The sequence below is a fragment of the Streptomyces sp. NPDC002276 genome (genome assembly GCF_053891435.1).
In genome coordinates this window covers 170,482-285,824 of record NZ_JBSFCQ010000008.1, presented here as the reverse complement: position 1 = coordinate 285,824, position 115,343 = coordinate 170,482, and the positions used below count along the sequence as shown (strand labels likewise).

Genomic DNA, 115,343 nt, shown 5'->3' with positions numbered 1-115,343 from the left:
AGGTCGTCGCCGTCGAGGAGAACGGCGCGTGCGGTGCGCTTGACCACGGGTCGGACGGTCATGGGAGAAATGTGGCCCGGCTGGTTCCACGTGAAACATCGCGAAACGTCACCTTGATGGTTCAGAGCGTGACATTTGGCGGCGCCGTTGCGAAGCGACGACAAAGTGCCTGGTCAGCTCCATCCGATGGCCGCGCGGTGCAGCCACTCGTGGGCCCGGGCGATGTGCGGCATCGCGAGAGTTCCGGTGCGGACGACCAGGAAATACGTCCGCAGGGGTGGTACCGCCGGTTCGTGGAGCGGGACGACCTCGCCGCGTTCCAATGCGAGGGCGCACAGATAGCGGGGCAGCACCGCGAGTCCGGCGCCCACGATCGCGCAGGCGAGCACCGCGCGCAGGTCGGGCACGATGACGCTGCCCGAGGCGGCCGGGCGGGAGTCGAAGACCGAGGCCCAGTACCGGGAGACGAAGGGCAGCGACTCGTGCACCTCGACCACGGGGAGATCGTCCAGGGCGGGCACGTCCATGCGATCGAGTTTCCCGGAGCCGGAGCCGGAGCCGGAGCCGGAGCCGGAGCCGGAGAGGATCTGTTCGGCCCGGTGAGGGGCGGCGACCAGGACGTGCTCCTCGTCGCAGAGCGTTGTCGCCGTGAGCAGGGCACCTCGTGGACGGGCCGTGCTGATGGCCAGATCGTGATGTCCGGCGGCCAGCCCCTCCAGGGTTTCCTCGGCGTTCCCGAAGGACGCGCGCAGTGCGAAGGACTGGCCGTCGTCGCCGGTCAGCTCCGTGAGCGCGGGCAGCGCCCGCTCGGCGGTGAACTCGGGGGGCCCGGCGAGATGCAGGGTGCGCAGGGAGGAGTCGTTGTCGGGGCCGGTCTCGGCTATCTCCACGAGGGCGTCGAGATGCGGCGCGGCCTTGTGCGCGAGTTCGTCGCCCATGGTCGTGGGGGTGACTCCACGGGCCTGGCGCAGGAACAAGGGGCGGCCCAACTGCCGTTCCAGGGTGCGGATCTGGGACGTCACCGCGGGCTGGGAGAGGCCGAGCAGGGCCGCGGCGCGGGTGAAGGAGCCGGCTCGGTGCACGGTCACGAAGGTGCGCAGCAAGGCCAGATCCATGGCACGCACTCTCCTTTCCCCACCCTTCCTCCGGCCCCGGGCAGGGCCCAACTATAAATAAGTCGATAGGTCTCTGTCGCTACTGTGATTGGACACTGACACAGAGTCAACTAGCCTTGTGCGCGCGGTTCTTCGCGCGCAGAACCGAGGACGGTCCGAGCCACGAGGGGGGAGGCTCGGACCGTCCGTCGTGCGTAGCCGGACACCGACCGGCGGTACGTAAAGCGGTCACCGCGCCGACTCGTCCAGCGCACGCAGCACATCGGCCACCAGGTCCTCGGGATCCTCGGCACCCACCGAGAAGCGAACGAAGCCCTCCGGCACCGCGTCCCCTCCCCAGCGTCCCCGGCGTTCGGCGGTGGACCGCACCCCGCCGAAACTCGTCGCGTCGTCCACGAGCCGTAGCGCGTCGAGAAAACGCTCGGCACGCGCGCGCGTGGGCAACGTGAACGAAACCACACACCCGTAGCGCCGCATCTGCCGCGAGGCGACCTTGTGCGAGGGATCGTCGGGCAGCCCCGGATAACGCAGCCCCGTGATCTCGTCCCGCCCCCGCAGGGCCTCGGCGAGGATCAGCGCGGTGGCGTCCTGCCGGTCCACCCGCAGCTGGAGCGTGGAGATGGAGCGGTGCGCGAGCCAGGCCTCCATGGGCCCGGGGATCGCGCCGACGACCTTGCGCCAACGGCGTACGGCCGTCATCGCGGAGGCGTCGGTTCCGGCGACGTATCCCAGAAGGAGGTCCCCGTGCCCGGTGAGCTGTTTGGTGCCGCTCGCCACGGCGAAGTCGGCGCCCAGCTCCAGCGGACGCTGTCCCAGGGGCGTGGCGAGGGTGTTGTCGACCGCCACGAGAGCGCCACGCGCGTGTGCCGCCTCGACGAGCCGACGGATGTCGCACACGTCGAGTCCGGGGTTCGAGGGGGTCTCGATCCACAGCAGTCTCGCGCCGTCGAGAAGGTCGAGCTGGGCGTCCCCGCCGGTCGGGGCCGTGCGCACCTCGATGCCGTACGCCTCCAACTGGGCGCGCACCAGGGGCAGTACCTGGTAGCCGTCGTTCGGCAGTACGACCGCGTCGCCTGCGCGTAGCTGGGAGAAGAGCACGGACGAGATGGCGGCCATGCCGGAGGCGAACACGAGCGTCTCGACGCCGTTCAGCTCCGGCGCCTCCAGCTCGCCGATGGCGCGCTCCAGGTGGGTCCAGGTCGGGTTGTCGTCACGGCCGTAGCTGTACGGGCCCGTCACCTCGCCCGGGAGATGGAAGTGCGCGGCGAACACCGGCCCGGGCAGGGTCGGTTCGTGCCTGACGGGCTCGGGCAGACCGGCCCGTACCGCGAGCGTGCCGTCCCCGGTACCGCCTCTGACGCCTCCGTCCGCAGCGGAATCACTCATATCGCTCGTCCCTCCACTTCCTCGCGTACCGCGGCGAGCAGGCCCTCGCTCGCCGCCTCCACCATCTCAAGACACTCCTCGAAGCCGTCCAGACCCCCGTAGTACGGGTCCGGTACGTCGAGGTCGTCGTCGCCGACGGCGGGGTCGTAGGAGCGGAGCAGGTGGACCTTCCGGGCGTCCTGCTCGGTGGGTGCCAGGCGGCGCAGGGTCTTGCGGTGGCCTGAGTCCAGGGCGATGACGAGGTCCAGGCGGGGGAACCAGGAGGCCTGGAAGCGGCGGGCGGCGTGGTCGGTCCCGTAGCCGTGCTCCGTCAGGACGGCGACGGCGCGCGGGTCGGCGCCGTCGCCCTCGTGCCAGCCGTCGGTGCCCGCGCTCTCGACCTCGATCCGATCGCCGAGCCCGGCCTCCTCCACCCGCGCGCGGAAGACCGATTCGGCCATCGGGGAGCGGCAGATGTTGCCGGTGCAGACGAAGCTGACGCGGTAGGTCATCGCGCGCTCAGTCCCCGTCGGGGAGGGCGAGGTTGAGGGCCCAGGAGACGACCGAGATGATCAGGCCGCCCAGAACGGCCGTCCAGAAGCCGTCGACGTGGAAACTCAGGTCGAGCTTGTCGGCCAGCCACGAGGTGAGCAGCAGCATCAGCGCGTTGATCACCAGGGTGATCAGACCGAGCGTCAGGATGAACAGCGGGAAGGTCAGTAGCTTGACGATCGGCTTGACCAGGAAGTTCACCAGGCCGAAGACCAGGGCGACGAGGATCAGTGTCCAGACCTTCTTGAAGGTGCTGTCGCCGGTCAGGGTGATCTTGTCGATGAGCCATACGGCGACCGCCAGGGCACCCGCGTTGGCGATCGTCTTGACTAGGAAATTCTTCATGTGTCTGATCGTGACAGAAGAGATCGAATCCGAGTGTGGACGAGGGCGATGAAGGCATTCCGGTTGGATGAACTGGAGGCGGAGCGGGCCGCCAACGACGGCGCATACCTCCAGTTCCTGCGCGAGAAGAACATGTCGGTCGGCCTCTACGCGCTCGACGCGGGCGACCACGACCGGCAGCAGCCGCACAACCAGGACGAGGTGTACTTCGTCGTGAGCGGCCGTGCCGCGATCACCGTCGGCATGGAGACCACCCAGGTGGCGCGCGGCAGCGTGGTCTATGTGCCGGCCGGGGTGGCCCACAAGTTCCACCACATCAGCGAGGACCTGCGGGTGCTGGTGGTGTTCTCGCCGCCCGAGGCCTGACTCCTTCCCTGAGGCCTGACTCTCCCCCTGAAGCCTGACCCCGCGTCTCAGGGTTCCCTAGGGGAACGGTCAGGGGAGGACAAGGGATGCGAGGCCCCCGTTCTGCCTTCGGCCGTCCTAGCATCGGGTGCAGGACATCAGAGGTCCGGCACAAGCAGTGCCGGACACCGACAGGACCCGGTACGAGCGACGGGCGGAGAGGTAAAGGACGAGGGCGATGCGAGAGATCTTCGGCGGACTGCCGTGGTGGGTTAAGTGGGTCGCGGTGCCGGTCATCGCCCTGGTCGTGTTCGGCGGGCTGATAGCGACCGTCGTGGGCTTTGTCATCGGACTGCTCTTCAAGGCGCTGGTCTTCGTGGCACTGGTCGGCGGACTGATCTACGTCGTGCGGAAGTTCACGGCGGGTTCCTCCTCACGCAGCGACTGGTGAGGCCCTGCCGGGCAACCGGTGATCGGTAACAGGAATCACCGGTTCCCTCGGGCGGGGGAAGTTTCCCGGACAGGCCGTCCGCGGGCGGTGGCGGGCGGTTACAGTCCGGAATTCGACGCGGGGACGAGAACCCCGCGGGCGGCGCACCCCCTCCCCGTGTTCCCCGCACGGGCCGCCCCCTCGCGCTCCGGAAGTGACCCTTGGCCACGGTTGACACCGCACCCGTAGAACCGCACGCACCTCCCACCCAGCCCGGCCCGCCGACCTGGCCGAGTTCAGTGGCGATCCCCGCACAGTTGCGCCCCGTGGCGGCCCCGCCACGACAGCGCTCCGCGACAGCTCCCGAGCAGCAGCCGGAGTCGGCGGCACCCCACATCGGCTCGCAGCCCCAGTCCGCCACCACCCTCATCGGCTCCGTCCAGCGGGCCATACGGCTGCTGGAGTCCGTCGCCGCGCACGAACACGGAGCCCCCGCGAAGCAGTTGGCCCGCGAGACCGGTCTCGCGCTTCCCACGGCCTACCACCTGCTGCGCACCCTCGTGCACGAGGGCTATCTCCGGCGTGACAAAGGGCTGTTCTTCCTCGGCGAAGCGGCCGAGAGGCTGAGCAGCAGCGGAGCGCAGGAGAAACGTCGCAGCACGCTCGTGGACGCGTTGGCGGCCTGGCGGGATTCGATCGGTGTACCGGTCTACTACGCGATGTACCGCGACGGCGAGATCGAGGTCATGTGCGTCGCCGACACCCCGGGCAATCCGGCGGTCGAGGAGTGGGCCGACTTCCGTGAGACGGGGCACGCGCACGCGATCGGCCAGTGTCTGCTGGCCCAGTTGGACGAGGACGCCAGGCGCGACCACCTCGACCGCTACCCCGCGCGGTCCCTCACGCCGTACACCGTGCGGGACGGTCACTCCCTGCTGCGGCGCGTGGATCGGATGCGGCGGATGGAACTGGTGGTGGAGCGTCAGGAGTACGCGCTGGGGACGGTCTGCGCGGCGATTCCGATCACGCTCGGCAGCACGGCCGCCACGATGGCCATTTCTCTCCCCTCGCATCAGGCCGATCGTTTGCCGGACGCTGCCCGGCAGTTGCAGACCGAGGTCGGCAGGCTGCTGGGGTCGCTCGCGCTCTCTATCAGTATCTGAAAACTTACTCCTTGTGATCTGTTGTGTACGTTCAGCAATATTCCTTCAGTGCCACGGGGATCATTCCCGGCCAGTCGGCGGCAATTGACGGGATAGGCGATGCGCGAGTCCGTACAGGCAGAGGTCATGATGAGCTTCCTCGTCTCCGAGGAGCTCTCCTTCCGTATCCCGGTCGAACTGGGCTACGAGACATGCGATCCGTACGCCGTACGGCTGACCTTCCATTTGCCGGGGGATGCCCCGGTGACCTGGGCTTTCGGCCGGGAGCTGCTGATCGACGGGGTGGGCCGGGCGTCCGGGGACGGTGATGTCCGGATCGAGCCGGTCGATCCCGAGACGCTGGGCGAAGTGCTGATCAGGCTTCAGGTGGGCGGCGACCAGGCGCTGTTCCGCACCGGCGCGGCCCCGCTGGTGGCGTTCCTCGACCGCACCGACCGGCTGGTTCCGCTCGGTCAGGAGGGTGCGCTCGCGGATTTCGACGCCCACCTCGACGAGGCGCTGGATCGCATCCTGGCGGAGGAGCAGAGCGCCGGCTGAAGCGTTGCCATGGCGGCGGGGGGAGTTGGCGTAACGCTTCGCCAAGGAGCCTGAAGCCGCTGAAGGCATCTGTGGCGCCCTGAAGGGCCTGCGGGGCCGAGAGGGGGCAGGGGGCGGCCCGAGCGGGCAGGGGACGGCCTGAGGGTCAGGGGACGGCCCGGGAAGTCCGGGAGGCGCCCTGGAGTCGCAGGAACGCTTCTGCGTGGCTTCGTGCGGCGGTTCCCGCCGTCCTCAGTGCTTGCGGCGGCGGCCCTTACCGCCGCGGGCCGGGGCCGGGGCAGGCTTGGCGCCGGGCGCTGTCGCGGTCCCGGCACCCGGCGCCGCCGCGGCCGTCGCCGTAACCCCCGCCGGAGCCGGGTCGCTGCCGGGCCGGTCCGCCGAGACCACCAGGGCCGCGAGCGCCGTGGTGACCGGTACCGAAGCGACCAGGCCGATCGAGCCCACCAGCGTGCGCACGATCTCCTCGGCGACCAACTCGCTGTTGGCGACCGACCCCACGCTGCTCTGCGCGATGGAGAAGAGCAGCAGCAACGGCAGGGCGGCGCCCGCGTAGGCGAGGACGAGCGTGTTGACGACGGACGCGATGTGGTCGCGGCCGATCCGGATACCTGCACGGTACAGCCCGCGCCAGCCCATCGACGGGTTGGCCTCGTGCAGCTCCCAGACCGCCGACGTCTGCGTGACCGTCACATCGTCGAGCACACCGAGCGAACCGATGATGACGCCGGCGAGCAGCAGACCGCTCATGTCGATCGACGGGTACAGCCCGTGGATCAGGCCCGTGTTGTCGTCCGTGTTGCCGGTCAGCGCGGCCCAGCCGATGAACACCGAGCCCAGGACGCCGATCAGCACCAGCGACATCAGCGTGCCGAGGACCGCCACGGACGTACGGGCCGACAGCCCGTGACACATGTAGAGGGCGATCAGCATGATGGCGCTCGATCCGACCACCGCCACGATCAGCGGGTTCGAGCCGTGCAGGATCGCGGGCAGGATGAAGAAGTTGAGGATCATGAAGCTGATGGCCAGCGCGACCAGCGCCATGACGCCGCGCAGTCGGCCCACCACCACGACGGCCAGCGCGAAGATGCCCGCGAGCAGCGCCATCGGGAACTTACGGTTCACATCGGTGACCGAGTACTGCAAATCCCGGGGCGCGGAGGGCTCATAGGCGACCACGACCTTCTCGCCCTGGTGCAGCTGCCGTGACTGGTCGGGCTGCACGATCTCCGTGAACGTCCGGCCCTTGTCCTTGCCCGTGCTGACCGTGACCGTGGCTTTCTTGCAGGTGCCGCCCGCTTCCTGTGCCGCTGAGGAGCCCTCGGCGGTGGAGGTGTCCCCGGTCGAGCCCCCGCCCGAGGCGTTCACCGAGGCGCAGCTCACGCTGACGACCTTGGTGACGGTCGCCTGCTGCGTCTGCCGGTCGAAGCCGACGCCGGTGCGCTTGTGGGACGGGGCGCCACCGGGCCACAGCACCACCATGCCGACCACGACCGCCACCGTGAACGGGATCAGGATCGCCGCGATGACCTTCCGGAGGTGCCGGGAGACGGGGGCGGCCGGGCCATGGCTGTGCGAGTGACCGTGTCCGCCGCCCGCCCCCGAACCGTGTCCGCCGTCCCCGTGGGAGCCGTGGTCGTCCCCGGAACCGGACCCGGAACCGTGGTCGCCATCGGAACCGTGGCCGTGGTCATGGCCATGCGGCGGCCCGGTCGGCGGGTACGGGGGCTGCTGCGTCGTGGTCACCGCCCGATCATCGCAAGAACGCCGGAGGCCCACTGTTCACCGCGCCACATATGACGCTAGCGTGGAGGCACCTTTGCACACGCGGGAGCTCGGAGCACCGGGCTGAGAGGGCGCTGACCTCCGTCTCTGCGATGTTTCACGGGAAACGTCACCTGTATCGAGTGATGTTTCACATGAAACATCGGCTGACGGAAGCCGCTGCGTCGACCGCCGAACCTGTTACCGGGTAATGCCGGCGTAGGGAGTAGGTCTCATGACCAACAAGGACGCACACACGTCTGCCTTCAGCCAGGACGAACAGCCCATTCCGGGCGAGGAGTTCGCGCGGGCCGAGCAGCCGACGGGGGCCGAGGAGTCCCCTGCGGCCGGGAAGTCCGCCGGTTGGCACAAGGGCTATGTCGAGGGCTCGCGCCCCGATCTGCGGGTGCCGGTCCGTCAGGTGCACCTCACCAACGGGCAGTCCGTGACGCTGTACGACACCTCCGGCCCGTACACCGATCCGCTCGTCGACACCGATGTCCGCAGGGGGCTGGCACCGCTGCGGGAGAACTGGATCATCGCCCGGGGCGACACCGAGGAGTACGCGGGCCGCCCCGTCCGCCCCGAGGACGACGGAATCAAGCACACGTCACCGCGCGGTGGACTGCGCAACCTCGACGCCGTGTTCCCGGGCCGCCCGCGGCAGCCGCGCCGAGGACGCGAGGGCACGGCCGTGACTCAACTCGCCTACGCGCGACGGGGCGAGGTCACGCCCGAGATGGAGTTCGTGGCCGTACGGGAGAAGGTCTCGCCCGAGGTGGTCCGGGAGGAGATCGCGGCCGGGCGTGCGGTGCTGCCGGCCAACGTCAACCACCCCGAGATCGAGCCGATGATCATCGGCAAGCGGTTCCTGGTGAAGGTCAACGCCAACATCGGCAATTCCGCGGTCACTTCCTCCATCGAGGAAGAGGTCGAGAAGATGACCTGGGCGACCCGCTGGGGCGCCGACACGGTCATGGACCTGTCCACCGGCCGCAATATCCACACCACCCGCGAGTGGGTGCTGCGCAACTCCCCCGTCCCCATCGGCACGGTGCCGCTCTACCAGGCGCTCGAAAAGGTCGACGGCCGTGCCGAGGAGCTGACCTGGGAGATTTACAAGGACACAGTCGTCGAACAGGCCGAACAGGGCGTGGACTACATGACCGTCCACGCGGGCGTACGGCTGCCGTTCGTACCGCTCACGGCGAACCGCAAGACCGGCATCGTCTCGCGCGGCGGCTCGATCATGGCGGCCTGGTGCCTGGCCCACCACAAGGAATCGTTCCTCTACGAGAACTTCGAGGAACTGTGCGAGATCCTCGCCGCCTACGACGTCACGTACTCGCTGGGCGACGGCCTGCGCCCCGGCTCGATCGCGGACGCCAACGACGAGGCGCAGTTCGCCGAGTTGAGGACGCTCGGGGAACTCAACAAGATCGCGAAGCGTTTCAACGTACAGACCATGATCGAGGGTCCGGGGCATGTCCCGATGCACAAGATCAAGGAGAACATCGACCTTCAGCAGGAGATCTGTGATGAAGCTCCGTTCTATACGCTCGGCCCGCTGACGACGGACGTCGCGCCTGCGTACGACCACATCACTTCCGGCATCGGTGCCGCGATGATCGCCTGGTGGGGCACGGCCATGCTCTGCTATGTCACGCCCAAGGAGCACTTGGGCCTGCCCAATCGTGACGACGTCAAGACCGGCGTCATCACCTACAAGATCGCCGCCCACGCAGCCGACCTCGCCAAGGGGCACCCAGGTGCACAGGAGTGGGACGACGCGCTGTCCGACGCCCGTTTCGAGTTCCGCTGGGAGGACCAGTTCAACCTGGCCCTCGACCCGGTCACGGCACGGGAGTTCCACGACGAGACACTCCCGGCCGAGCCGGCCAAGACGGCCCACTTCTGCTCGATGTGCGGGCCGAAGTTCTGCTCGATGAAGATCTCCCAGGACATCCGCCGCGAACACGGCGGTACCAAGGCGGAGGTCGAGGAGGGCATGGCGCGGAAGTCGAAGGAGTTCGCGGCGGCGGGCAACCGGGTGTACCTGCCGATCGCCGACTGACGACGACCGGCCGGGTCGGACAAGGTCCGGCACGGTGTCTAACTCTTCGTTGAGCCCTTGGTCGACCTCTTCGGTGAGCCCTTGGCCGACGTGTTGTCGCACAGGGCGTGGTCCACGAGGGTGCCTGTCGCGCGGTTGAGGGCGGTGAGGTCCGGGGGTGCGGTGGTGGTCGTGATGGAGACGGTCACCGCGCGCCTGCCGTCGGCGCTCACCGCGGGGCGGGTATTGAAACTCGGCGAATCCGGGTGTTCGGCTTGCGCTCCCCTGGGTGGGGGCGCAAGCCGAGGGGCTACTCCGGCGCGTGCTCGGGCCCCCCGAAGTCCGGGCTGCTGAAGTCCGGGCTGCTGAAGCTCGGACGGTGACCCGGTTCCGGGCCGTCGTCGGGGCTGGAGAAGCCCGGACGGTCGTAGCCGAGGTGCGGCATGCGACTGGTCGGTGCCGAGCGTGTCGTACGGCGTACCGCCGGCGTGCCCGGAGCCGCGAGCGCCTCCTGGAGGAACGGCAGGATGCCGCGTTCCAGAAGGGCGTCGTGCCAGGCCTCCCTGGCCCGGGCCACCTCACCGCCCGACTCGCCGTAGGGGTCGGCGTCGAACGTCGGCCGGTTGCGCAGGGCCGTGAGGAGCAGGCCGACGGCGGCGACGAGGATCGCCGCGGCGGTCATCGCGCCGAACACCCAGCCGGCGGTGAGCATGGTCTGCGCGAACGCGGGCTCGGGGGTGAGCATCTTGAGGATGTAACCCACGAGCAGGAATATCGCCGCGGCCGTGCCGGCGAGGACGGGGGTGAGGACGGCGGCGACGGCGACGGCGCCCGCGCCCTCGGCCGCTTCCCCCAGGGTGGTGGCGAGCCCCATCGCGCCCACGCCGCCCGGCTCCATGGAGTCGGGCTCGCGGACGGACGATGTGGTGGACGACGCCGGCTGGCGCAGTTCCTCGCGGACCTTCACGTAGTGCTGGTACTCGGTCGCCGCGGCCGCCGTGATGAGTGCGGTGGCGTTCAGCGCCATGGTGCGCAGCTGTTCGGGGTTGAGCCGCTTACCGACAGCGGCCAGTTCCGGGCGGGTAGGGGCGGAGCGCAGCGCCTCGTCGAGGATCCGCTCGTACTCCTGGCGGTCCTCGCTGTGCAGGTGCTGCGGAACGCTGTTCATGTGCATCCCCCGATGCTCCGTAGGGCTTGGGGCTCGCATGCCAACGAGCCGTCGGGCAGAAACGGAGGGGAGCCTGCTACGGATATGCCGATGGTAGAGCGGCGACGGCACACGGTGACAGGGGGTTTCCAGAAATTGGCCCCTGGCCAGCGCTGTCGTCCGCCGGTCCTCCGAGGGGGACGTCTGCCCGTTAAACGCTCAGATATCCAACGGTAGTTGCTGGACCAGCAGTTTTCCGGCCATGGTCACTCCGCCGTCCATCGCGATGGCGAGTCCCTCGGCGTAGACGTGCGGTCCCTCGACCACGGGACCGGCACTGTCCTCGCCGTCCTCGGAGCCGACGTCGCCCAGGAGGTAGGGGATCGGGCTGTGGCCGTGCACGATCCGGGTCCCGCCGTACATGTCGAGCAATGAGCGGACATGTTCGGCACCGCCCTCGTCGCGGAAGGAGAAGCGCTTGGTGAACTTGCGGAACACGTCCCACACCTCGTCGGCGTCGTTGCGCGTGAGGGTCTCGCGGACGTTGTCGTTGACGGCCTCGATCGAGTCGCCGTAGTCGAGGTAGGCGGTGGTGTCGGAGTGGACGAGGAGGTGGCCGTCGACCTGCTCCATGGCGTCCAGCCGGGCCATCCACTGCAGGTGGACGTCCTGGAGGCGGTCCATGTCGGTCTTCTGGCCGCCGTTGAGCAGCCAGGCCGCCTGGAAGGTGGCGGTGCCCGCGCCGGAGTTGACGGGGGTGTCGCCGAACCGCTTGGCGCCGAGCAGCAGCAGCTCGTGGTTGCCCATGAGGGCCTTGCAGTAGCCGCCGGCCGCGGCGGCCTCGGCGGACAGCCGCATCACCAGGTCGATGACGCCGATGCCGTCCGGGCCGCGGTCGGTGAAGTCGCCGAGGAACCACAGCCGCGCGGTGCCCGCGCACCAGTTGCCGGCCGCGTCGATCAGGCCCTTCTCCCGCAGTGCGTCCACCAGTTCGTCGAGGTAGCCGTGCACATCCCCTACGACGAACAGCGGACCGGGGCCCTCCGACTGCCGCGGGATGCCCGCCGACGCCGGGTCCACCGCGACCTGAACCGTGTCACCCCGATGGATGACCGGCAGATCGCGCTGGGTGGGCGTGTAGCCCTCCGGATAGGCCTCCTCGAAGGCCTCGTCAAAGGCCTCCTCGTCGGGTCGTACGGCGCCGCCGGGCTGCGCGCTGTCGGCGTACGGACCGGTCTCGTGGACATACGCCGGCACCCGGAAGTCGCGCAACGTCGCCGTGCGCTCCACCTCGGGTCCCTGACCGGCCCCCTGAGTCATCGACCCCTCCACCATCACGCCGCGTCTGCACCGCGTCGGACTGCCTGGTCGCAGCGGCCCGCGGTGTCGTGGGCCCATCATAGGAATGCGGATCGCGCCATGTGATGACCCAGGGGTGGTGAATCAGAGCAGGACTCCGGTTCACCGTGGCTTTCGCCCCGATTGGGCAGGGCTTCGACCACTCGAACAGCACCCGGGGGACGATCGGTTCCCGCCGGAAGGGCGGCCGGATTTCGCCGGTGCGGATGCCTCCGGCGGTTGCCGTACTCCACCTCCGACTTCGGTACGACCGTCGGCCGTCGACCGGTCGGTGGTCGACTCCGGTGCCGGGTGGGTGCCTGGGGAGACAGGGCCGGGCGGGCGTGGAGGGGGGCAGGGCTGGGCGGTACGGCCCGAACGGCGCCGGGTGGGAGTCCTGGCACCGTCCGGCCCGTACGGGAGCCCGAGGGAAGCGCCCGGGCACCGCCCGCCCGCCACTCCGCCCCGAGGGACGCCCGCGCCCCCGCACCAACCGCCTCGTGGAGCCCGTCCCGGCGTCCTCCGGCGGACCCACGGGACGGTCAACCCACCGGCAGGCTCACCGGGGTTCACCGGGGTTCACCGGGGTTCACCGGGGTTCACCGGGGCAGCCCCACCGCCGGGCCGACCGCCGGGCCGACCCCCCAACCCCCTACTTCCCCTCCGGCGACCGAGGCGGACTCACCGTCGTCCGGGGTGGCCGTCGCTGGGACGACGTGCGGATGATCAGTTCCGTCGGTATCACCTGCTCGATCGGCAGATCCGAATCGACGCCCTCGATGGCGTCGATGAGGAGCTGCACCACCGCGGTACCGATGCGCCGCGGCTTCAGCGAAAGCGTGGTGACCGGCGGTTCGGTGTTGGCGTACACCGTGGACTCGCTACAGCACACCAGCAGCAGATCCTCCGGCACCCGCATCCCGTAACGGCGGGCGGCGGCCAGCAGATCCGTGCCGTTGGGGTCGAACAGGCCGTAGACCGCGTCGGGGCGGTCGGGCCGGGCGAGCAGCCGGTCGGCGGCGACGGCGCCCGCGCACGGATCGTGCGCCGGATAGGACTCGTACACCGGATCCTGGCCCACCCGCTCGCACCAACGCAGGTATGCGGTGGTCGAGAGGTGTGTGTACGTGTCCGTGCTCGTGCCCGTGAGCAGGCCGATCCGGCGGGCGCCGGCGTCGGCCAGGTGGTCGAGGATGCCGAGGACGGCGGCCTCGTGGTCGTTGTCGACCCAGGCGGTCACCGGGAGCGACCCGGCCGGGCGGCCGTCGGAGACGACCGGTAAACCCTGCCGGACCAGTTCGCTGACCACCGGGTCCTGGTCGGACGGGTCGATGACGACCGTGCCGTCCAGGGCGACGTTCGACCACACGTCGTGGCGCGAGGTCGCGGGGAGGATCACGAGGGCGTAGCCGCGGGCGAGTGCGGCCGAAGTGGCGGCGCGCGCCATCTCGGCGAAGTACGCGAATTCGGTGAAGGTGAAAGGTTCATCCCCGTACGTCGTGACGGTCAGGCCGATGAGGCCCGATTTCCCGGTACGGAGCGTGCGAGCCGCCGCGGAGGGGCGATAGCCCAGCCGGTCGGCCACTTCGCGGACATGGCGTCGGGTGGCGTCCGGGAGCCGGCCCTTGCCGTTGAGGGCGTCGGAGACGGTCGTGATGGAGACTCCGGCCGCGGCGGCCACGTCTCTGATTCCCGCCCGGCCCGGCCGGCTTCCTCGACGAGAGGTTTCCGCGCGGCTCACCTGGTGCTTCCCTGCTGCTGTCATGGCGAGCCGATAGTAGGGCTCATGCGGTGGGGTAGTGCGGACGCATATGCACGCGTTGACAGGCACGTTTCTGCAAGGTCAGGAAGGGGCAACTACCTTAGAAACAAAGTCAGTTAAACGCTTCGATGGCATTACGTGACTTGTCGGCGCGCATGGGCCTGCCAAGTCCCCGATGTTTCGAAGAGGTCTCAACTCACCTGTACGAGGGATGCGCGCCACGGCGCGAGCCACCGGCGCATAGATATATGTACAGCGCGCCCCCGGTTCGTGCGCCTTCGTGCACTGTTGCCCCTGTTGTGGATGTGGCCCGTGGGGCGGTACCGGCCGACGGGGTCGAGGCCGTCCAGAGGCCGTTCACCCGGTCCGGACCTGTACGCGCCGGCGTCGAATCCTCATAAGGTGAGCAGTATTGAAATCCGGTGGTGGTCACAAGGAGGACTGCGGTGAGCGAGACGAGCCCCAAGCTGCGCGCCGAGCTGGAGGGTATCCCCACCTACAAGCCGGGCAAGCCTGCCGCGGCGGACGGTCCGGTGGCCTACAAGCTGTCCTCCAACGAGAACCCGTACCCGCCGCTGCCGGGTGTCATGGAGAGCGTGACGGCGGCCGCCGCGTCGTTCAACCGGTACCCCGACATGGCGTGCACCGGTCTGATGAACGAGCTGGCGGAACGGTTCGGCGTCCCGGTCTCCCACCTGGCCACCGGCACCGGCTCGGTCGGCGTCGCCCAGCAGCTGATCCAGGCGACCGCGGGACCCGGCGACGAGGTCATGTACGCTTGGCGCTCCTTCGAGGCGTACCCGATCATCACGCGGGTCAGCGGTGCCACGGCCGTGCAGGTGCCGCTGACCCCGGGCGATGTGCACGACCTCGACGCGATGGCCGACGCGATCACCGACCGGACCCGGCTGATCTTCGTCTGCAACCCCAACAACCCGACGGGCACGGTCGTACGGCGGGCCGAGCTGGAGCGCTTCCTGGACCGGGTGCCCGGCGATGTGCTGGTCGTCCTGGACGAGGCGTACCGGGAGTTCATCCGGGATCTGGAGGTGCCGGACGGCGTCCAGCTCTACCGCGACCGGCCGAACGTCTGTGTGCTGCGGACCTTCTCCAAGGCGTACGGCCTCGCCGGGCTGCGGGTCGGCTTCGCGATCGCGCACGAGCCGGTGGCGGCGGCGCTGCGCAAGACGGCGGTGCCCTTCGGGGTGAGCCAGCTCGCGCAGGACGCGGCGGTCGCCTCGCTGCGTGCCGAGGACGAACTGCTGGGCCGGGTGGGCTCGTTGGTGTCCGAGCGCACCCGTGTGGTCGACACGCTGCGCGAGCAGGGCTGGACGGTCCCGGAGACCCAGGCCAACTTCGTGTGGCTGCGGCTGGGGGAGCGCACGCTGGACTTCGCGGCGGCGAGCGACCAGGCGGGCGTGGTGGTGCGACCGTTCGCGGGTGAGGGCGTGCGCATCACGATCGGGGAGACCGAGGGCAACGACATCTTCCTGAAGGTGGCGGAGGGGTTCCGCAAGGAGCTGTAGCGCGGCCGTCGACGGCCGTCGACGAGATCTTTCGTAACGAGTGACGTCAGGGGGGTTGCCATATGGGGACCCCCCTTCGTAATGGGACCCCCCTTCGTCGGTCGAAAATCGGTACGTCATAATAGCTTGTGAATGTGAACGCGTTCACAAGCGTGTCCCAGTTCGTCCCATGATGTGTGCGATAAAAGGGGCAAACTGCCGCTGTACCACGGCGACATAAGGAGACCGACGACGTGGAAATGGCTCTGGCGCCAGAGACACTGGCGCGATGGCAGTTCGGTATCACCACCGTCTACCACTTCCTGTTCGTCCCGCTGACGATCTCGCTCGCCGCGCTCACGGCCGGGTTGCAGACCGCGTGGGTGCGCACGGAGAAGGAGAAGTACCTCAGGGCCACCAAGTTCTGGGGCAAGCTCTTCCTGATCAACATCGCCATGGGTGTCGTCACGGGCATCGTGCAGGAGTTCCAGTTCGGCATGAACTGGTCCGCCTACTCGCGGTTCGTCGGCGACATCTTCGGGGCCCCGCTCGCCTTCGAGGCGCTGATCGCGTTCTTCTTCGAGTCCACCTTCATCGGGCTGTGGATCTTCGGCTGGGACAAGCTGCCCAAGCGGATCCACCTGGCCTGCATCTGGATGGTCTCGATCGGCACGATCCTCTCGGCGTACTTCATCCTCGCGGCCAACTCGTGGATGCAGCACCCCGTCGGCTACAAGATCAACAAGGCCAAGGGTCGCGCCGAACTCACCGACTTCTGGCACGTGCTGACCCAGAACACCGCGCTCGCCCAGGCCTTCCACACACTCTCCGCGTCCTTCCTGACCGGCGGCGCGTTCATGGTCGGCATCGCGGGCTTCCACCTGTACCGCAAGAAGCACATCCCCGTGATGAAGACCTCGCTGCGGCTGGGCCTGATCACCGTCACCATCGCCGGCCTGCTCACCGCCGTCAGCGGTGACACCCTCGGCAAGGTCATGTTCAAGCAGCAGCCGATGAAGATGGCCTCCGCCGAAGCCCTGTGGAACGGCCAGGACTCGGCACCCTTCTCGATCTTCGCCTACGGCGATGTCAGCAAGGGCCACAACACCGTCGAGCTCTCGATCCCCGGGATACTGTCGTTCCTCGCCGACGACGACTTCAGCTCGTACGTCCCCGGCATCAACGACACCAACAAGGCCGAGCAGGCGAAGTACGGCCCCGGCGACTACCGGCCCATCATCCCCGTCACCTTCTGGGCGTTCCGCTGGATGATCGGCTTCGGCATGGCGTCCTTCGCCATCGGAGTGGCCGGACTCTGGCTCACCCGCAAGAAGTTCATGCTGCCCCAGCATCTGCGGGTGGGCGACGACGAGGTCCCGAACGTGGTCCTCTTCAAGAAGAAGGCCCTCGGCCCGAAGCTGACCAAGCTCTACTGGCTGGTGTCCATCTGGACCCTCGGTTTCCCCCTCATCGCCAACTCCTGGGGCTGGATCTTCACCGAGATGGGCCGCCAGCCCTGGGTCGTCTACGGCCTCTTCCAGACCCGTGACGCCGTCTCCCCCAGCGTCTCCCAGGGCGAGGTCCTCACCTCGATGATCGTCTTCACCTCGCTCTACGCGATCCTCGCCGTCATCGAGGTCAAGCTGCTCGCGAAGTACGTCAAGGCCGGACCGCCCGAACTCACCGAGGCCGACCTCAACCCGCCCACGAAGATCGGCGGCGACTCCCAGGACGCCGACAAGCCGATGGCCTTTTCCTACTAGGCCGAGGGAGCTGCACAGTCATGGAACTGCACGACGTCTGGTTCGTCCTCATCGCCGTCCTGTGGACCGGCTACTTCTTCCTGGAGGGCTTCGACTTCGGGGTCGGCATCCTCACCAAGCTGCTCGCCCGCGACCGCACCGAGAAGCGGGTGCTGATCAACACGATCGGCCCGGTCTGGGACGGCAACGAGGTCTGGCTGCTCACGGCCGGCGGCGCGACCTTCGCCGCCTTCCCCGAGTGGTACGCCACCCTCTTCTCCGGCTTCTACCTCGCCCTGCTGATCATCCTGGTCTGCCTGATCGTCCGGGGTGTCGCCTTCGAGTACCGGGCGAAGCGGCCCGAGGAGAACTGGCAGCGCAACTGGGAGACGGCGATCTTCTGGACCTCGCTGCTCCCCGCGTTCCTGTGGGGTGTCGCCTTCGGCAACATCGTGCGGGGCGTGAAGATCGACAAGAACTTCGAGTACGCCGGCACCTTCTGGGACCTGCTCAACCCGTACGCGATCCTCGGCGGCCTGGTCACGCTGACGCTGTTCACCTTCCACGGAGCGGTGTTCACGGCACTCAAGACCGTCGGTGACATCCGGGTGCGGGCCCGGAAGCTGGCCCTTCAAGTCGGCCTCCTCACCGCCCTGTTGGCGCTGGCCTTCCTGATCTGGACCCAGGTCGACAGCGGTGACGGCAAGAGTCTGGTCGCGTTGATCGTGGCCGTCGTCGCCCTGGTCGCGGCGCTGGGGGCGATCCAAGTCGGCCGCGAGGGCTGGTCGTTCGCGTTCTCCGGGGTCACCATCATCGCCGCCGTCGCGATGCTCTTCCTGTCGCTCTTCCCGAACGTGATGCCGTCCTCGCTCAACCCGGACTGGAGCCTCACGGTCACCAACGCCTCGTCGAGCCCGTACACGCTGCGGATCATGACCTGGTGTGCGGGGATCGCCACGCCGATCGTCCTGCTCTACCAGGGCTGGACGTACTGGGTGTTCCGCAAGCGGATCGGTACGCAGCACATCGCCGAAGCGGCGCACTGAGTGAGGAATGGGGCATGTTTCACGTGAAACATGCCCCGTTGAGGCATCCAGAGAAGAGGGTGTGTTTCACGTGAAACCAATCGACCCACGGCTACTCCGATACGCCCGCGCCACCCGCCTCTTCCTGATGGCGGTCGTCGGCCTGGGAGCCGTCGGTGCGCTGCTGGTCATCGCCCAGGCGATGCTCATCGCCGAGGTCGTGGTCGGCGCGTTCCAGCACGGCAAGTCCGTGAGTGAACTCGGCACTCCCCTGCTGCTGTTGGTGGCCGTCGCAGGTGGCCGTGCCCTGGTCTCCTGGCTCACCGAACTCGCCGCCCACCGCGCCAGCGCCTCCGTGAAGTCGGAGCTACGGCGACGGCTGCTGGAGCGTTCCGTGGAGCTGGGCCCCGGGTGGCTGAGCGGGCAGCGGACCGGTTCGCTGGTCGCCCTCGCCACGCGTGGTGTCGATGTCCTCGACGACTACTTCTCGCGCTATCTCCCGCAGTTGGGCCTCGCGGTGGTCGTCCCGGTCGCGGTGCTGGCGCGGATCGTCACCGAGGACTGGGTCTCGGCGGCGATCATCGTCGGCACCCTGCCGCTCATCCCGCTCTTCATGGTGATGATCGGCTGGGCCACGCAGTCCCGGATGGACCGGCAGTGGCAGTTGCTGTCCCGGCTCTCCGGGCACTTCCTGGACGTGGTCGCGGGGCTGCCGACCCTGAAGGTGTTCGGCCGGGCCAAGGCACAGGCCGAGTCGATCCGGCGGATCACCGGCGAGTACCGGCAGGCGACCATGCGGACCCTGCGGATCGCCTTCGTCTCCTCCTTCGCCCTGGAACTCCTCGCCACGCTCTCCGTGGCCCTGGTCGCCGTGACGATCGGCATGCGGCTCGTCCACGGAGACATGGACCTCTACATCGGTCTCGTCGTCCTCGTCCTGGCCCCCGAGGCGTATCTGCCGCTGCGTCAGGTCGGCGCGCAGTACCACGCGGCGGCGGAGGGCCTCGCGGCGGCCGAGGAGATTTTCGCTGTCCTGGAGACATCGGTACCGGCCACGGGGACCGTCGAAGTACCTTCCGACGCGCTCGCCTTCGAAGGTGTGACGGTCCGGTATCCCGGGCGGTCCGTGGACGCCGTGTCGGACGTGTCCTTCGCCGTGGAACCCGGTGAGACGGTCGCCCTCGTCGGCCCGAGCGGCTCGGGCAAGTCCACTTTGCTGAACGCCCTGTTGGGGTTCGTGCGGCCCGCCGAGGGCCGGGTGCGCGTCGGGGGAGTCGATCTCACCGACGCCGACCTGGAGCGGTGGCGGTCACGGATCGCCTGGGTGCCCCAACACCCGCAGCTGTACGCCGGGACGATCGCCGAGAACGTACGGCTCGCCCGGCCCGACGCCGACGACACCGCCGTACGGCGGGCGTTGGCCGATGCCGGGGCCCTGGAGTTCGTGGACGCGTTGCCCGAGGGCATCGGGAGTGTGCTCGGTGAGGACGGGGCCGGGCTGTCCGCCGGGCAGCGGCAGCGGCTCGCGCTCGCCCGGGCCTTCCTCGCCGACCGTCCCGTCCTGCTCCTCGACGAGCCGACGGCCGCGCTGGACGGAGCCACCGAGGCCGAAGTGGTCGAGGCGGTACGGCGGTTGGCGGTCGGACGGACGGTCCTGCTCGTGGTGCACCGGCCGGCGCTGCTGGCGGTGGCGGACCGGGTGGTGCGCGTGACGGAGGGCGAGACCGCGGTTCGCGCGGAGACCGTGCCGACGGTCGCCGGTACGAGCCCGGAGGCGACGGCGAGTTCCGTGGCCGACGACAAACCCGAGACACGGCTCGCCGCACACAAGGGCAGCGTCCTCTCCCGTGTCCGTGCGATGTCCGGTGCCCGGCGTGGCCGCCTCGCCCTGGCGCTGCTGCTCGGAAGTCTCGCGCTGGGCAGTGCGGTTGGGCTCATGGCCACTTCCGGGTGGCTGATCTCGCGGGCCTCGCAGCAGCCGCCCGTGCTGTATCTGATGGTGGCGGTGACCGCGACCCGGGCCTTCGGGATCGGTCGGGCCGTGTTCCGGTACGCCGAGCGGCTCGTGTCGCACGACGCGGTGCTGCGGATGCTGGCGGACACCCGGGTCGCCGTCTACCGGCGCCTTGAGCGACTGGCACCTGCCGGGCTGCGCGACACCCGGCGCGGCGATCTCCTCTCCCGGCTCGTCGCCGATGTGGACGCCCTCCAGGACTACTGGCTGCGCTGGCTGCTGCCCGCCGGGGTCGCGGCCACCGTCTCCGCCGCGACGGTCGGCTTCACGGCCTGGCTGCTGCCCGAGGCCGGTGCCGTGCTCGCGGTCGGTCTCCTCGCGGCCGGTGTCGGCGTCCCCCTCGTCACCGGTGCCGTGGCCCGGCGCGCCGAACGGCGGCTGGCCCCGGCCCGCGGGGTGCTCGCCACCCGTGTGACCGAACTGCTCACCGGCACCGCCGAGTTGACGGTCGCCGGCGCGCTGCCCGCCCGTACCGCCGAGGCCCGGCGCGCGGACGGCGTCCTCACCCGGATCGCCTCCCGCGCCGCCACCGCCACCGCACTCGGCGACGGCCTCACCGCACTGGTCTCCGGCCTGACCGTCGCCGCCACCGCCCTGGTGGCCGCCCAGGCCGTCGCCGCCGGACGGCTCAGTGGCGTGGTGACGGCGGTCGTCGTCCTCACCCCGCTCGCCGCCTTCGAGGCCGTCCTCGGACTCCCCCTCGCCGTGCAGTACCGGCAGCGGGTCCGCAAGAGCGCGGAGCGCGTGTACGAGGTGCTGGACGCCCCCGAGCCCGTACGGGAACCGGAGCGGCCCCGCCGGGTGCCCGCGACGCCGTTCCCGCTCGTCGTGCAGGGACTGGCCGCCCGGCACACCGGGCAGGACCGGGACGCGCTCACCGGACTCGACCTCACGCTGGAGAAGGGGCGCCGGGTCGCCGTCGTCGGGTCGTCCGGGTCCGGCAAGACGACGCTGGCGCAGGTGCTGTTGCGGTTCCTGGACGCGGACGCGGGCTCGTACACGCTGGCCGGCGTGGACGCGTACGCCCTGGACGGCGACGACGTACGACGGCTCGTCGGGCTGTGCGCCCAGGACGCGCACCTCTTCGACAGTTCGGTGCGCGAGAACCTGCTCCTCGCGAAGAAGGACGCGACCGAGGACGAACTGCGGGCCGCGCTGGCGCGGGCCCGGCTGCTGGACTGGGCCGACGGGCTGCCCGATGGCCTCGACACGCTCGTCGGTGAGCACGGGGCTCGGCTGTCCGGTGGGCAGCGGCAGCGGCTGGCCCTCGCCCGCGCGCTGCTCGCCGACTTCCCGGTCCTCGTGCTCGACGAGCCCGCCGAACACCTGGACCTGGCGACCGCCGACGCGCTCACCGCCGATCTGCTGGCCGCCACGGAGGGGCGTACGACCCTGCTCATCACGCACCGGCTGGCGGGACTTGAGGACGTGGACGAGGTGATCGTGCTGGACGCGGGACGGGTCGTGCAGCGCGGGTCGTACGCCGAACTGGTCTCGGTGGAGGGGCCGTTGCGGGGGATGGCGGAGCGGGAGGCGGAGTCGGAGCTGTTGGTGGCGGCCGGGTAGGGAGGCTCGCAGCCGAGGCGCTCGACTTTCGGTGACAAAGGGGACTTATTAGGCTCGCGGTATGTCTGCCACCACTCCTAGTGCCGCCGTACGCGTGCCGCAGTTGCTGGCCGCGATGCGGTCGGTGGGCAGTGGGCTCGAACCGCACTCCACGCTGGAGCGGATCTGCGAGGCGGCGGCCACGCTGACGGGCGCCCGGTACGCGGGGCTCGGTGTCGTGGATGAGGACGGTGACGCGCTCGCCGACTTCGTCTTCCACGGGGTCGACGCGGCAACCGCGCGGCGCATCGGACGGTTTCCCGACGGGCACAAGGGGCTGCTCGGCGCGCTCGTCCGGGAGCCGGATCCGGTCCGGCTGGTGGATGTGACCGAGGATCCGCGTGCCTGGGGCTTCCCCGCGCACCATCCCAGGATGCGCGGCTTCCTCGGTGTTCCGATCCGCGTCCAGGGTGAGGTCTTCGGGAATCTCTATCTGGGCGAGAAGCGCGGCGGGGGCCCCTTCGACGACGATGACGTCGACATGGTCCGGGTGCTGGCGACCGAGGCCGGTATCGCCATCGGCAACGCCCGGCTGTACGAGGCCGCCCAGCAGCGCGAGCGGTGGATCGACGGGTCGGTGGCCGTCACGACCGCCCTGCTGTCCGGCGGCGATGCTGAGGAGGCGCTCCAGGTCGTCGCGGAACGGGCCCGCCGGCTGTCCGGATCGGCGGCCGGGATCGTGCTGCTGCCCGCCGACGGGGGCGGCATGGAGATCGTCGCCGTGGCCTCGGAACGGCCGTCGGACCAGCTTGGCAGAGTCGTCCCGCCGGAGAGCGAGATCATGGCGCAACTCCTCGACGGACAGCCGGTGTTCGTCAAGGACGCGGGCACCGATCCCCGTATGATCAGCGCCCTCGCGCGCGCGTACGGGCCGATCATGGCGCTGCCCCTCCAGAGCGGAGGCCGCGTCCTGGGGGCTCTGGTCACGCCTCGGGCGCGGGGCGAGCGGCCGTTCACGGAGACGGAACGCACCCTCGCGATCCAGTTCGCCTCGCAGGCCGCGCTCGCGCTGATGATGGCCGAGGCCCAGCGCGACCGGGAACGCCTCGCGGTGTACGAGGACCGGGACCGGATCGCCCGCGATCTGCACGACCTGGTCGTCCAACGGCTGTTCGCCACCGGCATGATGCTGGAGAGCGCCCGGCGCGACTCGCTCGTGCCCGAGGTGCGGCAGGGCGTCGGCAACGCCGTCGACGAACTCGACATCACCATCCAGGAGATCCGCACCGCGATCTTCGCGCTCCAACAGGGGCCCACCGAAGCACCCTCCGGGCTGCGCACGCGGGTGCTGCGGGAGATCAACACGGCCGCCGTGCCGCTCGGTTTCACCCCCGCGCACCGTTTCGTGGGCGCGGTCGACACCGTGGTCGGCGATCCGACCGGCAAGAACCTCGTCGCGGCCCTGCGCGAGGCCCTCTCCAACGCGTTCCGGCACGCGGCGGCCACCCGGATCGAGGTCGTCGTCGACGCGACCGCGACTCTGCCCGACGGGCGGCCGGGGGTACGGCTCACCGTCGTGGACGACGGGGTCGGCATCCCGGAGGGCGGTCGCCGCAGCGGCCTGAGGAACCTCAAGCGGCGGGCCGAGTCCCTGGGCGGCGACAGCTGGTACGGGCCCGGCATCGGCGACGGCAAGGGCGGAGGCGGTACGACGGTGGTGTGGCAGGCGCCCCACTGAACCAGTCGCCCCCGGGCTCCCACTGAGCCGTTCGCGCCACCCTGTCCCCCATGCGTACGCCTTGAACAGGGCGTCGGTCCGCCGCGCGGGTCACGATCGCTGACATGCCCTCATCTCGCCGTCACCCGCTGCTCGTTCCGGTGCTGCTGTGCGCGATCGCCGTGCTGGCGGCCCGCCCCGGCGACGGTGACAGCCACTCCGCCGGTGCCGGGCGGACGGACGCCTCGGCCGCCGCGGGTTCCTGCCCGGGCGCCGTCCGCCTCGACCAACCGCCGACGACTGAAACCGCCTCATGGGTCGCGCCGGTGGAGACGGGCGAACTGTCCGCCGGATTCGGCAGCAGCGGCTCACGCTGGGCGAACCGGCACACCGGCCAGGACTTCGCGGTGCCGGTCGGGACGCCGGTGCGGGCAGCCGGAGCGGGCCGCGTGGTGCGGGTGTCCTGCGGTGGCGCCTTCGGCATTCAGATCGTGGTCGGGCATCCGGGCGGCTACCGCACGCAGTACGCCCACCTCTCCGCCGTCGCCGTCGACGAGGGGGACCGTGTCGCCACCGGCCAGTGGATCGGCGAGTCCGGCACGACCGGCAACTCCACCGGACCGCACCTGCACTTCGAGGTACGGACCACCCCGGAGACGGACTCGGCGGTCGACCCGCTGCCGTGGCTGGCGGCGCGCGGAGTGTCCGTCGGCTGAGCTACCGCCGCTCCGCCAGCATCCGCTCGATCACGACCGCCACGCCGTCCTCGTTGTTGTCGACGGTCCGTCCCGAGGCGGCGGCGAGTACGTCGGGGTGCGCGTTGCCCATCGCGTACGACTGCCCCGCCCACGTGAGCATCTCGACGTCGTTGGGCATGTCACCGAAGGCGACGACCTCCTCGGGCGCGATACCCCGCTCCGCGCAGCACAGGGCGAGCGTGCTCGCCTTGGAGACGCCGGGGCCGCTGATCTCCAGCAGGGCGCTGGGGCTGGACCGGGTGACGTTCGCGCGGTCGCCCAGGGCGAGACGGGCGGTGGTCAGGAAGTCGTCCGGGTCGAGGTCGGGGTGGAACGCGAGGATCTTCAGCACCGGCTCGTCGGCCCCCGGTGCGTCCGCCGCGAGGAGTTTCTCGGCGGGCGCGAGGGTGTCCGGGATCTCCATGTGCATCTTCGGATACGCCGGTTCCTGGTAGAAGCCGTAGGTCTGCTCGATCGCGTACACCGTCCCGGGCGCCGCCTCGCGCACCAGTCGTACGGCGTCGAGGGCGTTGTTCCGGGCCAGTTCGCGGACCTTCACGAAGCGGTGGGCGCCGGGGCCGCCGTGCAGGTCGACCACGGCGGCGCCGTTTCCGCAGATCGCCAGGCCGTGGCCGTGGACGTGGTCGCTGACGACGTCCATCCAGCGGGCCGGGCGGCCGGTCACGAAGAAGACCTCGATGCCCGCCTCCTCGGCAGCCGCCAGGGCGGCCACCGTGCGGGGGGACACCGACTTGTCGTCGCGCAGCAGAGTGCCGTCCAGGTCGGTGGCGATCAGCCGTGGCGGGACGGCGGAGGCCGGGGTCTCGGGCTGTCGAGTCGCTGAGGTCACCGGACCATTCTCCCGCATTTGCCCGCACGGCCGTGCGGGGGTCCGCACATGTGAGTGGTTATGGCCTCTCTCTGGCCCCTCGCTGCGCCGTCGCGCCTGGGGGCAGGGGTGCCGCCGGGGCAGTGGAGGAGCGTCCCGCCCGTGTCGCGCGGTGTGTCGGTGGAGGCGGGTGTGCCGCTCGGTGCCGGGCCGGATGCGCTGGGGCAAAACCGTGCGGGCGGAGCCGACGGTTCCGATGGGCCGAGGTTACGGCTCCTGCCGGGAGGCGGTCCGGCGGGTGCGGCGCCGATCCGGAGCGATGCGGTGGAGCCGGTCCCGCCTCACCGCACCGAGGGCGGGACCGCCGTACGGCTCGGGCGGTGTGCCGGCCATCGGGTCGTAGCAGGTGGTGCGCCGTGGGGGCGTACAACGGTGTGCGCCGCGTCCGGGAGCGGCACCGCGCGTTCTTCCGCGCGCGGTGGCGGATGCGGTCGGGCGCGGCACCCGAAGCCCGTGCCTTTCCGTGGGCAGGGGCAACTGTGACCCGAATGATATGCAACAGCAAACGATCGCACATGCCTCGGGGGTGGATCGGGGCCGGTGGTGCCCTCGGGTGGCGTCGGGCCTGCGGCATTTGGTCAACTGGCCCTGTTCGACGCGGACTGAGGTCTGTACCAGAGTCACCGTTGGGTGCCTGCACTACCCATCCTGGCGCGCGGTAACCTCAAGACTGCCTCAACTAGCTTTACTTTAGATAACGTTCATCGTTTACTGACGCTTCCCCACGATGGCACGCCTCCGGGCGCGGGTGAGGGACCTCGGCGGCTGTTGCCCGCGCGGCCCTCACCAGCCGTATCGGAATGGAGGCGCGCTCTGCGGGGAGCGCGGATCCGCGACACCGTCGACCCGGCCCATCGGGTCGAGGTGCCACGACAACCGCCGCCCGGCGGCGAGACCCCGGCATGCGAGCAGCGCAAGGAGAGCGACGGGGCAACCGGCTGAGGCGGTCACACAGAGACCAACGGGGAGATCATCGCTTTGACTGACTTCACGAAGGACGATCAGAGACCGGGCCCAGAGCCGGGGCCGCAAGGTGACTTGAGCGCCGCCCCGGACACTCCGCCCGCTCCAGGGGACCCCCACGCCATCCCCTCGCTCACCCCCCGAGAACGGCAAGTTCTCGTCCTGCTCAGTCACGCCGCCGACAATCGCGAGATCAGCCGCCGGCTGGGCATAGCCGAACGCACCGTCAAAGCGCACCTGACCAACCTCATGGTCAAGATCAAAGTGACCGGCCGCACGGAAGCGGCCCTCTTCGCCTACGCCCACCACGGCCGCCTCTCCGACGGGCTCTGAGGGTCCCGTCCGCCGCCGCAACTCCGGGCTTGACAACGTGCATATCGCTTATCGATACTATCGATAAGCGATATGCACGTGGGGTGACAGGGGGTAGACCGTGAGTACGAAATCCTGGTGGAGCCGGACCGACAACCGACTGCTGGAGGTCGCTCTCGGCCTGGCCGCTCTGCTCGACGTCGTCTTCGGGGTACTGCTCCCGGTCCTCGGCGTGATCGGCCTCATCGACCCCGTGGACACCCGCGAGGTCAGGGCCGAGACCGCGACCCGGATACCGGACACCGTGACCGACGCGGTCGCGGGCCACGGCATGACCCTGACCGGCACCCACCGGGCCGACCTCGCGTTCGCCCACCCCGACCTGGGCCAGCGGCTGTTGCTCGCGCTGCCGGACGTCGTCGGCGGTCTGCTGCTGCTCCTCGTCCTGGTCCTCCTGACGCGGATGGCCGGGACGCTGCGGGACGGCGATGTCTTCGTGCCGAGGAACGCCCGCCGGCTGAGCGTCATCGGGCTCACGGTGCTGGTCCAGGCCGTCCTCTCCCCGGTGCTGCCGGCGTTCACCACGCAGGCACTGGTGAGCGGCACCCCCATGGCCGAGCAGATCCCCTTCTCGGTCACCTTCACCGGTGAGTACGTCCTGCTCGCCTTCCTCATCCTGGCGCTGGGCGAGGTCTTCCGGCGGGGGACGAAGCTCCGCGCCGACACCGAGGGGCTGGTCTGATGCCGCCGGACGAGGAACACCGGGTCAAGGTCCACCTGGACCGGCTGCTGGCCGAGCGCGGTATGACGCTGTCCGAACTGGCGGCCAAGGTCGACGTGACGGTGGTCAACCTCTCCGTCCTGAAGAACGACCGGGCGAAGGCGATCCGCTTCTCCACCCTCACCGCGATCTGCCGCGAACTGAACTGCCAGCCCGGCGACCTGCTCAGCGTCCGCGAGGACTGAGTGACCCGGACAAAGCCTGCAACCAAGCCCGTAACCGAGCCTGCAACTCCACCATCTAGACAAGGGATTGCTCATGGGGACGACCTCTGTCCGGCAGCTGTTACAGGCCGGTGTGATCACCGTGTGTGCCGCCGCGCTCGCGGCGTGCGGGACCTCCTCGCGCTCCTACAACGTGTCGGCGGCGCCCGGTGGCGACAGCGCGGGCTGCTCCGGTCTGGTGAGCGGGGCGCCGCGGAAACTGGGCGGCCACGAGCGCAACGACTCCGACCAGAAGGGAACGGCCGTCTGGGGGGACGGTGATGTGATCCTCCGCTGCGGGAACATCTCGGACGTCCCGGAGTCCGCCGCGTGCACATCGGTCAAGGGCGTCGACTGGGTCGTGAACGCGAAGAAGACCCACGACGGGACGAAGACGGTTCTGACGTACGGGCGCAGCCCCGCGGCCGAGGTCACCATGTCGGAGCGGATCAAGGACAAGGACGCCGTCATCGGCGAGATGTCCGGGATCGTGTCGCGGCTGGCCGAGCAGAAGGCGTGCGCGAAGCGGGGCTGAGGTAGCCCTGAGGGGCAGGATGCCCGAAGGTGCGATGGTGGCCGGTGTGGCCACGGCCGTAGAAATCAGTGGAACGCGCGTACGGATGCCGTCTCAGGTACCGGACAGGTACCGGACGCGCGGACAGGGAAGCATTTCCACTTCTACGGGGAGAAACCATGCGTAATCTCTCGCGCCTCGCGTCTGGTGGTGCCGCGGCGATAGCCACCGGGGCGCTGCTGTTCGCGGCCGCGCCCGCGCACGCCACGACGGCCTCGGGCACCTGGGGCATCCCGGGTCACCGGATGCAGGTGAACGCCTGGCACTGCAGCTCGTACGTGACGGCCTGCGACTGGAAGGCGTCGACCAAGCTGTACAAGGGCACCAGGGGCTCGACGCACGACAGCGCGCAGTGGGTGCAGAACCGGGCCATCCTCGCCGCACACGGCATCAGCGTCTCCATCAAGATCTCGAAGAACCCCGAGGCGTCGCTGACGATGAACAGCAAGTCGCAGGGAACGGTCCGCTGGAAGAACTACGGCGGCCGCAAGTGGATCGCGGACACCTACGGGCAGATGAGGCCCAGCAGGCTGACCGTGTACGTCTCGACGAAGTCCTGCGGCTCGGCCCAGATCACCAGCCGCATCAAGTTCACGGAGAAGTGCGTCTACGCCGGCGCCGCCTGATCCGCGCCTGACACCGCGCACCGCCTGAACGGCTCTGCCCCCGCCTCCTCGGCGGGGGCAGAGGTCTCTTACGGGGGAGAAACCGGGATGTTTCACGCCAGGAGAGTTACGAGGAGAGCGGCTTGGGCCGCCGCCGCGGTCTGCGTCTCCATGACGGCCGTGTCCTGCACCGCGCAGGGAAGCCGCCCCGAAAGCAGGGAACCCGCCTACTTGCAGAGCCTGGTCAGCCAGGCCAACGGCCTCTACTACCACCCCTTTTTGAGGGAGGAGCGAGGCAGCCCCGAAGCCCAGTCCTACGCGCTGCGCGTCCTGGCGGAGACCGGCGCGAGGCCGAAGGTCGCCGTGGGAGCCGCGACAGCCGCCGCACTGCGCTCCGACGCGCTCAAGACGTCCGCGCTGTGGGGCAGGTACTGGCTCGTCCCGCTGCGCGGGGCCGGGGCCACGACGGTACTGGGCCGCCACGACACACAGGCTGTGGAGAAACTGCGCACCGGCAAGGGCTGGTACGAGGATCCCGCGCTCGGAGCGAAGAACGACCAGGGGCGTCTCGGTGCCACCTGGGCGGCGCTGGAGGTGGAGGCGGCCACCGGAACTCTCGTAGAACTGCCCGCCGCGGACAGAACGGCCACCGCCGACTGGCTGGACCGGCTGGCGGACGGCCGGCCGGAACTGGACGAGGCCGCCGCCCTGGCCCGCTGCCTGCACCTGCTCGGCAGACCCGTCCCCGGCTTCCTGACCTCGGGGGCGGCTCCCGACGCGAGCCGGTTCACCGAGCGGCCGGGCGAGGAACGCGCCGACCTGCTGGAGGACACGTACAACTACGTACTGCTCCAGGAGTCGGCCGGTAAAAAGCCGCGGGTGGACCGGATGACCTGGCGGCAGGTGCTGTCCCACGACGCCGGAAGCCTCGACTACGACCAGCTCTACAGCCTGGTGCACATCCTGCGCGCCACCGGCAGCCCCACGGCGGAGTTCTCGGCGGTCACCCGCCGTCTTGAGCGGGAACGCATGCCGGACGGAACCGTGCGCGACCCCTCCTCCTACCTGGGCACGCCCGACGCGTCGCTGTTCGTGCAGCGCCTGCGGAGCGTGGCCGGATGGACCGTACGGGACAGCCGTCTCCTGGCCGCGGTCGACGAGCAGGCCGACTCCCAGGACGCGCCCCGCGACGGAGCCGCGCGGCTGAACCTGGCCTCGCTCAGGCACAGCGCGGGCGGCGAGCCGTTCTCCCGTCAGGAGGCCGCGCTGTGCCGGGAGCCGTCGACGGTGCCGACCACGGTCACCGCGGACAACGTGGTGGCCTGGCAGCGTGCGGCCTGGGACTGCGCGGAGTCCGGCGTACCGACACCGGTCCCCTCCACCCCGCGCTGGAGCGTCGACGACCTGGAGGGCGCGCAGTCCGCCGCCACGCTGGTCGTCGGCCTGCACCAGACTGGCCAGGCGGACCGGACCCCCGGCTGGCTGACCGCGCACGCGCTCGAACACTGGGCGGCCGACCCGGGGCCCCGCGCGAGCGTCTACGACCGTGCGCTGATCGTCCGCGCCTACCTGCTGCTCGGCGGCCGTGCCGACGCCTCCATGGTCAAAGACCTCGCCGCCGAGTTCCGGGCGCACCGGGGCTGCCCGGGGCTGCCCGGCCTGTACCGGCCCGATGACGAACCGGGCTGCGACCTCAAGACGACATGGGCGGTCTGGGAGCTGGACAAGGCACTCGACCGGAAGCTGGGAACCCTGCCCGCGCAGGCCCCCTGAGACAGAGAGCGAGCACAAACTCCGTGAACACACTGCTGACAGCGAGTGGGGTGGGCAAGTCCTATGCGCTGCGCGGCCGTCGGGTCGACGTCCTCAAGGGCGTCGATCTCGCGGTCGCGCCGGGATGCGTCACCGCGCTCGTCGGACACTCGGGATCGGGCAAGTCCACCCTCCTGCACATCCTCGGGCTGCTGACGAAACCCGACACCGGCCGGGTGGAGCTGGAGGGCCGCGACACCCACGGCCTGTCGGACAACGCGCTCGCGGACCTGCGGCGCCGACGGCTGGGGTTCGTCTTCCAGTCGTACAACCTGCTGCCGCAGCACAGCGCGCTGCGGAACGTCCTGCTCCCGTTCACCGGCAGGCGCCGGGAGGCGGAGGCCAGGGCCCGCGGTCTGCTGGAGCGCGTGGGGCTGGGAGACCGGTGCGAGCACCGGCCCGGCGAGCTGTCCGGGGGCGAACAGCAGCGCGTGGCGCTGGCCCGGGCGCTGGTGAACGATCCGCCCCTGCTGCTGGCCGACGAACCCACCGGAAACCTGGACACCGGGAGCGAGGCCGTGTTGCTGGGCCTGTTCCGGGAGTTGGCGGACGACGGACGGGGCGTGCTGGTCGTCACACACGATCAAACGGTCGCGGACGCGGCCGACGTCGTCCACCGACTGGGCGGCAGCGCAGCCCTTCCCGCACCGGACGAGACGAACGGCCGCTCCTGGGCGACCACCCGGAGCGCGCGGGAGGGCGAGCTGTGAACCTCTTACAGGTGGCGTGGTGGAACGTGCGCGCGCTGCGCGGGCGGCTGCTGGGGTTGGTGACGATGGTCGCGGTGGCCGGCGCGGTGTGCCTGAGCGCGATCGGGATCGCCTCGAACGCGCGGGGCACGACGACCAGTCAGGTCGGGGAGGCGACGGCGAACCGGTCGGTCACGGTGGACTCCCCCGAAGGGCGTCCCGACACCGCCCAGTTGACGACCGCGACGGAGCGGCGCCTGGCGAAGATCGCTCACGTCGTCTCGGTCCAGCACCGGCTCCAGGTGTCCATGCCGGTACGGGACAACCCCGAGGGCGCCGACCTGCTGTACGCGACGACCTACCGCGAGGCGCTGGCGCCCCCCGTGGTCAAGTCGGTGCGCAAGCAGCTGTTCCCGCTGCACCGCGGAGAGGTGGTCTTTCCCGCCACCACGCACGGCGTGGACCTGTCCTCGATGGTGGGCAGGACGGTGACGGTGGACGCGCACCACTATGTGCGGCCCGGCGTGGGGGACACGGTGAGCGACCGGGTGAAGGTGGTGGGCCTGTACGACCCCGGCTGGCAGTTCGACGGACCGGACACCGCCTATGTGGACGACGCCACCGTGGTGAAGTGGGCGGCGGCCGCGGCGGGCAAGACCACCGACGACTACCTGCGCACATCGGGATGGGACCAGCTGACGTTGGTGGCCGACAGCGCCGCCCATGTGCCGGGCGTGCTCAGGACCGTGCAGGGGATGAACTACCCGGCCGTCGCCCTCCAGCAGCAGCTTGAGGCCCTTCCCGGAGTGCTGCAACTGGTCGCCCTCACCGGGAACGTGCTGCTCGGCGTCCTGGGCGTGCTCGCCTTCGCCGGGGCGGTCACGGTGACGGGTGCGCTGGGACGGCAGCGGGCCCAGGAGGTGGGCATCCTCAAGGCGGTCGGATTCCGCGGCCGTTCGGTGACGGGGATGCTCGTGGCGGAGATGGCGATCGCCGGGGCGGCCGCCGCCGCGGCCGGAGTCGTGCTCGCGTTCGGCGTGGCGGGCGCCGCGGCCGCGGGCCTCCGGCGTATCGGCGACATCGCCCCGTACGTGCACGACACGGTGCCGCTCCCGGGCCTGCCGACGCTGCTCTCCCTGTCGGTCGCGACCGTTGTCGTCGTGGCCGCCGGCGCCGTGCTCCCGGCACGTCGTGCCGCGCGCATGTCCCCCACCGAAGCCATGAAGGACTGGTGATTCCCGTGCCGCGGCACAAGACGCCGTACGTCGCGCTTGCGGTGTCCGCTGCCCTGCTGGCCGCCTGTTGCGGCTGTTCCGGCTCCGACGACGTGGAGTTGGGAACGGACTGGAAGGGCTCGCAGACCTTCGTGACCGCGAGCGTGTCCGGGCACACCGTGGTCGTCGGCATCAATCCCGGGGCCCACCATGCGCAGGCGCTGGCCGTGGTGCCGAAGGAGGACGGCGACGACGACGTACTGGCTCCCCAGCTCGTGCGGTTGGCCGACGGGACGTGGTGGCTGTCGACGCCCCGCAAGGGGGAGCGCCCGGACCGGTCCTTCACGCTGAACATCGCCCGGCACGCCCTGGACGAGGGGGACGACACGGAGCGGCTGCGTGAACTCGTGCCGGGCAGGAGCCTGGTGGCGGCCGTTCACGACTCCTCCGGAGGCGGTCGGGGCGCTGCCGCGGCGGACGGCGGAACCACCGGTGTGCTGGTTCGCGACGCGAGGACGTGGCAGAAGGTCCGGGACGTGCGGGTTCCGGGGCCGGTCACGCTGGCGGCCTCCGATCCGTCCAGTGACACGGTGTGCCTCGCCACCGGGCAGGGGGCCGATGTGAAGGCACGTGTGCTCGACCTCGCCACGGGCAGGACCAGGCAGGTCGGGGAGGTGGGCGGCGTGCGGGTGCAGCAACTGGCGTGTGCGGCGGGCACCCCGGTCCTGGCCGGTACCCCGGCCCGGATCAGCCGGGGAACCGCGCTGCGCGTGACCCTGAGGAACGCGGACGGGGCCACGGTGGTGAGCGCGGCCGGCGGAAGGGTCGACGCCGTGCAGGCGTCGAAGAGCGCCGTCGTGATCGCGGTGAGCACCGGGCAGGACAGCGATCTCGTCGAACTGGACCGGAGAACCGGGCGGGAACTGCGGCGGGTGACGGTCGAGGGCATGGACAGCTCGTCCCTGCTGCGGCACACACGGGACGGCTGGGTGATGATCTCGGACAACACCGCGGCCGTGGTAGATCTCGACCAGGAAACGTCCCGGACGTTCGACCTGCCGGGAACGCTGACGAGCTTCTGAGCCGACGGGGATTTCCTGACGTTCCGGCTGAGCCGCGCGGTCGCCGAGACGGCCGAGGCACTGCTCGTCTGCGGCTCCCCGGACGCGGCGACGCCGTACGTCGAGCGGGCCGAGTCGGACGCCGTGCTGCGGCAGTTCGCCGGTACGGGGCTCGCCCTCGCGGCCGAGCCGCTCGTGGCCGCGGGGAGGTGACATGCGTCATGAGGACGGATGCGATTGCGCTGCCCGGGAGCGCGACCCCCGGGCGGCCGTTTCGTCCTCGCCCAGCTACTGTGGTGCGCCGACGCCGACCACGCCCGCCGTGTCGCATCCCTCGCCGCACGCGTACAGCGTCGTCAGCTGGCTCTGGCGGCCGAGGTCGCCGGGGCGGAGCAGGCCGTGCGCTGAGCATGGGCGTGTCCGGGACGCGTCGAGTGTCGCCGTAGGCTCGGAGACATGAGTCCCCGCCTGAGTACCGTGATCCTTCCGCACCTCCGCTGGCACGAGGGTGGCCGTGCCGCATGGCGGCGTGCGGAGGAACTCGGGTTCCACACCGCGTACACCTACGACCACCTTTCCTGGCGCACCTTCCGGGACGGCCCGTGGTTCGGCGCCGTACCGACGCTGACCGCCGCAGCGGCCGTCACCGAGCGGATGCGTCTGGGCACCCTCGTCACGTCGCCCAATTTCCGGCATCCCGTGACGCTGGCCAAGGAGCTGATCTCGCTCGACGACATCTCCGGAGGCCGGATCACCCTCGGTATCGGTGCGGGCGGCACCGGCTTCGACGCCACCGCGCTCGGACAGGATCCGTGGACCCCGCGGGAGCGTGCCGACCGGTTCGGGGAGTTCGTGCCGTTGCTGGACCGGCTGCTCACCGAGGACTCGGTGTCGTACGAGGGTGACTTCTACTCGGCGCACGAGGCCCGGAACATTCCGGGGTGTGTGCAGCGGCCCCGGCTGCCGTTCGCGGTGGCCGCGACCGGGCCCCGTGGTCTGAAGCTCACCGCCCGGTACGGGCAGGCCTGGGTGACCACCGGAGATCCGAAGCTGTTCGAGAGCGGGACCCCCGAGCAGTCGGTTCGTGCCCTTCGCGGGCAGGTCGAGAAGCTGGCCGATGCCTGCGCGGCGGTCGGCCGGGACGCGGCGGGGCTCGACAAGATCCTGCTCACCGGTTTCACCCCGGACCGCGGACGTCCGCTGGAGTCCCTGGGCGCCTTCGTCGAGTTCGCGGGACGGCACCACGAACTGGGCTTCACCGACATCGTGATCCACTGGCCCATCCCCGGCTCCGACTTCGCCGCGGACGAGAAGGTCTTCGAGCAGATCGCCATGGAAGCGGCGGCCCAGCTGACGTGACGACGGTACCCACCGCGACCGCTCGTCCATGTTTCACGTGAAACAGTCACCTCATGCGGCCGGGACCGCACCCGGTGGCACATCCCGGGCCGCGCGGAATCAGTGGGACTCGGGGAACCGCAGGTAGCGCGTGGGCACCGCTTCGGTGAGCCACACCCCGTTCTCGCTGACCCGGAACACATGGCCGTCGCCGTGCATCGCGCCCGCGTCGACGGAAAGCACGACGGGCCTGCCGCGACGGGCGCCCACCCGGGTCGCGGTCTCCCGGTCGGCGGAGAGGTGCACGGCGTGGCGGTTCATGGGCCGGAGCCCTTCGGCCCGGATCGCGTCCAGGTTGCGCGCCACCGTGCCGTGGAAGAGGTACGACGGCGGGGTGGCCGGGGGCAGTCCGAGGTCGACCTCGATGCTGTGGCCCTGGCTGGCGCGGATCCGCGTGCCCTCGATCGCGAAGCGTTGCTTGTCGTTGGTGGCCACCACGTGGTCGAGTTCCTGACGGCTGAAGCGGAACCCGTGCGCTGCACAGGCGGCGATCAGCGTGTCGATCTCGACCCAGCCGGCCTCGTCGAGGGTGAGCCCGATCCGCTCGGGCTGGTGGCGCAGGTGCTTCGAGAGGTACTTCGACACCTTCACGGTGCGTCTTTCATCCATCCGTTCAGCATGACGGGAGAGACGTGGATCACGCATTTTCTTTTGGAGCCGATGTTTGGTCCACAACCAACTGTAGTTATCCACAGGGGGACTTGGCGTTTCTGTGGACAACTCCCTGTCATGTCAGCCCTGTTCGTCAAGATCGGCTGGGGGGCGCCCACTTGGCATGAGCGCATCCAACGCCCTTGCCCGCAGCTCCCGTTCAGCCGCGAGCGCCACGAACTCAGCTGCCCTCGCCGCCCCAACCAGCCCCTCCACGGCCCGCATCGTCTCCTCGGGGACAGCCACGGAACGTGACGAGAACGCCGGCGCCGAAGGCTCGACCGCCCCCAGGTGCCGCCGCAGTGAACGGTTGGCGAACAGCCGCATCGCGCGGGCGAGTTCCGCGTCCACCGTCTGCTGCGCCAGCGGGCGCAGTCGTCGTACGAGCGAGGCCGCCTCGGCCGCGTCCGCGTCGGTCGGACGGTGCGGGCCTTCGAGGTAGCGGGCGAAGACGTGCTCGGTGGTGAACTCCAGGAAACGGGAGGCGATGTGCTCGACCTGGACCCTCAACTCCCGCAGATGGGACGAGATCGCGGACAGCGGAACCCCCGAGGCGTGCAACTCGACGGCCACCGCCAGCTCTTGGGGGCTCGGCACGAGGAAGGAGTCGGTGTCCCCGGGGACCGGTTCCAGTACGCCGAGTTCTACGGCCTCGGCGACGGCCGCGTCGTCCGGGTCGCCGCCGAAGCGCCGCTCCAGTTCGGCGCGCGAGATCCGGCCCGCCTCCTCGTCGGTCCACGGACCGTCCACCTCGGCGACCAGCCCGAGCACCCCGCCCAGCCCCCGGCCCGCGTCCCAGGCCGCCAGCAACTCCTTGATGGAGGCCAGGGTGTAGCCGCGGTCGAGCAGGTCCGCGATCTGGCGGAGCCGGGCGAGATGGACGTCCGCGTACACGTTGGCCCGCCCGCGCCGCTCGGGGCGGGGGAGCAGACCACGGTCCTGATAGGCGCGGATCGTCCGGACGGTGGCCCCGCTGAGCCGCGCGAGATCCTCGATCCGGTAGGCGACCCCACCGGAGCCGGTACTCACGCGGCCCCCGCCCGCGCCGCCGGTGACCGTCTCAGGTACTCCACCGCCCGGTTCAGCGATCCCTCCCGCGACGGATGGTAGGAGCGCCGCAGATAGCGGGGGACGGCCACGCCGAGCGACCGCCAGGTGGGCAACAGGCCTTTCCGTACGGCCCTGTTGTGCTCGGCGAGCGAGTAGCGGACGCGCCCGGCGAGTTGGGGGTCGTGGCGGATCAGGTAGGCCGTGCCCCAGGCCCACAGGTAGAGCATCACGGGCGCGGTGACCGTCATGCCGGCGATCCGGCGGGCGTACCGGGGGAGACCGCGGCCCCCGCAGTGCTGGAACATGTCGAAGGCCACCGCGCGGTGTTCGACTTCTTCCGCGCCGTGCCAGCGCAGCAGGTCGAGCATGATCTCGTCGGCGCCCGCCCGGTCGAGGTCGTCCGCGGCCAGGATCCAGTCGCCCAGCACCGCCGTGAACTGCTCGATCGCCGCGACGACCGCGAGCCGGAAGCGCAGCCACTCGCGCTCGGGCAACGGCGCGCCGAGCGGCGGGCGTTCGCCCAGCAGCCGTTCGAAGAGGAAGTCGACGTACTTCGTGAAGTCCGCGGTGTCGAGCCGCTGGGCCGCGAGATGGTCCAGCACGTGCGCGTGCTGGACGCTGTGGGTGGCCTCCTGGCCCATGAACCCCTTGACGTCGGCGCGGAGTTGGGGATCCCTGACCAGCGGCAGGCCCTCCTTGAGGACCTTCACGAACCACCGCTCCCCCGCCGGCAGCAGCAGATGCAGCACGTTCATGACATGGGTGGCGGTCGGCTCGTCCGGGATCCAGTGCGGCGGCGTGCGCGACCAGTCGAAGGAGACCCGGCGGGGCGCGATCGCGTGGTGTTCATCGGCTGAGGTCACAGCGGCGGCTCCAGCCGGGCCACCGCCCGCAGCGCGCGCGGGGCGAACCGGGACAGCAGATGGGCACCGCGCGCCTCCGGGGTGACCGGTACGACGGCCTGGTCCCGGACGACCGCGCGCAGGATCGCGTCGGCGACCTTCTCCGGCGGGTAGTTCCGCAGCCCGTACAGGCGCGCCGACCGTTTCTGGCGCCGTTTCTCCTCGTCGGCGTCGACCCCGGCGAAACGCGCGGTCGAGGTGATGTTGGTGTTGACCAGCCCCGGACATATCGCCGAGACACCGATCCCCTGACCGGACAGCTCCGCGCGCAGGCACTCGCTGAGCATCAGGACGGCCGCCTTGGAGGTGCCGTAGGCGGGCAGTGTCTTGGAGGGCTGGAACGCCGCCGCCGACGCGGTGTTGACGATGTGGCCGCCCTGGCCGCGCTCGGCCATCTGCTTCCCGAAGAGCCGGCAGCCGTGGATGACGCCCCACAGGTTGACGTCGAGGACCTTCTTCCAGTCCTCCGGGGTGGTGTCGAAGAAGGAACCGGAGAGTCCGATTCCGGCGTTGTTCACGAGGACGTCCACCACGCCGTACTCACCGGCGACCTTCGCGGCGAGCTTCTCCATGGCCTGCCCGTCGGAGACGTCGGCCGTCTCCGCCCAGGCCTCGGGGGCGCCGATCAGCCGCGCCAACTCGGCGGTGCGGGCGGCACTTTCCGCGTCCCGGTCGACGGCCACCACGCGGGCGCCCGCCTCGGCGAACGCGAACGCCGTGGCCCGCCCGATCCCGCTGCCCGCCCCCGTGACCAGTACGAGCTGCCCGCCGAACCGCTGGGCGTACTTGCCGGTCACCGTGGACGACACGGGACTCCCTTCGTTGGCCGTCACGAACTCCGTGATCCAGGAGGCCAGTTGATCGGGGCGCGTGCGCGGGATCCAGTGCTTGGCCGGCAGCGTCCGCCGCACCAGCTCGGGCGCCCACTCCTCCAGCCCGTCGTAGAGCCGCTCGGACAGAAACGCGTCCCCCAGGGGCGTGATGAGCTGCACGCGCGCGTGCGCATAGGCGTCGGGGCGTGGCCTGCGCAGCCGCGCCCGGACGTTGTCCCGGTACAGCCAGGCGCCGTGGGCCGCGTCCTGGCGCAGCGACGAGGTCGGGTAGTCACCGCGCGGGACCTTCTCGACGCGCTCCAGGATCCTCGGCCAGCGCTTGCCCAGGGGGCCGCGCCAGGCGAGTTCGGGCAGCACGGGCGTGTGCAGCAGGTACACGTACCAGGACTTGGCGCCCTGGCCCAGGAGTTGGCCGACGCGGCGCGGGGTGGGCCGGGTCAGGCGCTTGTTGATCCAGTGCCCGAAGTGGTCGAGGGACGGTCCGGACATCGACGTGAAGGAGGCGATACGGCCCTTGGTGCGCGCGACGGTGACGAACTCCCAGGACTGCACCGAGCCCCAGTCGTGCCCCACCAGGTGCACCGGCCGGTCCGGGCTGACCGCGTCCGCGACCGCCAGGAAGTCGTCCGTCAGCTTCTCCAGGGTGAACCCGCCCCGCAGCGGCCGCGGGGCCGTGGACCTGCCGTGGCCCCGGACGTCGTAGAGGACGACGTGGAAGCGGTCGGCCAGCCGGGACGCGACCTCGGACCACACCTCCTTGCTGTCGGGATAGCCGTGCACCAGGACCACCGTGGGGTTCGAGGTGTCCCCCAACTCGGCCACGCACAGCTCGACTCCGCCGGTCCGCACCCGGCGCTCGCGCGCACCCTCAAGCGTCACTTGTCCTCCGCCCAGCGCCGCACGTGCGGCAGATCGTCGTCCAGCCAGAAGGCGCTCTGTTCGGGGTCCCTGGAGTCGGTGACGACGAGGATCTCCTCGAACTTGGCGCCCGTGCCCCGGAATCCGAGATGCGGTTCGACCGCCCACAGGCCGGGGTGCGGGGGGTGGTCGGAGAAGCGGTACGGCGACCAGAGCGGTGACCAGCCGTCGCGGTGGCCGTGCAGCGCGTCGCTCGCGAGGCCCTTCAGGGACTGGGTGCCGAACCCGAACAGCCGCGGGGACCAAGGGCGTTCGGCCACTCGGTCGACCTTGTGGGCGATCACGCCGAAGGGATACGCGCGGTGCCGGTTGGCGTAGCCCTGGCGGACCATGAGGCGGTCCACGTCCTCGTAGATCTCGCGCAGCGGGCGCCGTTCGCGCACCTCGCGCAGGAGCAGCTCGCGATGGGCCTCCAGGTCGGCCATCAGCCGGTCCTGCACCGGGTTCGCCCCGAGGGAGCCCGAATAGCCGATGTCGGCCGTGAATCCCCTGTACACGGGGGCCATGTCCAGGATGAACGGCATCCCGGGCTCCAGCCGGCGGTTCGTGGGGAAGAACTGGAGCGGCACCCGGAAGTTCGTGAACGCCGTGCGGTCGCCGAACCAGGCGAAGGGCAGATGGAACCAGTCGCTCACCCCCTTCGCGCGCAGCCACGACCGCTGCATGCGCGCCGCGTCGCGCTCGGTCACCCCCGGCTCCAGCCGGGCCGCGACGGCCTCGGCGCACTCGTACGCCAGCCGCTGGACCTCCCTGAACCCCCGCAATTCCGCGGAGAGTTCGCGTGTCACCGCCGTAGTCATGCCACCGCCCCACCTGTCCACACCGACTGCGGTACGTGCTCGTAACTTGACACTGGTGAATGTGACAGTTGTTAGAGGCTGCGTCAATAGGCTTGATCTCTACCTGTGGACAACTGCGCGAGGCCGGTCGCGTAGCTCTCAAGTAGGGGCATCCCCTACGGACCCGTACGTCTGGAGTCTGACGTGAGGACAGCTCTGCGGGGTGACGACCGGAGTGGCCCGCGTCACTACCTTCGTAGTCGTGACTGTGATCGCGACCGAAAGCCTGAGCAAGCGGTTCCCCCGGGTGACCGCGCTTGACCGGCTCTCCGTGGACGTCGGCCCCGGTGTGACGGGGCTCGTCGGTGCCAACGGAGCCGGCAAGTCGACCTTGATCAAGATCCTGCTGGGTCTGTCCCCCGCCTCCGAGGGCCGAGCCGAAGTGCTCGGCCTCGATGTCGCCACCAAGGGTGCCGACATCCGCGAGCGCGTCGGGTACATGCCGGAGCACGACTGTCTGCCGCCCGACGTCTCGGCCACCGAGTTCGTCGTCCACATGGCGCGCATGTCCGGACTGCCGCCCACCGCCGCGCGCGAGCGCACCGCGGACACGCTGCGCCATGTCGGCCTGTACGAGGAGCGCTACCGCCCCATCGGCGGCTACTCGACGGGCATGAAGCAGCGCGTCAAGCTGGCCCAGGCCCTTGTCCACGACCCGCAGCTGGTCTTCCTGGACGAGCCGACCAACGGCCTCGACCCGGTCGGCCGCGACGAGATGCTCGGCCTCATCCGCCGCATCCACACGGACTTCGGCATCTCGGTCCTGGTGACCTCGCACCTGCTGGGCGAGTTGGAGCGCACCTGCGACCACGTGATCGTGGTCGACGGCGGCAAGCTCCTGCGCTCCAGCTCCACCACGGACTTCACCCAGACCACGACCACCCTGGCGATCGAGGTCACCGACACCGACGAGCACCCGGACGGCACCCGCGCGGTCCGCGAGGCGCTCCACGCGCGCGGGGTGGACACCCACGACGGCAGCGGCCTGCCGGGCGCGGGCCACGTCCTGCTGCTGACGGCCTCGGGCGAGGAGACGTACGACGTGGTCCGGGACGTGATCGCGGACCTCGGCCTCGGCCTGGTGCGCATGGAGCAGCGCCGCCACCACATCTCCGAGGTCTTCACCGACGCCGATGCCGAGACCGGCACCGGCAGCGACGCAGAGCGGAAGGAGGCCGTAGGCCATGGCAATTGACCAGCCCCTGGTCCCCCAGCCGGGCGACCAGACCCGTATCCACAACATCGGCTACCGCAACTACACCGGCCCCCGCCTGGGCCGCGCCTACGCCCGGCGCTCCCTCTACTCGCAGTCCCTGCGCGGCGCCTACGGCCTCGGCCGCTCGGTGAAGTCCAAGGTCCTGCCCATGCTGCTGTTCGTGGTCATGTGCGTGCCCGCAGCCATCATGGTGGCCGTCGCGGTCGCCACGAAGGCCAAGGACCTGCCCGTCGACTACACCCGCTACGCGATCATCATGCAGGCCGTCATCAGCCTCTACGTCGCCTCCCAGGCACCCCAGTCCGTCTCGCGCGACCTGCGCTTCAAGACCGTGCCGCTGTACTTCTCGCGGCCGATCGAGACCGCCGACTACGTGCGGGCCAAGTTCGCGGCCCTCGCCTCGGCCATGTTCATCCTGACCGCGGCTCCGCTGATCGTGCTCTACGTAGGAGCGTTGCTCGCGAAGCTCGACTTCGCCGACCAGACCAAGGGCTTCGCCCAGGGCCTCGTCTCCGTGACCCTCCTCTCCCTGCTCTTCGCCGGCATCGGCCTGGTCATCGCGGCGGTCACCCCGCGCCGCGGCTTCGGCATCGCGGCCGTCATCGCCGTACTGACCATCTCCTACGGCGCCGTCTCCACCCTCCAGGCGATCGCCGACGCGCAGAACGCCACGAACGCGATCCCCTGGATCGGCCTCTTCTCGCCCGTCACGCTGATCGACGGCCTCCAGTCGGCCTTCCTGGGCGCGACATCGGCGGCCCCCGGAGGCATCGGCCCCAGCCACGCGCAGGGCGTCGTCTACGTCCTCGCCGTGCTGGGCCTCATCGCCGCGACCTACGGCCTCCTGATCCGCCGCTACCGGAAGGTGGGCCTGTGACCACGCTCTCCATCGACCACGTCTCCCGCTGGTTCGGCAACGTGGTCGCCGTCAACGACATCACCATGAACGTCGGCCCCGGCGTCACCGGACTCCTCGGCCCCAACGGCGCCGGAAAGTCCACCCTCATCAACATGATGGGCGGCTTCCTCGCCCCCTCCACCGGCACCGTCACCCTCGACGGCCAGCAGGTGTGGCGCAACGAACAGATCTACAAGCACATCGGGATCGTCCCCGAGCGCGAGGCGATGTACGACTTCCTCACGGGACGCGAATTCGTCGTAGCCAACGCCGAGTTGCACGGCCTGGGAGCCAAGGCGGCCCAAAAAGCCCTGGCCACCGTCGAGATGGAGTACGCGCAGGACCGCAAGATCGCCACGTACTCCAAGGGCATGCGCCAGCGCGTGAAGATGGCGTCCGCCCTGGTCCACGACCCCTCGCTGCTCCTGCTCGACGAGCCCTTCAACGGCATGGACCCGCGCCAGCGCATGCAACTCATGGACCTGCTGCGGCGGATGGGCGACGAGGGCCGCACGGTGCTGTTCTCGTCCCACATCCTCGAAGAGGTCGAACAGCTCGCCTGGCACATCGAGGTCGTCGTCGCCGGACGGCACGCGGCCAGTGGCGACTTCCGCAAGATCCGCCGCCTGATGACCGACCGCCCGCACCGCTACCTGGTCCGCTCCAGCGACGACCGCGCCCTCGCCGCCGCGCTGATCGCGGACCCGTCGACCTCGGGCATCGAAGTCGACCTGGCCGAGGGCGCGCTGCGCATCCAGGCCGTCGACTTCGGCCGCTTCACCGCGCTGCTGCCCCGGGTGGCCAGGGACCACGGCATCCGGCTGCTCACGGTCTCGCCGTCGGACGAGTCGCTCGAATCCGTCTTCTCGTATCTCGTCGCGGCGTAGGAGGCCAAGAGATGTACGACCCCACAGTCGCCCGACTCACCTACCGGGCCCTGCTCGGCCGGCGCCGGGCCCTCATCCTGGGCGCCCTGCCCCTGCTGCTGATCGTGATCTCCGTGGTGGTGCGCGCCCTCGCCGGTGCCGACGACCAGACCGCCGTCGACGTCCTGGGCGGCCTCGGCCTCGCCACGATGGTGCCGATCATCGGCGTCATCGCGGGCACCGGCGCGATCGGACCGGAGATCGACGACGGCTCCGTGGTGTATCTGCTGTCCAAGCCGCTGAAGCGGCCCACGATCATCTTCACCAAGCTGATCGTCGCGGTCGGCGTCACCATGGTGTTCTCGGCCGTGCCCATGCTGATCTCCGGGCTCATCCTGAACGGCAACGGCCAGCAGATCGCCGTCGCCTACACGGTGGCCGCCCTGGTCGCCTCCATCGCCTACGCGGCACTCTTCCTGCTGCTCGGCACGGTCTCGCGGCACGCGGTGGTCTTCGGACTCGTCTACGCCCTCGTCTGGGAGGCCCTGTTCGGCTCCCTGGTCGCCGGCGCCCGCACGCTCAGCGTCCAGCAGTGGTCCCTGGCCGTCGCCCACAAGGTGTCCGGCGGCGAGCTGGTGACCTCCGACGTCGGGCTGACCACGGCGACGATCTTCCTGGTCGCGGTCACCGTGGGAGCGACCTGGTACGCCGGGCAGAAGCTGCGCTCGCTGACTCTCGCCGGCGAGGAATGACAGGTCCTGATCTTGACGGGGGCTTCATCTCTGTCCGGGCACACTGGGCAAACGGGGACGCACGGCTAGGAGGAACGGGGATGGCGGGACAGGCACCGTACGGCGGCGGTCAGGCCGAATCAGGGGACGGCTGGGACAAGTTGGTCCTGGACGACGACTTCATACGCTCCGCCGAGACGGCCGAGCCGTCCGCGCGCGCCCGGATGCTCGCGGCGCGCTGGCGCAACGAGTCGCCCGAGCCGCAGCCCTGGCGCTCCGACGAGCCGCCTGCGGGCTGGTTCTTCAGCAAGGCACGACGGCGCAGGTGGCGCCGGAACTAGCCGTCACACGGCTGCCCTTTTTATTCGGTGGCGTCCAACTCGGCGTACAGGCACAGTTGTTCTGTCGACGCCGGATCAGCCGGCGCCACTGACTGGGAGAGGAGCTGGACGATGTCGATGCACGACAGGACGTCCAACTCCCTTCAGGGCAGCCCGCGGCGGTCTCCGGAGTAGTTACCCCTCCGTCGAGTCGCCCACCACGGGGAGCTGCCCGGGGCGGCCGCTTCGAGCACGCGACTCATTATCGCGTGGGCCGCCCTCCCTGTTGCCCCCATCGCCGGGGGCAAGCCGAGCTGGAGCGGTTGCCCACACCTACGCGAGCAACCGCTCCAGCACGACCGCGATCCCGTCCTCCTCGTTCGAGGACGTCACCTCGTCGGCCACAACCTTGAGTTCCTCATGCGCGTTGGCCATCGCCACGCTGTGGGCTGCCCACCCGAACATCGCGATGTCGTTGGGCATGTCGCCGAAGGCGATCGTGTCGGCGGACCTCAGGCCCAGGCGGCGGGCCGCGATGGAGAGGCCCGTGGCCTTGGACAGGCCCAGGGGCAGCAGTTCGACGATGCCCTCGCCCGCCATCGCGACCGTGACGAAGCCGCCCGCGGCCTCGCGGGCCGCCTCGGCGAGCTGGTCGTCGGTGAGGGTCGGATGCTGGATGTAGATCTTGTTCAGGGGAGCGGCCCACAGCTCGGACACGTCCGTGAACGGGGTCGCGGGAAGCGCCCCCGTGACCCGGTACCCGGGACCGACCAGCACCTCGCCGTCCAGGCCGCCCTGGCTCGCCGCCAGGAACAGCGGCCCGATCTCCGCCTCGATCTTGGCCAGCGCCACGGCGGCCAGCTGCCGGTCCAGGGTGACCGAGGTCAGCAGGCGGTGCTCGCCGGCGTCGTAGACCTGGGCGCCCTGGGCGCAGACCGCGAGGCCCTCGTAGCCGAGGTCGTCGAGGATGTGCCGGGTCCAGGGGGCCGAGCGGCCGGTCACCACGATGTGCGCGGCACCGGCCTCCGTGGCCGCCGCGAGGGCGGCACGGGTGCGCGGCGAGACCGACTCGTCGGAGCGCAGGAGCGTTCCGTCGAGGTCGGTCGCGATCAGCTTGTACGGGAAGCCGGTGCTCACTTGGCGACCGGCGTCAGGACCTCACGGCCGCCCAGGTACGGGCGCAGCACCTCGGGCACGCGCACCGAACCGTCGGGCAGCTGGTGGTTCTCCAGGATCGCCACGATCGTGCGCGGTACGGCGCACAGCGTGCCGTTCAGCGTGGCCAGCGGCTGCACCTTCTTGCCGTCGCGCAGCCGTACGGACAGGCGGCGGGCCTGGAAGCTGTCGCAGTTGGAGGCCGAGGTCAGCTCGCGGTACTTGCCCTGGGTCGGGATCCACGCCTCGCAGTCGAACTTGCGGGACGCCGACGCGCCGAGGTCGCCCGAGGCCACGTCGATGACCTGGTAGGGCAGTTCGAGGCCGTCGAGCCACTGCTTCTCCCAGTCCAGGAGGCGCTGGTGCTCGTTCTCCGCGTCCTCGGGGAGGACGTACGAGAACATCTCGACCTTGTCGAACTGGTGCACGCGGAAGATGCCCCGCGTGTCCTTGCCGTACGTCCCGGCCTCGCGGCGGAAGCACGGGGAGAAGCCCGCGTAGCGCATCGGGAGCTTGTCCGCGTCGAGGATCTCGTCCATGTGGTAGGCGGCGAGGGGGACCTCGGAGGTGCCGACCAGGTAGAAGTCGTCCTTCTCCAGGTGGTACACGTTCTCCGCGGCCTGGCCGAGGAAGCCGGTGCCCTCCATGGCGCGCGGGCGGACCAGCGCCGGGGTCAGCATCGGGACGAAGCCGGCCTCCGTGGCCTGCGCGATCGCCGCGTTGACGAGCGCCAGCTCCAGGAGGGCGCCGACGCCGGTGAGGTAGTAGAAGCGCGAGCCGGACACCTTGGCGCCGCGCTCGACGTCGATGGCGCCCAGCGCCTCGCCCAACTCCAGGTGGTCCTTGGGCTCGAAGCCCTCGGCGGCGAAGTCGCGGATCGTGCCGTGCGTCTCCAGGACGACGAAGTCCTCCTCGCCGCCCACGGGCACGTCCGGGTGCACGAGGTTGCCGAGCTGGAGCGCGAGGCGCTTGGTCTCCTCGTCCGCCTCGTGCTGCTCGGCGTCGGCCGCCTTGACGTCGGCGGCGAGCTGGCCCGTCTTCTTGAGCAGCTCGGCCTTCTCGTCGCCGGAGGCCTTGGGGATGAGCTTGCCGAGCGCCTTCTGCTCGGAACGCAGCTCGTCGAAGCGGACGCCGGACGACCTGCGCCGCTCGTCGGCGGACAGGAGAGCGTCGACGAGCGCGACGTCCTCTCCACGGGCGCGCTGGGACGCGCGCACACGGTCGGGGTCCTCACGGAGCAGGCGAAGGTCAATCACGCGACCAGGCTACCGGTGCGGGGTTCCGGCTCACGACTTGGTATTCCGAACTGCGGCTTACATCCAGTTATGGGGTAATTGCGCAGAGTGTCGATGCCTGTAGATGCGAGTCAATAAAAGGGCGCCCCGCTCCCTGGAACGGGGCAGGCGCGAGGCGGCCTGTTGACTCGAATCCCTTGTGGGAAACGGGACTTGAGCGCGCGGTTGTCCACAGGAATCCACATCCCGGAAGAGTTATCCACAGGCTGTGTGGAAGATCTGTGGATGCCGGAAGCGATCATTTCCAAAAGGGTCCCGTGATCAAGGAATTCCCGACCCAAACGTCCCTCACACCCACTTTCGGGTGGAATTGCGTCGCTCCATAGGATTGCCCGAAGGAAACGGGTGGACGAAGAGTGACTTGCGCGCCGGTGCGCGCGCCAGGGGTCTGTAGGGCGATTTGTCGACAGACTGATGCTCCGCTGTCGACTTGTCCCCAGGTCGAGAAGTGGGCCTGTGGATAACTTCTGTGGATAACGAAGATACGCAGGTACTACCGGGCCACGACGGGCCACCACGGGCCACCACTGGGCCACGACCGGGCCATGATCGGTGCACTCCCGGCGCACCGCGGGCGCACTGCCGGTCGTCAGAAACGGCCGTCCTGGCAGTGCGCGACCCAGTCCGCCGCCGACAGGAAGTCCTTGTCCGAGGTCCCCGGGAACAGCGTCCGGACCCCGTCCACACCGACGTCCGCGCGCGGGTACGAACCTAGGAAACGCACCTGGAGAGAGATGCGCTTGAGCCCCATCAGGGCCTCGGCCACCCGGCGGTCGGAGATGTGTCCCTCGGCGTCGACGCAGAAGCAGTAGTTGCCGATGCCGGCGCCGGTCGGGCGGGACTGCAACAGCATGAGGTTGATGCCCCGGGTGGCGAACTCGCCGAGCAGGTCGCGCAGCCCGCCGGGGTGGTCGTCGCGCTGCCAGATCACGACGGACGTCTTGTCCGCGCCGGTCGGCGCCGCCGGGCGGGCGGGCCTGCCCACCAGCACGAACCGGGTCTGCGCGTTCTCCGCGTCGTGGATCTCCGTCTCCAGGGCCTCAAGGCCGTACCGGGCGGCGGCGAACTCACCGGCGAAGGCGGCGTCGTAGCGGCCCTCCTGGACCAGGCGGGCGGCGTCCGCGTTCGAGGCGGCCGACTCCCACAGGGCGTCCGGGAGGTTCGCCTTCATCCAGTTGCGGACCTGCGGCTGGGCGGCCGGGTGCGCGGAGACCGTCTTGATGTCGGAGATCTTCGTGCCGGGCCTGACCAACAGCGCGAAGGTGATCGACAGCAGCACCTCGCGGTAGATCATCAGCGGCGCGCCCGCGACCAGCTCGTCCAGGGTGGTGGTGATACCGCCCTCGACGGAGTTCTCGATCGGCACGAACGCGGCCTCGGCCTCACCGGTACGCACCGCGTCGAGCGCGGACTGCACCGACACATACGGGATCAGCTCCCGGGTGGCCGCCTCGGGAAGCGTCCGCAGGGCGACTTCGGTGAAGGTGCCCTCAGGGCCGAGATACGCGTAGCTGGCTGGCATGACTTCACCCTAATGGGCCTTGCGAAACCCGGTGCACCCTTCTCGAACCGGCCACCCCAACGGGCGACGGCTCACGCTTCCAGCAACCGCTGCCCCACGTACTCGCCCTCCGCCGCCCCGCCCGGGACCGCGAACAGGCCGCTCGCCTCGTGGCGGATGTATGTCGACAGGGCGTCGCCGCGGTCGAGCTTGCGCTGCACGGTGACGAAGCCGCGCAGCGGGTCGGCCTGCCAGCAGACGAACAGGAGCCCGGCGTCCGGGGTGCCGTCGGCGCCGATGCCGTCGTGGTACGAGAAGGGGCGCCGGAGCATCGCAGCGCCGCCGTTCTGGTCGGGGCGGGCGATCCGGGCGTGCGCGTTGATGGGGACGACCAGGGCGCCCTTCGCGTCGGTCTTCTCCAGGTCCATCGCGGTCGTCTCACCGCCCCCGGAAAGGGGTGCCCCAGTGGACTTGCGGCGCCCGACGACGTTCTCCTGGGCGCCGGTCGAGAGCTTCTCCCAGTCGTCGAGGAGCATGCGGATCCGGCGTACGACGGCGTAGGAGCCGTTCGCCATCCAGGCCGGGTCGGCCGAACCGGACGCTGGCACGAAGATCCGCTTGTCGAAGTCGGACTCGGTCGGCTTGGGATTGCGGGTGCCGTCGAGCTGGCCCATCAGATTGCGGGCCGTCATCTTGTGGGCCGTCGCGCCCGGCGACCGGTTGAAGCCGTTCATCTGCCAGCGCACCTTGGCCGCGCTGCCCGCGTCCTTCTGGATCGTGCGCAGCGCGTGGAAGGCGACCAGGGCGTCGTCGGCGCCGATCTGCACCCACAGGTCGCCGTTGCTGCGTGCCTTGTCGAGCTGGTCGGAGGAGAAGTCGGGGAGCGGGTCGAGGGAGCCGGGGCGCTGCTTCTCCAAGCCCGTGCGGGAGAAGAAGCTGTTGCCGAAGCCGAAGGTGATCGTCAGCGACGAGGGCCCCGCGTCCCGGGCGACATCCGTGTCGTCCTGCGCCGCCGGCTCACCCGCCATCAGCCGCTGCGCGGTCGTCGACCAGCGGCGCAGCAGGGCCGCCGCCTCTTTGCGGCCCGCGCCCGCCGCGAGGTCGAAGGCGACGAGGTGGCCGCGCGCCTGGAGGCCCTCGGTGATGCCGGGCTGATGTTTCCCGTGAAACATTGCCCTGTCCGCGCCAAGCGAGGTGAGCGGAGTGGCCCCGGCGGGGGCAGCCGCGTACCCCACGGCCCCGCCCGCCGCGCCGAGCACGAGCCCGGTGGCACCGGCCGTACCGAGGAGCCGTCGGCGGGAAACACCCTCCCCGGGGGAGGCGTTTTCGGAAACGGCCTCCCCGGGAGGTGCCTTTACGGCGCGGGCCTCGGGAATGGACTGTTCAGGCATGGCGTGGTTCAGCCGATCTGCGCGTTCTTGTCGACGGTGGTCTGGTCGATGTCGGAGGTCCGCACGGTCACCGAGATCTTCCAGTCGCCCGCCATGGGGATCTGGATTCCGTTCGCGGCCCAGTGTCCGGTGGTGATGCGGTCGGGCGTCACGGGCAGTGGACCGATCTTCTTCGCGGCGAGCGTGAAGGCGACCTTCACCTCGGGGACGTCGAAGGCCCGGCCGTTGGGGCGCTGCACATAGACGTGCATCTCGTTGCCGCCCACCCGCGCGGGGTCGATGTCGACCCGGATGACGCCCTTGCCGTCCGTGCCTCCGGTGTCGAAGGACATGTCCAGGGTCAGCGCGCCCGAGGACGACGAGGAAGAGGACGAGGAGGCTTTGGCCGCCTTGGCGTCCTCCTCCGTGCGGCCCGGTTCGGTGGTCGTCAGGGCCGTGGTGACGGCGAGGACGACGACCGCGACGGCGGCCTCGGCGAGGACCGAGCGGCGCAGCCCGAAGAGGTTCGGATCGGCGTCCCGCAGCCGCTTCCGCTGGGTGGTGTCCACGGCGGCCTGCTGGCGCGCGAGTTGGGCGGCGCGCTTGGAGTCACCGGTCCCGTTGGACGCGGAGGCGGACGTGGACGTGGAGGCAGCCGTAGACGCGGGCTCGTCGACTTCGGCCGACGCCTCGGAGGTGGCAGTGGCGGAGTCCGCGGCCTTGGAGTCAGAGACCGTGGCGGACGCCTTGGCGCCGGAGTCGACGGCGGCCTTGGCGGACGCCGTGACGTGCTCCTTCTCCGGCTCGCGCGCCTCGGTTGCCGTGGTTTCCTCGACGGTGGTCTCTGCCGGCTCCGCGAGCCGCGCGGTCCAGCGGCGGGAGATCGACGCGATCCCGATCAGCAGCGCCACGAGCCCGATCTTGACGAGCAGCAGCTGCCCGTAGCCGGTGTCGGTGAACGCCGACCAGGAGCCGAGCTGGCGCCAGGACTGGTAGATGCCGGTCGCGACGAGCGCGACGACACTGCCGAACGCGAGGCGCGAGAAGCGCTGTACGGCGGCCCGTCCGACGGGGTTGTCGGCGGGCGCCCGGTACAGCGAGACGAGCAGGGCGGTGAGGCCGCCGAGCCAGGCCGCGACGGCCAGCAGGTGGACGACGTCGACGGGCATCGCGATGCCGGGCTGCAACCCGGTCGAGGCGTGCTCGGACAGCGCCCAGCTCGCGGCGAGCCCGGCGGCCACCACACCGCCGCCGATCGCCAGCCCGAAGGTCAGGTCGCGCTTCTCCTCGTCCTCGCGCTTGTCGTACGCGCCGAAGAGGACGGCGATGAACAGCGCGGCGGCGGCGAGCAGCAGCAGCCGGGAGACGAGCGAGGCGCCCGTCTTGGTCTGGAGGACCTGGCCGAGGAGGTTCAGGTCGAAGATGTCGCCGAACTTCCCGGAGGTCGTGTACGAGCCGCGGATGAGCAGCAGCCAGAGCGTGGCCGCGGTCAGCGAGACCCAGCCGGAGACCACCAGCCGCTGGAGGGCGCGCACTCCGGCGCCGCGCTGCCAGCAGGCCAGGACGAAGGCGGCGCCGCCGACCATGACGATGAAGCCGGCGTACGACATGTAGCGGCCGAAGCCGTAGAGCCCGCCGACGAGCCCGCCGCCGACGTCCTGTTCGGCCGACGCGGAGACGGTGGTCTTCGAGGGGGAGCCGATGGAGAAGGTGAAGGCGCCGCCCACGGGGTGGCTGTCCGCGGACACGACCTGCCAGGCCACCGTGTAGGTGCCGTCGGGCAGTCCGCTGCGGATCTGTACGGCGTACGTCGTACCGCTGATGTTGGACGGTTTGCCGACGTCGACGCGTTTGCCCTTCGGGTTGAGCACGCGCAGCGAGTCGTCGTTCGTCGCGACCTTCTCGGAGAAGGTGAGCGAGACCTGCGTCGGAGCCTTGTTGACCACCACCCCCGAAGAGGGGTCGCTGCCGGTCAGGGCGGCGTGCGCGGAGGCCGTCCCGGCACCCGCGAACAGCATGCCGACGACGGCCAGGAACAGCAGCACCAGCGTGCGGACTCGGGGGGTGATGGTCGTCTTCAAGGTGGGGGTCCCTCCCTCAGTGCCCGGTCGTGGGGTTGTACGTCGCCGACTTCACGGGCATCTCAACCGTGAGAGGGCCGGACTTGGCAAAGTGGAGCTTCACGGTCACGTTGTCGCCCTGCTTCAGCGTGTGCTTCAGCTTGTCGAACATCAGGTGGTTGCCGCCGCTCTTGAACACGAGTTGGCCGTGTGCGGGCACATCGAGGGACGTGACCTCCTCCATCGCCTGGCCGACCGTCTCGTGCACGGAGACCGGGCCTACGTCGCTGGTGACGGAGGTCAACTCGTCCTTCGCGCCGCCCTTGTTGGCGATGTCCAGGAACCCCGCCGCCATGTCCGAGACCGGCTGGGGCATGTAGGCGGAACCGACGGAGAGCTGGGCCTTGGCGTCGTCCGAGCCGCAGCCGGTGAGGACCAGCGCGCCGCTCAGCACCGCGACGGGCACGGCGAACCGCCTCACGGTGTCTCCCCCTTGATGATCTTGGGGAGGTCCTTGGTGTAGTCGTCGACGGTGGTGTCCTGGCCGTAGAGCAGGTAACCGCCGTTCGTCTTCGGGGAGAACGCGACGACCTGGGTGCCGTGGACGGAGACGAGCTTGCCGTTCTTGTCCTTGGAGGTCGGCTCGATGGAGATGCCCAGGGTGCGGGCGCCGGCCTGGATGGTGGCGAAGGAGCCGGTCAGGCCGACGAACTGGGTGTCGATGCCCTTGAGCCACTTGCCGAGTTCCGGCGCGGTGTCCCGGGCCGGGTCGGTGGTGACGAACACGACCAGCAGCTTGTCCTGCTCGGCCTTGGGCAGCGCCTTCTTGGCGACGGCGATGTTGTTCATCGTCAGCGGGCAGATGTCGGGGCAGTGGGTGTAGCCGAAGTAGATCAGCGTCGGCCGGTTCTTGGTCTCCGCCCGGAAGTCGTACTTCTTGCCGTGCGTGTCCGTGAGGACCAGGTCCGGCTTCTCGAACGGGGTGTCGAGCACGGTGGCGGCCTGGGTCGCGGTGTCCTCGGAGACCACGGCGACGGGGCTGTTGCCGTCGTCGCCGCTGCCGCAGGCGGAGAGCGTCAGGGTGGCGGCGGCGAGCAGCGCTGCCGCCGCGAACGTCTTCTTGCGCATAGGAAAAATGTCCCAGTTGTGAGAGCTCCGGCGCGCACCGGGGTCGTTGCGCAAGAGTCGCACGGACCCCTGTGCGCGCCATGAGCGGACGGGCCTCAGACGGTCGTACGCCGTCGACCGGCGAGAACGCCGTACGCCACACCGGCGGCGCCGACGGCGATGCCGACCACGCCGAGGACGCGGGCGGTGGTGTCGGAGGAGTCGACGGCGGTCGTGGTGTCGGCGGCGGTGTTCTCGGTCTTCTCAGAGGCGTCCTCGGCGGTCGCGCCCGAGGTGGAGGCGGAGGTCAGTTCAAGCGTCGGAGCCGGGTTCTCGGGCTCCTCCGCGCCGTCCTTCTGCACCTCGATCCAGCGCACGACCTCGTTGTCGGAGTACGTCTGGAGGGCCTTGAAAACGAGCTGGTCGGTGTCCGTGGGCAGCATGCCGACGGAGACCGGGAACTTCTGGAAGTAGCCGGGCTCGACGCCCTTGCCGGTCGCGGTCCAGGTGACCTTGGTGACGGCCTCGGTGATCGTCTCGCCGTGCATCTCGGCGGGCTTGGCCAGCTTCGACTTGGTGACCTTGACGGTCCAGCCGCTGATCGGCTCCGGCATCACGGAGGCCAGTGGGTGGTCGGTCGGGAAGGTGACTTCGAGCTTGGTGGTCGAGGCGTCGTCGCGCTCGTTCGGGACCTTGAAGTCGACGACCGCGTAGCCGCCCTTGACGGCCGTGCCCTCCGGCTGCACGGAGACGTGCGCGAAGGCGGGGGAGGACAGGACGACAACGGCCGAGCCGGCGACGGCAGCGGCGGCGGCGATACGAGAAGCCTTCATGGAAAGGAGCACTCCACTTCGAGTTCGAGTGAGTTCCGGTGGTGAAGAGGGGCGCGTGCACACCTGGGTGACACCAGGGGTTTCCCGGCGGAAAACGCCGGGCACGCGCGCGTGCCGCACGACGGCGGCCTCTCCACGCACGGAACGGAGTGCGGTGGTGGTGGTCGCGTCGCGTCAGGCGGCGAGGACGTGGGCGGCGGCCGAAGGCGGGCCGCGGCGGATCACCGAGTGCTGGAGTGCGGTGGTGTGCGGGGCGGGCGGCGCGAAGAGGGCCGTACGCCGTGGGCGCGGGCCGGTTCCGGGCGCCCCCGGCAGCCCCGCCCGCAGGGCGCGCACCAGGGCGAGCGCCCCGCGCAGGGACCGAACGAGCGCCCCTTCCGCGACTCCGTGCGCCGACAGTTCCATCAGGCGCCGCAGCGCCAGGTCCCCGTGCCGCAGCAGCCAGCCCGCGGCGAGTGCCGCGAGGAGGTGGCCGAGCAGCATGGACACGGACGGGAACAGCGACATGGAGGAGGCGGCGGAGGTGGACATGGCGTCCGCCGGGTGGTGCATCGACCCCATCCCGCTCATCGAACTCATCGAGCCCGTCGAGTCCGAAGTCGGCAGCAGCCGCGCGTCGGTGAGGAGTTGGTGGGCCTGCGCCGGGCTGATCGCCGCCGCGGTGGTGCCGCACAGCAGATGCGCGGCGCGCGCGACGAGCGTGGCGTCGGACGCGGACAGACCGCCCGTGGTCGACGTACCGGCGGCCGTCTGGCCGAGCCCGAACAGCGTGTGCAGGACCGTCTGTCCGACCGCGAGCAGTGCCGCGATGCCCGGCAGCGAGCGCTCGCGCCCGGCGAGCGGCGCGACGAGGAGGAACGTGGCGAGGAAGCCCGCGCCGAGTGTCCACAGGGGCACGGTGGCGCAGGAGGCGATGGCATGACCGGCCGCGGCCAGCACGACACAGACCGCGGCGAACACCGCGGCCCGCAGGACCCGGAGTTCACCTCCGGAGCGCGCCGTACGTGGGTGGGGGGCAGTCATGGCGGGCTCATCATCGCACCGGCCCTGCGGGCGCCATACGGCAGGTCCACCACACCGGGACGATAATGTGTCATAGATCACAAAGGTCACTCTCCGACGTGGGCTACCTCCGGATACACCAATTACGTTTCGGACACATCCCCCATATGGGCGGCATCACGTCAACTCCGTGCTTACACAGGGGCACTGGCGGCAATAGGTATCGGTATGTCGAGCCGCGGCCGGGAGGCTGGAGCATGAGCATCTGGTGGTCACTCCATCTGAGGCGCGAGGCCGCGAGCGTTCCGCTCGCCCGCCGGCTTCTCCTCGGCACGATGGAGACCGCGGGCGTCGACCCGGACATTTCCTACGACCTCTCGGTCGCCCTCAGCGAGGCGTGCGCCAACGCCGTCGAGCACGGCGGCGACACCGAGCCCGGCGCGTCCTCGGAGGCGTACCGCGTCACCGCGTACCTCGACGGCGAGACGTGCCGTATCGAGGTCGCCGACTCGGGCCCCGGCTTCGCGCGCGCCCAGGCCGTCCGCCCGGCCCCGAGCGAGGCGGAGAACGGCCGGGGGCTCTGTCTCATCCAGGAACTCGCCGACCACGTCCACATCGGCAACAAGCCCGGTGTGGGCGGCGCGGTGGTGAGCTTCGACAAGATCCTGAAGTGGCGGAAGGACGCGCCGCTGATGGCGGTGTGACGGCACGTCCGAAGCGCGTCCCCCGGGAGCGGCGCCACGGCAGAATCCGCGCATGGACATCCGCCCCGAACAACTGGCCGAGGGTCTGACGCTGAGGCTCGCCGAGCCGGCCGACGCCCCGGCCCTCGCCGCCGCGTTCGCCGAGAACCGGAGCCCCTGGGAGCCGTACCGCCCGGACGCCTTCTTCACCGCCGAAGGGCAGCGCGGGCGGCTGCACGCGCTGCTGCGGGAGTACCGGGAGGGCCGGGTCGTGCCGCTGCTCCTCGTGTCCGGCGAGCGGGTCGCCGGGGCCTTCACGCTGGCCGGGATCGTGCTCGGCTCCTTCCGCAGCGGCTCGCTCGGCTACTGGATCGCCGCCGACCTGCGGGGGCGCGGCCTGGCCACCGCGGGGGTCGAGCGGGTGTGCCGGATCGCGCGGGAGACGATCGGACTGCACCGGCTTGAGGCGGTCACGCCGCTCGACAACCTGGCCTCCCAACGCGTCCTGGCGAAGAGCGGGTTCGAGCCGATCGGCGTGGCTCCGCGCTATACGCACATCGGCGGGGAGTGGCGGGACCACCGGCTGTTCCAGCGGATCCTGCACGACGACGACCCGATGTCAGCTTTCTAAGGATTCTTACCGTGCGCACAGCCGGTGCCCACGTCCCTGACGGGTGCCGTCCCTAGCTTCGCGATCATGACGGGAAACCACAAGGAAAAAACGATCAGTAGGCGCCGCGCCCTGGCGGTGACCGGCGGGACGGTAGCGGCCGGCGGGCTGGTGGCGGCCGGGTTCCAGTCGGCGTCCGCCGACACGACGGACACGACGGACACGACCGCCTCGGCCACGGCGACCTCGACCAGTAGCGAGTGCATGACGCTGATGACGAGCGTCACGGAGGGCCCCTACTACCTCGACGGCGCGCTGGTCCGCAAGGACATTACGGAGGGCAAGGCGGGCGTCCCGCTCACCCTGCGCCTGACCGTCGTCGACGCCACCGACGGCTGCACCCCGGTCAAGGGCGCGGCCGTGGAGATCTGGCACTGCGACGCCTGGGGCTACTACTCCGGCTACACCACCGCCAACCCCGGCGGCTCGGCCCCCGCCGAGAGCGAGGAGGGCGACAGCGCCAACGACCTCACCTATCTGCGCGGTTACCAGGTCGCCAACGCCAACGGGGTCGTCAAGTTCGAGACGATCTTCCCGGGCTGGTACACGCCCCGCACCTGCCACATCCACGTGAAGGTGCACACCGGCGGCGAGAAGGAGGACGGCACCTACGAGGGCGGCAAGGTCAACTACACCGGCCAGTTGTTCTTCGCCGACGACATCGCCGAGGAGATCTTCACCCTCGACCCCTACGCCAAGCACACGGGCTCGTACACCGTCCTCGCCGACGACATGGTCTACGACGGCGGAGGCGCCACCAGCGGCCTGCTCACCCTCAAGGCCGTCCACAAGAAGGACCCGTCCAAGGGCTACAAGGGCTCCCTGACGCTCGGCGTCGACCCGGACGCGGAGGACACGGGCGGGGGCGGCGGCGGAGGCGGCACGCCCCCGAGCGGCGCTCCCAGCGACGCCCCTACGGGTACGCCGCCCAGCGACAGCGCCTCCCCTTCCGCCTCGGCCTCCTCATAAGGTAAGGGACATGACAAGCCGCGAGGACGACGCGCTGGCACGGGCCGCCGTGGCCGCGCTCACCGGGCAACTGGCGCTGGCTCCCAAGCCGGGCCTGCCCGACCCGCGTGACCTGGACGCCCGCAGCACGCGCCGGGAGCACGACAGCCTGCGCTGGTCGGCCAGGGCGCTGGAGCCCGGCCTCGCGGCGATGGCCGCCGCCGCCCGCCGTGCCGGCGAGGCCACGCCGGCGCTGCGGGCGGAACTGGGCGCGATCGGCCGGTGCACCGAGCACTCGGTCGGCCTGGCCGGAGGCGGCCACAAGGGTGCCCTGTGGGCCCTCGGCTTCCTGGTCGCCGCGGTCGCCCTGGACCCCGGCGCCCAGGCCCCCGACATCACGGCGAACACCAGGAAGATGGCCGCGTTCAACGACAAGGGCGCCCCCAGGCGCCCCTCCCGGGGTTCGTCGATCTCCGTCAAGTACGGTGCGGCCGGCGCCCGGGGCGAGGCAAGGGCCGGATTTCCGCACGTACGCAGGGCGTTGGACACCCTGGCCACCACCCGCGCGGCCGGCGCCACGGAGACCCAGGCCCGCCTGGACGCCCTCCTCACCGTGATGTCCACCCTCCAGGACACCGAACTCCTGCACACCGCGGGCCCGTTGGGCCTGCGCCATGTCCAGGCGGGCGCCCGCGGCGTCCTGGAGGCGGGCGGCACGGCCACGGAGGCGGGCGCGCAGGCCCTGGCCGCCTTCGACACCGACCTCCACGCGCGCGCGTGGAGCCCCCGCGGAAGCGCGGGACTCCTGGCGGGAGCACTGTTCCTGGACTCACTGCCGGTCGCCTCACTGGCGCGGACCGGCTGATCCGCCACGAGGGGCCGGGGCGTGCGGCCCGCTGGCAGCGGCGGGTGGTTCCGGTGTGTGTGGCCCGCCACCGGCGGCAGCCGATCGGTCGGCCGACGCGGCGTCTGGGACCCGTCTCCGGTCAGCTCACCAACTCCGGCTGTCTGACGGTCACTTCACCCGCACCGGCCGCCCGCCGTGCCGCCGGTCCCATCGCGTACGACGCCGCCACCGGCGGTAGCCGTCCCGAGGAGGTTCAGCCCGCCGCCGACCGCGGTCCGTCCCGAAACGCGCGGTGAATTCATCGGCATGGTCCGCCAGGCCGTACCGCGCACGGGCCGTTGCCCCGCTGCCGCTGCCGCTGCTCGGCCGATCGGTCGGCCGACGCGGCCGTCTGGGACCCGTCTCCGGTCAGCTCACCAACTCCGGCTGCCTGACCGTCACTCCACCCGCACCGGTCGCCCGCCGTGCCGCCGGTCCCATCGCGTAGGACGCCGCCACCGTCGCGCCGCCCAGCAGGAGCCAGCCCGGTGTGCCCCACTCCAGGAGGAGGGACGTCAGCACCAGGGGGCCCATCGTCCGGGCCACGGTCACGCCGGTTCCGAAGAACCCCTGGTACTCGCCCACCTGGTCGGCGGGCGCCAGCGCGAAGGACAGTTGCCAGGAACCCGCCGACTGCCCCATCTCGGCGGCCACTTGGAGCACCGCCCCCACCACCAGCGCCCCCGCCGCCACCCACGGCGACGCGCCCGCCGACAGCGCGAACGCCGCGCAGGCCGCCAGCATCACCCACCCCGAACGCCGCACCACGCGCGTGGCCGACGCGAGCCCCGTGACCCCGCGTGCCGTCCGCACCTGGAAGACCATCACCGCACCGGTGTTGAGCACGAACAGCGCGGAGACCAGCCAGGTCGGCGCGTCGGTCCGCTCGGCGATCCACAGCGGCAGCCCGAGGCTGAGCAACGGCATCCGCAGCAGCAGCACGGTGTTGAGGAGTGTGACGACGACGTACGGGCGGTCGCGCAGGACACCGAGACCGCCCGACTTCCGCACCTGAACGCCCGGTACCGACGGCAGCCGCAGCAGCAACCCCGCGCACACCAGGAAGCTCATCGCGTCCAGCGCGAACACCCCGAGGTACGCCGGCCGCGTCCCCGCCCGCAGCGCCAGCCCGCCGAGGCCCGCGCCCACCGAGAGACCGGCGTTCAGCGTCGACTGGAGATGGGCCAGCAGCCCGGTCCGCTCCCCGGCGGACACCAGCCCCGCCAGCAGCGCCTGCCGGGCCGCCGCGAGCCCCGACTGCGCCGAGGCGTAGGCGCACGCGGCGAGCACGAACGGCACGAATCCCCGTACGACGAGGAAGGACGCCACCGCGAGCCCGGTCGCCAGCGCCAGCAGCACCGCCGTACCGCGCGGCCCGCGCCGGTCGGCCAGCCGCCCCAGCGGCACGCCTACCAGCGAACCGACGGCCCACGCGAGGGTGAGTCCGAGGCCCACGCGCGCGGGGGCGAGCCCGACGACGTGGGTGAAGTACAGCGCCGAGGTCACGTAGTAGGCGCCGTCACCGACGGAGTTGGTCAACTGGGCCAGCGCGAGGGTGCGTTGCGGGCCCGCGGGCGGGACGAGCGAGTTCGTCATGCCTACGACGTTAGAAGCTCATTGGGTCTCTGCTGAGACCCAATAGCCCTTCCATTTGTTGGTCCAATTCAGGTAATTCAGGTTCAGGTGATTCGGGTTCAGGTGATTCAGGCCCCGTCCAGCACTCGACCCAACGCCTCCAGCGCCTCCGGATACACCCGCTCCCGGGGCGTCCCGTACCCCACGACCAGGCCCTGCGGGCGCCCCTCGCCCTCCCCCGCCGTGTGCCAGTGCTCGCCGAGCCGCCCGACCGCGAGCCCCTCCTTCTCGGCCCGTGCCACTACGGCTTCCTCGTCGTCGACCTCCACCAGCGCGTGCAGCCCGGCCGCGATCCCGCGCACGCCGCCGCGCGCCCCCAGCCGGTCGAGCAGCTGGTCGCGGCGGCGCCGGTAGCGCAGCCGGCACGCGCGCACGTGCCGGTCGTAGGCATGGCTGTCGATCAGTTCGGCGAGGGCCAGCTGGCCGATGGTCTCCGTGTGGTGGTCGCTGTGCAGCTTGGCGTCGGCGACCGCGTCGACCAGGTGGGGCGGCAGCACCATCCAGCCGAGCCGCAGCGCGGGCCCGAGCGTCTTGGACGCGGTGCCCAGGTACGCGACCTGTCCCGGCGCCATCCCCTGGAGCGCGCCCACGGGCTGCCGGTCGTAGCGGAACTCCCCGTCGTAGTCGTCCTCGACGATCAGTGCCCCACGCGCGCGTGCCCAGTCGGTGAGTGCCCGTCTGCGCTCGGGGTGCAGGGTGACGCCGGTCGGGTACTGGTGGGCCGGGGTCAGCACCACGGCCGCCGCGTCCCCCAACTCCTCGGCGCGGGCGCCCCGTTCGTCGACCCCTACGGGGACCACGGTGCCGCCGTTGTGCCGGACCACCTCCCTGTGGAAGGGCAGTCCGGGATCCTCCATGGCCACCCGGGAACCGTCGAGCACGCGCGTGAGGAGCGCGAGCCCCTGCACATACCCGGAGGTGATCACGATCCGCTCCGGGGGCGCGATCACCCCGCGCGCCCGCCCCAGGTAGCCCGAGAGCGCGGTGCGCAGTTCGAGGCGACCGCGCGGGTCGCCGTAGTCGTACGCCAAGGAGGGTGCCGTCGCGATGGCGCGGCGCAGCGCGCGCAGCCAGGCCGCCGCCGGGAACGCGCCGACGTCCGGGCTGCCGGGCCGCAGGTCGAAACGGGGTACACGCGCGCGTGCCGCAGCCCCCGGTGCCTCCGTGTCGACGGAGGGCAGCAGCGCGACCTGGGTGCCCGAGCCCTGGCGCGCGGTCAGATAGCCCTCGGCGACGAGCTGGTCGTAGGCCGCCTTCGCGGTGCCCCGGGAGACGCCGAGTTCGGTCGCGAGGCGTCTGGTGGCCGGGAGGCGGGTTCCGGGGGCCAGCCGGCCGTCGCGTACGGCGTCCCGGAGCGCGCGTTCGAGACCGGCGCGCCGGCCGCCCTCCGGGTCGGGTTCCAGATGCAGGTCGACCCCGACACCGGACCAGAAGTCGTTCACGAAAAAGCCCTCCCCCTAGGCACGTTCATGAAAAAGGCCCCTCCGGGCACACCAATGGCCGGGCACCGCACCGGTACCCGGCCATCAGTCTTGTATCAGCCCTTGAGGGACGCCATCCAGCTCTCGACCTCGGTCGAGGTGCGGGGCAGCTCGTCGGAGAGGTTCCGGTTGCCGTCCTCGGTGACGAGGATGTCGTCCTCGATGCGGACGCCGATGCCGCGGTACTCCTCGGGGACGGTCAGGTCGTCCGCCTGGAAGTACAGGCCGGGCTCCACCGTGAGGACCATGCCGGGCTCCAGTGTGCCCTCGACGTACGTCTCGGTGCGCGCGGCGGCGCAGTCGTGGACGTCCATGCCGAGCATGTGGCCGGTGCCGTGCAGCGTCCAGCGGCGCTGGAGGCCCAGCTCCAGGACGCGCTCCACGGGACCCTCGACAAGGCCCCACTCGACGATCTTCTCGGCCAGCACGCGCTGCGCGGCGTCGTGGAAGTCGCGGTACTTGCCGCCCGGCTGCACCGCCGCGATACCGGCCTCCTGGGCCTCGTACACGGCGTCGTAGACCTGCTTCTGGAGCTCGGTGAAGCGGCCGTTGATGGGGAGCGTGCGGGTGACGTCGGCGGTGTACAGGGTGTGCGTCTCGACGCCGGCGTCGAGGAGGAGCAGGTCGCCGGAGCGGACCGGGCCGTCGTTGCGCACCCAGTGCAGGGTGGTGGCGTGCGGGCCCGCGGCGCAGATCGAGCCGTAGCCGACGTCGTTGCCCTCGACGCGGGCGCGGAGGAAGAACGTGCCCTCGATGTAGCGCTCGCTGGTCGCCTCGGCCCTGTCGAGGACCTTGACGACGTCCTCGAAGCCGCGGACCGTCGAGTCGACGGCCTTCTGGAGCTCGGCGATCTCGAACTCGTCCTTGACCAGGCGGGCCTCGGAGAGGAAGACCCGCAGTTCCTCGTCGCGCTCGGCGGTGACCTTGTCGGTCAGCGCGGTCTCGATGCCGGCGTCGTGGCCGCGGACGACGCGCACCGGGCCGGTGGCCTCGCGGAGCGCCTCGGCCAGTTCGCGGACGTCGGCGGCGGGGATGCCGTAGAGCGCCTCGGACTCGGTCAGCGAGTGGCGGCGGCCGACCCACAGCTCGCCCTGGCCGGAGAGCCAGAACTCGCCGTTCTCGCGGTCGGAGCGCGGCAGGAGGTAGATCGTCGCCTTGTGGCCCTCGGTGGTGGGCTCCAGGACGAGGACGCCGTCCTCGGTGAGGCTGCCCGTCAGGTACGCGTACTCGACCGACGCCCGGAAGGGGTACTCGGTGTCGTTCGAACGGGTCTTCAGGTTGCCCGCGGGGATCACCAGGCGCTCGCCCGGGAAGCGCGCGGAGAGCGCGGCGCGGCGGCGGGCGGTGTGCTCGGCCTGCTCGACGGGCCGCAGATCGTGCAGCTCGGTGTCGGCCCAGCCGGACTTCATGCTGTCGGCCAACTCGTCGGAGACGCCCGGGTACAGGCCGTTCTTCCGCTTCTCGATCGGCTCCTCAGACTCAGTCTCCGGGGTCTCCGGGGTGAGCTCGTCGGCCACGGTCATCCTCCTAGATACGGCACTGGACCCCGTCCATCGTACGGTCGTACGGAAGGGGGTCCAGGGCCGTATGGCCTGTTACACATGGCTTCCGGGCGACTACTCGAAACGGGCCGCCAGGAGGACGACGTCCTCGTCGCTGTCGGCCGTGTCGAGGCCGTCCGGCAGTACGGTCCGCAGCACGTGGTCGGCGATCGCGGCCGGGTCGGCGCGCAGCGCCTTGGGGACGCTCGCCGCCGCCGAGTGCAGACGGGCGAAGGCGCGGTCCATGGGGTCGCCGGTACGGTGCAGCAGCCCGTCCGTGTAGAGCAGGACCGTCTCACCGGGCTCCGCCTCCAGCTCCACGCTCGGCGCCTCCCAGCAGGCCAGCATGCCGAGCGGCGCGGACACGGAGGTCTCCACGAACTCCGTGCGCCGCTCGCCGACCAGGAGCGGTGGACTGTGGCCTGCCCCGGCCAGGGTGATCTTGCGCAGCGCGGGCTCGCAGTAGGCGAACAGGGCGGTGGCCGAACGGGCGGGCTCGGTGAGCCGCAGGAGCAGTTCCAGGTCGGACAGGACCGCGACCGGGTCCTCGCCCTCCATCACCGCGTACGCCCGCAGGGAGGCCCTCAGACGACCCATCGCGGCGATCGCGCTCGGCCCGGAACCGGTCACCGAGCCGACGGCGAGGCCGAGCGCGGCGTCCGGGAGCGGCAGCGCGTCGTACCAGTCGCCGCCGCCGCGCGGACCCGTGCGGTGCAGCGCGGCGAGCTGCACACCGGCCACGCGGGGGAGCCGGGACGGCAGCAGCTCCTCGGCGATGGTCGCCACGCACGCGCGCGTGCGCTCGACTTCTAGGACCCGGGCCAGGTGCTCGGTGGCGTACCGCGCGTACAGCCCGACCAGATGGCGCTGCCGCTCGACCGGCTCGGCGGGCTCGTCGTACAGCCACACGGCGGCACCCAGGCGCCCGGCCGCGTCGGTCGCCAGGGGCAGCGCGTAGCTCGCCGCGTACCCCAGGCGTACGGCGACCTCGCGGTGGCGCGGGTCGAGGCCGTCCTCGGCGAAGAGGTCGGCGTGGACGATCTCGCCGCGCTCGCCGCCGGGAGCGCCGGCAGGACTGTCGAGGAGCTGGCCGTAGGACATCGCCCCGCGCGGGACGGTCTCGATGTGGCCGAGGTCGGAGCGGTCCAGGCCCAGGCCGATGGTGGTGTCGGGGCCGAGGCCGTCGCCGGGTTCCAGGACGACGAGTCCGCGGCGGGCGCCCACCAGGGCGGCTCCGGCGCGCAGCAGTTCCTGGAGTGCGTCCGCGAGTGCGTCCGTGCGTGCCAGTCGTTCCGTGAGTTCGTGGAGGGTCGTGAGGTCGGAGACCCAGCCGGCGAGACGGTCCTGGAGCAGGGCACTTGGCGCGTTCGGAGCGGTATCCGGCGGATTCTGGACGTTCGGGGAAGGGGCCGGAGGGGTACCGGTGGCGGCAGGCGCGGGCGCGACAGTGTGTGCGGGCGAGGGAACCGTTGAATCGATTCCAGCCACTTTCGGAGGGTGAGGGGCGTTCATGGCGTCCGGCTTTCCGACCGGTGCGTATTGCTCAAAAGCATCGCAAACCCCCATGTCATTCTGCGCCGCTGGCAGTGTCTCCACATGTACACGCACTCGTGAGGGGATGTCCAGCATTGTCCTGCTGGGATTCCTGGTGTCCATGGGTTTCGCGGGGGCATTTCGCTCTCCCCTTGCGGATTGGCAAAGTTGGCTTAAAACTGCATCAGGGGACGGTCCATTGAGGTCGACTGGGTTTGCTCGACGGAGCGTCACAGCGGTCGTGATGGGTACGTACTCGGAGAAGACCAGGGGTGGCGGGGGCCGCCCGGAACCTGGTGAGGGACCCGGGCGTCTTAACCACCGACGATCGTGCCCCATCCTCCCGTGGCGGAGGCGGAGAGAAATACGCGGGACGGCAAAACGCCAGACTTCGCCACCCCCACGCCACGCCGATGCTTTTCAAGCACGCACGGGTTCCCCTTGCTTCACGCAGGGGTGTGATGCGCCAACAGGTACGCACAGTGAAGTGATCGACACATAGTGTGATGTGGTCCTCGGTGTTGCCAGCGGTGCAACGGAAAGGAACGAGCGCTCATGCGCGAGATCCTCGGAAAGCGACGCAGGCTCCTGTCCAGGCGAGACAACAGGAGGTCTGAGATGCTCAGCGCGGCCCTGACCTTCGCCACTGAATGGCAATGGCCCGTACTCCCGGGCGTGGCACCCGATCCCCAGGGACGGGCCCGCTGCGGCTGTCCGGACCCTGAATGCACGGTGCCCGGTGCCCACCCCTTCGACCCCGGCCTCCTCGCGGCCACCACCGACGCCCGCATGGTGCGCTGGTGGTGGGGCAACCGCCCCGCCGCGCCCATCGTCCTCGCCACCGGCGACAAGGCTCCCTGCGCGGTCAGCCTGCCCGCACCCGCGGCCGCCCGGGCCCTGGCCGCGCTCGACCTCCAGGGCATGCGCCTGGGCCCGGTCGTCGCCGCGCCCACCCGCTGGTCGCTGCTCGTCAAGCCGTACTCCCTGGAGCAGTTGGGCGAGCTGCTCTACGCCAAGGACCACGTCCCCGGCTCGCTCCGCTTCCACGGCGAGGGCGGCTATCTCGCCCTGCCGCCCTCCGAGACCGGCCAGGGCCAGATCCGCTGGGAGCGCGCACCACTGCCCGGCTCCTCCTCGCCCTGGGTCCCCGATGTCGAGGCCGTGGTGGACGCCGTGGTCGAGGCCCTCACTCGTACGGGTGTGAGCGCCCCCGAGTTGTAGGGGTGTCGGGCGCGCGCGGACCGTGGCGCCCGTGATTGGTCGTTATCTTCCGAACCATGAACCTTCGTCTGCTCGCCCTCGCGGGCGTCGCGGTGTGCGCGGTCGCGCTGCCGCTGGCCGTGGCGTCCGCGGGACCCGTACGCGACGAGGGTCACGCAGTCGTACGCTCCCTGGTCCACTCCTCCGACGACGATCGGGACGATGACCGGAAGGCGCCGTCCGCCGCGCCCTCGCCGGCGGCCACCCGCTCCCCGCTGACCCTCGGCCTGGGGCTGGCCACCGCGGCCCGCTGCGGACCCGAACTCTCCACCCCCGACGGCATCGAGGCGCAGACCTGTGTCATGACGCAGGGCGAGGAGACCTGGGCGCGCACCTACTACCGGAACGCGACCGGCGACGACCTGGACGCGGTGCTGAGCCTCATGGGGCCGGCGGACCGCACCGTGCAGATGCACTGCGCCGTGAGCGCCGAGGACGAGCCCTCGCTGTGCGAGACGCCCCGGGAGCACACACGGGGCGGTCCGGCGGCCTACACAGCTGTCGCGGAGTTCGCCGCGGGGCCGGGCGGGCGCGGGCCGCTGTTGCTGCGCTCGGGGAGCAACTCCTCGGCGCCTACGGCGAGTTGACGGACGACGTCGTTCCGTACACGCGGGCCGGGCAGGAAAAGACCCGGTTGCTGGCGACGGGGGATGCACCAGCAACCGGGCTACTCGAACGGTAACAAGAGATCGGCGGTTCGCAAATTCGATCTCGGCTATTCGGACACCGACTTGCCTTTCACAACGGGGAGTTGTGACAGGAGTCACCGAAGTGAACAGGCCTGTTGCGACTGACCGGTCGGTCAGTCGAACCCCTGCGCCCTTCCGGGTGTCAGCTCAGCGTGACCTGCCGATTGGTGAGGCCGCCGCGCGCGCGGCGCTCGTCCGCGGTGAGCGGGGTGTCCGTGGCCAGCGCGGCGGTCAGGCGCTCGGCGAACTCGGCGGCCGGCTTCTCCACGTCGTCCGCGCCGAACCCGCTCGGCAGGTCCCACACGGGCACGGTGAGACCGTGAGCACGGAAGGACCCCACGAGCCGGGTGCCCTCACCGAGACCGGAGCGGCCGGCCGCGTGCAGCCGGGCGAGAGCGTCCAGAAGCTGCTCCTCCGGGTACGGCATCACCCAGCGCAGGTGGTTCTTGTCCGGCGTCTCGCACCAGTACGCGGCGTCCACGCCCTGGAGTTTCACGGTCGGGATGGCGGCGGCGTTGGCGCGCTCCAGGGAGGCGGTCACCTCGGGCGACGCGTTCTCCGCCTCCGGAACCCAGAATTCGAACCCCGTGTGGACAACTGGCTCGAACGCGCCTTCAGGGTCGAGCAGTTCCTGGAGCCGCGGGCCGTCGGCCGGGGCGCGGCGGGACTGCACCGGAGTGCCCGGGTCCGCGACCAGGGCGCGCTGGAGGGTGTCGGCGAGGTCGCGGCTGATGTCGCCGGACGCCGTGTCGTTCTGTAGGCCGAGCAGCACCGAGCCGTCGTCCCGGCGCAGGGCCGGCCAGGCCATCGGCAGCACCGTGGCCAGCGTGACCGACGGAACCCCTTCGGGGAGACCGCCCTTCAGCGGCAGCGCGACCGTGGCGGCCGGCACCAGCTCGCGCAGCGCCACCCAGTCGCCCTCGCCGGGCAGCCCCTCGAAGGGCCGCTGCACCAGCTCGGTCACCGCGTGCGCGGCGGCCCGGCCGTGGCACGCCTTGTAGCGGCGGCCACTGCCACAGGGGCAGGGCTCGCGGGCACCGACCACCGGGACCTCCGCGTCGCTGAGCTGAGGCCGCTTGGCCGTGGTCTGGGGTCGCTTCTTGGCCATCGTGGGTGTCTCCCGGTTACGGCTCGTCTCGTACGGGCGGGAGCCTAGCCGTTCACGCCATGACCGACGGGAGCCTGTGGACAACCAGGCGACACGGGTCGACGGCGAACCCACCTGTGGAAAACCCGATGACACGGGCCTCCTGTGGACGACGCGACGCCTGTGGACGGACGGGTGGGTTCTGCGGGGACGGGGCGGGCTGGGTTGTGGTGGATGAGTCAATCTGGGGCGTCGGTGGACGGGTGGGTGAGTCCAGGCCGTCGAAGGGGGGCGGGTTGGTCCGGGTCGTCGGCGGTCGGTGGGTCGTTTCGGCCGTCGAAGCGGACAGATGGGTTCGTCCGGGCCGTCGAAGGGGACGGGCGGTCCGGGGCGTCGTTGTGGACGAGTCGATCCAGGTCGTCGGTGGACGCTGGGTCGGCCCGGCTGTCGAAGCGGATGGGTGGGTCGGTCCGGGGCATCGAAGGGGGTAGGCCGGTCCGGGGCGTGGTGGCGGACGGGTCGGTCCGGGGCGTCGAAGGGGACGGGGCAGTCCGGTCCGTCGTGACGGGCAGGTCATCCAGGTCGTCGGCGGACGCCTCGGCCCAGGTCGTCGTGGCGGACGTGCCAGTTCGAGTTGTCGTGGGGGAGGTCGGTCCGAGCCGTGGTGGCGGACGTGCCGGTTCGAATGGTCGCGGCGCACGTCGGTCCAAGCCGTCGTAGCGGACGTGCCAGATCAAGTTGGCGCGGCGGACGTCAGTCCCAGTCGCCGTGTCGGACATGAGTCCAAGCCGTCGTAGCGGACGCCTCGGTCCAAGCCGTCGCAACGAACATGTCAGTCCAAGCCATCGCAGAGGATGCGCCTCGGACCAAGCCGCCGCAACGAACGTGCCAAGCCAAGCCGTCGCAGCGGACGCGCCCCGGTCCAAGCCGTCGCAGCGACCGCCCGTCAGTCCAAGTCGTCGTACGTGTCCGTGAAGCCCAGCCGGGGACCCGTGGAGACGGTCGGGGTCGGGGCCGTGACGCGCGTAGCGAAGTCCTCGTGGCGGTGTGCGGCGTCCGGATCGTGGACGGCCTCGTGGACGACGACCCATACCGTGACCTCGCCCCGGGTGTCGTCGCGTACGCCCCAGTCGTCGGCCAGTGCGGTGATGATGTTCAGGCCGCGTCCGCCGTGTGCCGTGACCGACGGGGTGGCCGGGGCCGGGCGGGTCGGGCCGCCGCCGTCCGTCACCTCGACGGTGAGCCGTCCGCCCGTGTCCACGCGCCAGGCGCAGCGGACGTCGCCGTCACCGGCCAGGGCGTCGCCCAGGGGCCGGCCGTGCTTGCACGCATTGCTCAGAAGTTCGGAAAGGATCAGTACGGCATCGTCGATGACCGATTCCGACACACCGCCCGTGCGCAACTGGTCGCGCATGCGATGTCTTGCCTGCCCCACGCCCGCAGGGCCATGGGTCACGGCCATGCTCGACGACGTGGGCACTTCCTGTGCCACCACCAACGCCACCCCCGAGACCTCCTTCGCCCCACGCCACGGTGTGGATGCCCCCTTGGCCTGTACCGGAAACCGGCCAATCCACGTTCAGTGACGCATTCGCAACGATCGAACACGGACCGAACGCGCCGGAGCACTCCCCGTAATCGGGTGGCTTGTTTTCGATGGTGTGGCCGAGTTCGGAGGATGGTGCAGGTGAGGTGCCCGGGTCAAGGGGTGTTTGGCGGTCTTTATGAGGTTCTTTAACGTTCCCTACCGAGCTGGCTCAGAACAGCCCGCGGCCGGTTGGTGATGATGGCGTCAATGCCCAGGTCAACGCAGAGATCGACATCCTCGGGCTCGTTGACGGTCCACACATGCACCCGATGACCGGCGTTTTTCAGCCGCTCGATATACGCAGGGTGATTACGCACGATCCGGATCGAGGGGCCTGCGATCCGGACACCGGCCGGAAGTCGACCATCCCTGAGGCGGGGTGAGAGGAACTGCAACAGGTAGACCGTCGGCAGCGTCGGGGAGGCCGCCCGCACCCGGTGCAACGATCGCGCCGAGAAACTCATGACCCGTACCGGGGAGTCCGCGGCGGAGGCCGGGGCGTCGAGCCCGAACCGCTTCAGGAGCACCAGCAGCCGTTCCTCGACCTGCCCCGCCCAGCGCGTCGGATGCTTCGTCTCGATGGCCAGCTCCACCCGCCGGCCCGCGTCCGCGACGAGTTCGAGCAGCCGTTCCAGGGTGAGTACGGAGGTGTCCGCGCGGTCCTCCGGAAGGTGCTCCCAGTCCGGCTCCTCGTCCCGGGTCCGCCAGGAGTCGCGGGACAGGTCGCGGCCCTTCCAGGAGCCGAAGTCGAGGGCGGCCAGATCGGCGAGTTCCAGTGCCGAGACCGCTCCGCGTCCGTTCGACGTACGGTTGACGCGTCGGTCGTGGACGCAGACGAGATGGCCGTCGGCGGTCAGTCGTACATCGCACTCAAGCGCGTCCGCGCCGTCCTCGATCGCCTTCTTGTAGGCGGCGAGGGTGTGTTCGGGGGCCTCTTCGGAGGCTCCGCGGTGGGCGACGACTTGGATCCGGTGCTGCCGTGCGTGGGTCACCGCGTCATGGTGCCACCGCAAAGGGGTACACGTGGAACCGAGAAGGCGTAGATATGCGGCTTTTTGGTGCTGATGGCCACTTATAAAGGATCGCCATGAACCCACAGGCACCGCTTATGGTGCCCTGACGTCCGGTGGGAAAAGCTGACGGCATACAAAAGCACCAGCACAGCTGTTTCGCGCCGGACCGTCGACAAGCGTGAACGAGTGTGACCGCATGCTTCCGAGAACAACAGCCGTGGACCGAGGAGAAGAGCTGTGAGCACCGAGAACGAGGGCACTGAGGTACCCCCGGCCCCGTCTGCACCTCCTGTGCCGGTGGAATCTCCCGCAGCTTCCCCGCAGGCGGCTGCGCCCGAGGGGGGCGCGCCCACCACGCAGCTCCCGTCCGTGCCTCCGAGCGCCCCGCACGCCGGGCACACGCCCGCGTACGGCGCCGCGCCCCAGGCCCCCGGCCCCGAGGGCACGGGATCCGCTCCCGACGCCGCCTGGCCACCCCCGCCCGCCACACCGTCGTACGCCGACGGAGGCACGGCCGCGGGCGCGTACGGCGACGGAGGCACAGCGGTCGGCGCGGGCGCGTACGGCGGCGAGGGCGTGGGCGGCTACGGCGGCGACGGCTACGGCGGCGACGGCTACGGAGCCGACGGCGCGGCCGGAGCCGGTGGCTACGGCGGCGACGGCACGGGTGGCTGGGGCACCCCGTACCAGCAGCCGGCGCCCAAGAAGTCCGGCGGGCGCGGCGGGCTGATCGCCGCCGTCCTGATCGCCGCGCTCGTCGCCGGCGGCCTCGGAGGCGGCCTCGGCTACACCCTGGCCAAGGACAACGACGACAGCAACTCCACCACCGTCTCCTCCGACACCGGCAGCAGCGCCTCCGTCAAGCGCGATCCGGGCACCATCGCCGCGGTGGCCGCCAAGTCCCTGCCCAGCACGGTCACCATCGAGGCCGAGAGCACCAGCGGCGAGGGCGGCACCGGCACGGGCTTCGTCTTCGACACCCAGGGCCACATCGTCACCAACAACCACGTCGTCGCCGACGCGGTCGACGGCGGCAAGCTCACGGCCACCTTCCCGAACGGCAAGAAGTACGACGCCGAGATCGTCGGCCACGCCCAGGGCTACGACGTGGCGGTCATCAAGCTCAAGAACGCCCCCACCGACCTCAAGCCGCTCGCCCTCGGCGACTCGGACAAGGTGGCCGTGGGCGACGAGACGATCGCCATCGGCGCCCCCTTCGGCCTGTCCAACACGGTGACCACGGGCATCATCAGCGCCAAGAACCGCCCGGTGGCCTCCAGCGACGGCAGCGCCACCAGCAAGGCGTCCTACATGAGCGCCCTCCAGACCGACGCCTCCATCAACCCCGGCAACTCGGGCGGCCCGCTGCTCGACGCCCAGGGCTCGGTCATCGGCATCAACTCCGCGATCCAGTCGACCAGCAGCGGCGGCCTCAGCGGCAGCAGCCAGTCCGGCTCGATCGGCCTGGGCTTCGCCATCCCGATCAACCAGGCGAAGTACGTCGCCCAGCAGCTGATCAAGACCGGCAAGCCGGTGTACGCCAAGATCGGCGCCTCCGTCTCCCTGGAGGACAGCACCGGGGGCGCGACGATCACCACCGGCTCCTCGGCGATCGAGGCCGGCGGTCCCGCGGCCAAGGCAGGCCTCAAGGCCGGCGACGTCATCACCAAGTTCGACGGCTCGGTGATCGACAGCGGCCCGACCCTCATCGGCGAGATCTGGACCCACAAGCCCGACGACAAGGTCTCGATCACCTACAAGCGCGACGGCACGGAGCACACCACCGAACTGACCCTGGCTTCGCGGGTCGGCGACAACTGACGTAGCGCACCGAGCGACCAACCGGCGGGCCGGGCAAGGGTTTCCTTGCCCGGCCCGCCCGTTTTCCGCCCTCTCCTCCATGGGCGCGTTCACACCACGGGAACTGGATTCCTCCCAGCGGCGAAGTACGGGTGAAAGCCCAATCTTCAGCAGCGTGTTCGCCTGGACGATTCGCATGGCGGATCGCATGGACGAGAGGAGCCCCGATGACCGTCGAACCAGGCGTCAGGGTGAGGAAGGACACTGACACCTCGACGAGTGACGCCTCGGAGATCGAACGGTCCTGGGACGAGCCCGAGGCATTCGCCGTGCTCTTCGACCGCCACGCCGACTCGGTGCACCGTTACGCGGCGCGCCGGCTCGGTCCCGAGGTGGCCGAGGACCTGATGGCGGAGACGTTCACCATCGCGTTCCAGCAGCGCTTCCGGTACAACACGGAACTGCCCGATGCCCGCCCGTGGTTGTTCGGCATCGCGACCAACCTCGTGGGCCGCCACCGGCGCGCCGAGGCCCGTCGGCTGAAGGCGATCGGCCGCCTGCCGTCCGCCGTCCCGGCCGACGGCTCCGAGGACACGGTCGCCGACCGGGTGGCCGCGCGGGTCAGCGCACAGGCCGTACGCGGCGAACTGGCCCTGGGCATGGCCCGGTTGCCCGCCCGCCACCGGGACGTGCTGCTGCTGGTCGCCTGGGCCGACCTCGGCTACGAGGAGGTCGCCCGCGCCCTGGAGATACCGGTGGGAACGGTCCGGTCACGGCTGCACAGGGCCCGCAGAAAACTTCGTGACGCATTGGGCGGATCCGACCCGACAACCTTCCGAGAGGAAACCGACGTTGAGGAATCCGACGATGAATGAGATGCGGCTCTTGAGCGAGTGGGACGCGGACGCACCCGCACTTACGGACTACGCACGCGCGCGTGCCCGTCTGCGCCTGTACGAGACGATGACCACCCCGGCCACCCCCGTGGCCGTCGGCCGCCGTCCGTTCCTGCGGATCGCGGTGGCCGGCGTCGCGACGGCGGCGGTCGCCACGACCGTCCTGGTCGCCAACGACTCCTCACCCCGCACCCAGCCGGTGAGCGCGACCACCGTGCTGCGGGGTGCGGCGGCCGAGGAACGCCAACTCGAAAAGCCGATCGCCGCACGCGACGACCAGTTCATCTACACCAAGGAGATCATCAAGGAGACCCCCGCCGGGGGCGGTTCGACCAGGACGTACGTCGACGAGAGCTGGAACTCGGTCGACGGCTCCAAGAGGTCGTACGTCAGCGAACTGGGCCACAAGCAGTGGGTCCCGGTGTACCAGCCGGGCCAGAGCGACTGGCCGCCGCGCAGGTGGAGCCTGCTGAAGCAACTCCCCACGGATCCGGACAAGTTGCTGATCGCCCTCCGGGACGGCCCCCTGAAGCCGCACTACAACAGGCCGATGAAGGCCTCCGACTGGCCGATGACACAGTTCCTCGTGTCGGGCCTGCTCCGCACCCCCGTCCTCCCGAAGGGACTCCGCCCCGCGGCCTATGAGGCCCTCGCCACCGTCCCCGGCATCAAGGTCCTGCCCCACCAGAAGGACGCCGACGGCCGCGAGGGCATCGGCATCGAGTACGTCGGCCCCACCGGAACCCCCTGGGCGGGTGGCGGACCGGTCCTGGTCTTCGACCCCAAGACCTACCGGTACCTCGGCATGCACGACCGGCGGACGGCGGGCGGGACGACATACGAGCAGTGGACGTACGTCGCCGCGAGCGCCGTGGTGGACCGGGTGATGCAGCGGCCGTAATGAGGTGAGGCACAGGTCGGCAGGGGTGTCGCCCGACGGGCGGCGCCCCTGCCACCATGAACCATGCGACCGGACGACTGGCACCTCACCCACGACGTCGACGACTTCCTCGCCCGGGCCGGAGAGTTCCTGCGCTCACGCCCCGCACAGCACACCATGGCGCTGACCACGATCGAGAAGATACGGGGGCGCGGAGCGGACGGGGGTGGCACGGAGACCCCGCTGTTCGGCCGACTGGAGTACGGGGGCGAGGTCCGAGCGGCCTTCTACCGCGTCACCACCCGCCACCGCCTGAACCCCACCGCGCTCACCCCCGAGCAGGCCGACACCCTCGCCGCGCACCTGGCCGGGCTCGGCCAACCGCTCTCCGGCGTCCTCTCGGACCACGACACGGCCGACGCGTTCGCCAAGGCCTGGCAACGCCACACGGGCGCGCCATCGGTACGCGGCTGGGGCGCCCGCCTCCACCGCCTCGGCACACTCACCCCACCGGAGCCGCCCCCGGAGGGCCGGGCCCGGCCCGCGGGCGAACACGACCAGGACCGGGACCAAGTCGTGCGCTGGTGCCGGGAGTTCTGCGTCGACGTCGGAGAGACCGTCTCCATGGACCTCATCGACGCGGGCTCCTGGGCCACCTCACGCTTCGGCGACAGGCATTACACGTTCTGGGAGACCCCGGACGGCACCCCCACCTCCATGGCCGCCGTCACCACGATGACCGCAGGCATGATCCGCGTGGACCCGGTCTACACCCCGGCCCACCTCCGGGGCCACGGCTACGCGGGCGCCGTGACGACAGCGGTGAGCCGAGCCGCACTGACCGCCGGCGCGACGGACGTCGTCCTGTTCGCGGACCCGGCGAACGCTACGAGCTGCGCGCTGTACCAGCGCCTCGGGTTCGTGCCGGTGGGGGATTTCGTGGGGTACGACTTCACGGTCGGGCGTCCCGGGTGACGGCGATGGGGTGGACGGTTCCGTCGCGCCGGACCCGTACCCGTGCGCGGCGGCTCGCCTCGTAGGCATGGTGGTGGGCCTGGGGGAAGTGAATGCTGTCGAGGTCGCCGCCGGGCAGGAACCGGATCAGCCAGACGACCGACTCGGGCCCCTCGGCGGCGGCCGCCGCCACCGTGAGGAGCTTTTCGTAGTCCCTGCGGAGGGCGCCGAAGCCGGCGCTCGGCGTGCTCTGGAAGTACTGGAAGACAGCCTCGACCCGCGATCGCGGGATGTCGTTCGGGATCTCGTAGGGTTCGAGGTGCTCGCCGCCGTTCAGCCGGTACAGACAGTCGTCCACCTTGTCCTCGGGTGAGAAGGCGAACAGCCAGTCCCGCGCCTTCACACCGTCGGGCCCCTCCAGCCCGGCCCTGACCCGCAGATCCTCGACGATGCCCGTGATGCCGTACGGCATCAGGACGGAGACCAGGCGGTGGGGCGTGGAGACGGACTCGTCCGTGTCCTCCTGGATGTTCCAGCGGTCCAGGAGGACCACGTCGCCGTTCACGATCGCCGTACTGATGACGTCCAGGCCCACCGGCACCCCCCACGCGGCCAGGGTGGCCGAGGCGGCCACCCGCAGGCTCGCGTCGGGATGGCGGACGAACCTGTCGAGTTCCTCGGGGTCTCCGGGACTCTCGTCCAGGCATTCGAGCGCGAGACAGCGTGCCTGGATCGTCACGGTGTGGTCCCGGACGAGGGTGAGCAGTTCGTCGCGCGGGACGCGGCTGTGGCCCGCCGCGATGTGGTCCCGTACGGCCGTCAGCAGCGCGGTGCCGCTGCCCATGGAGCGGAACCGGTCCAGCAGCGGCCGCATCCCGGCCTCACCCGCCGCGTCCAGATACGCCCCTGCCACTTCCTCGTGGTCGAGCGGCCGTTGGAGGAGGCCGAGCAGTCGTTCGGCCGTGCCGGGCTCCCGCGTGTTCTTCAGCGCGTCCCGTACGGCCGCCGCCACGACCTCGAACCATTCGAGGCCCACCCGCCGCTCCAGCAACCGCAGGAAGACGTCAGCGGGAGCGCCCGCCTGGCCCAACGCCCGTACGACCAGGGCGATGCCCTTGGCCGCCGACCAGGTGCCGCTCCTCGTCCCGTCCCCCGCCTGTGTCAGCCGGCGCTCCAACTCGGCGCGCAGCGCCGGAACCGCCGCCTCGACCCGCAGCGTGCCCAGTGCGGTGATCAGTGCCTCCCGCAGGTAGTAGACGGAGTCGACGCCGCCCAGCGAGAACGCGCCCAGCAGCCGCTCACCCACCCGCCGCCCGCCGTGCGCCTCCAGGGCCTGGATCAGCGCGAGCCGCGCCTCGCCGTCGCGTTGGTCGTCGCATATGTACGCGATGACCTCGTCGAGTTGCTCGTCGGACCGCGCCACACCGACCAGCGCCTCGGCCGCCCGGCGTTTCTCGTCCAGGTGCTGGGAGCTGTCCAGCAGGCCCCGGACCGTGGCCACGATCTCGCGCCGCAGTGCCACGTCGGCCACCCTGGGGCTCCCCGTGAGGCAGCGCGCGGCCAGCAGCAGGTCGATGTGGAAAAGATCGTCATCAGGCAGGACGAGAAGCCCGGAGCCGTCGGTGCGCGGCCGGTCCGCTTCCAGTTGCAGCAGCCCCGACAGCAGCGGTGAGGCGTCCGGCAGCGCTCCCGCCAGCAACAGGATCACCTCTTCCCACCACGGGTCGTACCGTGCCGCCACCGCCTGCCGAATCCCCTCCATGCCCCGCTCCAGCAGGGCGGCGGCGGTGAAGTGCTCCTGAAGGGTGAGGTGCAGGAAGCCGTACCAGCCGTGGGCCTGCGGCTTGAGCAGTCCGTACTGTGCGGCGATCTCGTCGAGGATCGCCCGGCTGTCCTCGGGGGCGAGGTCGATCGTCGGCAGGAAGCGGGCGATCTGGTCGAGGAGGTCGTCCTCGGGGAAATAGCGCAGGCCGCGCTGGTGGTAATGGCGGGCGATCTCCTTGAGCAGGTCCTGTTTGCGGTCCGTGGTGAAACGGCTGTACCGCGAGATCTTGCGGTGGGCGTCCCACTCACGGAGCAGGACTTCCACGCACCGCTGGTACAACGCCGCCCGCCGCTCCGGGAGTTCGAGATCACGCTCGTAGACGATCGCGATCAGGCTGAGCAACAGCGGGTTGGCCGCCAGGGTCTGTAGTCGGCCGTTCGCCGAGAGGGCCCGGACCAGGCCCGCGCGGCGGCGATCACCCGGGCCGAACCAGTTGGCGACGAATGTCTCGATCTGGGGCCACTCGAAGTCCAGTGCCTCCAGCACCTGGAACTGCGGCAGACCACCCCGCCAGCCCTGTCGACGACAGGTGGTGGCGATCGGTGCTCGCGGGAACCGCGTTGCCAGCCGGGCCAGTTCGGCCGTGACACGGTGATACGCGCTCTCCGCCTCGCGCGCGCTCTCCCCTCCCAGCACCTCGTCCAGGCCGTCCAGCAACAACGCGGCGCTGCCGTCGGTGAGTTTCTCCACGATGTAGTCACGGGCGTCCTCGAAGCCGTACTGGTCCGCCCAGTGCTCGGCGAGGTGGTCGAGCAACGACTCGTGCCCGCTCTCGACGAACCGGAACAACTCGACGTACGCCGGGAGTACGGGCAGCGACTCGTGCTCCGACTGGGTCGCCATCCGGAGTGCCAGGTGCCGCAGCATCGTGGTCTTTCCCGCGCCCGGGTCACCTACGACCACGATGTGCCGGTACCGCTGGAGGGCGTCGACGGGAGCGTACGTATGGACGGCCGCCTGGCCCTCCGCCGCGGCCCTGGCCTCGGCACGCTCCGCCTCCGTACGCCAGGTCCGACGCTCGGAGTCCGTACGGCGGGCCTGCCGCTCCACCTCGTCCGCGGACAGGAACCGCAACGGCTGCTGCTCCTGCACCCCCACCTGCACATACAGCCGCTCCAACCGCAACGGCCGCGACATGTCCAGGATCCGCAACGTCGACAACTCCTGCACCAGCCGCCCGCAGTACGCCGCCGCGCCCTCCTCCAGGTTGGAGCGCCGGGCAGCCACCCGCTGGGCGGCCCGCTCCCGCTCCTGTTCCTCTTCCCTGGCGGCACGCCGGCGCTCACGCTCCGTCTGCTGCCGCTCGTGGTCCCACTCCTGTTCCTTCAGCCGTGCCTGGGCGACCGTTTCGAGCTGGATCTTCTCCCGCTCCAGACTCTGGACCCGCTGCACCTGCCACAGCGCCACCGCCGCCGCGATCACGGCGGCCAGCAGCCCGCCGAGCGCCGTGACGACGGAAGCGCTGTCCAGCGCCAGATGTTCACCCGACAGCGCCACAGGCCCCCGCCCCTCTGCACGACTCCTGTCGATTCTGGCAGCGCGGGCAGCCGATGAAACCCCTTTGTCTCTACGACAGTTGTGGCCCGCCGCGACCCCGGCGGGCAGCAGCCACGAACACCGCAGTACAGGCACCGAAGGCATGCTGCTGCTCCAGACGCTCCGAATTCTCGTGGTGCCCGGTGGTGCGGTGTCAAAGGCGCCATCCTCGTTGTGCCCTGCCCTGTCTGCCCCGCGGGCGACGTCAGCCGTGAGGACACCCGACTCAAGCCGGAACGAGACACCCGTGGCTACGGCGACTTTCTGCCCGGGCCGAGGGGTGGTCCGGTCTTCGTGTTGCCTGTCGGCCGTAGCCGTGCGAACGGCGCCAATAACCCGGCGCACGGGCTCAGTTCAAGGCTTTGCCCACCTCGTAGATAGTGGGTCGGTCCTCTGGTGCATTGCTGAGCATCGCGTCGACCAGCGTGCCCAGTTCACCGCGTACCTGCACTGGCCGGCGCCGACCATTCGCCACTGCCTCTCTCTGCACTGAGCGGGGAGCGTCGTCCGGGTACTCCATGGCCCGCCAGCCGGTGGCGGAGATGAGCAAGGAGGCGCCGAGCGCGTAGATGTCGGCTTCCTCGGTCGGCTCGGCTTCTCCGGTGGCGAGCACGCTTCGGGCGATCTCCGGTGCTTCGTAGTGGACGAGGCAGCCGCGGAACGGGAAGTCGTACCCCTTGGGCACGTCTCCGCCTCGGGCAAGAGCGAGGTCGATGAGGTGAGTTTGCTCCGGCCCGACGATGAAGTGGGCGGGCTGTACATCACCGTGTACCCAGCCCTTGGCGTGGAGTTCGGCCAACGCCTGGACGCAACTCGCAGCCACGCTGGTACTCGGTGCGAGGGACGAGCCAGGCCGACGGCACGGCTTCCACAGTTGGTGCAGATCCGGGCCTTCGCGCCACGGCTGGAAGTTCCAAGTTCCTTGCTCCCACTCGCCGTACGCGAAGTCGACGGCGCCGAGGCGATGCAGCACGGCCCCTTCACGTGCGGGTGCGAGGGCGGTCCAGGGCTGGGCGGACCAGTCGGCGGTGGCCTCGATCGGATAGCCGACCTTCACGGCGTAGTGGCCCCGATGGCTCTGAACCTCCCAGACCATGGAGCCCCGGCGGTTCAGCACCAGGCGCTGGGTCGTGGGCATGAGTGCGTCGAGCACCACGATCGGCAGTTCAGGGGGTGACGCGGACAACGTCTGTTCTCCTTCCAGGCGAACGCGGCCGACCATGAGTCAAGGCCGGCCGCATCGCTCATGTGGTGGGTGCTACGCCTGACCGTACGGTCGGCCGCAGTCCGAGTCGCACTGCGCGAGGTTCCTGCCGCCCACGGTCCACAGGTCGTCGAAGACCATGAACCCGGCCGCCTTCATGGCGCGTGCGGAGGTGACTACCTTCTCTGGGTCACGGCCCCCGCTATCCGGCTTCGGGTTGTGGTGCAGGAAGCGGCCCGCGTACCGGTCGCACAGCTTCGAGTACTCCCTCGTGTGCAGGATGAGCGCGTGCAGGCCGAGGTCCACGTCGTCCGACGGGACCATGGGGACGGTGGCCGTGGCCGCGGTGACCAGGAAGGCGACCGCCTGGTCCGCGATCCGTTCGGCGCGCTGGGGCGACTGCCTGTTGTGGACGACCACGAAGTGGGTGAGGCTCTTGAACAGCTCCTCACCAGCCACCGCGCGACCGGTCTTCCGATCGTTCACTGTTGCCGTCATGCGACTACTCCTTGTGTGTGGCGGTGCGTGGGTTGGGTGGTAGGCCCCGAACGGGCAAGGGGGAATGGGGAGTTGGCGCCCGTCCGGGGGCAGCCGGTCTGTTGGCTCATGGCGAGAGCTGTACCGATCACCGGGCCGCACGAGCCGCTGATCACGGTGGTGAACAGGGTTCCTGCGCATCCGCTGACCGCGCGCATCGCAGCCCATCCCGGCTGTTGGCGTTCTTGATGGCCAGGCGTGCGCTGAGTTCCTCGCGTGGACTCGGCGCCACCACGTTGTCCGGCATGGCGTCCCATTCCCTGCCTCCGCCGATCGGCCTTATCTGCACCCGACCGCCGACCTCCCCCATGACGACGCCGATTCGGTCGCGGGCGCTGTCCTTCGCCAGTTCACCGATGCCTGGTCTGGTCTGCTGGTTGCTCGCCATGTGAAGGAGCATCGCGATCAGGGGGCCCGCGCCAAAAGGTCAGGCTGATTACCCAACTTGGGTAACATCGCGGTAAGTAGAGAATGAGCGACGTTGCGTAGCCCTCGCAGTGTGGGAGCTTGCCAATGCCCGACACGGACCGGCCGCAGGAACTGCCCGCCAGGCTGCTCACCGATCCCGAGATGATCAGCGCCTGCCGGGTGCGGGACTTCGCCAGGATCTTCCGGCTGGTAAAGACCAGGGCGGGCATCTACCCGTCGATGATCGCCAGACGCTGTGAGCTGACACCCAGCCGTGTCGGCGAAGTGATCGCAGGGCAACGCCAGTTGCAGCACATGGACGTCGTCGAGCGCATCTCGGACGGCCTGCGCATTCCGGGGCACATGCTGGGGCTTGCACGTCGGGAGTGGGAGACGCCGCAAGCCCTCGTGGTCACGGAGCGAGAGCCTCCCCAAACACCGGTGCCCGAGCAGCAGGCCCCCGCGTCTCTACCTGGCCCTGATGTGGACAGCATTTTGGCGCTGGCCACACGAACGAGCTTAAGCGCGGCCACACTTGAAGCTTTTCGCTCGTCCATCGAGGACTACTGGCGACGAGACGACCAGCATGGAGGCGAGGCTCTGAGGCCGGCCATCGTCGGCCAACTCCGCCATGTGGTCGGACTCTTGAAGGAGAACCGCCCGCCGTCCATCCAGCAGGGCTTATACGGAATCGCGGCGGAGCTGGCTCGCCTCACCGGCTGGACGTACTTCGACGCCCGTCAGTACAACCAAGCCCGCGCGTACTTCACCGAGGCACTACAACTGGCCAAGGAGATTGACGACCGCCAGTTCATGGCCAACGTCCTTGCCTGCATGAGCTTGCAGGGCACGTACCAGGACAAGCCCGCGGACTCTCTGGCCCTCGTGACCGCCGCCCAGGACCAGGCTCGCTCAGCACTCGACACCACCCCACGGGTCCAGTCCATGCTGTCAATGCGCGAAGCCTTCGCTCACGCCACGCTCGGCAATCGGGACTCCACTCACCGGGCGATCGGCGAAGCGCACCACCATTTCGAGCAGATCCAGGCGAGCAACCCGGACCCGTCATGGGTGACGTACTTCGACGAGACAAAGCTGATCGTGGACACGGGCATCGCTCACGGCCGACTGGGCGAAGCCGCGACCGCGGAACCTCTGATCGCGGACGCATTGCGGCGCGAGGCCCACACCAACCAACGCGGCCGGGCGTTCCACTCGTTCTGGCTGGCTCGTACGCAGCTAGACCAGGGCAAGCTTGAACAGGCATGCCACACAGCCACACAAGCACTGGAGCCAGCGTCGGCAGTGGGCTCCGAGCGTGTCTCGGGCCATCTCAGGGAGTTCTACGACCAGTTGGCCCCACACAGGCAGGAGCCCGTAGCCCTGGCCTTCGAGGCACGGCTACGGGAACTCCTCCCGCCAGTCAGCGGATCGCTTCGTCCATGAGCAGGTAGAGCAGGCCAACGAGCGAGCCGCTGCTCACGACCTCGCGGCGGTCGATCATGCCTCGCACCTCTGAGAGGGGAATCCACTCGATGCGGTCGGACTCGTTCTTCTCCGTGGGTGGTCCGGCGTAAGTCGCGCCGTCCGCGCGGAAGACGTGGTGCTGCGAGTCGGTGATGCCGTTGGCCGGCTCGGCGTAGATCAGGGGCTTGATGGGGCCAGGGCGCCAGCCGGTCTCTTCGAGGACTTCGCGGGCCGCCGCCTCCTCCGGAGTCTCGTTCTCCTCGACCAGGCCCATGGGCAACTCCCAGGCCCACGAGTCCGTGATGAAGCGGTGCCGCCACATCATCAGGACTTCTTGACGGTCGTTCACCACGGCGGCCACGGCCAGGTGCCGTAGGCGGACGACGTGATACTCCCACCTGCGCCCGTCAGGCTGCTGGACGTCGACCAAGCACAGGTTCACCCACTTGTTCGTGTAGATCTGCCGCTCACCGTGCGTCTTCCACTCCATACCTGCGACCCCTCTCGATCGGTCTCCAGGATCTCAGACCACCCCAGGGAGGTGTGCAGGATCATGGTGCAGAGGACGCTTCCCGTGTGGTCCGTAGGCTCCACAGAAATCGTCTAAAGACGACGTGTCAGAACCACACGAAACACTCAGCCAGTAGGATGAGTACTCCGATTATCGAGGCGAGCTTATTCTAACTCTAAGGGATTGGGCCGAAAAATCTTGACTCCCCGTCGATGGTGGCGCGGGCGGGAAATATTTCAGATTCCAAACGGTATTACGGAGATCATCTAGGGCATTCGGCACCGCTTCTCCGCACTCGGGATTGATTCCAACTTGGGCAGCCTAAGAAACAGGCCCCTCACTTAGACAGAAATTTCCACTTCCAGGAAATTTCGATAAGCAGGGTGAATCTGATAGCGCTCTTCTCTTTTTCCACGACGCGAGGTCTTACGCGCCAGTATCTTGGCTTTTCGCAATTCGTCGGCTCTTTCCGGATACCAAATTTCTCCATCACGGACTTCGATACCCAAGAAGGAGATCTTCAGTAGACCTTCTAGGCATTCTTCTGCCGCGTTGCTTTCGCCCCCCTCTAGGCCGTCAGAGATTAGCTCAAGAACCTTGGAGCGCGACAGGATATCTTCACTTCCTGTGAATTCGTAGATAACATCTTCAAGATGATCTATGGTCGAACAGTATTCAACTAGGAGGGCGTCTATAGCGAATTTGCTGTAGGTCTTCTCTGCTTCGTGAATATCTTTCTCATCGACTATTGCGTGTCGCGCATTAGCGGCATTTTGAACGGCTGCTTTGCAAAAGAAGACCAGATCCCGAGGGCGAGGCAGGATGGTTCCAAAGATGTGGTCCAGAGTTGGCGAGCCGTCAACTTCAGCACAGAAGAACTTTTTCCACAGCTCGTCAGGCGAAGTACCTGTTGGCCTTGCTGAAAGATACCTCTCATCCATCACGCGCTTCAGGAGTTCTTGCTGATTCCAGTCGATTCTCTTAGTGTTAATCTTATCGGGCTCACGAGCCTCCTTAATAATCTCGTCGTAGATGTCGGAACGCAGAAAAACACTGATAGTGGCGTTTACGGAATGGAGGCGATTGTTTTCCTTTTGGAAGTCCTCTGAGATGCGACTTACAGCCCCGAGTAGTCCTACGAGTAGAACGGCCTGAGACTGCAGTTGCCCAGATCTTGTCCAGGAGCTGTCGAGATTATCTACAAGGAGCGCTACACGGTGACGATCCCTCAAAGCGTCTCCGAGAAGTCGCCTGAGGTTTCCAACAATTTTACTATGGAGAACTTGGGCAATACGTTCTCGCTGCTTCTGAATCTTGTCTCCCTGCGATGCCTCTTTCAGTTCTGCCAGTGCACCCTCGATCACTCTCTCCAAACGAGCAGAGAAATCATCAGCGATGCCATTCTGTGTCATATATTCGCGTAGGTGGAAAATGGGAGTGCCGGCACTGATACCGGCTGGTGTCTTCTCGGCGGCAGTTACGGCTGAGATCGCAATTTCTGAGTAGAGCAAGAATCGCCAGAAACTCTCAACCAGAAAGGATTGATTACCGTCACCCCCTATCGACTGCAAGACGCTTACAAGGCCATCGAGGTCGTAGTTGGTGGGTCGAATCAAGCAAACCAAGTTTCGTTTGTCATCCCTCAGGACCTGAGAGGCGCGAATCATGTTTGCCGACTTACCCATTCCCTTTCGGCCGACGAAGACTACGCTACTTTCGCGCAAGACGGCCTCGTATTCGGCCGTCTCGACGAAGTATTCATCCAGTGTGTCACTCTCGTTCTCCGCCACATAGTCGCCGAACTTAAGCTCCTTGAGTTCGGTGGCAATCTCCACCTTGGGAACTTGGGATTGGCCGATGTGTGAGTTCTCGCGATTCCAGGCTTCAAATGCTTTCTTTAGCCATTCGTTCAGCTTTTCTGAGAGCTTCTTTTTGTTGTGATATGTGTACAGGATATCCTTATAGTCGACGGGACCTCGATATTCTTCATCCACGACAACCAGAAGGGGGCGATTCATCCCTCTCGCAAGTCCGGCGATGAAGGCGGTACGCGCGTTGTGCAGCCTGTTTCGATCGTGCCTCTCACCCGACATTTGGAGCAAAGTAGCGGTGGATGAATAGACGGCATTTAGATACCAAGCCAATGGTGCTGACCCTTGTTCGGCAGGATCAGCAATAGTGACTCTGGTTCCCAGATCTCTTTCCTTTCCCACCATCCTACGGAGGTTCCGTTCGGCCTCTGATGTGTGATAGGTGGGGACGTAGAAGAGCGAGTTACGGGTGTGGCCGTCCAGCGCTTGCGAAACATCATCCCAAAGCGTTTTTTCGCTGGCGGCTGCCATTCCCGTCATAAACTTGGAAGCCAGCTCGCTCCCTGTCTCGTAAAAGATGCAGCCGATGGTGGAAAAAATGTCGAACGAACGCCAGTCGTGTTCGGATTTAGGCGTCCTCTGGACAGATAGCACTAGGTGTTTTTGTTGACTGAAGGCGTAGCCCACCTCGAAGAGTACGTTCTCACTTAGTGTTGTGACATCGAAAAGACAGATGGTGCTGTCGTCGATAGCTTGAAGCACTGTTTCGATGATTAGCCGCCCAGTCGCTGGAGTTGCCTCCCAGGTTTGAGCCTCGGCAAATCCACTCTTATTGATTACATTGGCGGCGATTAGAATTTCTTGAGAAACGTCCGCAGGGTTCTTTGAGTACCCGAGAAAGACCTTGTGCTCCATGTTTCCCCCTGGTCGCAGCGGTCGCCTTGCGGACGCGGTCCATGAAGTTCCCGCGCCTCGTACAGGTCAGTGAACAGATTTTACGTACTGTGAACGTGGTTGGGGCTGTTTTCGGCATGTTTCTGCGGTTGATAGGCAGCCAGCCCCAGACATGACGGGGACTACTACGGCAAGCAGTTGCTCGCTGAGCCTGCTGGTGTGGGTGCCAGCGGGTACGGAGGGGAGGGCCGAGCCTCCTTGAAGCCTTGCACCGGCAAGATCAACATTAGGATGTCGCCTGTCGGGCTTGACGACGGGTTTGACGGCAACGGACGCGCACAGAGAGGCTTGGGCGATCGAGAGTGGAGGCCATCACCCCTGTGGATGGCGTGCTACCCGATAGTAAGGTCGCAGGTCTTCGATGCGGAAAGCAGGGGCAGAGGACCCTCTGTGGACCACGAACCCCGTCAAACCCCCGAGCCCGGTACGCTGTACCCGCTCCGTCCCTGGTGGGCGCGTGCGCAGGTGGGTTGCCCGAGCGGCCTAAGGGAACGGTCTTGAAAACCGTCGTGGCAGCGATGTCACCGTGGGTTCAAATCCCACACCCACCGCGGTGTTGGTAAGGGGCGCCCTCAGCTGAGGGCGCCCCTTACGCGTGTCGGTCCTCTTACGTGTGTAGGCCCTCGCCACCGTGCACCGGACTTACGGCCGCCGCCCCGTCATCCGAGCCGCCGAAGCGATCGTCGCTCGTGCTTCCCGCTCGGAGAGCCCCGTGCCCAGGGCCGCCTCGACCAGGGGGTCGACGAGGGCCGGGCCGATGTCGTTCTCGTAGGCGCGGCAGGCTGCCCAGAAGAGGCGGGTGTTGCGTTGGCCCTCGTGGGCCGCGAGGACGAACTGGACGAGGCCCTGGCCGTGTTGGCCCGTCGCGGTGGGGGTCGGGTGGTGGGTGCGGGGTGGGGGGAGCAGGAGGCGTAGGAGCGAGGGTGGGCAGGGGGCCGGTGCGAGGTGGGCCGTGGCGGGCGCGGCGCCGTAGAAGCCGTGTTCGGTGCGGGAGCCGGGGCCGACGAGGTAGCCGCCGGCGCCGCGGATGTCGATGCCGGGGGCGAGCCGGCTCGCGGAGTTGGGGACGACGACGTCGGGCGGGCCGGTGAGCCAGAGGTGACGGCCGCCGCTGGGGGTCAGGACGACGACGGTCTCGGGGATCGTGAACAGGTGGCGGAGGGCCAGTTCGCGCAGGGCGGAGGACGAGTCCGTGCCGGACTTGGTGTCGAGGTCGATGCCGATCAGGTGGTGCGGCGGCAGTCCGCACGCGATGCCGTAGCCGGTGGCCCAGGGGGCGGCGGCGAAGAGTTCGCGGATGCGTGCCGGGTCGGTGGAGGCGTCGTAGACGCCGTGCCCGAGCAGTCCGCACTCGCCGTGGCAGGGCGGTCCTACGGTGCCTGCCGCGCCCACCAGGTCGGTGTCGTCGCGGTGCGGTGAGCGCAGGGCCGGGAGTTTTGTTCTGGACAGGGGGATCACGGCCAGTCCGCGTTCGGCGGCTGACAGGGCGTGTGCGAGGGCCAGCGTGGTGGCCTGCCGGTCGATGGTGGCCATGACTCCATGTTCGTACGAGTGTTCGAAAAAGGGAAGAGGGGGTGGCGTCGACGCGCCCGGGGTGCGGCGATCGGCGGGGAATGTGGCGATCAGCGGGGAATGTGACGGAACGCTTCGCCTCATGCGCCGCCCGGGGCGAGATGCCCGAACCGCCCTCAACTGCGGCTTCAGAGCAGTCAAAGGGGTTTATCGACTTGTCATCACGCTTCAGGGGGAATAAACGCTTCCGGTCTGGTTCGCCGAGGATTCGGTGGGCAACTCTGGTCCTGCGACGTCGTGCACCACACCGGGGCGGTCGGCCAACTGCCCTGGTAGAAGCCGTACTTGAAGCCGTAGTTCATGTGCGTTCGGCTCGGAAGCCGCTCCGCACCCTGTTCTGGAGGAACAACATGGCAAGCATCCGTACCGCCCGCCTCATCGCCGCCGTCTCCGCCCTCCCGCTGGCTGCCGCCCTCTTCACCGGCGTCGCGGCGGCGGACAACGGCGCCATCGCGGGCAACGGATCGAACGCGGGTGTGGCGACCGTCAGCGGCAGCGGGGTCGGGCACGACAACAAGGGCAACTCGTCCACCACACAGCAGCAGGCGGTCGGCTCCGGGGCCTCGAACCAGAGCAACACCGCCCAGGTCAACGGATCCGCGTTCACCGCCATCAACCAGGGAAACTCGAACGTCGCCGTCAACTTCGCCAACTTCTGGTAGCCGCGCCCGGCGACTCCCGCGCGGGGATGCGCGGGGGCGTCTGAGGGTGTGTGAGGTGTGCTCTCTGGGGTTGTAACGCGTCTGCGCGGTGGCACTTCGGTGCCGCCGCGCAGGCGTTTTTCGCGTGCGGTGGAGACGTCTTTTCGGGTGCCACGCGCGTGTGCCGGTCGGCAACGGGACTGTGCGGGAACGACCTTGACAGTCCACCGCATCTGACGGACAGTCAGAAACCATCGTCCGTAGGACTACGACGACACGGAGGTTCGCCGTCGTGCACCTCGCCCCCACCCCTCGCCAGCAACGGCTGCGCGCCGAACTCCGGGCGTACTTCGCCGCGTTGATGCCGGAAGGACCACCCGGCGCGGACGACCCGCGGGGACAGCGGGCGTTGCTGCGCCGGATCGGCGGCGACGGGTGGCTCGGGCTGGGCTGGCCGGTCGAGTACGGCGGCCAAGGGCGTGGCGCGGACGAGCAGTTCGTGTTCTTCGACGAGGCCTACCGGGCGAACGCGCCCGTCTCGATGGTCACCCTGAACACCGTCGGGCCGACGCTGATGAAGTACGGCAGCGAGGAACAGAAGGCCACCCTCCTCCCGGGCATCCTGCGCGGCGAACTCGTCTTCGCGATCGGCTACAGCGAACCGTCGGCCGGCACGGATCTCGCGTCGCTGCGGACCCGCGCGGTACGCGAGGAAGGCCGGGACTGGCTGATCGACGGGCAGAAGATCTTCACCTCCAACGCCCACAACGCCGACTGGATCTGGCTCGCCTGCCGCACCGACCCCGAAGCCCCCAAGCACCGAGGCATCTCGATCATCCTCGTCCCGACCGACGCACCCGGCTTCACCTGGACTCCGATCGACACGGTGGGCGGACAGCGGACGACGGCCACGTACTACGACGGCGTCCGCGTCCCGGCGGGCAACCTGGTCGGCGCGGAGAACGAGGGCTGGTCGCTCATCACCAACCAGCTCAACCACGAGCGGGTCGCCCTCGCCGCGACCGGCATGCAGGCCGAGGACTTCTACACGGCCGCGCTGGACGCCGCCCGCACATCCGATCCGGTGACGGGCAGACGGCGGGCCGACGAGCCGTGGGTGCGGGCGCAGTTGGCCGAGGCACACGCCCGGCTGGCGGCCACCCGCCTGCTCAACTGGCGTCTGGTGGGCGACGTGGGAGCGGGCCGGCTGGCGCCCGGCGACGCGAGCGGCGTGAAGGTCATGGGAACCGAATCGACGGTGGCGGTGTACCAGCTGTGTCAGCACGTCGCCGGAGCGGACGGGACGGCCGGACCAGGCGGGTCAACAGGGCTGACGGGGCTGGTGCGTTCGGGTTCGCCGGGTGTCTTCGGGGACGGCGAGCTGGAGCGGTTGAACAGGGCGGCGCAGATCAACACGTTCGGGGGCGGGGTGAGCGAGGTGCAGCGGGAGATCGTCGCGACGATGCGGCTCGGGATGACGAGGGGGCGGCGGTGAGCGCAGCGGTCGTAGACGAGCTGGGGGCGCGGCTCAAGGCGTACGAGGGCCGTCCGGCCGCCGTCGCGGGCACCGGCAAGGACCCCGTCAACGAGCCGATGATCCGGCACTGGTGTGAGGCGATGGGCGACACGAATCCGGCGTACGCGGGCTCGGACGCGATCGCCCCGCCCACCATGCTCCAGGCCTGGACCATGGGCGGCCTCTCCGGGCACTCGGGACGCACGGGGGCCTACGACGAGTTGTTCGACCTGCTCGACGAGGCGGGCTGCACCTCGGTGGTCGCCACCGACTGCGAGCAGGAGTACCTACGGCCCCTGCGGCCGGGGGACGAGGTCACCTTCGACGCGGTGATCGAGTCGGTCTCCGACCGCAAGACGACGAAGCTCGGCACGGGGTACTTCGTCACCACGCGCATGGACGTCCGGGTGGGCCAGGACCTCGTCGGCACCCACCGCTTCCGCATCCTCAAGTACGCCCCCGCGCGCCGGAAACCGAAGGCCAGTGGTGCCCGACGCCCCCGCCCTGTCGTCAACCGCGACAACGCCGGCTTCTGGGAGGGCGTGGAACGGCATCAACTCCTCATTCAGCGCTGCACGAGCTGTGGCACGCTGCGCCACCCCTGGCTGCCGGGCTGCAACACCTGCGGCGGCCCGGACTGGGACACCGTCGAGGCGAGCGGCGACGGGACCGTCTACTCGTACGTGGTGATGCACCATCCGCCCTTCCCCGCCTTCGACCCGCCTTACGCCGTCGGGCTCATCGAACTCGCCGAGGGCGTGCGGATCGTGAGCAACGTGGTGGGAGTGCCGTACGACAAGGTGCGCGTCGGGCTGCCGGTACGGCTCGAATTCCGGCGCTACGACGACGATGAGGACGATCCGCTGGTGCTCCCCGTCTTCCGGGTCCAGGAAGGCCGAGAGGGCGGGGCGGGCTGACATGGACTTCACCCCCACCGAGGAGCAGGCGGCGGCCCGTGACCTGGCCGCCCGGATCCTCGGCGACCTCGCGACACCCGAGCGGCTCGCGGCGGCCGGGACGGGCAGCGACCCCGAGTTGTGGAAGGCGCTGTGCGCCGCCGGACTGGTGGGCGCCGTAACGGAGTTGGGCCTGCTCGGTCTCGTCCTCCTCCTGGAGGAACAGGGGCGGACGACGGCCCAGGTGCCCTTCGCCTCGACGTGCGTGTACGGGCTGTTGGCGGTGACGGCACACGGTTCCGCCGAACAGCGGGAGCGGTTGTTGCCGGGGATCGAGGACGGGTCGGTGGTGATGTGCGGGGCGTTTCCGGCGCAAGGCGGAGTACGGGCCGTACGGGCCTCCGCGCAGAGCTCTGTGCAGGCCTCCGTGCAGGGCGAGTTGACCGGTACGGTCCCTGTCGTCCCCTGGTCGCGCGACGCCACGCATGTCCTTGTCGCCGACGAACAAGGGGAGTTGTGGCTGACGCCGGTCACGGATGCCACGCACGTCGAACCGGTCGAGCTGACCGCACCCTGGTCGGCCGGGCGGCTGACACTCGACGGCGCGGCGGCGGAACGCCTCGGTGCCACCGAGGCCTACGCCGACGTCCTCGCCACCGCCCGTACCGCCTTCGCCGGTCTTCAGGCCGGGGTCTGCGCGGGGTCGCTCGCGCGGGCCGTGGCGCATGTCAACACGCGGGAACAGTTCGGGCGTCCGCTGGCCACCCGGCAGGCGGTCCAACTCCGGGCCGCCGACGCGTACATGGACATCGAGGCGATACGCGTGACGACGTACGAGGCGGCCTGGCGGCGCGACGCGGGACTGCCGTACGCCACACACGCGCTGACCGCGGCCTGGTGGGCGGCGGAGGCGGGCCGGCGGGTCGTCGACACCGGCCAGCATCTGCACGGCGGCGCGGGAGCCGACGTGGAGCATCCGGTCCACCGGCACTTCCTGTGGGGGCGGCAGTTGGACGGGTATCTGGGCTGCGGGGCCGAAGTACTCCAGGAACTGGGGGAGTTGATCGTCCGTGAGGAGGCGCAGCCATGAGGGTGGGAGGCGTGGCCATGAAGGCAGGAGGTGTGGCCATGAAGGTGGGTGAGGAGTTGCCCCCGCTCGAAATCGAGATCACCCGCACGCTGGTCGTCGCCGGGGCGATCGCCTCCCGCGACTACCAGGACGTGCACCACGACGCGGAGTTGGCGCGGCTGAAGGGCTCCCCCGACATCTTCATGAACATCCTGACGACCAACGGTCTGGTCGGCCGCTACATCACGGACCACTTCGGCCCGCGAGCCGTCCTCCGCAAGGTCGCCATACGCCTCGGCGCCCCCAACTACCCAGGCGACACCATGGTGTTGACCGGGAGGATCGAGGAGACGGACGGCGACACCGCGACGGTGCGCGTGCTCGGGACGAACGGTATCGGCCGGCATGTGACAGGCACCGTGACCGTGACGGTGACCGTACCGAGGGAGGCCGGATGAGCGCCCGCAACCGCGACACCCTCGGCGGGCGGGCGGCGATCGTCGGTATCGGGGCCACGGAGTTCTCCAAGGACTCGGGGCGCAGTGAGCTGCGGCTGGCCGTGGAGGCGGTGCGGGCCGCGCTGGACGACGCGGGGCTGACGCCGGCGGACGTGGACGGGATGGTGACGTTCACGATGGACACCAACCCGGAGATCACGGTCGCCCAGGCCTGCGGGATCGGCGAGCTGTCCTTCTTCTCCCGGGTCCACTACGGCGGCGGCGCGGCCTGTGCGACCGTCCAGCAGGCGGCGCTGGCCGTGGCGGCGGGGGTCGCCGAGGTGGTGGTCTGCTACCGCGCCTTCAACGAGCGGTCGGGACGCAGATTCGGCTCGGGCGTCACGCACCGCGAACCCTCGGCGGAGGGCGCGGCGCTCGGCTGGTCGCTGCCGTTCGGGCTGCTGACGCCGGCGTCGTGGGTGGCGATGGCGGCGCAACGGTATCTGCACACGTACGGTCTCACGCCGGAGGTGTTCGGGCAGGTGGCGGTCGTGGACCGCAAGTACGCGGCGACGAACCCGGCGGCGTACTTCCACGGCAGACCGATCACCCTCGCCGAGCACGCGGCCTCGCGCTGGATAGTGGAGCCGCTGCGGCTGCTGGACTGCTGCCAGGAGACGGACGGCGCCCAGGCGATCGTCGTGACGTCGGTGGAGCGGGCCCGCGACCTGCCGCGCCCGCCGGCGGTCGTCGCGGCGGCGGCCCAGGGCGCCGGGCGGGCCCAGGAACAGATGACCAGCTTCTACCGCGACGACCTGACCGGCCTCCCGGAGATGAGCGTGGTCGCCCGACAACTGTGGCGGACGGCGGGACTCGGACCGGACGACATGGACGTGGCGATCCTCTACGACCACTTCACGCCGTTCGTACTGATGCAGCTGGAGGAGTTTGGCTTCTGCGGAAAGGGGCAGGCGGCGGACTTCGTGGCGGAGGAACGGGTGCCGATCAACACGCACGGGGGACAGCTCGGGGAGGCGTATCTGCACGGCATGAACGGAATCGCGGAAGGGGTCAGGCAGGTGCGCGGCACCGCGGTGAACCAGGTACCGGGGGCCGGGCGAGTACTGGTGACGGCGGGGACCGGGGTACCGACCTCCGGGCTGATCCTCACCACCGACGCCTGAGTCTCGGACGGCCCCGGCGGCTCACCCCCAGGGGTAAACCCGCAGTACGTCTCACCCGCTCGTCCACCTTCAGGAGGTGGAGCCAGCCCCACCACTACAACCTGAGGGGGAGTCCCCTTCGGGACCTGCGGCCGATCCGCCGAAGTGGGGATCGCTCATAGCGTGGAGCCATGACCACAGCCGTCTGCACCAGCGCTTCGAACGCCGTCGCACGGGCCGCCGAGCGGGCCGACGCTCGGACCACGACACGGCCCGGCATCCGCCCCGCCGTACGCCCCGCGGCCGTACGCCCGGCTGCCCGTACCGTCACCCGGCCCTCCGTACGGGCTGCGCAGACCCAGCCGACCGCCGCCGGCGCCGCCACTGGTGCCGCTGCGGCCACCACCCTCACGTACCCCTCCTTCTCGTCGTACATGAGGGCCAGGCAGCCGGTGCTGCTGCGGACCGCGCGGTCGCTGACCGCGAACGCGTCCGACGCCGAGGACCTGCTACAGACCGCGCTGACCAAGACGTACGTCGCCTGGGAGCGGATCGAGGACCACCGGGCGCTGGACGGCTATGTGCGCCGCGCGCTGCTGAACACGCGGACCTCGCAGTGGCGCAAGCGCAAGGTCGACGAGTTCGCGTGCGAGGAGCTGCCCGAGCCGGAGACGGGCGGTGGCGCGGAGGACCCGGCCGAGCGGCAGGCGTTGCACGACGCGATGTGGCGGGCGATCGCGAAGCTGCCGGACCGACAGCGGGCGATGGTAGTCCTCAGGTATTACGAGGATCTCAGCGAGGTGCAGACGGCCGAGGTCCTCGGGGTGTCCGTGGGCACGGTGAAGTCGGCGGTGTCGCGGGCGCTGGGCAAGCTGCGGGAAGACCCGGAGCTGGTCCTCGTACGGTAGGAGCAAGCAGGCCGGGTGATCGATCATCCGTCCCTAGTGACATACCGTGCGGTATGTGAGCAGAATCAGCGCGACCCCTTACTACCGCGTAGGCAATGCCGCCCCGGGAGGACGCCGTGCTGAGCACCATGCAGGACGTACCGCTGTTGATCTCCAGGATCCTGACCCACGGGTCCACGGTCCACGGAACATCGCAGGTGATCAGCTGGACCGGTGAGGGAGAGCCGGAACGCCGTTCCTTCGCGGAGATCGGTGCCCGCGCGGCTCAACTCGCGCACGCGCTGCGCGAGGACCTGGGCGTGGTGGACGGCGAACGCACGGCGACCTTCATGTGGAACAACTCGGTCCATGTCGAGGCGTACTTCGCGATTCCCGCCATGGGCGCGGTGCTGCACACCCTCAACCTCCGTCTTCCGGCGGACCAGTTGGCGTGGATCGTCAACCACGCGGCGGACCGGGTGGTGATCGTCAACGGTTCGCTGATCCCGCTGCTCGCCCCCCTGCTGCCCAAGCTGCCGACGGTCGAGCACATCGTCGTGTCCGGTCCCGGCGACCGCACCCTCCTCGACGGCACCCACGTGAGCGTGCACGAGTACGAGGACCTGATCGCCGGCAAGCCGACCGCCTACGACTGGCCCGAGCTGGACGAACGCCAGGCCGCCGCGATGTGCTACACCTCCGGTACTACGGGTGACCCCAAGGGCGTGGTGTTCAGCCACCGTTCGATCTACCTGCACTCCATGCAGGTCAACATGACCCAGTCGATGGGGCTCACGGACCAGGACACGTCACTGGTCGTCGTGCCCCAATTCCACGTCAACGCCTGGGGTCTGCCGCACGCCACCTTCATGACCGGCGTCAACATGCTGATGCCGGACCGCTTCCTCCAGCCCGCCCCGCTCGCCGAGATGATCGAGAGCCAGCGCCCCACGCACGCGGCGGCCGTGCCCACCATCTGGCAGGGCCTCCTCGCCGAACTGACCGCCAAGCCGCGTGACGTCTCCTCGCTCACCCAGGTCACCATCGGCGGCTCGGCCTGCCCGCCCGCCCTCATGGCCGCCTTCGACAAGCTCGGCATGCGGGTCTGCCACGCCTGGGGCATGACGGAGACCTCCCCGCTGGGCACGGTCTCCCGCCCGCCGGCCGAAGCGGTCGGCACGGAGCGGGAGTTCGAATACCGGCTGACCCAGGGCCGTTTCCCGGCCAGCGTCGAGGCCCGCCTCACCGGCCCCGGCGGCGAACGGCTGCCCTTCGACGGCGAGTCCGCGGGCGAGTTGGAGGTGCGCGGCCCCTGGGTCGCCGGCGCCTACTACAACGGCCCCGACGCCGAACCCCTGCGCCCCGCCGACAAGTTCAGCGAGGACGGCTGGCTCAAGACCGGCGACGTCGGCACGATCTCCCCCGACGGCTTCCTCACCCTCACCGACCGCGCCAAGGACGTCATCAAGTCCGGCGGCGAGTGGATCTCCTCCGTCGACCTGGAGAACGCCCTGATGTCCCACCCGGACGTCACCGAGGCCGCCGTGGTCGCCGTACCGGACGAGAAGTGGGGGGAGCGTCCGCTGGCGACCGTCGTCCTGCGGGAGGGCTCCACCGCCGACTTCGAGTCCCTGCGCGCGTTCCTCGCCGACGCGGGGAAGATCGCCAAGTGGCAGCTCCCCGAACGCTGGACGATCGTCGAGTCGGTCCCGAAGACGAGCGTCGGCAAGTTCGACAAGAAGGTCCTGCGCAGGCGCTACGCCGACGGCGACCTGGACGTCACCAAACTCTGACCGGTCGGTGGGTCGGCCGACCAGCCCCGCCGACCGCACAGTTGGCCGGGTCGGCTAGTTCGTGCCGATCCGGGCCAACAGGTCCACGATCCTCGACTGGACCTCCGTGCTCGTCGACCGTTCGGCGAGGAAGAGGACGGTCTCCCCGGAGGCCAGCCGGGGCAGATCGGCCTCGTCGACGGCGGCGGTGTAGACGACCAGCGGAGTGCGGTTGAGCTGGCCGTTCGCCCGCAGCCAGTCGACGATCCCGGCCCGCCGCTTGTGCACCTGCAACAGATCCATCACCACGAGGTTGGGCCGCAACTGCCCCGCCAACGTCACCGCGTCGGCATCGCTCGCGGCCCGCGCCACCTGCATCCCGCGCCGCTCCAGCGTCGCGGTCAGCGCCAGCGCGATCTCCGCGTGCTCCTCGATCAACAGCACCCGCGGCGGATGCTGCTCACTGTCCCGGGGCGCGAGCGCCTTCAGCAGTACGGCGGGATCGGCGCCGTAGGCCGCCTCACGCGTGGCCTGCCCGAGCCCGGCGGTCACGAGCACCGGCACCTCGGCAGCGACGGCCGCCTGCCGCAACGACTGAAGTGCGGTCCGCGTGATCGGCCCGGTCAGCGGGTCCACGAACAGCGCCGCAGGGAACGCGGCGATCTGCGCGTCGACCTCCTCGCGCGAGTGCACGATGACGGGCCGGTACCCGCGGTCGCTCAGCGCCTGCGTGGTCGTCACGTCCGGCGCGGGCCACACCAGCAACCGGCGCGGGTTGTCGAGCGGCTCGGGAGGCAGTTCGTCGTCGAGCGGCTGCGGCCTCGGCGTGTCCGCGATCTCGACGGCCCCACCGGGACCGTCCAACGGCTCGGGCCCCTCGGCCGCGTTCTCGTCCGGTGCTCCTATGGCGTACGACCGTCCGGCGCCCTCGGTGATCGGCGAGAGCCGCGACTGCCCGGCCATGGAGGGCTGCGCCTGCTCACCCTGGGGATGCGGACGCGCCGACCCGGCGGTACCGGCATCGGGCCGCGTCCCCAGCTTCCGCCGCCGCCCGCCACCGCCCGGCGTATGCGGCGGAGGCGTCGCGGTCGGCTGCTGCACCTGAGCCGCCTGCCGCGTGAACGGCACTCCCTGCCCCAACGTCCGCACACTGATCGCCCGCCCCTGAGTGGAGTTGGGATCAACGCCCGCGACCGTAGCCCCGGTCGGCGCCGGCACGGCAGCCTCAGCGGGCAACGGCTGCGCGACCCGCGCCTGCGCGGCGGGAGCGGGAGCGGTGGGAGCGGGCGGTGCGGGGGCGTTCGGGTTCGGCTGCGAATTCGGCTGAAGGTTCGGGTCCGGGTTCGGGGCTACGGCGGGGCCGGCGCCGTTCGCCGGTGCAGGGGTGCCGGGGGCGGGTGTCGCGCCCGGCACCGGCTGAGCGGCGGGAAGCGCCTGCGCCGGTACGGCCGCGACGGCCGCGCCGGGTTGGGCCTGAGCGGGGCCGCCCTGCCCGGGAATACCGTGCGGGGAGACCGGCTGACCGGGGCCGCCCTGCGGCAGCGCCGCTTGCGCGGGGATGCCCTGGCCGGGGACAGCCTCCGCCGGGAGCGGGAGCGGCTGGGCCGCGGTGTTCTGTCCCGGGGCGGGGAGGCTCTGCGCGGGCGCGAGTTGCATGGCGCTGCCCGGCTGACCGGGCACCGGCTGCACTACACCCGGCACCTGCCCTACGCCCTGCACCTGCCCGGGAAGTCCTTGTCCCGCGAGTCCTTGTCCCGCGAGTGCTTGTCCCACGGGTCCTTGTCCCACGGCCGCGTCGCCCGCCGCCGCGAGCTGACCGGTGTTCTGAGCGGTCTGCCCGGTGTTCTGCCCGGGCAGTACGGGGGCGACCCCGACCTGCGCCGCCGGTACGCCCACGGCGACACCCGGCCCCTGCTGGACCGACTGCTGCCCGGGCGCGGCGACTTGCTGTCCCTGACCCGCCGTCCCCTGCGCCGGAACCACCGCGCCCGCCGCCTGCACCGGCACGCCCTCCGCGGGCTGCTGCGGCTGGGCCACGGCCCGGCGACGGCGCCCGGTCGGCGCGCTCGCGGGGTGCGGCTGCGGCGGAGTGTGGTCGTCGGACTGGTCGTGCGGAACGGCGTCGTGCCGCCCTTCGTCACTGGCAACCTGCGCGGGAGCGACCGGAACTCCAGGTGCGACCTGCACCCCCGGAGCCTGCGCGCCGGTCTCCGGCGTCCGGTCCGCCTCGGCCGGCGGCAGCGCGAACACCGTACGGGCGCCCGCCTCCTGCGCGGCGGCCCGCTCGGCCGCGGCGGCGAGCGCGCGCCTACGACGCCCGGTCGGCTGCCCGTCCTCGCCAACGGAGTCACCGGAGCCACTGGAGCCGTCGGCCGCACCCCCCGCGGGCAACGCGGGCGGCAACGCCTGCCGCTCGCCACCGCCGCCAGGTGCGGGCACGGGCACGCCCCCCGGCGGCACCGCGCCCAGCCCCGTACCGGAGGCCGCCGTTCCGGCCGCGTGCTCCGCCGCCGTCATCACGGCACCCTCGGACACACCGCCCGCGTCACCCTCAGAACCGTCAACGTCACCGTCACCGTTACCGGCGCCGACCTCGGCCGCCCGCCCGCGCCGTCGCCCGGTACCGCTGGAAGCGCCGTCGCCACCCGCTTCCACGGCCGCCGCGGACTCCTCGCCCGCACGCCTCCTGCGCCGCCCGGTCGGCACCGCGCCCTCACCAACGGAGCCGTCGGAGCCGTCAGACCCACCGGAGCCGTCGCCCGGCACCTCGCTCTCCAGGAACGCGTCGACGGAGGACCGCCGGGCCCGCCGCCGCCCGCTGTTGCCACCCGTGGCCTGCTCGGGCAGGGCGAGTTCGGCACCGCCGGTCGCGGCCGGAACCGCGACGGCCCCCGCCCCGCCCCCGATCGGAACCTCCAGCACATACGCGCTGCCGCTCATCCCCGGCACGTCGTGCGTCTGCAACACACCGCCGTGCGCCCGCACGATCCCGCGCACGATCGGCTCGTGCACCGGGTCTCCCCCGGCGTACGGCCCGCGCACCTCGATCCGTACGACCTCACCGCGCTGCGCCGCCGCCACGACGACCGTGTTGTCCATGTAACCGCCCGCCGAAGCGGGCGAGTTGCCGGTCGCGTCGACGCCGGCGACGTCCGCGACGAGGTGGGCGAGCGCGGTGGCGAGCAGCGCGGGGTCGACCTCGGCCTCGATGGGCGGCGCGTGCACGGCGAACTGCACCCGCCCCGGACCGATCAGTTCTACGGCCCCGTCGACACCGGCGGCGACCACGGCGTCCAGCATGACCTTCGTCCGCGAGATCTCCTCGGCCCCGGTCTCCAGCCGCTGATAGCCGAGCACGTTGTCGATGAGCTGCGTGATGCGCGAGTAACCGGCCGACAGATGATGGAGGACCTGGTTGGCCTCGGGCCACAGCTGCCCGGCGTCGTCGGCGGCCAACGCGGCCAGTTCCCGGCGCAGTTCGTCCAGGGGCCCGCGCAGCGAACGCCCGAGCAGCGTGAGCAACTGCTCGTGCCGCGCGGCGAGTTCCTCGTAGCGGTCCTTCTCCCGCTCGCCGAGAGCCGCGTACCGCTCCTCGTTCGCCGCGAGCTCCTCCTCGTGCTGCTCCTGGAGCTCCTCGGTCTCGGTGATGTGCTTCTGGCGCAGGGAGGTCAGCTCGGAGGCGTGCTCCTCGTCGATCCGCTCCAGCTCGTCCCGGTGCAGCTTGTCGGCTGCTTCCTTCTCCTCGGCGAGCGAGTCGTAGGGCCGCCGGTCGGTGAAGGTCATCACGGCGCCGACGAGCTGGTCGCCGTCGCGCACGGGCGCGGTGGTGAGGTCGACGGAGACCCGGTCCCCGTTCTTGGCGAACAGCACCTGCCCGCGCACCCGGTGCTTCCGCCCGGACCGCAGGGTGTCGGCGAGCGGCGACTCCCCGTACGGGAACGGCGAACCGTCCGCCCGCGAGTGCAGCACGAGCGTGTGCAGCTCCTTGCCGCCCAGATCGCTGGCGCGGTACCCGAGGATCTGCGCGGCCGCCGGATTGACCAGCACGACCCGCCCGTCCGTGTCCGTTCCTACGACACCCTCGGCGGCGGCGCGCAGGATCATCTCGGTCTGCCGCTGCGAACGGGCCAGCTCGGCCTCGGTGTCGACGGTCCCGGAGAGGTCGCGGACGACGAGCATCAGCAGTTCGTCGGCGGTGTAGCCGTAGCCGTCGTAGGCCTGCTGGCCGTCTTCGAGGTTGGCGCTGGTGACCTCGACGGGGAACTCGGAGCCGTCGGTCCGGCGGGCGATCATCCGGGTCGGCTTGGTCCGGCCGCGCGGGTCCATCGAGTCGGGGCGCCGCATGGAACCTGGGATGAGCCGGGAGTCGAACTCCGGCAGCAGGTCCAGCAGTCCGCGTCCGACGAGCGCGGTGCCGGGCGCCTCGAAGGCCTCCAGCGCGATGGTGTTCGCGTTGACGACCGTCCCGTTGGCGTTGACCAGGACCAACGCGTCCGGGAGCGCGTCGAGTATGGCTGCGAGGCGAGCAGCGCCTCGGGATGGCCTGCTGCTCACGAGACGCTTCCTCCCTGTTACCGCACCTTGCCGACCGCGGAGGCCATCTTGCCAACCGGCCCGCGACGTGTCACGCGAGGGAGTCTAAGGGCACTCCTTGTGCTCGCGGAGTGAGATGAGAGGGAGGTCGCACGGTGAAGTGACGCAGAACGTGTGACCGAACGCCGACGCCCACCACTCTCCGGAGTTTCTAGTGACCGGCGCCGAGGTCGGGCAGCAGCGGGACCATCCCGTTCCAGCGGGAGATCGCGCAGCCGTTGCCGCGGTCGTACGTCGTGTCGACGGGGCGTCCGGCCCACGTGCCGGTGACATGGGCGGTCGCGGGGCCGCCGTAGATCATCGTGCACATGCTGTCCGGGGGCACCGGGGCGAAGGGGTCCTTCCCCCACTGGGTGTTGCGGCCGACGGCCGCGCAGGCGCCGGTGATGTCCGGGTGGGTGCCGCCGCCGGGGTGGCAGTACAACTCGTGCGTCCCGTCGGCGGCACCCGCGTGCCGGACGGTGACGGTGAGATGGTCACCGCCGGACCGGTCCTCGTCACGCACGGGCGGCGGCGCGAGAGTACGGGTGGTCGCGGAGGGCGGGGTGGCGGGCGTGCGGGCGGTCGTGGGGGACGCGGTGGCGGGCGTCGCGGCCAGTGCGCCGACGGTGGCGGCGGACGCGGCGGCGATCACGAGGAGACGGTTCACAAGGAGACGGTTGACCTGCAACATGACCTGACTAACGCCCACCGCTCCCGGACGTTGCGGACACGGCGGCCGGCATCAACGGCTTTGCCCTGCGGCCCGCCCGCCTAGTACCGTAGGGCGCGATTGGTGGCACCGCGTTCGTCTGTGTCATCATCTGCACGCACCACTCGCGCTCGCGCGGGAGGTCGTTGCTGGAGGCGTCGCCTAGTCCGGTCTATGGCGCCGCACTGCTAATGCGGTTTGGGACGCAAATCCCATCGAGGGTTCAAATCCCTCCGCCTCCGCACCCCATCCGAAGCCCCGGTCCGAGCGACCGGGGCTTCGGCCGTTCACAAGGTCGTTTTCGGGCCGTTTCCGCAGCTCACAAGGGGTATGGCTAACGGATTTCACATGGCGGCGGCAGTCATGTAATGTTCTTCCTGTCGCCGCGAGCGGGCCGGAAGGGCCGGGAGCGGCGAAGGAAAACAAGAGAAAATCAAGCACTCGTAGCTTAACGGATAGAGCATCTGACTACGGATCAGAAGGTTGCAGGTTCGAATCCTGCCGAGTGCACAGCAGAACAGGGCCCTGTGGAGAGATCCACGGGGTCCTGGCTTTTGTGTTGACGGCATTGCTCGACGGCGTCGCTCGACGGTGTTCCTCGACGACGGTGCTCGCGGTCTGGGGTGTCCGCCCCTGCCGTACAACCATCCTCTCCCGCCCTCCCCCACCCCAAAGTGACGTTGCTCACATGATTTCGGGCGTTCGGTGGGGTCGTCCAGGGGGTCGTGCACCAGGTTGTGATGAACAAGCGATGTGGACGGCCTCAGCGAGAGGCGTGTCTAGGCCCATACTGGAAGCAATGACAAAGCCAGCTGCACCGAAGCGCTATCTGCCCACCAGTCCCTTCAAGGCACCGGCCGCGGCGGCCCCCAAGCATTTCGCCGTGGGCGACCAGGTGACACACGACATGTACGGCCTCGGCCGGGTCATCGGCATCGAGGACGGAATCGCGGTGCTCGTCGACTTCGGGTCGGTTCAGGAGCGCATCCTGAGTCCGTACGCCAAGATGAGCAAGCTGTAGGACCGCAGTGCCCGGTCACGGCACACCAGGTCCTGGCGGCCTGTAACGAACGGGAGACCTCTCATCGAACTGACCTCGCTGTTCTCCGCCCCGGAAGGGGCGTCCCGCCATGCCAACGCGGGATCGCCCCCTCCGGCGACGAACCCCTTCCAGGCCCCGGACTTCGGGGACGACGAGACGCTGCCGCTCGACGACGGGCCGGCATCGTTCTCGGAGCTGGACGAGGCCTACGGCCGGGCGGGCTAGGCGCCGGGGCCATGTAGTCGCGTCAGTACGTCACCTCGCGGTTCTTGACAGTGACCACGGAGACGAAGTGGTTGTCGTAGAGCCGCCCGGTGCGCGGAGCCCGGCCGCCCTGTGCGGCCGCGTCACGTACGAACACTCCATCTAGCAACGGCAGTTGCTCAGCCGACGACCCTCGGTCCCGGCAGGTCCGCGCGGATCGTCTCCAGGTCGGCGGCCGTGCGTCCGCGCGCGTGGACCCAGCAGTGGTCGAACGCCCCGTCCCGGTGCAGCAGCCGCCCCGGGGCCCCGTACCGGCGCAGCCGAAGTCGTCGACGACCCGGAGGGCGGGCGGCGGGAGAAGCGGATCCGAAGCCCAACTCGGCCTCGACCGCGTCCAGTTCTGCCGTGGTGCAGCCGTCCTCGGGCCGCAGGGGCAGGCCCGTCCACTCATCGGCGAAGCGGTGAAGCGGCGCAGGAAGCCCCAGGCTGACCGTCTCCACCTGGATCTACCCGGTTCTACTCCGACCACTTCGGTCTCCTCGGACCACTTCGGTCTCCTCGGATCTCCTCGGCTTCGCTCGGGTCTACTTCAGCCATGACCACCCACCGTCAACAGCACTCCACCACCTGGGTCCGCTACTTCGCCGACCGTGGTCACGGAGCCGCCCGCCCCCTCGCCGCCGGTGTCGAAGGCGCCGTCTACCGCCTGGGCGACGGGACGGTCGCCAAGGTGTGGACCGGTCGCCGACCAGCCGCTCCGGACCTCCTCCGGCGGGTCTACGACGACATCGCCCGGCCCCGGCACGCGGCGTCGCTGCCGTTCGCCACGCCGGAGATCCTCACCGTCGAGGAGCACGAAGGCGTCCTCGTCACCTATGAACGCGAGTTGGCGGGGGCACCGCTGCGGGCCGACTCGGCGGTCGCGGCGCCGCCACGGGAGCTGCCCGAGAGGGAGACCGACGCCCTGCTGACGGTTCTGCGCGCCCTGGCCGCCGTACCCGGAACCGATGCCATGCGCCGCCTCACCGTCCAGGGCGACGACCGCCCCCTCTGGGAGGGGCACGCCCGCTTCCCCGACGCGCTCGCCGCACTCGTCCGGCGGGCCGTCCGCAGGCATGGTGACCTGCTTGCCGCCAGGGTTTCCGACCTCGCGGACGTCGTGCGTCGGACCGTCGAGTCCCTGGTGGCGCTGCCGGACGGCCCGTTCGTCTCCGTCGTGCACGGCGACCTCGTACCGCCCAACATCCATGTCGACGACAGCGGCGCGCCCATGGCCGTACTCGACTTCGGGTTCTTCACGACCGCGGGCGACCCGGCCTTCGAGGCCGCGGTGACGGCCGCGGTGTGGGACATGTACGGGCCGTACGCGGAACCGCACACCGCCACGCTCACCCGCCTGTTCGCCGAGGAGCTCCGCCACTCGCCGCACACGCTCGACCTCTACCAGCGTGCCTACGCTCTGGCGACCTACGACCTGTTCTCCTCGGACGGTGGAGACGGCCACTTCCGTTGGTGCGCAAGGCTGTTGGGGCGCGGGCCCCTGCCCCTTACGCCGCCGCGCTGAAGACGGGCGTCGCCGGCACCGGCCGTACCGGGATCGCGACGGTCGCCGGTGCGGTGCGGTCGGCGAAGACGAACAGGCGCAGGACCAGGAAGCGGCCGATGCCGGCGAGGGCCGAGGCGCTGAGGTAGACGATCTGTTCGGTGAGCATGCTGGGGGAGGACTGGACGGTGTGGAGGACGAGGATCGCGGCGGACGTCGCCGCGTAGGCCGCCGTCGCGGAACCCGCCGACTGCCAGTGCTCGCGCAGACCGGGACGGCGCCCGGTGCCGAAGGTGAACAGGGCGTGCAGTTCGGTGCAGAGGATGGTCGACGCGATCGTGATCAGCGCGTTCGCCACCGCCCAGGGCATCAGCCCGGCGAGCAGCGGCACCGCCAGGCTGGACAGGACGCCGACCCCGCCCCCGCACACCACGAACCGGACGAAGGAAGCGAACGGACCGGGAGTGGTTGTCATGGGATTTCCCTCCGTACGGCGGCCGTTCGACCTGCGCCGATCCTCTTGACCGGCTGAGATCAACGATGCCGTCATACGGCTGCGGGCACGATGAAGCACTCTCCCGAACCGTTGGTGTAGCCCGCTACACCAACGGGGTCGGGCTTGCCCCCCGTGCTCTACTCCCCGTCACTCCCCGTCCTTCTCTCTGTCCCGCGCGCGGAGTTCCTCGATGTAGTCCTGCGCCAGCGTCGACGTCCGTGCGAACCAGTCGGCCAGTACGGCGATCTCCTCGGGGGAGTAGTCGGCGAACTGGGCGTTGAGGCGGTCGTAGTACGGCCCGTAGAGGGCGACGACCCGGGTCACGGCGGCCGGTACCGAGGCCACGCGGACGCGGCGGCGGTCGGTGGGGTCGGGGACGCGGGTGATGAAACCGGCGCGTTCCAGGCGGTTGAGGATCCCGGTCACCGCGCCCGTCGTGACGTGGGCGTGCTCGGCGAGGTCGCCCGCCGTGAGGAGGTTCTCGCCCGCCTTCAGGACGCAGGCGAAGCAGAGCAGATCGGTGACGTTCAGGCCCAGCCGTTCGGCCATTTCCTGCTGGCCGAGCTGGGCGGTGGCGATGAGGGAGTCCATCGCGTCCAGTGCCTGGGCCGGGGTGGCGGCGGGGCGGGGCTTGGCTTGCATGGATATTGCCTTAGCTAGTGAGAGGTTAATACTCTAAACTTCTTAGATGGTGAGAGATCTCAGGAGTCTGAGGGGGCTGGCACATGAGCGCACACCAGTATGACGAGGGACATACGGTCGCCGGGTGGACCGGATTCGGCATCGCGACCGTCGGGACGGCTGTCGCCGGGGCGGGGGTGTGTACGGTCTCCGCCGCGCTGATCGGCGGCGGGCTGGGGATCGCCGTCGTCGCGGTCCTGGTCACCTGGGCGCTCCACCTCAACGGCTGGGGCAAGCCGCCCGGGCGGCGGGACCGGGCGCAGTGGGGGATGCGGGTACGGGACCCGTTGGCGCGGGCCGGGCACGCCGGGTGTGTCGGGTGCCGGCTGGCAGGGCGGGGACGGGGACAGGGACGGCCGGCGGAGGGGAGTACGGAGGGCCGCGCGGAAGGACGTACGGAAGGACGTACGGAAGGCCGCACGGAGGAGACCCGGCAGCAGCCCGTCCCGCTCGGAGAAACCGCAGGCTGAGGCCGTTGTCAGTGGCGCCGTCTAATCTCGTGAGCGATGGCACAGACATCACGGGCACCACGGACGTGGAAGTGCTCGGGACTCCGATGGACGGTAGGCGGTCCCGAGTTGAAGTGGGACGGCGGGCGCGGGAGCCCGCTGCCCCGCGGGAAGCGGGTGGCCTTCGAGGTCGCGGAAGGAGGCGGGCGGACATGCGTGGGAGCACGGGGGCATACCTGCCCGCTGCGTGCGGCCGTGCCGGAGCGGAGCACGGGAGCGCGGTGCGAAGAGTGCGCGCGGCTGGACCGGGCGCACTCGGTGGCCGCGGACACGATCGCGGACGACCCGCGGCCGTACCACGTATATCTGGCCTGGTTCGGCCCCGGCCTGCTCAAGGTCGGCATCACCGCCGAAGAACGTGGCTCCGCGCGACTGCTTGAGCAGGGCGCCGTCTGCTTCAGCTGGCTGGGCCTCGGCCCACTGATGGCGGCACGGCGTTCGGAGGAGTTGCTGCGCGCCGCACTCCGGGTACCGGACCGGATTCCCTACGGCGAGAAGCGCGCGGTCCGCTCCGCGCTGCCGGGTTCGGCGGCGGAGCGCGCGGCCGAGATCGCCGAGTTGCACGCCCGGGCTCTCGCGCTGCGCGAATGGCCGGAGTCGCTCCACCGCGAGCCGTACCAACCGGTGGACCACGTCGACGCGTTCGGGCTTACGGACCTTCCGGCCGCCGTCGGCGAGGTGGGCGGGCTGGTCGCGGGCGGGGTGGTGAGCGGGGAGCTGCTCGCGGCGGCGGGACCGGATCTCCACCTCGCGACCGGGCGGGGCGTGGTCGTGCTGGACACGCGGTTGATGACGGGGTGGGAGCTGATCCCGGCCGGGGGCGAGACGGTTGAATTCACCGTGCCGGTGAGGGAGTTCAGGAGGGAAGCACCGGGGGTCCAGGAAGGGCTGTTCTGAGAACTGGGACAGGAAGGGTTGTTCTAAGAACGGGGAAGGGAACGGGGAGGAGTCGTCATGGAGGTCACCGTCCAGTGGGTCCGCACGTCCTGGACGAAGCGGTCACGGGGAGGCGAGGCGGCCGCACGCAGAAACGCGGCCCCGGTCGGATTCCCGCTGCCGTACGGGATGGCGTCGCTGGCCCACACGGCTCACACGGCTCACACGGTCCACACGGTACGGATGCACGAGAAGGACGACTTCACTCCGCACGACAGCCGGGTGGAGCGGAAGCAGGTCGCGGTCCAACTCCGGGAGACCGACGGGCGGTTGAGAGTGTTCCCGCGCGTGGACCCGCTGTTCGGGCTGCCGCCCAGGGCGCGTCGGCCGCCCGCGGTCCGGCTCGCGCCGGGGCAGTGGGTCCGGTGGCAGCTCAACTACCGATTCAGCAGCGCGGCCGGTATGCAGGACTGGTCGTACTGGCTGGACACGTTCAACGTCGCCTACGGGCCGGTGACAGCCGACGTGTTTCTGGGGACGCCCGCCTTCCATGTGGACGAGCAGGGGCCGGTTCGATAGCGATGGGCAGGAGTGGGGTCCCCTATGGAAATGGACAGTGAAGGGTGTGAAGCCGGTGAAGCCGGCGCGGCGGCCGAGACGGCCGGAGTGGCCGCCGAGAGGGTCGGAGTGGCCGCCGAGACGGCCGGGGTGGCTGAGACGGTCGGCGTTACCGAGGCGGTCGGAGGGTCCGAGGTAGCCGAGGCGCTCGGCGTGCCCGAGGCGGTCGAGATCCGGCGGTTCTGGCGGCGGCTCGGGCTGCCCGGGCTCGTCGACGTGCACACTCACTTCATGCCCGAGCGGGTGCTGCGCAAGGTCTGGGGTTACTTCGACGCGCTCGGGCCCTCGACCGGTGGAGCGCTGGAGTGGCCGATCACCTACCGGAAGCAGGAGGACGAACGGGTCGCGCTGATAAGGGAGTTCGGAGTACGCGCTTTCACCGCCATGCTCTACCCGCACAAGCCCGGCATGGCCCGCTGGCTCAACGGCTGGGCCGTCGACTTCGCCGCCCGCACCCCCGACTGTCTGCACACCTCGACTCTCTTCCCGGAAGAGGGAGTTGAGGACTACGTCCGGGAGGCGCTGGACTCAGGCGCGCGGGTGTTCAAGGCGCATGTGCAGGTCGGGGCGTACGACCCGGCCGACGAACTCCTCGATCCCGCCTGGGGGTTGCTCGCCGAGTCCGGGACACCGGTCGTGATCCACTGCGGGTCGGGGCCGGCCCCCGGCAAGCACACCGGGCCCGAGCCGATCGGCCGGGTGCTGGCAAGACACCCGCGGCTGCGGCTGGTCGTCGCGCACATGGGGATGTCGGAGTACGAGGACTTCCTCGGCCTCGCCGAGCGGTACGGGGAGGTGCGGCTGGACACGACGATGGCGTTCACGGACTTCAGCGAACGCCTGGCCCCCTTCCCGCCGCGTGCGCTCCCCCGGCTGGCCGCCCTGGGAAACCGCGTTCTACTCGGCAGCGACTTCCCGAACATCCCGTATCCGTACCTGCATCAACTGCACGCCCTGGAGCGGCTGGGCCTCGGGGACGACTGGCTGCGGGCGGTCTGCCACGACAACGGGGCGGAGCTGTTCGGGCTGGGCACCGGACTGTGAGGGAGAGAGGGAGGTTGGGGGGATACAGGGGAGACCGAGGCGGCGCGGGCGGAACGCACAGGTCCGCCGGAGCCGTGTGCGGGACGGGATAAGTCCCGGGCAAGAGATTCCAAGGTGTTCCCTGAGAGGCCCCTGTGCGTTTCTCAGGAAAATCACAGACTCTAGAAAGCGTGCTCTAAGAGGACCACGACAACGTGTCCACCATGACCACGACCTCGCCCCAGGGGCGCACCGAACTGCTGAGGCCGGACGGGAGCCCCGTCCGAGTGCTTGTGGTGGACGACGAGCTGTCGATCACCGAGCTGCTGTCCATGGCCCTTCGCTATGAAGGCTGGCAGATCCGCAGCGCGGGTGACGGAACCGGCGCGATCCAGACCGCGCGTGAGTTCCGGCCCGACGCCGTCGTCCTCGACATGATGCTGCCCGACATGGACGGTCTGACCGTCCTGGGTCGGCTGCGCCGTGAGCTGCCGGACGTTCCGGTGCTGTTCCTCACCGCGAAGGACGCGGTCGAGGACCGGATCGCGGGGCTCACCGCCGGCGGCGACGACTACGTCACCAAGCCGTTCAGCCTCGAAGAGGTCGTGGCCCGGCTGCGCGGGCTGATCCGCCGCTCCGGTGCGGCGGACCGCCGCTCCGACTCCGTGCTGGTCGTGGGTGACCTCACCCTCGACGAGGACAGCCACGAGGTGTCGCGGGCCGGTGAGGGCATCCACCTCACCGCCACCGAGTTTGAGCTGTTGCGCTTCCTGATGCGTAATCCCCGTCGTGTACTCAGCAAGGCACAGATCCTCGACCGTGTGTGGTCGTACGACTTCGGTGGGCAGGCCAATGTGGTCGAGCTCTACATCTCGTACCTCCGCCGGAAGATCGACGCGGGACGTGAGCCGATGATCCACACTCGACGCGGTGCCGGTTACCTGATCAAGCCCGCGGCCTCATGAGCGGGCGACGACGGCCGCGTGCGCAGAAGAAGCGAGCGGGTAAGCCGCGCACCCTGCGGACCCGGCTCGTCGTCGCGTCCGTGACGCTGATCGCGGTGGTGTGCGCGGTGATCGGTACGGTGACGACCGTCGCGTTGAAGTCGCACCTGTACCAGCAGCTCGAAGGCAAGGTGACGGACACGGCCATCCGGGCGGTGGGCCGTCCTCAGGGGAACCCGGACGGCGGACCGGCCGGTCCGGCGGGCCTGGGCAAGGGATCCTCCAACTCGTCCAACTCGTCCAACTCGTCCGCCTCTTCCTCGGATTCCGATCCCGGCAAGGCCGTCACGTCGGCCGAAAAGGTCAACAGACTCCTCACCGGCCTCATCGGTCCGACGCAGGAGAAGACCGTCGCCGCCTATGCGAAGAAGGGCGTGATCACCACCGCGTCCTACAACAAGCAGAAGACCGACAGCAGTGGCGCGGGCAACGGGATGGCCACCGTAGGTCTCAACACCGCGCAGAAGCAGGCCCTTGCCTCCGTGGCGAAGGACAACAAGACGCACACCGTGACCATCCCGGGCCTCGGGGACTATCTCGTCAAGTACGCCTCGACCCCCGGCAACACCACCGAGGGCTACTACATCGCACTGCCGACCACGGATGTCGACAACACCGTCAACACCCTCATCCTCGTCGAACTCAGCGTCACCGCCGCCGGCCTCGTGGCCGCGGGCATCGCCGGTTACATCCTGGTCGGCATCGCCACCCGCCCCCTCCGCCGAGTCGCCGCGACCGCCACCCGGGTCTCCGAACTGCCCCTCCACACGGGCGAGGTGACCCTGAACGAACGGGTCCCCGAGTCCGAGACCGACCCGCATACCGAGGTCGGCCAGGTCGGGGCCGCGCTCAACCGGATGCTCGACCATGTGCACGGCGCCCTGCACGCGAGACAGCAGAGCGAGATGCGGGTACGGCAGTTCGTCGCGGACGCCAGTCATGAGCTTCGGACGCCCCTCGCCTCCATCCGGGGATACGCCGAACTCACCCGTCGCGGACGCGAACAGACCGGCCCCGACACCAAGCACGCCCTCGGGAGAATCGAGTCCGAGGCCGGGCGCATGACCCTCCTCGTCGAGGATCTGCTGCTGCTCGCCCGGCTCGACGCGGGCAGACCGCTCCAGTTCGACCAGACCGACCTGATCCCGCTCGTCGTGGACACCATCAGCGACTCGCGCGCGGCCGGCATGGGCCACAACTGGCGGCTCGACCTGCCCGACGAACCGGCCCTCGTGTCGGCGGACGCGGCCCGCATCCAGCAGGTCCTCGTCAACCTGCTCGGCAACGCCCGCAAGCACACCCCACCGGGTACGACGATCACCGCACGCGTGCAGCGGCGCGGACCGTGGATGTGTGTGGACGTCGAGGACAACGGCCAGGGCATCCCGCCGGATTTGCTGCCGCACGTATTCGAACGGTTCGCGCGCGGCGACTCGGCGCGTTCCCGCTCCACCGGGTCGACCGGTCTGGGCCTCGCCATCGTGCAGGCGGTCGCGACCGCGCACGGCGGTGCCGTCACCGTGGACAGCGTTCCCGGACGCACTGTGTTCACCGTGCATCTGCCCGCGCTTGCACCGGCTGTGCCCACGCCCGCCCCCGAAACGAATTGGCAATCGCACTCACAGGCACAGCACAGTGCCACCACATGGGTGCAACAGGGCGCTTGAGGAGAGTCGGTTCATGCGAACCGACTCTTCTCCCGGCACCCTGCCGGCGCGGGAGCACCTCCCGGCCGGAGACGCCGGTACGCCTGTCCTGGACGTAGTGATCCCCGTCTACAACGAGGAGAAGGACCTCCAGCCATGTGTGCTCAGACTGCACGAGCACCTCAAGCGCACGTTCCCGTACGCGTTCCGCATCACCATCGCGGACAACGCGTCGATCGACACCACTCCTCAGGTGGCGGCGCGGCTGGAGTCGGAGATCCCCGAGGTGAAATCGTTCCGGCTGGAGCAGAAGGGGCGCGGTCGAGCACTGCGCACCGTCTGGTCCGCCTCGGACGCCCCGATCCTCGCCTATATGGACGTCGATCTCTCCACCGACCTCAACGCGCTGCTCCCCCTGGTGGCGCCGCTGATCTCGGGTCACTCCGACCTGGCGATCGGTTCCCGGCTGGCCCGCTCGTCGCGTGTCGTGCGTGGCGCCAAGCGCGAGTTCATCAGCCGGACCTACAACCTGATCCTGCGCGGCTCGCTCCAGGCCCGCTTCTCGGACGCCCAGTGCGGATTCAAGGCGATCCGGCGTGATGTGGCCCAGGCCCTGCTGCCGCTCGTCGAGGACACCGGCTGGTTCTTCGACACCGAGATGCTGGTGCTGGCCGAACGGGCCGGACTGCGCATCCACGAGGTGCCGGTCGACTGGGTCGACGACCCGAACTCGACCGTCCACATCGTCAAGACGGCGACCGAGGACCTGAAGGGAGTGTGGCGCGTGGGCAAGGCCCTGGCCTCCGGTTCGCTGCCGCTCGACCGTGTCACGCGCCCCTTCGGCGACGACCCCCGGGACCGTGACATCAAGGACGTGCCCAAGGGCCTGGCCCGCCAGCTCGTCGGATTCTGCGTGGTCGGCGGTCTCTCCACCCTCTTCTACCTGGTGCTCTACAGCGCCTTCCGGCAGTTCTCCGGCTCGCAGATCGCCAACGCGCTCGCGCTGCTGGTCTCGGCGGTCGCCAACACGGCCGCCAACCGCCGCCTCACCTTCGGGGTCCGCGGCAAGGGCGGAGCCGTCCGTCACCAGGCACAGGGCCTGGTCGTCTTCGCCATCGGCCTCGCACTGACCAGCGGTTCCCTCGCGGCGCTGAACGCGGCCAGCAGCGACCCGGCGCACTCCACCGAACTCGCGGTCCTGGTGGCCGCCAACCTCGCGGCGACCGTCCTGCGCTTCCTGCTCTTCCGTGCCTGGGTCTTCCCGGACCGCGGCGACAGCACCGACGAGTCGACGCTCGCGGCCCTCAAATCCCCTTCGTCGCCCACCTATTCGACGGCGGCGACGACGGCACCCCAGCACGCTCAGCAGCACCACGGTGCGTACGGTCCGCTGCCCCACCGGCAGCCCCAGCCTCAGCAGGGCATGCCGTACGACACCACCACCACCACGACGACGTACGACACCACCACCCAGTTCCGCGCCGGTGAAGCCGCGGACGGCACCTGGAGGGACGCGACGATGCGGTTGCAGCCGGTGCGTCCCCACGACACCGATCCGAGGGATCCCCGATGACCACCGAAACCGATCAGACGACCTATCCGGGAGGAGGCGGCCCCTCGTCCTGGGGGGCGCCGACCGGTGACCCGGACACCGGCAGAGACACGGCCGTGCAGGAACCGGCGGCATCCTCGGACACCCTGGCCCCCCAGGCCGGTGAGCCCAAGCAGCCGCTCGGGCGCCGCCTGTGGCGCGGCCGTCCCGAGGACCCGCGCTGGGCACGCCCCGCCTTCTGGGGCATGCTCCTGGCGACCGGCCTGCTCTACCTCTACAACCTGAGCGCGTCCGGGTACTCGAACTCCTTCTACTCGGCGGCTGTTCAGGCCGGCAGCAAGAGCTGGAAGGCGATGCTGTTCGGCTCGCTGGACGCGGGCAACGCGATCACCGTCGACAAGCCCTCGGCGTTCCTGTGGCCGATGGAGATCTCGGTCCGGATCTTCGGCCTCAACTCGTGGGCGATCCTGGTCCCCGAGGTCCTCATGGGCGTCGGCACGGTCGCGGTCGTCTACGCGGCGGTCCGCCGCCGCCACAGCCCCGAGGCCGGTCTGATCGCGGGCGCCGTGCTGGCGCTCACCCCGGTCGCCGCGCTGATGTTCCGCTTCAACAACCCCGACGCGGCACTGGCGTTGCTGATGTCGGTGGCCTGCTACCTCGTCGTCCGGGCCCTGGAGGACGGCCGTACGAAGTGGCTGGTGTGGGCCGGAGTCGCGATCGGCTTCGCGTTCCTGTCGAAGACCCTCCAGGCCTTCCTGATCCTGCCGCCGCTGGCCATCGTCTACGCGGTCTGCGCGCCGGTGAGCGTGAAGAAGAGGTTCGCCCAACTGGGCCTGGCCACGGGCGCGTTGGTCGTCGCGGCCGGTTGGTGGGTCGCGCTCGTCGAGCTGTGGCCCGCCTCGTCCCGCCCCTACATCGGCGGCTCGCAGAACAACAGCTTCCTTGAACTGACCTTCGGCTACAACGGGTTCGGCCGCCTCAGCGGCGACGAGACCGGCAGTGTCGGAGGCGGCGGTGGCGGCGGCGGTACGGGCCAGTGGGGTGCCACGGGCTGGGACCGGATGTTCAACTCCGAGATCGGCAGCCAGATCTCCTGGCTGCTGCCCACCGCGCTGATCCTCCTGATCGCGGGCCTGGTGGCCACGCGCAAGCTCAACCGCACGTCGGTCAGGCGCAGTTCGATGCTCGTGTGGGGCGGCTCGCTGGTCACGACCCTGGTCGTCTTCAGCTACATGGCGGGCATCTTCCACCAGTACTACACGATCGCCCTCGCCCCCTACATCGCGGCCGTGATCGGCATCGGCGCGGGTTCCCTCTGGGAGCGGCGGAGCGAGATCTGGGCCTCGATCACCCTCGCGGCGGCGGTAGTCGCGGCCGGTGTGTGGGGCTACGTCCTCCTCAACCGCACCTCCGACTACCTGCCCTGGCTGAAGTGGCTGGTCCTCCTCGGCTCCCTGGCGGGCGCGCTCGGTCTGATCTTCGTCGCGAAGATCGGCCGCCAACTCGCCCTCGCGGCAGTCGGCTTGAGCATCGTGGCGGGCCTGGCGGGCCCGGCGGCGTACACCATGTCGACGGTCAACTCGGCGCACACCGGCTCCATCCCGACGGCCGGTCCGGCCGGGGCGAGCATGATGGGCGGCGGCGGTCCGGGCGGCGGCGGTCGCGGCGGCTTCGGCGGCGGCAACCGTACCGGCGGCACGGGCACGATGCCCGGCCAGCAGGGCGGCAACGGCGGCACCACCCAGAACCAGGGCGGCGGCTTCCCGGGCGGCGGCACGGGCACGATGCCCGGCGGCGGCACGGGCACAGCGCCCGGTGGCGGCACCCAGAACCAGGGTGGCGGCTTCGGCGGCGGGACCGGTGACGGCGGTGGCATGGGCGGCGGCGGTGGCGTCGGCGGCCTGCTCAACGGCGCGACGGTCACCTCGGCGGCGAAGAAGCTGCTCCAGACGGACGCGAGCAAGTACACCTGGGTGGCCGCGTCCATCGGCTCCCAGAACGCCGCGAGCTACCAACTCGCCACCGGCGACCCGGTGATGGCGATCGGCGGCTTCAACGGCACCGACCCGTCACCGACGTTGGCCCAGTTCCAGAAGTACGTGGCGGACGGAAAGATCCACTACTTCATCTCGGGCGGCACCGGAATGGGCGGCAGCAGCACCGGCAGCTCCTCGCAGATCTCCTCGTGGGTCGAGAAGAACTACAAGAAGGTGACGGTCGGTTCGGCCACCTTCTACGACCTGACGCAGAAGACGAGCAGCTGACACCCGGCTGACCCATCTCCACTGAGCAGAGGCGGTGACCACACGGTCACCGCCTCTCCTCGTGTCCGGGAAATCTCCGTTGTACGCCGTATAGGAACTGTTCTACGGTGTACAGCATGCCGACCTCCCCAGACCCCCGTAGTCATCCCAAGCGCTGGATCGTCCTCGGAGTCATCTGTCTCGCGCAGCTCACCGTGCTGCTCGACAACACCGTCCTGAACGTCGCGATCCCCTCGCTCACCCGCGAACTCGACGCGAGCACCGCGGACATCCAGTGGATGATCAACGCGTACTCGCTCGTGCAGTCGGGGCTGTTGCTGACGGCGGGCAGCGCGGCAGACCGCTACGGCCGCAAGAAGATGCTGATCACGGGTCTCGTCCTCTTCGGCGCGGGCTCGCTGATCGCCGGACTCGCCGACTCCACCGGGCAGTTGATCGTCGCGCGGGCCGGGATGGGGGTCGGCGGGGCGTTGCTCATCACCACCACCCTCGCCGTCGTGATGCAGATCTTCGCCCCCGAGGAACAGCCGAAGGCGATCGGCATCTGGGCCGCCGTGAACGCCCTGGGCTTCGCGACCGGCCCGCTCCTCGGCGGCTTCATGCTCAACCACTTCTGGTGGGGCGCGATCTTCCTGATCAACCTCCCGGTCGCCGCACTGGCGTTGGTCGCGGCGGTGGCCCTGGTCCCCGAGTCCAAGAACCCTCGCGGCGACCGCCCCGACCTCCTCGGCGCGCTGCTCTCCACCGTCGGCATGGCCGCGCTGGTCTACGCGATCATCTCCGGCCCCGTGCACGGCTGGACGTCGGACCGGGTGCTGCTCACGGCGGTGGTGGCGCTCGTGGTCCTCGCCGCGTTCGCGTACTGGGAGAACCGCGTCCCGTACCCCATGCTCGACCTCGACTTTTTCCGCGACCGCCGCTTCACGGGCGCGGTCACCGGAGTCGTACTGATCACCTTCGGCATGGCCGGCTCCCTCTTCCTGCTCACCCAGCACCTCCAATTCGTCCTCGGCTACGGCCCGTTGGAGGCCGGACTCCGGACGGCGCCGCTCGCCCTGGCGATCGTCGCGCTCAACTTCTCGGGGCTGGCGGCGAAGTGGACGGCGAAGCTGGGTGCTCCGACGGCCATCGGGCTGGGCATGGTGCTGATGTCGGCGGGGCTGGCGTCGATCGCGGTGGTCGCCCCGGGTGGGTATGCCGGGACGCTGGCGGGGCTGTTGCTGATCGGGACGGGGGCGGCGATCACGAATCCGGCGATGGCTCACGCGATCATGAGTGCGATTCCGCCGGAGAAGGCGGGGGTCGGCGCGGGCGTCAACGGCACGTTGGGGGAGTTCGGGAACGGGTTGGGGGTTGCCGTTCTCGGCGCCGTGCTGAGTTCGCGGTTCGCGGCGAGTTCCTTGCCGGAGGGATTGGCGGGGGCGACCTCGGCCGAGGAGAGGCAGAGGGTGACCGATTCCTTCTCTTCCGCGCTGGAGGTCAGTCAGTTGGTGGGGGCGGTTGCTGTTTTGGCCGGGGGGTTGCTTGCCGCGGCGTTGTTGTGGCGGGCGGAGCGGGCAGACTCGGGGGTGGTGGTCGCTCAGTAGCGGGTGCGGGTGCGTTGTGGCTGGTCGCGCAGTTCCCCGCGCCCCTAAGTTAAGTGATCCGGGATTTAGATCTTGAGGGAGGTTCGCCATGGCCAAGACAAGCTCGTCGGCGGGGCGTTCTGCGCGCACGAGTGTCTGGCTGGAACAGAAGGCACCTCGAAGTGCTCGCGGTGGCGGGCAGCCCTCTGGTCTTGATCGCGACCGCATCACCCTCGCCACCGTACGACTACTGGACGCCGAGGGACTCGCCAAGTTCTCCATGCGGCGGCTCGCCACCGAGCTGAACGTGACGGCGATGTCCGTCTACTGGTACGTCGACACGAAGGACGATCTCCTCGAACTCGCCCTGGACACCGCCTTCGGCGAGCTGCCGCTGCCCGATCCGGAGGCGGCGAGCGAGGACTGGCGGGACCAACTCCGCATGCTGGCAACGGCGTACCGGGGCCTGCTGGTCCGGCACCCGTGGCTGTCGCCGCTCGCCGGGACGTTCCTCAACATCGGGCCGAACAGCCTGTCCTTCTCCCGGGCCGTCCAGCGCGTGATCCGGCGCACGGGCCTGCCGGACCACGGCCTGACGGGGGCGATCTCGGCCGTCTTCCAGTTCGTCTACGGCTACGGCACGATCGAGGGCCACTTCTTCGCCCGCGTCGCCGACACCGGCATGACCCCCGACGACTACTTCCGGCACGCCATGACGACGTTCGACGGGGCCCCGACGACCGCCGAGATCGTGCAGGAGTCCAAGGAACTCATGGCGGCGCGGGGCGGCGACACGGTCGCGGAGATGATGGACCGGGACTTCACCTTCGCCCTGGACCTGCTGGTGGCGGGCATCGAGGCGATGGTGAAGCGGGGCTGAGCACGGGCGCGGGCGTCAGTTGTCGTCGGCGAGCCGCGCCGGGAAGCCGCCCGTCGCCACCGGTCCCCACCGCTCCGGTGTGATCCGGATGATGGACTTGCCCTGCTTCAGCATGGCGGCCCGGGCCCCGTCTTGTCTGCGCCCCTCGCACTGCTTC

101 protein-coding genes, 3 tRNA genes and 1 pseudogene (1 of these 105 running past the window's edge) are annotated in these 115,343 nt (G+C 69.9%); 61 read left to right on the top strand and 44 right to left on the bottom strand.

The window, feature by feature from the left end:
- The 5 genes from ACWIHT_RS22375 to ACWIHT_RS22355 all read right to left on the bottom strand — a co-directional run.
- Positions 1-62: the 5' portion of an NUDIX domain-containing protein gene (locus ACWIHT_RS22375; RefSeq protein ID WP_019073392.1), read on the bottom strand. It extends 421 nt beyond the left edge of the window; only the first 62 of its 483 coding nucleotides appear in the window; its start codon is at positions 60-62; its stop codon lies off the left edge, out of view.
- 111 nt (positions 63-173) lie between these two features.
- Complete coding sequence (locus tag ACWIHT_RS22370) at positions 174-1,115, bottom strand: LysR family transcriptional regulator (RefSeq protein ID WP_456169920.1); 942 nt, start codon at positions 1,113-1,115, stop codon at positions 174-176.
- Between the two features lie 228 nt (positions 1,116-1,343).
- Positions 1,344-2,501, bottom strand: coding sequence for a cystathionine gamma-lyase (locus ACWIHT_RS22365; protein ID WP_456169919.1), 1,158 nt, complete (start codon positions 2,499-2,501; stop codon positions 1,344-1,346).
- The gene (locus tag ACWIHT_RS22360) at positions 2,498-2,992 is read right to left on the bottom strand and encodes a low molecular weight protein-tyrosine-phosphatase (protein ID WP_456169917.1); all 495 of its coding nucleotides are present in this window, start codon (positions 2,990-2,992) and stop codon (positions 2,498-2,500) included. The genes ACWIHT_RS22365 and ACWIHT_RS22360 overlap by 4 nt, the downstream gene beginning before the upstream one ends.
- 7 nt (positions 2,993-2,999) lie before the next feature.
- Positions 3,000-3,377, bottom strand: coding sequence for a phage holin family protein (locus tag ACWIHT_RS22355; RefSeq protein WP_456169916.1), 378 nt, complete (start codon positions 3,375-3,377; stop codon positions 3,000-3,002).
- A gap of 48 nt (positions 3,378-3,425) precedes the next feature.
- On the opposite strand from ACWIHT_RS22355, the gene ACWIHT_RS22350 reads away from it, so the two are divergent.
- From ACWIHT_RS22350 to ACWIHT_RS22335, 4 genes are all read left to right on the top strand, one after another.
- On the top strand, positions 3,426-3,743 hold the full coding sequence (locus tag ACWIHT_RS22350; protein ID WP_019073397.1) for a cupin domain-containing protein: 318 nt from the start codon (positions 3,426-3,428) through the stop codon (positions 3,741-3,743).
- A 217-nt stretch (positions 3,744-3,960) separates the two neighbouring features.
- The gene (locus ACWIHT_RS22345) at positions 3,961-4,173 is read left to right on the top strand and encodes a DUF5326 family protein (RefSeq protein ID WP_093627959.1); all 213 of its coding nucleotides are present in this window, start codon (positions 3,961-3,963) and stop codon (positions 4,171-4,173) included.
- Between the two features lie 305 nt (positions 4,174-4,478).
- Complete coding sequence (locus ACWIHT_RS22340; protein WP_456169915.1) at positions 4,479-5,315, top strand: IclR family transcriptional regulator; 837 nt, start codon at positions 4,479-4,481, stop codon at positions 5,313-5,315.
- Between the two features lie 99 nt (positions 5,316-5,414).
- Entirely contained in the window at positions 5,415-5,852 is a 438-nt protein-coding gene (locus tag ACWIHT_RS22335) for an SsgA family sporulation/cell division regulator (protein ID WP_019073400.1), read from the top strand.
- A gap of 231 nt (positions 5,853-6,083) precedes the next feature.
- Here ACWIHT_RS22335 and ACWIHT_RS22330 read toward each other — a convergent pair whose 3' ends face one another.
- Positions 6,084-7,598: a YibE/F family protein gene (locus ACWIHT_RS22330; protein WP_456169914.1), complete on the bottom strand. Its 1,515-nt coding sequence runs from the start codon at positions 7,596-7,598 to the stop codon at positions 6,084-6,086.
- Positions 7,599-7,851: 253 nt separating this feature from the next.
- Between ACWIHT_RS22330 and thiC the strand changes: the two genes are divergently transcribed.
- Entirely contained in the window at positions 7,852-9,690 is a 1,839-nt protein-coding gene (gene thiC / locus ACWIHT_RS22325) for a phosphomethylpyrimidine synthase ThiC (protein ID WP_456169912.1), read from the top strand.
- Between the two features lie 38 nt (positions 9,691-9,728).
- Here the strand turns inward: thiC and ACWIHT_RS22320 are convergent, their stop codons facing one another.
- From ACWIHT_RS22320 to ACWIHT_RS22305, 4 genes are all read right to left on the bottom strand, one after another.
- The gene (locus ACWIHT_RS22320) at positions 9,729-9,902 is read right to left on the bottom strand and encodes a hypothetical protein (RefSeq protein ID WP_456169911.1); all 174 of its coding nucleotides are present in this window, start codon (positions 9,900-9,902) and stop codon (positions 9,729-9,731) included.
- Between the two features lie 77 nt (positions 9,903-9,979).
- Complete coding sequence (locus tag ACWIHT_RS22315) at positions 9,980-10,843, bottom strand: hypothetical protein (protein WP_456169910.1); 864 nt, start codon at positions 10,841-10,843, stop codon at positions 9,980-9,982.
- Between the two features lie 192 nt (positions 10,844-11,035).
- The gene (locus tag ACWIHT_RS22310) at positions 11,036-12,151 is read right to left on the bottom strand and encodes a metallophosphoesterase (RefSeq protein ID WP_456170059.1); all 1,116 of its coding nucleotides are present in this window, start codon (positions 12,149-12,151) and stop codon (positions 11,036-11,038) included.
- A gap of 655 nt (positions 12,152-12,806) precedes the next feature.
- Positions 12,807-13,919, bottom strand: a complete 1,113-nt coding sequence (locus ACWIHT_RS22305) for a LacI family DNA-binding transcriptional regulator (RefSeq protein WP_317886382.1) — start codon at positions 13,917-13,919, stop codon at positions 12,807-12,809.
- A 443-nt stretch (positions 13,920-14,362) separates the two neighbouring features.
- Here ACWIHT_RS22305 and hisC point away from each other — a divergent pair, with 443 nt between their 5' ends.
- From hisC to ACWIHT_RS22275, 6 genes and pseudogenes are all read left to right on the top strand, one after another.
- Positions 14,363-15,442, top strand: a complete 1,080-nt coding sequence (gene hisC / locus ACWIHT_RS22300) for a histidinol-phosphate transaminase (RefSeq protein ID WP_456169909.1) — start codon at positions 14,363-14,365, stop codon at positions 15,440-15,442.
- Between the two features lie 233 nt (positions 15,443-15,675).
- Positions 15,676-17,184 carry a cytochrome ubiquinol oxidase subunit I gene (locus ACWIHT_RS22295; protein ID WP_456169908.1) on the top strand — a complete coding sequence of 503 codons (1,509 nt, stop codon included), beginning with the start codon at positions 15,676-15,678 and terminating at the stop codon, positions 17,182-17,184.
- 20 nt (positions 17,185-17,204) lie between these two features.
- Positions 17,205-18,209, top strand: a complete 1,005-nt coding sequence (gene cydB, locus ACWIHT_RS22290) for a cytochrome d ubiquinol oxidase subunit II (RefSeq protein ID WP_456169907.1) — start codon at positions 17,205-17,207, stop codon at positions 18,207-18,209.
- Positions 18,210-18,279: 70 nt separating this feature from the next.
- A complete protein-coding gene (gene cydD / locus ACWIHT_RS22285) occupies positions 18,280-21,768 on the top strand; it encodes a thiol reductant ABC exporter subunit CydD (RefSeq protein ID WP_456169906.1) in 3,489 nt (1,162 codons plus the stop codon).
- A gap of 61 nt (positions 21,769-21,829) precedes the next feature.
- A complete protein-coding gene (locus tag ACWIHT_RS22280) occupies positions 21,830-23,485 on the top strand; it encodes a sensor histidine kinase (RefSeq protein ID WP_456169905.1) in 1,656 nt (551 codons plus the stop codon).
- Positions 23,486-23,694: 209 nt separating this feature from the next.
- A pseudogene (locus ACWIHT_RS22275) lies at positions 23,695-24,180 on the top strand (M23 family metallopeptidase); the annotation flags it as partial.
- A gap of 1 nt (position 24,181) precedes the next feature.
- On the opposite strand, the gene ACWIHT_RS22270 reads toward ACWIHT_RS22275, so the two are convergent.
- The gene (locus tag ACWIHT_RS22270; protein WP_456169904.1) at positions 24,182-25,069 is read right to left on the bottom strand and encodes a Cof-type HAD-IIB family hydrolase; all 888 of its coding nucleotides are present in this window, start codon (positions 25,067-25,069) and stop codon (positions 24,182-24,184) included.
- 1,059 nt (positions 25,070-26,128) lie between these two features.
- Here ACWIHT_RS22270 and ACWIHT_RS22265 point away from each other — a divergent pair.
- From ACWIHT_RS22265 to ACWIHT_RS22215, 11 genes are all read left to right on the top strand, one after another.
- Positions 26,129-26,386 (top strand): helix-turn-helix domain-containing protein, encoded by a 258-nt coding sequence (locus tag ACWIHT_RS22265; protein WP_456169903.1) that lies wholly within the window; start codon positions 26,129-26,131, stop codon positions 26,384-26,386.
- A 100-nt stretch (positions 26,387-26,486) separates the two neighbouring features.
- Positions 26,487-27,107 (top strand): DUF2975 domain-containing protein, encoded by a 621-nt coding sequence (locus ACWIHT_RS22260; RefSeq protein WP_456169902.1) that lies wholly within the window; start codon positions 26,487-26,489, stop codon positions 27,105-27,107.
- Positions 27,107-27,331: a helix-turn-helix domain-containing protein gene (locus ACWIHT_RS22255; protein ID WP_200709303.1), complete on the top strand. Its 225-nt coding sequence runs from the start codon at positions 27,107-27,109 to the stop codon at positions 27,329-27,331. The genes ACWIHT_RS22260 and ACWIHT_RS22255 overlap by 1 nt, the downstream gene beginning before the upstream one ends.
- Positions 27,332-27,404: 73 nt before the next feature.
- Positions 27,405-27,884, top strand: a complete 480-nt coding sequence (locus tag ACWIHT_RS22250) for a DUF3515 family protein (RefSeq protein WP_456169901.1) — start codon at positions 27,405-27,407, stop codon at positions 27,882-27,884.
- Positions 27,885-28,042: 158 nt separating this feature from the next.
- Positions 28,043-28,549 (top strand): hypothetical protein, encoded by a 507-nt coding sequence (locus ACWIHT_RS22245; protein ID WP_456169900.1) that lies wholly within the window; start codon positions 28,043-28,045, stop codon positions 28,547-28,549.
- Positions 28,550-28,699: 150 nt separating this feature from the next.
- On the top strand, positions 28,700-30,301 hold the full coding sequence (locus tag ACWIHT_RS22240; RefSeq protein WP_456169899.1) for a hypothetical protein: 1,602 nt from the start codon (positions 28,700-28,702) through the stop codon (positions 30,299-30,301).
- A gap of 23 nt (positions 30,302-30,324) precedes the next feature.
- Positions 30,325-31,050, top strand: coding sequence for an ABC transporter ATP-binding protein (locus tag ACWIHT_RS22235; RefSeq protein ID WP_456169898.1), 726 nt, complete (start codon positions 30,325-30,327; stop codon positions 31,048-31,050).
- A complete protein-coding gene (locus ACWIHT_RS22230) occupies positions 31,047-32,264 on the top strand; it encodes an FtsX-like permease family protein (RefSeq protein WP_456169897.1) in 1,218 nt (405 codons plus the stop codon). The genes ACWIHT_RS22235 and ACWIHT_RS22230 overlap by 4 nt, the downstream gene beginning before the upstream one ends.
- 5 nt (positions 32,265-32,269) lie before the next feature.
- Entirely contained in the window at positions 32,270-33,325 is a 1,056-nt protein-coding gene (locus ACWIHT_RS22225; protein WP_456169896.1) for a hypothetical protein, read from the top strand.
- A 210-nt stretch (positions 33,326-33,535) separates the two neighbouring features.
- Positions 33,536-33,712: a hypothetical protein gene (locus ACWIHT_RS22220; RefSeq protein WP_456169895.1), complete on the top strand. Its 177-nt coding sequence runs from the start codon at positions 33,536-33,538 to the stop codon at positions 33,710-33,712.
- A 48-nt stretch (positions 33,713-33,760) separates the two neighbouring features.
- A complete protein-coding gene (locus ACWIHT_RS22215; RefSeq protein ID WP_456169894.1) occupies positions 33,761-34,663 on the top strand; it encodes an LLM class flavin-dependent oxidoreductase in 903 nt (300 codons plus the stop codon).
- Between the two features lie 99 nt (positions 34,664-34,762).
- Here ACWIHT_RS22215 and ACWIHT_RS22210 read toward each other — a convergent pair whose 3' ends face one another.
- The 5 genes from ACWIHT_RS22210 to ACWIHT_RS22190 form a co-directional block, all read right to left on the bottom strand.
- Complete coding sequence (locus ACWIHT_RS22210) at positions 34,763-35,311, bottom strand: RNA 2'-phosphotransferase (protein ID WP_399121291.1); 549 nt, start codon at positions 35,309-35,311, stop codon at positions 34,763-34,765.
- A 123-nt stretch (positions 35,312-35,434) separates the two neighbouring features.
- The gene (locus ACWIHT_RS22205) at positions 35,435-36,382 is read right to left on the bottom strand and encodes a MerR family transcriptional regulator (RefSeq protein WP_456169893.1); all 948 of its coding nucleotides are present in this window, start codon (positions 36,380-36,382) and stop codon (positions 35,435-35,437) included.
- On the bottom strand, positions 36,379-37,266 hold the full coding sequence (locus ACWIHT_RS22200; RefSeq protein ID WP_456169891.1) for a metal-dependent hydrolase: 888 nt from the start codon (positions 37,264-37,266) through the stop codon (positions 36,379-36,381). The genes ACWIHT_RS22205 and ACWIHT_RS22200 overlap by 4 nt, the downstream gene beginning before the upstream one ends.
- Entirely contained in the window at positions 37,263-39,017 is a 1,755-nt protein-coding gene (locus tag ACWIHT_RS22195; RefSeq protein WP_456169890.1) for an SDR family oxidoreductase, read from the bottom strand. The genes ACWIHT_RS22200 and ACWIHT_RS22195 overlap by 4 nt, the downstream gene beginning before the upstream one ends.
- Positions 39,014-39,856, bottom strand: coding sequence for a M24 family metallopeptidase (locus ACWIHT_RS22190; RefSeq protein ID WP_456169889.1), 843 nt, complete (start codon positions 39,854-39,856; stop codon positions 39,014-39,016). Before ACWIHT_RS22190 ends, ACWIHT_RS22195 begins: the two co-directional genes overlap by 4 nt.
- Before the next feature lie 247 nt (positions 39,857-40,103).
- Between ACWIHT_RS22190 and ACWIHT_RS22185 the strand changes: the two genes are divergently transcribed.
- From ACWIHT_RS22185 to ACWIHT_RS22165, 5 genes are all read left to right on the top strand, one after another.
- On the top strand, positions 40,104-41,090 hold the full coding sequence (locus tag ACWIHT_RS22185) for an ABC transporter ATP-binding protein (protein WP_456170058.1): 987 nt from the start codon (positions 40,104-40,106) through the stop codon (positions 41,088-41,090).
- A complete protein-coding gene (locus ACWIHT_RS22180) occupies positions 41,080-41,988 on the top strand; it encodes an ABC transporter permease subunit (RefSeq protein ID WP_456169888.1) in 909 nt (302 codons plus the stop codon). Before ACWIHT_RS22185 ends, ACWIHT_RS22180 begins: the two co-directional genes overlap by 11 nt.
- Positions 41,985-42,896 carry an ABC transporter ATP-binding protein gene (locus tag ACWIHT_RS22175; RefSeq protein ID WP_456169886.1) on the top strand — a complete coding sequence of 304 codons (912 nt, stop codon included), beginning with the start codon at positions 41,985-41,987 and terminating at the stop codon, positions 42,894-42,896. Before ACWIHT_RS22180 ends, ACWIHT_RS22175 begins: the two co-directional genes overlap by 4 nt.
- An 11-nt stretch (positions 42,897-42,907) precedes the next feature.
- Positions 42,908-43,627, top strand: coding sequence for an ABC transporter permease subunit (locus tag ACWIHT_RS22170; protein ID WP_456169885.1), 720 nt, complete (start codon positions 42,908-42,910; stop codon positions 43,625-43,627).
- Between the two features lie 80 nt (positions 43,628-43,707).
- Positions 43,708-43,947, top strand: coding sequence for an SGM_3592 family protein (locus tag ACWIHT_RS22165; RefSeq protein WP_456169884.1), 240 nt, complete (start codon positions 43,708-43,710; stop codon positions 43,945-43,947).
- A 312-nt stretch (positions 43,948-44,259) separates the two neighbouring features.
- Here the strand turns inward: ACWIHT_RS22165 and ACWIHT_RS22160 are convergent, their stop codons facing one another.
- From ACWIHT_RS22160 to ACWIHT_RS22120, 9 genes are all read right to left on the bottom strand, one after another.
- On the bottom strand, positions 44,260-45,063 hold the full coding sequence (locus ACWIHT_RS22160) for an HAD family hydrolase (protein ID WP_456169883.1): 804 nt from the start codon (positions 45,061-45,063) through the stop codon (positions 44,260-44,262).
- A complete protein-coding gene (gene serS, locus ACWIHT_RS22155; RefSeq protein ID WP_456169882.1) occupies positions 45,060-46,337 on the bottom strand; it encodes a serine--tRNA ligase in 1,278 nt (425 codons plus the stop codon). The genes ACWIHT_RS22160 and serS overlap by 4 nt, the downstream gene beginning before the upstream one ends.
- Positions 46,338-46,965: 628 nt before the next feature.
- Positions 46,966-47,898, bottom strand: coding sequence for a prephenate dehydratase (pheA, locus tag ACWIHT_RS22150; RefSeq protein ID WP_456169880.1), 933 nt, complete (start codon positions 47,896-47,898; stop codon positions 46,966-46,968).
- Between the two features lie 71 nt (positions 47,899-47,969).
- On the bottom strand, positions 47,970-49,268 hold the full coding sequence (efeB, locus tag ACWIHT_RS22145; RefSeq protein ID WP_456169878.1) for an iron uptake transporter deferrochelatase/peroxidase subunit: 1,299 nt from the start codon (positions 49,266-49,268) through the stop codon (positions 47,970-47,972).
- 8 nt (positions 49,269-49,276) lie between these two features.
- Positions 49,277-51,328: a copper resistance CopC/CopD family protein gene (locus ACWIHT_RS22140; protein WP_456169876.1), complete on the bottom strand. Its 2,052-nt coding sequence runs from the start codon at positions 51,326-51,328 to the stop codon at positions 49,277-49,279.
- 16 nt (positions 51,329-51,344) lie between these two features.
- Positions 51,345-51,788 carry a copper chaperone PCu(A)C gene (locus ACWIHT_RS22135; RefSeq protein ID WP_456169875.1) on the bottom strand — a complete coding sequence of 148 codons (444 nt, stop codon included), beginning with the start codon at positions 51,786-51,788 and terminating at the stop codon, positions 51,345-51,347.
- On the bottom strand, positions 51,785-52,435 hold the full coding sequence (locus ACWIHT_RS22130) for an SCO family protein (RefSeq protein WP_456169874.1): 651 nt from the start codon (positions 52,433-52,435) through the stop codon (positions 51,785-51,787). The genes ACWIHT_RS22135 and ACWIHT_RS22130 overlap by 4 nt, the downstream gene beginning before the upstream one ends.
- A 95-nt stretch (positions 52,436-52,530) precedes the next feature.
- Positions 52,531-53,247 (bottom strand): YcnI family copper-binding membrane protein, encoded by a 717-nt coding sequence (locus ACWIHT_RS22125; protein WP_456169873.1) that lies wholly within the window; start codon positions 53,245-53,247, stop codon positions 52,531-52,533.
- Positions 53,248-53,421: 174 nt separating this feature from the next.
- Complete coding sequence (locus tag ACWIHT_RS22120; RefSeq protein ID WP_456169872.1) at positions 53,422-54,270, bottom strand: hypothetical protein; 849 nt, start codon at positions 54,268-54,270, stop codon at positions 53,422-53,424.
- A 236-nt stretch (positions 54,271-54,506) separates the two neighbouring features.
- Between ACWIHT_RS22120 and ACWIHT_RS22115 the strand changes: the two genes are divergently transcribed.
- The 4 genes from ACWIHT_RS22115 to ACWIHT_RS22100 all read left to right on the top strand — a co-directional run bounded on the left by ACWIHT_RS22115 (position 54,507) and on the right by ACWIHT_RS22100 (position 57,415).
- A complete protein-coding gene (locus tag ACWIHT_RS22115) occupies positions 54,507-54,953 on the top strand; it encodes an ATP-binding protein (protein ID WP_456169871.1) in 447 nt (148 codons plus the stop codon).
- A gap of 52 nt (positions 54,954-55,005) precedes the next feature.
- The gene (locus tag ACWIHT_RS22110) at positions 55,006-55,563 is read left to right on the top strand and encodes a GNAT family N-acetyltransferase (protein ID WP_456169870.1); all 558 of its coding nucleotides are present in this window, start codon (positions 55,006-55,008) and stop codon (positions 55,561-55,563) included.
- Between the two features lie 66 nt (positions 55,564-55,629).
- Positions 55,630-56,571: an intradiol ring-cleavage dioxygenase gene (locus ACWIHT_RS22105; RefSeq protein WP_456169869.1), complete on the top strand. Its 942-nt coding sequence runs from the start codon at positions 55,630-55,632 to the stop codon at positions 56,569-56,571.
- A gap of 10 nt (positions 56,572-56,581) precedes the next feature.
- Entirely contained in the window at positions 56,582-57,415 is an 834-nt protein-coding gene (locus tag ACWIHT_RS22100; protein WP_456169868.1) for a triphosphoribosyl-dephospho-CoA synthase, read from the top strand.
- 390 nt (positions 57,416-57,805) lie between these two features.
- Here ACWIHT_RS22100 and ACWIHT_RS22095 read toward each other — a convergent pair whose 3' ends face one another.
- The 4 genes from ACWIHT_RS22095 to ACWIHT_RS22080 form a co-directional block, all read right to left on the bottom strand.
- Positions 57,806-59,032, bottom strand: coding sequence for an MFS transporter (locus ACWIHT_RS22095; RefSeq protein ID WP_456169867.1), 1,227 nt, complete (start codon positions 59,030-59,032; stop codon positions 57,806-57,808).
- Positions 59,033-59,139: 107 nt separating this feature from the next.
- Positions 59,140-60,513 (bottom strand): MocR-like pyridoxine biosynthesis transcription factor PdxR, encoded by a 1,374-nt coding sequence (gene pdxR / locus ACWIHT_RS22090; RefSeq protein ID WP_456169866.1) that lies wholly within the window; start codon positions 60,511-60,513, stop codon positions 59,140-59,142.
- 95 nt (positions 60,514-60,608) lie between these two features.
- Entirely contained in the window at positions 60,609-62,075 is a 1,467-nt protein-coding gene (locus tag ACWIHT_RS22085) for an aminopeptidase P family protein (protein ID WP_456169865.1), read from the bottom strand.
- Positions 62,076-62,168: 93 nt separating this feature from the next.
- Positions 62,169-63,722 carry a SpoIIE family protein phosphatase gene (locus ACWIHT_RS22080; RefSeq protein ID WP_456169864.1) on the bottom strand — a complete coding sequence of 518 codons (1,554 nt, stop codon included), beginning with the start codon at positions 63,720-63,722 and terminating at the stop codon, positions 62,169-62,171.
- A gap of 459 nt (positions 63,723-64,181) precedes the next feature.
- Between ACWIHT_RS22080 and ACWIHT_RS22075 the strand changes: the two genes are divergently transcribed.
- A complete protein-coding gene (locus ACWIHT_RS22075; protein WP_200709335.1) occupies positions 64,182-64,847 on the top strand; it encodes a bifunctional DNA primase/polymerase in 666 nt (221 codons plus the stop codon).
- Positions 64,848-64,903: 56 nt separating this feature from the next.
- Entirely contained in the window at positions 64,904-65,473 is a 570-nt protein-coding gene (locus ACWIHT_RS22070; RefSeq protein ID WP_456169863.1) for a hypothetical protein, read from the top strand.
- Between the two features lie 244 nt (positions 65,474-65,717).
- Here the strand turns inward: ACWIHT_RS22070 and ACWIHT_RS22065 are convergent, their stop codons facing one another.
- The 3 genes from ACWIHT_RS22065 to ACWIHT_RS22055 all read right to left on the bottom strand — a co-directional run bounded on the left by ACWIHT_RS22065 (position 65,718) and on the right by ACWIHT_RS22055 (position 69,242).
- The gene (locus tag ACWIHT_RS22065; RefSeq protein ID WP_456169862.1) at positions 65,718-66,683 is read right to left on the bottom strand and encodes a DUF5926 family protein; all 966 of its coding nucleotides are present in this window, start codon (positions 66,681-66,683) and stop codon (positions 65,718-65,720) included.
- A 925-nt stretch (positions 66,684-67,608) separates the two neighbouring features.
- Entirely contained in the window at positions 67,609-68,166 is a 558-nt protein-coding gene (locus ACWIHT_RS22060; protein WP_456169861.1) for an ATP-binding protein, read from the bottom strand.
- A 230-nt stretch (positions 68,167-68,396) separates the two neighbouring features.
- Positions 68,397-69,242 carry a glycerophosphodiester phosphodiesterase gene (locus ACWIHT_RS22055; protein WP_456169859.1) on the bottom strand — a complete coding sequence of 282 codons (846 nt, stop codon included), beginning with the start codon at positions 69,240-69,242 and terminating at the stop codon, positions 68,397-68,399.
- A 258-nt stretch (positions 69,243-69,500) separates the two neighbouring features.
- Here ACWIHT_RS22055 and ACWIHT_RS22050 point away from each other — a divergent pair, with 258 nt between their 5' ends.
- From ACWIHT_RS22050 to ACWIHT_RS22035, 4 genes are all read left to right on the top strand, one after another.
- The gene (locus ACWIHT_RS22050) at positions 69,501-71,084 is read left to right on the top strand and encodes a S1C family serine protease (protein ID WP_456169858.1); all 1,584 of its coding nucleotides are present in this window, start codon (positions 69,501-69,503) and stop codon (positions 71,082-71,084) included.
- A gap of 206 nt (positions 71,085-71,290) precedes the next feature.
- Entirely contained in the window at positions 71,291-71,938 is a 648-nt protein-coding gene (locus tag ACWIHT_RS22045; RefSeq protein WP_456169857.1) for an RNA polymerase sigma factor, read from the top strand.
- Positions 71,931-72,860: a CU044_5270 family protein gene (locus ACWIHT_RS22040; protein WP_456169855.1), complete on the top strand. Its 930-nt coding sequence runs from the start codon at positions 71,931-71,933 to the stop codon at positions 72,858-72,860. The genes ACWIHT_RS22045 and ACWIHT_RS22040 overlap by 8 nt, the downstream gene beginning before the upstream one ends.
- A 63-nt stretch (positions 72,861-72,923) precedes the next feature.
- Positions 72,924-73,814, top strand: coding sequence for a GNAT family N-acetyltransferase (locus ACWIHT_RS22035; RefSeq protein WP_456169854.1), 891 nt, complete (start codon positions 72,924-72,926; stop codon positions 73,812-73,814).
- Here ACWIHT_RS22035 and ACWIHT_RS22030 read toward each other — a convergent pair.
- From ACWIHT_RS22030 to ACWIHT_RS22015, 4 genes are all read right to left on the bottom strand, one after another.
- On the bottom strand, positions 73,792-77,115 hold the full coding sequence (locus ACWIHT_RS22030) for an NACHT domain-containing protein (RefSeq protein ID WP_456169853.1): 3,324 nt from the start codon (positions 77,113-77,115) through the stop codon (positions 73,792-73,794). The two genes, ACWIHT_RS22035 and ACWIHT_RS22030, sit on opposite strands and share 23 nt — an antisense overlap.
- A gap of 388 nt (positions 77,116-77,503) precedes the next feature.
- Positions 77,504-78,340, bottom strand: coding sequence for a protein kinase domain-containing protein (locus ACWIHT_RS22025; protein WP_456169852.1), 837 nt, complete (start codon positions 78,338-78,340; stop codon positions 77,504-77,506).
- Between the two features lie 72 nt (positions 78,341-78,412).
- Positions 78,413-78,856 carry a glycine-rich domain-containing protein gene (locus ACWIHT_RS22020; protein ID WP_456169850.1) on the bottom strand — a complete coding sequence of 148 codons (444 nt, stop codon included), beginning with the start codon at positions 78,854-78,856 and terminating at the stop codon, positions 78,413-78,415.
- Positions 78,857-79,007: 151 nt separating this feature from the next.
- The gene (locus tag ACWIHT_RS22015) at positions 79,008-79,295 is read right to left on the bottom strand and encodes a hypothetical protein (protein WP_456169849.1); all 288 of its coding nucleotides are present in this window, start codon (positions 79,293-79,295) and stop codon (positions 79,008-79,010) included.
- Positions 79,296-79,408: 113 nt separating this feature from the next.
- Here ACWIHT_RS22015 and ACWIHT_RS22010 point away from each other — a divergent pair, with 113 nt between their 5' ends.
- On the top strand, positions 79,409-80,749 hold the full coding sequence (locus ACWIHT_RS22010) for a hypothetical protein (protein WP_456169847.1): 1,341 nt from the start codon (positions 79,409-79,411) through the stop codon (positions 80,747-80,749).
- Here the strand turns inward: ACWIHT_RS22010 and ACWIHT_RS22005 are convergent.
- Positions 80,727-81,260, bottom strand: coding sequence for an NUDIX hydrolase (locus ACWIHT_RS22005; RefSeq protein ID WP_266859130.1), 534 nt, complete (start codon positions 81,258-81,260; stop codon positions 80,727-80,729). The two genes, ACWIHT_RS22010 and ACWIHT_RS22005, sit on opposite strands and share 23 nt — an antisense overlap.
- A 362-nt stretch (positions 81,261-81,622) precedes the next feature.
- Positions 81,623-84,007 carry a P-loop ATPase, Sll1717 family gene (locus ACWIHT_RS22000; RefSeq protein WP_456169845.1) on the bottom strand — a complete coding sequence of 795 codons (2,385 nt, stop codon included), beginning with the start codon at positions 84,005-84,007 and terminating at the stop codon, positions 81,623-81,625.
- Between the two features lie 503 nt (positions 84,008-84,510).
- Here ACWIHT_RS22000 and ACWIHT_RS21995 point away from each other — a divergent pair.
- A tRNA-Ser gene (locus ACWIHT_RS21995) sits at positions 84,511-84,597 on the top strand.
- Between the two features lie 91 nt (positions 84,598-84,688).
- Here ACWIHT_RS21995 and ACWIHT_RS21990 read toward each other — a convergent pair.
- Positions 84,689-85,579, bottom strand: a complete 891-nt coding sequence (locus ACWIHT_RS21990; RefSeq protein ID WP_456169844.1) for a bifunctional DNA primase/polymerase — start codon at positions 85,577-85,579, stop codon at positions 84,689-84,691.
- A gap of 389 nt (positions 85,580-85,968) precedes the next feature.
- Between ACWIHT_RS21990 and ACWIHT_RS21985 the strand changes: the two genes are divergently transcribed.
- The 8 genes from ACWIHT_RS21985 (at position 85,969) to ACWIHT_RS21950 (ending at position 94,020) form a co-directional block, all read left to right on the top strand.
- Positions 85,969-86,280, top strand: coding sequence for a hypothetical protein (locus ACWIHT_RS21985; protein ID WP_019073223.1), 312 nt, complete (start codon positions 85,969-85,971; stop codon positions 86,278-86,280).
- 271 nt (positions 86,281-86,551) lie between these two features.
- On the top strand, positions 86,552-87,754 hold the full coding sequence (locus tag ACWIHT_RS21980) for an acyl-CoA dehydrogenase family protein (RefSeq protein WP_456169843.1): 1,203 nt from the start codon (positions 86,552-86,554) through the stop codon (positions 87,752-87,754).
- A complete protein-coding gene (locus tag ACWIHT_RS21975) occupies positions 87,751-88,692 on the top strand; it encodes a bifunctional MaoC family dehydratase N-terminal/OB-fold nucleic acid binding domain-containing protein (RefSeq protein ID WP_456169842.1) in 942 nt (313 codons plus the stop codon). The genes ACWIHT_RS21980 and ACWIHT_RS21975 overlap by 4 nt, the downstream gene beginning before the upstream one ends.
- Position 88,693: 1 nt before the next feature.
- Positions 88,694-89,761 (top strand): acyl-CoA dehydrogenase family protein, encoded by a 1,068-nt coding sequence (locus ACWIHT_RS21970; protein ID WP_456169841.1) that lies wholly within the window; start codon positions 88,694-88,696, stop codon positions 89,759-89,761.
- A gap of 38 nt (positions 89,762-89,799) precedes the next feature.
- A complete protein-coding gene (locus tag ACWIHT_RS21965; protein WP_456170057.1) occupies positions 89,800-90,198 on the top strand; it encodes a MaoC family dehydratase in 399 nt (132 codons plus the stop codon).
- Positions 90,195-91,361, top strand: a complete 1,167-nt coding sequence (locus ACWIHT_RS21960) for a lipid-transfer protein (RefSeq protein ID WP_456169840.1) — start codon at positions 90,195-90,197, stop codon at positions 91,359-91,361. Before ACWIHT_RS21965 ends, ACWIHT_RS21960 begins: the two co-directional genes overlap by 4 nt.
- Positions 91,362-91,618: 257 nt before the next feature.
- Positions 91,619-92,248: a SigE family RNA polymerase sigma factor gene (locus tag ACWIHT_RS21955; protein WP_456170056.1), complete on the top strand. Its 630-nt coding sequence runs from the start codon at positions 91,619-91,621 to the stop codon at positions 92,246-92,248.
- A 116-nt stretch (positions 92,249-92,364) separates the two neighbouring features.
- Positions 92,365-94,020: a long-chain fatty acid--CoA ligase gene (locus ACWIHT_RS21950; RefSeq protein ID WP_456169839.1), complete on the top strand. Its 1,656-nt coding sequence runs from the start codon at positions 92,365-92,367 to the stop codon at positions 94,018-94,020.
- 54 nt (positions 94,021-94,074) lie between these two features.
- Here the strand turns inward: ACWIHT_RS21950 and ACWIHT_RS21945 are convergent, their stop codons facing one another.
- Positions 94,075-98,553 (bottom strand): PAS domain-containing protein, encoded by a 4,479-nt coding sequence (locus ACWIHT_RS21945; RefSeq protein ID WP_456169837.1) that lies wholly within the window; start codon positions 98,551-98,553, stop codon positions 94,075-94,077.
- Positions 98,554-98,743: 190 nt separating this feature from the next.
- Positions 98,744-99,265, bottom strand: a complete 522-nt coding sequence (locus tag ACWIHT_RS21940) for an SSI family serine proteinase inhibitor (RefSeq protein ID WP_456169836.1) — start codon at positions 99,263-99,265, stop codon at positions 98,744-98,746.
- Positions 99,266-99,434: 169 nt separating this feature from the next.
- Here ACWIHT_RS21940 and ACWIHT_RS21935 point away from each other — a divergent pair.
- From ACWIHT_RS21935 to ACWIHT_RS21925, 3 genes are all read left to right on the top strand, one after another.
- Positions 99,435-99,525 (top strand) — tRNA-Ser (locus ACWIHT_RS21935).
- Between the two features lie 195 nt (positions 99,526-99,720).
- Positions 99,721-99,793: transfer RNA gene (locus tag ACWIHT_RS21930), tRNA-Arg, on the top strand.
- A 289-nt stretch (positions 99,794-100,082) separates the two neighbouring features.
- Entirely contained in the window at positions 100,083-100,304 is a 222-nt protein-coding gene (locus ACWIHT_RS21925) for a hypothetical protein (protein ID WP_019073270.1), read from the top strand.
- 404 nt (positions 100,305-100,708) lie between these two features.
- Here ACWIHT_RS21925 and ACWIHT_RS21920 read toward each other — a convergent pair whose 3' ends face one another.
- A complete protein-coding gene (locus ACWIHT_RS21920) occupies positions 100,709-101,029 on the bottom strand; it encodes a hypothetical protein (RefSeq protein ID WP_456169835.1) in 321 nt (106 codons plus the stop codon).
- 95 nt (positions 101,030-101,124) lie between these two features.
- Between ACWIHT_RS21920 and ACWIHT_RS21915 the strand changes: the two genes are divergently transcribed.
- Positions 101,125-102,093, top strand: a complete 969-nt coding sequence (locus ACWIHT_RS21915) for a phosphotransferase family protein (protein ID WP_456169834.1) — start codon at positions 101,125-101,127, stop codon at positions 102,091-102,093.
- On the opposite strand, the gene ACWIHT_RS21910 is transcribed toward ACWIHT_RS21915, so the two are convergent.
- Positions 102,077-102,547, bottom strand: a complete 471-nt coding sequence (locus ACWIHT_RS21910) for a GtrA family protein (protein ID WP_456169833.1) — start codon at positions 102,545-102,547, stop codon at positions 102,077-102,079. The genes ACWIHT_RS21915 and ACWIHT_RS21910 overlap by 17 nt on opposite strands.
- A gap of 168 nt (positions 102,548-102,715) precedes the next feature.
- Positions 102,716-103,210 carry a MarR family winged helix-turn-helix transcriptional regulator gene (locus ACWIHT_RS21905; RefSeq protein ID WP_456169832.1) on the bottom strand — a complete coding sequence of 165 codons (495 nt, stop codon included), beginning with the start codon at positions 103,208-103,210 and terminating at the stop codon, positions 102,716-102,718.
- A gap of 83 nt (positions 103,211-103,293) precedes the next feature.
- Between ACWIHT_RS21905 and ACWIHT_RS21900 the strand changes: the two genes are divergently transcribed.
- From ACWIHT_RS21900 to ACWIHT_RS21855, 10 genes are all read left to right on the top strand, one after another.
- Positions 103,294-103,719, top strand: a complete 426-nt coding sequence (locus ACWIHT_RS21900) for an HGxxPAAW family protein (protein ID WP_456169831.1) — start codon at positions 103,294-103,296, stop codon at positions 103,717-103,719.
- Between the two features lie 36 nt (positions 103,720-103,755).
- The gene (locus ACWIHT_RS21895) at positions 103,756-104,655 is read left to right on the top strand and encodes a DUF2797 domain-containing protein (RefSeq protein WP_456169830.1); all 900 of its coding nucleotides are present in this window, start codon (positions 103,756-103,758) and stop codon (positions 104,653-104,655) included.
- 57 nt (positions 104,656-104,712) lie between these two features.
- Positions 104,713-105,213: a hypothetical protein gene (locus ACWIHT_RS21890; RefSeq protein WP_456169829.1), complete on the top strand. Its 501-nt coding sequence runs from the start codon at positions 104,713-104,715 to the stop codon at positions 105,211-105,213.
- A gap of 24 nt (positions 105,214-105,237) precedes the next feature.
- Complete coding sequence (locus tag ACWIHT_RS21885; RefSeq protein ID WP_456169828.1) at positions 105,238-106,296, top strand: amidohydrolase family protein; 1,059 nt, start codon at positions 105,238-105,240, stop codon at positions 106,294-106,296.
- Between the two features lie 203 nt (positions 106,297-106,499).
- Complete coding sequence (locus tag ACWIHT_RS21880; RefSeq protein WP_026179246.1) at positions 106,500-107,240, top strand: response regulator transcription factor; 741 nt, start codon at positions 106,500-106,502, stop codon at positions 107,238-107,240.
- The gene (locus ACWIHT_RS21875; RefSeq protein ID WP_456169826.1) at positions 107,237-108,946 is read left to right on the top strand and encodes a sensor histidine kinase; all 1,710 of its coding nucleotides are present in this window, start codon (positions 107,237-107,239) and stop codon (positions 108,944-108,946) included. Before ACWIHT_RS21880 ends, ACWIHT_RS21875 begins: the two co-directional genes overlap by 4 nt.
- Positions 108,947-108,959: 13 nt before the next feature.
- Positions 108,960-110,498: a glycosyltransferase gene (locus tag ACWIHT_RS21870; protein ID WP_456169825.1), complete on the top strand. Its 1,539-nt coding sequence runs from the start codon at positions 108,960-108,962 to the stop codon at positions 110,496-110,498.
- Entirely contained in the window at positions 110,495-112,741 is a 2,247-nt protein-coding gene (locus tag ACWIHT_RS21865; RefSeq protein ID WP_456169824.1) for an ArnT family glycosyltransferase, read from the top strand. The genes ACWIHT_RS21870 and ACWIHT_RS21865 overlap by 4 nt, the downstream gene beginning before the upstream one ends.
- Before the next feature lie 116 nt (positions 112,742-112,857).
- Entirely contained in the window at positions 112,858-114,327 is a 1,470-nt protein-coding gene (locus tag ACWIHT_RS21860) for an MFS transporter (protein WP_456169823.1), read from the top strand.
- An 88-nt stretch (positions 114,328-114,415) separates the two neighbouring features.
- The gene (locus tag ACWIHT_RS21855) at positions 114,416-115,186 is read left to right on the top strand and encodes a TetR/AcrR family transcriptional regulator (protein WP_456169822.1); all 771 of its coding nucleotides are present in this window, start codon (positions 114,416-114,418) and stop codon (positions 115,184-115,186) included.
- Positions 115,187-115,343: the final 157 nt, after the last annotated feature.

Excerpts from the sequence above, each read along its gene's own strand:
- ACWIHT_RS22350 (WP_019073397.1), top strand. The coding sequence starts at position 3,426 with ATGAAGGCATTCCGGTTGGATGAACTGGAGGCGGAGCGGGCCGCCAAC.
- ACWIHT_RS22335 (WP_019073400.1), top strand. The coding sequence starts at position 5,415 with ATGCGCGAGTCCGTACAGGCAGAGGTCATGATGAGCTTCCTCGTCTCC.
- ACWIHT_RS22215 (WP_456169894.1), top strand. The coding sequence starts at position 33,761 with ATGAGTCCCCGCCTGAGTACCGTGATCCTTCCGCACCTCCGCTGGCAC.
- ACWIHT_RS21870 (WP_456169825.1), top strand. The coding sequence starts at position 108,960 with ATGCGAACCGACTCTTCTCCCGGCACCCTGCCGGCGCGGGAGCACCTC.
- ACWIHT_RS22255 (WP_200709303.1), top strand. The coding sequence starts at position 27,107 with ATGCCGCCGGACGAGGAACACCGGGTCAAGGTCCACCTGGACCGGCTG.
- ACWIHT_RS22190 (WP_456169889.1), bottom strand. The coding sequence starts at position 39,856 with ATGACTACGGCGGTGACACGCGAACTCTCCGCGGAATTGCGGGGGTTC.
- ACWIHT_RS22045 (WP_456169857.1), top strand. The coding sequence starts at position 71,291 with ATGACCGTCGAACCAGGCGTCAGGGTGAGGAAGGACACTGACACCTCG.
- ACWIHT_RS22005 (WP_266859130.1), bottom strand. The coding sequence starts at position 81,260 with ATGGAGTGGAAGACGCACGGTGAGCGGCAGATCTACACGAACAAGTGG.
- ACWIHT_RS22370 (WP_456169920.1), bottom strand. The coding sequence starts at position 1,115 with ATGGATCTGGCCTTGCTGCGCACCTTCGTGACCGTGCACCGAGCCGGC.
- ACWIHT_RS22305 (WP_317886382.1), bottom strand. The coding sequence starts at position 13,919 with ATGACAGCAGCAGGGAAGCACCAGGTGAGCCGCGCGGAAACCTCTCGT.
- ACWIHT_RS22170 (WP_456169885.1), top strand. The coding sequence starts at position 42,908 with ATGTACGACCCCACAGTCGCCCGACTCACCTACCGGGCCCTGCTCGGC.
- ACWIHT_RS21905 (WP_456169832.1), bottom strand. The coding sequence starts at position 103,210 with ATGCAAGCCAAGCCCCGCCCCGCCGCCACCCCGGCCCAGGCACTGGAC.
- cydB (WP_456169907.1), top strand. The coding sequence starts at position 17,205 with ATGGAACTGCACGACGTCTGGTTCGTCCTCATCGCCGTCCTGTGGACC.
- ACWIHT_RS22080 (WP_456169864.1), bottom strand. The coding sequence starts at position 63,722 with ATGCTGGACATCCCCTCACGAGTGCGTGTACATGTGGAGACACTGCCA.
- efeB (WP_456169878.1), bottom strand. The coding sequence starts at position 49,268 with ATGCCTGAACAGTCCATTCCCGAGGCCCGCGCCGTAAAGGCACCTCCC.
- ACWIHT_RS21960 (WP_456169840.1), top strand. The coding sequence starts at position 90,195 with ATGAGCGCCCGCAACCGCGACACCCTCGGCGGGCGGGCGGCGATCGTC.
- ACWIHT_RS22115 (WP_456169871.1), top strand. The coding sequence starts at position 54,507 with ATGAGCATCTGGTGGTCACTCCATCTGAGGCGCGAGGCCGCGAGCGTT.
- ACWIHT_RS22315 (WP_456169910.1), bottom strand. The coding sequence starts at position 10,843 with ATGCACATGAACAGCGTTCCGCAGCACCTGCACAGCGAGGACCGCCAG.
- ACWIHT_RS21970 (WP_456169841.1), top strand. The coding sequence starts at position 88,694 with ATGGACTTCACCCCCACCGAGGAGCAGGCGGCGGCCCGTGACCTGGCC.
- ACWIHT_RS22065 (WP_456169862.1), bottom strand. The coding sequence starts at position 66,683 with ATGGCCAAGAAGCGACCCCAGACCACGGCCAAGCGGCCTCAGCTCAGC.
- ACWIHT_RS22075 (WP_200709335.1), top strand. The coding sequence starts at position 64,182 with ATGCGCGAGATCCTCGGAAAGCGACGCAGGCTCCTGTCCAGGCGAGAC.
- ACWIHT_RS21885 (WP_456169828.1), top strand. The coding sequence starts at position 105,238 with ATGGAAATGGACAGTGAAGGGTGTGAAGCCGGTGAAGCCGGCGCGGCG.
- ACWIHT_RS22360 (WP_456169917.1), bottom strand. The coding sequence starts at position 2,992 with ATGACCTACCGCGTCAGCTTCGTCTGCACCGGCAACATCTGCCGCTCC.
- ACWIHT_RS22000 (WP_456169845.1), bottom strand. The coding sequence starts at position 84,007 with ATGGAGCACAAGGTCTTTCTCGGGTACTCAAAGAACCCTGCGGACGTT.
- ACWIHT_RS22280 (WP_456169905.1), top strand. The coding sequence starts at position 21,830 with ATGTCTGCCACCACTCCTAGTGCCGCCGTACGCGTGCCGCAGTTGCTG.
- ACWIHT_RS21860 (WP_456169823.1), top strand. The coding sequence starts at position 112,858 with ATGCCGACCTCCCCAGACCCCCGTAGTCATCCCAAGCGCTGGATCGTC.
- thiC (WP_456169912.1), top strand. The coding sequence starts at position 7,852 with ATGACCAACAAGGACGCACACACGTCTGCCTTCAGCCAGGACGAACAG.
- ACWIHT_RS21940 (WP_456169836.1), bottom strand. The coding sequence starts at position 99,265 with ATGTTGCAGGTCAACCGTCTCCTTGTGAACCGTCTCCTCGTGATCGCC.
- ACWIHT_RS22120 (WP_456169872.1), bottom strand. The coding sequence starts at position 54,270 with ATGACTGCCCCCCACCCACGTACGGCGCGCTCCGGAGGTGAACTCCGG.
- ACWIHT_RS21900 (WP_456169831.1), top strand. The coding sequence starts at position 103,294 with ATGAGCGCACACCAGTATGACGAGGGACATACGGTCGCCGGGTGGACC.
- ACWIHT_RS22165 (WP_456169884.1), top strand. The coding sequence starts at position 43,708 with ATGGCGGGACAGGCACCGTACGGCGGCGGTCAGGCCGAATCAGGGGAC.
- ACWIHT_RS22220 (WP_456169895.1), top strand. The coding sequence starts at position 33,536 with ATGCGATTGCGCTGCCCGGGAGCGCGACCCCCGGGCGGCCGTTTCGTC.
- ACWIHT_RS22250 (WP_456169901.1), top strand. The coding sequence starts at position 27,405 with ATGGGGACGACCTCTGTCCGGCAGCTGTTACAGGCCGGTGTGATCACC.
- ACWIHT_RS22310 (WP_456170059.1), bottom strand. The coding sequence starts at position 12,151 with ATGGTGGAGGGGTCGATGACTCAGGGGGCCGGTCAGGGACCCGAGGTG.
- ACWIHT_RS21890 (WP_456169829.1), top strand. The coding sequence starts at position 104,713 with ATGGAGGTCACCGTCCAGTGGGTCCGCACGTCCTGGACGAAGCGGTCA.
- ACWIHT_RS21895 (WP_456169830.1), top strand. The coding sequence starts at position 103,756 with ATGGCACAGACATCACGGGCACCACGGACGTGGAAGTGCTCGGGACTC.
- ACWIHT_RS22240 (WP_456169899.1), top strand. The coding sequence starts at position 28,700 with ATGACGGCCGTGTCCTGCACCGCGCAGGGAAGCCGCCCCGAAAGCAGG.
- ACWIHT_RS22270 (WP_456169904.1), bottom strand. The coding sequence starts at position 25,069 with ATGCGGGAGAATGGTCCGGTGACCTCAGCGACTCGACAGCCCGAGACC.
- ACWIHT_RS21985 (WP_019073223.1), top strand. The coding sequence starts at position 85,969 with ATGGCAAGCATCCGTACCGCCCGCCTCATCGCCGCCGTCTCCGCCCTC.
- ACWIHT_RS22015 (WP_456169849.1), bottom strand. The coding sequence starts at position 79,295 with ATGCTCCTTCACATGGCGAGCAACCAGCAGACCAGACCAGGCATCGGT.
- ACWIHT_RS21880 (WP_026179246.1), top strand. The coding sequence starts at position 106,500 with ATGACCACGACCTCGCCCCAGGGGCGCACCGAACTGCTGAGGCCGGAC.
- ACWIHT_RS22345 (WP_093627959.1), top strand. The coding sequence starts at position 3,961 with ATGCGAGAGATCTTCGGCGGACTGCCGTGGTGGGTTAAGTGGGTCGCG.
- ACWIHT_RS22355 (WP_456169916.1), bottom strand. The coding sequence starts at position 3,377 with ATGAAGAATTTCCTAGTCAAGACGATCGCCAACGCGGGTGCCCTGGCG.
- ACWIHT_RS22095 (WP_456169867.1), bottom strand. The coding sequence starts at position 59,032 with ATGACGAACTCGCTCGTCCCGCCCGCGGGCCCGCAACGCACCCTCGCG.
- ACWIHT_RS22040 (WP_456169855.1), top strand. The coding sequence starts at position 71,931 with ATGAATGAGATGCGGCTCTTGAGCGAGTGGGACGCGGACGCACCCGCA.
- ACWIHT_RS21915 (WP_456169834.1), top strand. The coding sequence starts at position 101,125 with ATGACCACCCACCGTCAACAGCACTCCACCACCTGGGTCCGCTACTTC.
- ACWIHT_RS21855 (WP_456169822.1), top strand. The coding sequence starts at position 114,416 with ATGGCCAAGACAAGCTCGTCGGCGGGGCGTTCTGCGCGCACGAGTGTC.
- ACWIHT_RS21990 (WP_456169844.1), bottom strand. The coding sequence starts at position 85,579 with ATGGCCACCATCGACCGGCAGGCCACCACGCTGGCCCTCGCACACGCC.
- ACWIHT_RS22245 (WP_456169900.1), top strand. The coding sequence starts at position 28,043 with ATGCGTAATCTCTCGCGCCTCGCGTCTGGTGGTGCCGCGGCGATAGCC.
- ACWIHT_RS21875 (WP_456169826.1), top strand. The coding sequence starts at position 107,237 with ATGAGCGGGCGACGACGGCCGCGTGCGCAGAAGAAGCGAGCGGGTAAG.
- ACWIHT_RS21925 (WP_019073270.1), top strand. The coding sequence starts at position 100,083 with ATGACAAAGCCAGCTGCACCGAAGCGCTATCTGCCCACCAGTCCCTTC.
- ACWIHT_RS22010 (WP_456169847.1), top strand. The coding sequence starts at position 79,409 with ATGCCCGACACGGACCGGCCGCAGGAACTGCCCGCCAGGCTGCTCACC.
- ACWIHT_RS22105 (WP_456169869.1), top strand. The coding sequence starts at position 55,630 with ATGACGGGAAACCACAAGGAAAAAACGATCAGTAGGCGCCGCGCCCTG.
- ACWIHT_RS21965 (WP_456170057.1), top strand. The coding sequence starts at position 89,800 with ATGAAGGTGGGTGAGGAGTTGCCCCCGCTCGAAATCGAGATCACCCGC.
- ACWIHT_RS22100 (WP_456169868.1), top strand. The coding sequence starts at position 56,582 with ATGACAAGCCGCGAGGACGACGCGCTGGCACGGGCCGCCGTGGCCGCG.
- ACWIHT_RS22125 (WP_456169873.1), bottom strand. The coding sequence starts at position 53,247 with ATGAAGGCTTCTCGTATCGCCGCCGCCGCTGCCGTCGCCGGCTCGGCC.
- ACWIHT_RS22085 (WP_456169865.1), bottom strand. The coding sequence starts at position 62,075 with ATGACCGTGGCCGACGAGCTCACCCCGGAGACCCCGGAGACTGAGTCT.
- ACWIHT_RS22035 (WP_456169854.1), top strand. The coding sequence starts at position 72,924 with ATGCGACCGGACGACTGGCACCTCACCCACGACGTCGACGACTTCCTC.
- ACWIHT_RS22210 (WP_399121291.1), bottom strand. The coding sequence starts at position 35,311 with ATGGATGAAAGACGCACCGTGAAGGTGTCGAAGTACCTCTCGAAGCAC.
- ACWIHT_RS22180 (WP_456169888.1), top strand. The coding sequence starts at position 41,080 with ATGGCAATTGACCAGCCCCTGGTCCCCCAGCCGGGCGACCAGACCCGT.
- ACWIHT_RS21910 (WP_456169833.1), bottom strand. The coding sequence starts at position 102,547 with ATGACAACCACTCCCGGTCCGTTCGCTTCCTTCGTCCGGTTCGTGGTG.
- ACWIHT_RS21865 (WP_456169824.1), top strand. The coding sequence starts at position 110,495 with ATGACCACCGAAACCGATCAGACGACCTATCCGGGAGGAGGCGGCCCC.
- ACWIHT_RS22020 (WP_456169850.1), bottom strand. The coding sequence starts at position 78,856 with ATGACGGCAACAGTGAACGATCGGAAGACCGGTCGCGCGGTGGCTGGT.
- ACWIHT_RS22070 (WP_456169863.1), top strand. The coding sequence starts at position 64,904 with ATGAACCTTCGTCTGCTCGCCCTCGCGGGCGTCGCGGTGTGCGCGGTC.
- ACWIHT_RS22110 (WP_456169870.1), top strand. The coding sequence starts at position 55,006 with ATGGACATCCGCCCCGAACAACTGGCCGAGGGTCTGACGCTGAGGCTC.
- ACWIHT_RS22130 (WP_456169874.1), bottom strand. The coding sequence starts at position 52,435 with ATGCGCAAGAAGACGTTCGCGGCGGCAGCGCTGCTCGCCGCCGCCACC.
- ACWIHT_RS22365 (WP_456169919.1), bottom strand. The coding sequence starts at position 2,501 with ATGAGTGATTCCGCTGCGGACGGAGGCGTCAGAGGCGGTACCGGGGAC.
- pheA (WP_456169880.1), bottom strand. The coding sequence starts at position 47,898 with ATGCCAGCCAGCTACGCGTATCTCGGCCCTGAGGGCACCTTCACCGAA.